Annotated in this window: 110 protein-coding genes (2 of these 110 running past the window's edge); 77 read left to right on the top strand and 33 right to left on the bottom strand. The window is 66.5% G+C overall.

Annotated features, from left to right (window positions below):
• From ftsY to K6L26_RS20645, 6 genes are all read left to right on the top strand, one after another.
• Nucleotides 1–936, top strand: partial view of a signal recognition particle-docking protein FtsY gene (gene ftsY / locus K6L26_RS20670; protein ID WP_019347335.1) — the 3' portion only. Its footprint begins 450 nt before the window's first position; only the last 936 of its 1386 coding nucleotides appear in the window; its start codon lies beyond the left edge, outside the window; the stop codon is at nt 934–936.
• 234 nt (nt 937–1170) lie between these two features.
• Nucleotides 1171–2475: an ammonium transporter gene (locus tag K6L26_RS20665; RefSeq protein ID WP_064897611.1), complete on the top strand. Its 1305-nt coding sequence runs from the start codon at nt 1171–1173 to the stop codon at nt 2473–2475.
• 6 nt (nt 2476–2481) lie between these two features.
• Nucleotides 2482–2820: a P-II family nitrogen regulator gene (locus K6L26_RS20660; RefSeq protein WP_003881099.1), complete on the top strand. Its 339-nt coding sequence runs from the start codon at nt 2482–2484 to the stop codon at nt 2818–2820.
• A gap of 81 nt (nt 2821–2901) precedes the next feature.
• Nucleotides 2902–5367, top strand: coding sequence for a [protein-PII] uridylyltransferase (locus tag K6L26_RS20655; protein WP_221851410.1), 2466 nt, complete (start codon nt 2902–2904; stop codon nt 5365–5367).
• A 65-nt stretch (nt 5368–5432) separates the two neighbouring features.
• Entirely contained in the window at nt 5433–6998 is a 1566-nt protein-coding gene (gene ffh, locus K6L26_RS20650) for a signal recognition particle protein (RefSeq protein WP_036388234.1), read from the top strand.
• Between the two features lie 4 nt (nt 6999–7002).
• Nucleotides 7003–8082 (top strand): amidohydrolase family protein, encoded by a 1080-nt coding sequence (locus K6L26_RS20645; protein ID WP_064897598.1) that lies wholly within the window; start codon nt 7003–7005, stop codon nt 8080–8082.
• Here the strand turns inward: K6L26_RS20645 and K6L26_RS20640 are convergent.
• The 3 genes from K6L26_RS20640 to K6L26_RS20630 all read right to left on the bottom strand — a co-directional run bounded on the left by K6L26_RS20640 (nt 8079) and on the right by K6L26_RS20630 (nt 11498).
• A complete protein-coding gene (locus K6L26_RS20640) occupies nt 8079–9635 on the bottom strand; it encodes a diflavin oxidoreductase (protein WP_221851408.1) in 1557 nt (518 codons plus the stop codon). The two genes, K6L26_RS20645 and K6L26_RS20640, sit on opposite strands and share 4 nt — an antisense overlap.
• A gap of 84 nt (nt 9636–9719) precedes the next feature.
• Complete coding sequence (locus K6L26_RS20635) at nt 9720–10547, bottom strand: D-alanyl-D-alanine carboxypeptidase (RefSeq protein WP_221851406.1); 828 nt, start codon at nt 10545–10547, stop codon at nt 9720–9722.
• 78 nt (nt 10548–10625) lie between these two features.
• Nucleotides 10626–11498 carry a D-alanyl-D-alanine carboxypeptidase family protein gene (locus K6L26_RS20630; protein WP_221851405.1) on the bottom strand — a complete coding sequence of 291 codons (873 nt, stop codon included), beginning with the start codon at nt 11496–11498 and terminating at the stop codon, nt 10626–10628.
• Between the two features lie 59 nt (nt 11499–11557).
• Between K6L26_RS20630 and K6L26_RS20625 the strand changes: the two genes are divergently transcribed.
• The 5 genes from K6L26_RS20625 (at nt 11558) to trmD (ending at nt 14179) form a co-directional block, all read left to right on the top strand.
• The gene (locus K6L26_RS20625) at nt 11558–11977 is read left to right on the top strand and encodes a nuclear transport factor 2 family protein (RefSeq protein ID WP_019347343.1); all 420 of its coding nucleotides are present in this window, start codon (nt 11558–11560) and stop codon (nt 11975–11977) included.
• Between the two features lie 244 nt (nt 11978–12221).
• The gene (rpsP, locus tag K6L26_RS20620; RefSeq protein WP_019347344.1) at nt 12222–12695 is read left to right on the top strand and encodes a 30S ribosomal protein S16; all 474 of its coding nucleotides are present in this window, start codon (nt 12222–12224) and stop codon (nt 12693–12695) included.
• An 8-nt stretch (nt 12696–12703) separates the two neighbouring features.
• A complete protein-coding gene (locus K6L26_RS20615) occupies nt 12704–12946 on the top strand; it encodes an RNA-binding protein (protein WP_003881089.1) in 243 nt (80 codons plus the stop codon).
• 10 nt (nt 12947–12956) lie between these two features.
• Nucleotides 12957–13484: a ribosome maturation factor RimM gene (rimM, locus tag K6L26_RS20610; RefSeq protein WP_221851403.1), complete on the top strand. Its 528-nt coding sequence runs from the start codon at nt 12957–12959 to the stop codon at nt 13482–13484.
• A gap of 11 nt (nt 13485–13495) precedes the next feature.
• Nucleotides 13496–14179 (top strand): tRNA (guanosine(37)-N1)-methyltransferase TrmD, encoded by a 684-nt coding sequence (gene trmD / locus K6L26_RS20605; protein WP_221851401.1) that lies wholly within the window; start codon nt 13496–13498, stop codon nt 14177–14179.
• Here trmD and K6L26_RS20600 read toward each other — a convergent pair.
• On the bottom strand, nt 14176–15132 hold the full coding sequence (locus K6L26_RS20600; RefSeq protein ID WP_221851399.1) for a serine hydrolase: 957 nt from the start codon (nt 15130–15132) through the stop codon (nt 14176–14178). The genes trmD and K6L26_RS20600 overlap by 4 nt on opposite strands.
• A 325-nt stretch (nt 15133–15457) precedes the next feature.
• On the opposite strand from K6L26_RS20600, the gene rplS reads away from it, so the two are divergent.
• Genes rplS through K6L26_RS20575 form a run of 5 tightly spaced genes read left to right on the top strand, consistent with a single transcriptional unit; the run spans nt 15458 to nt 19164 of the window.
• The gene (gene rplS / locus K6L26_RS20595) at nt 15458–15799 is read left to right on the top strand and encodes a 50S ribosomal protein L19 (protein WP_019347348.1); all 342 of its coding nucleotides are present in this window, start codon (nt 15458–15460) and stop codon (nt 15797–15799) included.
• Nucleotides 15765–16724 carry a signal peptidase I gene (gene lepB / locus K6L26_RS20590; RefSeq protein ID WP_435405344.1) on the top strand — a complete coding sequence of 320 codons (960 nt, stop codon included), beginning with the start codon at nt 15765–15767 and terminating at the stop codon, nt 16722–16724. Before rplS ends, lepB begins: the two co-directional genes overlap by 35 nt.
• Before the next feature lie 22 nt (nt 16725–16746).
• Entirely contained in the window at nt 16747–17586 is an 840-nt protein-coding gene (locus K6L26_RS20585; RefSeq protein ID WP_245008768.1) for a ribonuclease HII, read from the top strand.
• A complete protein-coding gene (locus tag K6L26_RS20580; RefSeq protein WP_019346355.1) occupies nt 17583–17888 on the top strand; it encodes a DUF2469 domain-containing protein in 306 nt (101 codons plus the stop codon). The genes K6L26_RS20585 and K6L26_RS20580 overlap by 4 nt, the downstream gene beginning before the upstream one ends.
• A gap of 22 nt (nt 17889–17910) precedes the next feature.
• Complete coding sequence (locus K6L26_RS20575) at nt 17911–19164, top strand: amidohydrolase (protein ID WP_245008625.1); 1254 nt, start codon at nt 17911–17913, stop codon at nt 19162–19164.
• Here K6L26_RS20575 and K6L26_RS20570 read toward each other — a convergent pair.
• From K6L26_RS20570 to K6L26_RS20555, 4 genes are read right to left on the bottom strand one after another with little or no spacing between them, the layout of a single operon-like run.
• Nucleotides 19151–19855 (bottom strand): dienelactone hydrolase family protein, encoded by a 705-nt coding sequence (locus K6L26_RS20570; RefSeq protein ID WP_019346353.1) that lies wholly within the window; start codon nt 19853–19855, stop codon nt 19151–19153. The two genes, K6L26_RS20575 and K6L26_RS20570, sit on opposite strands and share 14 nt — an antisense overlap.
• A gap of 24 nt (nt 19856–19879) precedes the next feature.
• Nucleotides 19880–21334, bottom strand: a complete 1455-nt coding sequence (locus K6L26_RS20565; RefSeq protein ID WP_221851396.1) for a protein adenylyltransferase SelO — start codon at nt 21332–21334, stop codon at nt 19880–19882.
• Nucleotides 21335–21353: 19 nt separating this feature from the next.
• The gene (locus K6L26_RS20560) at nt 21354–21740 is read right to left on the bottom strand and encodes a DUF2237 family protein (protein ID WP_019346351.1); all 387 of its coding nucleotides are present in this window, start codon (nt 21738–21740) and stop codon (nt 21354–21356) included.
• A gap of 27 nt (nt 21741–21767) precedes the next feature.
• Nucleotides 21768–23372, bottom strand: a complete 1605-nt coding sequence (locus tag K6L26_RS20555) for a PucR family transcriptional regulator (RefSeq protein WP_019346350.1) — start codon at nt 23370–23372, stop codon at nt 21768–21770.
• Nucleotides 23373–23484: 112 nt separating this feature from the next.
• Here K6L26_RS20555 and K6L26_RS20550 point away from each other — a divergent pair, with 112 nt between their 5' ends.
• From K6L26_RS20550 to K6L26_RS20525, 6 genes are all read left to right on the top strand, one after another.
• Nucleotides 23485–24978 carry a CoA-acylating methylmalonate-semialdehyde dehydrogenase gene (locus tag K6L26_RS20550; protein WP_221851394.1) on the top strand — a complete coding sequence of 498 codons (1494 nt, stop codon included), beginning with the start codon at nt 23485–23487 and terminating at the stop codon, nt 24976–24978.
• Nucleotides 24979–24991: 13 nt separating this feature from the next.
• On the top strand, nt 24992–26377 hold the full coding sequence (locus K6L26_RS20545) for an aspartate aminotransferase family protein (RefSeq protein ID WP_221851392.1): 1386 nt from the start codon (nt 24992–24994) through the stop codon (nt 26375–26377).
• Between the two features lie 132 nt (nt 26378–26509).
• Nucleotides 26510–27283, top strand: a complete 774-nt coding sequence (locus tag K6L26_RS20540; RefSeq protein WP_221851391.1) for an HAD-IIA family hydrolase — start codon at nt 26510–26512, stop codon at nt 27281–27283.
• A 1-nt stretch (nt 27284) separates the two neighbouring features.
• Nucleotides 27285–29429: a thiamine pyrophosphate-dependent enzyme gene (locus tag K6L26_RS20535; protein WP_221851389.1), complete on the top strand. Its 2145-nt coding sequence runs from the start codon at nt 27285–27287 to the stop codon at nt 29427–29429.
• 10 nt (nt 29430–29439) lie between these two features.
• Nucleotides 29440–30669 (top strand): CoA transferase, encoded by a 1230-nt coding sequence (locus K6L26_RS20530; protein ID WP_221851387.1) that lies wholly within the window; start codon nt 29440–29442, stop codon nt 30667–30669.
• Nucleotides 30666–31472 (top strand): acyl-CoA thioesterase, encoded by an 807-nt coding sequence (locus K6L26_RS20525; RefSeq protein ID WP_221851385.1) that lies wholly within the window; start codon nt 30666–30668, stop codon nt 31470–31472. The genes K6L26_RS20530 and K6L26_RS20525 overlap by 4 nt, the downstream gene beginning before the upstream one ends.
• A gap of 5 nt (nt 31473–31477) precedes the next feature.
• Here the strand turns inward: K6L26_RS20525 and K6L26_RS20520 are convergent, their stop codons facing one another.
• Nucleotides 31478–32344 (bottom strand): hypothetical protein, encoded by an 867-nt coding sequence (locus K6L26_RS20520; protein WP_221851383.1) that lies wholly within the window; start codon nt 32342–32344, stop codon nt 31478–31480.
• Nucleotides 32341–33330, bottom strand: a complete 990-nt coding sequence (locus K6L26_RS20515) for a hypothetical protein (RefSeq protein WP_221851381.1) — start codon at nt 33328–33330, stop codon at nt 32341–32343. The genes K6L26_RS20520 and K6L26_RS20515 overlap by 4 nt, the downstream gene beginning before the upstream one ends.
• Before the next feature lie 220 nt (nt 33331–33550).
• On the opposite strand from K6L26_RS20515, the gene K6L26_RS20510 reads away from it, so the two are divergent.
• The 10 genes from K6L26_RS20510 to K6L26_RS20465 all read left to right on the top strand — a co-directional run bounded on the left by K6L26_RS20510 (nt 33551) and on the right by K6L26_RS20465 (nt 46266).
• Nucleotides 33551–34327 (top strand): FadR/GntR family transcriptional regulator, encoded by a 777-nt coding sequence (locus K6L26_RS20510; protein WP_221851379.1) that lies wholly within the window; start codon nt 33551–33553, stop codon nt 34325–34327.
• An 87-nt stretch (nt 34328–34414) separates the two neighbouring features.
• Nucleotides 34415–35578 (top strand): ABC transporter substrate-binding protein, encoded by a 1164-nt coding sequence (locus K6L26_RS20505; RefSeq protein WP_245008624.1) that lies wholly within the window; start codon nt 34415–34417, stop codon nt 35576–35578.
• 600 nt (nt 35579–36178) lie between these two features.
• Nucleotides 36179–37300, top strand: coding sequence for an MCE family protein (locus K6L26_RS20500; RefSeq protein WP_245008766.1), 1122 nt, complete (start codon nt 36179–36181; stop codon nt 37298–37300).
• Nucleotides 37297–38325, top strand: coding sequence for an MCE family protein (locus tag K6L26_RS20495; protein ID WP_221851377.1), 1029 nt, complete (start codon nt 37297–37299; stop codon nt 38323–38325). Before K6L26_RS20500 ends, K6L26_RS20495 begins: the two co-directional genes overlap by 4 nt.
• Nucleotides 38325–39422 carry an MCE family protein gene (locus K6L26_RS20490; RefSeq protein WP_221851375.1) on the top strand — a complete coding sequence of 366 codons (1098 nt, stop codon included), beginning with the start codon at nt 38325–38327 and terminating at the stop codon, nt 39420–39422. Before K6L26_RS20495 ends, K6L26_RS20490 begins: the two co-directional genes overlap by 1 nt.
• Nucleotides 39419–40873 carry an MCE family protein gene (locus K6L26_RS20485; protein WP_221851373.1) on the top strand — a complete coding sequence of 485 codons (1455 nt, stop codon included), beginning with the start codon at nt 39419–39421 and terminating at the stop codon, nt 40871–40873. The genes K6L26_RS20490 and K6L26_RS20485 overlap by 4 nt, the downstream gene beginning before the upstream one ends.
• A complete protein-coding gene (locus K6L26_RS20480) occupies nt 40870–42195 on the top strand; it encodes an MCE family protein (RefSeq protein WP_221851371.1) in 1326 nt (441 codons plus the stop codon). The genes K6L26_RS20485 and K6L26_RS20480 overlap by 4 nt, the downstream gene beginning before the upstream one ends.
• Complete coding sequence (locus tag K6L26_RS20475; protein ID WP_221851369.1) at nt 42196–43794, top strand: MCE family protein; 1599 nt, start codon at nt 42196–42198, stop codon at nt 43792–43794.
• 326 nt (nt 43795–44120) lie between these two features.
• Nucleotides 44121–44339, top strand: a complete 219-nt coding sequence (locus tag K6L26_RS31715; protein WP_245008623.1) for a hypothetical protein — start codon at nt 44121–44123, stop codon at nt 44337–44339.
• Nucleotides 44340–44619: 280 nt separating this feature from the next.
• Nucleotides 44620–46266, top strand: a complete 1647-nt coding sequence (locus K6L26_RS20465) for a GMC family oxidoreductase (protein ID WP_221851366.1) — start codon at nt 44620–44622, stop codon at nt 46264–46266.
• A 3-nt stretch (nt 46267–46269) separates the two neighbouring features.
• On the opposite strand, the gene K6L26_RS20460 is transcribed toward K6L26_RS20465, so the two are convergent.
• Genes K6L26_RS20460 through K6L26_RS20450 form a run of 3 tightly spaced genes read right to left on the bottom strand, consistent with a single transcriptional unit; the run spans nt 46270 to nt 49842 of the window.
• A complete protein-coding gene (locus tag K6L26_RS20460; RefSeq protein WP_245008622.1) occupies nt 46270–47100 on the bottom strand; it encodes a CbbQ/NirQ/NorQ/GpvN family protein in 831 nt (276 codons plus the stop codon).
• Between the two features lie 22 nt (nt 47101–47122).
• A complete protein-coding gene (locus K6L26_RS20455) occupies nt 47123–48787 on the bottom strand; it encodes a nitric oxide reductase activation protein NorD (RefSeq protein ID WP_221851364.1) in 1665 nt (554 codons plus the stop codon).
• A 5-nt stretch (nt 48788–48792) separates the two neighbouring features.
• A complete protein-coding gene (locus K6L26_RS20450; RefSeq protein WP_221851363.1) occupies nt 48793–49842 on the bottom strand; it encodes a spirocyclase AveC family protein in 1050 nt (349 codons plus the stop codon).
• A gap of 221 nt (nt 49843–50063) precedes the next feature.
• Here K6L26_RS20450 and K6L26_RS20445 point away from each other — a divergent pair, with 221 nt between their 5' ends.
• Complete coding sequence (locus K6L26_RS20445; RefSeq protein ID WP_221851361.1) at nt 50064–50549, top strand: MarR family winged helix-turn-helix transcriptional regulator; 486 nt, start codon at nt 50064–50066, stop codon at nt 50547–50549.
• Here the strand turns inward: K6L26_RS20445 and K6L26_RS20440 are convergent.
• The 5 genes from K6L26_RS20440 to K6L26_RS20420 form a co-directional block, all read right to left on the bottom strand.
• Entirely contained in the window at nt 50488–53058 is a 2571-nt protein-coding gene (locus tag K6L26_RS20440; protein ID WP_221851360.1) for an AMP-binding protein, read from the bottom strand. The two genes, K6L26_RS20445 and K6L26_RS20440, sit on opposite strands and share 62 nt — an antisense overlap.
• The gene (locus K6L26_RS20435) at nt 53055–54113 is read right to left on the bottom strand and encodes an ABC transporter ATP-binding protein (RefSeq protein WP_221851358.1); all 1059 of its coding nucleotides are present in this window, start codon (nt 54111–54113) and stop codon (nt 53055–53057) included. The genes K6L26_RS20440 and K6L26_RS20435 overlap by 4 nt, the downstream gene beginning before the upstream one ends.
• A complete protein-coding gene (locus tag K6L26_RS20430; protein WP_221851356.1) occupies nt 54110–55684 on the bottom strand; it encodes an ABC transporter permease in 1575 nt (524 codons plus the stop codon). The genes K6L26_RS20435 and K6L26_RS20430 overlap by 4 nt, the downstream gene beginning before the upstream one ends.
• Nucleotides 55685–56701 (bottom strand): iron ABC transporter substrate-binding protein, encoded by a 1017-nt coding sequence (locus tag K6L26_RS20425; protein WP_221851354.1) that lies wholly within the window; start codon nt 56699–56701, stop codon nt 55685–55687.
• A 104-nt stretch (nt 56702–56805) separates the two neighbouring features.
• A complete protein-coding gene (locus K6L26_RS20420) occupies nt 56806–57408 on the bottom strand; it encodes a TetR/AcrR family transcriptional regulator (protein ID WP_077738914.1) in 603 nt (200 codons plus the stop codon).
• 89 nt (nt 57409–57497) lie between these two features.
• Here K6L26_RS20420 and K6L26_RS20415 point away from each other — a divergent pair, with 89 nt between their 5' ends.
• The 14 genes from K6L26_RS20415 to K6L26_RS20350 all read left to right on the top strand — a co-directional run bounded on the left by K6L26_RS20415 (nt 57498) and on the right by K6L26_RS20350 (nt 71953).
• Nucleotides 57498–58985: a carboxylesterase/lipase family protein gene (locus K6L26_RS20415; RefSeq protein ID WP_221851352.1), complete on the top strand. Its 1488-nt coding sequence runs from the start codon at nt 57498–57500 to the stop codon at nt 58983–58985.
• Nucleotides 58986–59053: 68 nt separating this feature from the next.
• On the top strand, nt 59054–59422 hold the full coding sequence (locus K6L26_RS20410) for a YraN family protein (RefSeq protein ID WP_221851351.1): 369 nt from the start codon (nt 59054–59056) through the stop codon (nt 59420–59422).
• Nucleotide 59423: 1 nt separating this feature from the next.
• Nucleotides 59424–60935, top strand: coding sequence for a YifB family Mg chelatase-like AAA ATPase (locus K6L26_RS20405; RefSeq protein WP_221851349.1), 1512 nt, complete (start codon nt 59424–59426; stop codon nt 60933–60935).
• Nucleotides 60932–62071: a DNA-processing protein DprA gene (gene dprA / locus K6L26_RS20400; protein ID WP_221851347.1), complete on the top strand. Its 1140-nt coding sequence runs from the start codon at nt 60932–60934 to the stop codon at nt 62069–62071. The genes K6L26_RS20405 and dprA overlap by 4 nt, the downstream gene beginning before the upstream one ends.
• Before the next feature lie 138 nt (nt 62072–62209).
• Nucleotides 62210–63049: an SH3-like domain-containing protein gene (locus K6L26_RS20395; protein WP_077738918.1), complete on the top strand. Its 840-nt coding sequence runs from the start codon at nt 62210–62212 to the stop codon at nt 63047–63049.
• Nucleotides 63050–63088: 39 nt separating this feature from the next.
• A complete protein-coding gene (gene scnC, locus K6L26_RS20390) occupies nt 63089–63799 on the top strand; it encodes a thiocyanate hydrolase subunit gamma (RefSeq protein ID WP_221851345.1) in 711 nt (236 codons plus the stop codon).
• Nucleotides 63800–63899: 100 nt separating this feature from the next.
• Complete coding sequence (locus K6L26_RS20385) at nt 63900–64181, top strand: thiocyanate hydrolase (RefSeq protein WP_234815671.1); 282 nt, start codon at nt 63900–63902, stop codon at nt 64179–64181.
• 87 nt (nt 64182–64268) lie between these two features.
• The gene (locus K6L26_RS20380) at nt 64269–65135 is read left to right on the top strand and encodes a siderophore-interacting protein (RefSeq protein WP_221851341.1); all 867 of its coding nucleotides are present in this window, start codon (nt 64269–64271) and stop codon (nt 65133–65135) included.
• Nucleotides 65136–65182: 47 nt separating this feature from the next.
• Entirely contained in the window at nt 65183–66343 is a 1161-nt protein-coding gene (locus K6L26_RS20375; protein WP_221851339.1) for an alpha-hydroxy-acid oxidizing protein, read from the top strand.
• 120 nt (nt 66344–66463) lie between these two features.
• Complete coding sequence (locus K6L26_RS20370) at nt 66464–67087, top strand: TetR/AcrR family transcriptional regulator (protein ID WP_221851337.1); 624 nt, start codon at nt 66464–66466, stop codon at nt 67085–67087.
• A 22-nt stretch (nt 67088–67109) separates the two neighbouring features.
• A complete protein-coding gene (locus K6L26_RS20365) occupies nt 67110–68156 on the top strand; it encodes an oxygenase MpaB family protein (RefSeq protein ID WP_077738923.1) in 1047 nt (348 codons plus the stop codon).
• Nucleotides 68153–70075: an acyl-CoA dehydrogenase family protein gene (locus K6L26_RS20360; protein ID WP_221851335.1), complete on the top strand. Its 1923-nt coding sequence runs from the start codon at nt 68153–68155 to the stop codon at nt 70073–70075. Before K6L26_RS20365 ends, K6L26_RS20360 begins: the two co-directional genes overlap by 4 nt.
• 68 nt (nt 70076–70143) lie before the next feature.
• Nucleotides 70144–71040, top strand: coding sequence for a tyrosine recombinase XerC (locus tag K6L26_RS20355; RefSeq protein ID WP_077738925.1), 897 nt, complete (start codon nt 70144–70146; stop codon nt 71038–71040).
• Between the two features lie 85 nt (nt 71041–71125).
• Nucleotides 71126–71953 (top strand): alpha/beta fold hydrolase, encoded by an 828-nt coding sequence (locus tag K6L26_RS20350; RefSeq protein WP_245008621.1) that lies wholly within the window; start codon nt 71126–71128, stop codon nt 71951–71953.
• Here K6L26_RS20350 and K6L26_RS20345 read toward each other — a convergent pair.
• Together K6L26_RS20345 and K6L26_RS20340 are read right to left on the bottom strand one after the other, a co-directional pair.
• A complete protein-coding gene (locus tag K6L26_RS20345; RefSeq protein ID WP_221851333.1) occupies nt 71937–72902 on the bottom strand; it encodes an LLM class F420-dependent oxidoreductase in 966 nt (321 codons plus the stop codon). The genes K6L26_RS20350 and K6L26_RS20345 overlap by 17 nt on opposite strands.
• Nucleotides 72903–73005: 103 nt before the next feature.
• Nucleotides 73006–73503: a M23 family metallopeptidase gene (locus K6L26_RS20340; protein WP_221853439.1), complete on the bottom strand. Its 498-nt coding sequence runs from the start codon at nt 73501–73503 to the stop codon at nt 73006–73008.
• A 301-nt stretch (nt 73504–73804) separates the two neighbouring features.
• Between K6L26_RS20340 and rpsB the strand changes: the two genes are divergently transcribed.
• From rpsB to K6L26_RS20280, 12 genes are all read left to right on the top strand, one after another.
• The gene (gene rpsB / locus K6L26_RS20335; protein WP_036388198.1) at nt 73805–74635 is read left to right on the top strand and encodes a 30S ribosomal protein S2; all 831 of its coding nucleotides are present in this window, start codon (nt 73805–73807) and stop codon (nt 74633–74635) included.
• A gap of 28 nt (nt 74636–74663) precedes the next feature.
• Nucleotides 74664–75491, top strand: a complete 828-nt coding sequence (gene tsf / locus K6L26_RS20330) for a translation elongation factor Ts (RefSeq protein ID WP_064898748.1) — start codon at nt 74664–74666, stop codon at nt 75489–75491.
• 209 nt (nt 75492–75700) lie between these two features.
• Nucleotides 75701–76555 (top strand): LLM class F420-dependent oxidoreductase, encoded by an 855-nt coding sequence (locus tag K6L26_RS20325; protein WP_064898750.1) that lies wholly within the window; start codon nt 75701–75703, stop codon nt 76553–76555.
• A gap of 20 nt (nt 76556–76575) precedes the next feature.
• Nucleotides 76576–78057: an amidase gene (locus K6L26_RS20320; protein WP_221851332.1), complete on the top strand. Its 1482-nt coding sequence runs from the start codon at nt 76576–76578 to the stop codon at nt 78055–78057.
• A gap of 162 nt (nt 78058–78219) precedes the next feature.
• On the top strand, nt 78220–79395 hold the full coding sequence (locus tag K6L26_RS20315; RefSeq protein WP_435405372.1) for an ABC transporter permease: 1176 nt from the start codon (nt 78220–78222) through the stop codon (nt 79393–79395).
• Nucleotides 79392–79958: an FtsX-like permease family protein gene (locus K6L26_RS20310; protein WP_019347098.1), complete on the top strand. Its 567-nt coding sequence runs from the start codon at nt 79392–79394 to the stop codon at nt 79956–79958. The genes K6L26_RS20315 and K6L26_RS20310 overlap by 4 nt, the downstream gene beginning before the upstream one ends.
• A gap of 7 nt (nt 79959–79965) precedes the next feature.
• Nucleotides 79966–80688, top strand: coding sequence for an ABC transporter ATP-binding protein (locus K6L26_RS20305; protein ID WP_221851328.1), 723 nt, complete (start codon nt 79966–79968; stop codon nt 80686–80688).
• A 25-nt stretch (nt 80689–80713) separates the two neighbouring features.
• The gene (locus tag K6L26_RS20300) at nt 80714–82264 is read left to right on the top strand and encodes an APC family permease (protein WP_435405343.1); all 1551 of its coding nucleotides are present in this window, start codon (nt 80714–80716) and stop codon (nt 82262–82264) included.
• A 4-nt stretch (nt 82265–82268) separates the two neighbouring features.
• A complete protein-coding gene (locus K6L26_RS20295; protein WP_064898756.1) occupies nt 82269–84245 on the top strand; it encodes a primary-amine oxidase in 1977 nt (658 codons plus the stop codon).
• A 155-nt stretch (nt 84246–84400) separates the two neighbouring features.
• Entirely contained in the window at nt 84401–84955 is a 555-nt protein-coding gene (locus K6L26_RS20290) for a hypothetical protein (RefSeq protein WP_051752206.1), read from the top strand.
• Nucleotides 84956–86119, top strand: coding sequence for a glutathionylspermidine synthase family protein (locus K6L26_RS20285; RefSeq protein WP_036388184.1), 1164 nt, complete (start codon nt 84956–84958; stop codon nt 86117–86119).
• Between the two features lie 17 nt (nt 86120–86136).
• On the top strand, nt 86137–86592 hold the full coding sequence (locus K6L26_RS20280; RefSeq protein WP_019347092.1) for a DUF350 domain-containing protein: 456 nt from the start codon (nt 86137–86139) through the stop codon (nt 86590–86592).
• Between the two features lie 6 nt (nt 86593–86598).
• Here the strand turns inward: K6L26_RS20280 and K6L26_RS20275 are convergent, their stop codons facing one another.
• Together K6L26_RS20275 and K6L26_RS20270 are read right to left on the bottom strand one after the other, a co-directional pair.
• Entirely contained in the window at nt 86599–87720 is a 1122-nt protein-coding gene (locus tag K6L26_RS20275; RefSeq protein ID WP_221851327.1) for a glycerate kinase, read from the bottom strand.
• Nucleotides 87721–87782: 62 nt separating this feature from the next.
• Nucleotides 87783–88214 carry a MarR family winged helix-turn-helix transcriptional regulator gene (locus K6L26_RS20270; RefSeq protein WP_245008620.1) on the bottom strand — a complete coding sequence of 144 codons (432 nt, stop codon included), beginning with the start codon at nt 88212–88214 and terminating at the stop codon, nt 87783–87785.
• A 45-nt stretch (nt 88215–88259) separates the two neighbouring features.
• Here K6L26_RS20270 and K6L26_RS20265 point away from each other — a divergent pair, with 45 nt between their 5' ends.
• From K6L26_RS20265 to K6L26_RS20250, 4 genes are all read left to right on the top strand, one after another.
• A complete protein-coding gene (locus K6L26_RS20265; protein WP_036388180.1) occupies nt 88260–88952 on the top strand; it encodes a class I SAM-dependent methyltransferase in 693 nt (230 codons plus the stop codon).
• A gap of 146 nt (nt 88953–89098) precedes the next feature.
• Nucleotides 89099–89848 carry a UMP kinase gene (gene pyrH / locus K6L26_RS20260; protein WP_019347088.1) on the top strand — a complete coding sequence of 250 codons (750 nt, stop codon included), beginning with the start codon at nt 89099–89101 and terminating at the stop codon, nt 89846–89848.
• Nucleotides 89849–89863: 15 nt separating this feature from the next.
• Nucleotides 89864–90421, top strand: a complete 558-nt coding sequence (gene frr / locus K6L26_RS20255; RefSeq protein WP_019347087.1) for a ribosome recycling factor — start codon at nt 89864–89866, stop codon at nt 90419–90421.
• Between the two features lie 14 nt (nt 90422–90435).
• Nucleotides 90436–91299: a phosphatidate cytidylyltransferase gene (locus K6L26_RS20250; protein ID WP_036389910.1), complete on the top strand. Its 864-nt coding sequence runs from the start codon at nt 90436–90438 to the stop codon at nt 91297–91299.
• Here K6L26_RS20250 and K6L26_RS20245 read toward each other — a convergent pair.
• Nucleotides 91210–92160 carry a DMT family transporter gene (locus K6L26_RS20245; RefSeq protein WP_076213563.1) on the bottom strand — a complete coding sequence of 317 codons (951 nt, stop codon included), beginning with the start codon at nt 92158–92160 and terminating at the stop codon, nt 91210–91212. The genes K6L26_RS20250 and K6L26_RS20245 overlap by 90 nt on opposite strands.
• A gap of 170 nt (nt 92161–92330) precedes the next feature.
• Here K6L26_RS20245 and K6L26_RS20240 point away from each other — a divergent pair, with 170 nt between their 5' ends.
• Entirely contained in the window at nt 92331–93182 is an 852-nt protein-coding gene (locus K6L26_RS20240; RefSeq protein ID WP_036388177.1) for a LysR family transcriptional regulator, read from the top strand.
• Nucleotides 93183–93195: 13 nt separating this feature from the next.
• A complete protein-coding gene (rlmN, locus tag K6L26_RS20235) occupies nt 93196–94287 on the top strand; it encodes a dual-specificity RNA methyltransferase RlmN (RefSeq protein ID WP_019345022.1) in 1092 nt (363 codons plus the stop codon).
• A gap of 82 nt (nt 94288–94369) precedes the next feature.
• On the opposite strand, the gene K6L26_RS20230 is transcribed toward rlmN, so the two are convergent.
• The 4 genes from K6L26_RS20230 to K6L26_RS20215 form a co-directional block, all read right to left on the bottom strand.
• Nucleotides 94370–94783, bottom strand: coding sequence for a nuclear transport factor 2 family protein (locus K6L26_RS20230; protein WP_043368312.1), 414 nt, complete (start codon nt 94781–94783; stop codon nt 94370–94372).
• 19 nt (nt 94784–94802) lie between these two features.
• Nucleotides 94803–96290 (bottom strand): aldehyde dehydrogenase family protein, encoded by a 1488-nt coding sequence (locus K6L26_RS20225; protein WP_019345020.1) that lies wholly within the window; start codon nt 96288–96290, stop codon nt 94803–94805.
• A 178-nt stretch (nt 96291–96468) separates the two neighbouring features.
• Nucleotides 96469–97026, bottom strand: a complete 558-nt coding sequence (locus tag K6L26_RS20220; RefSeq protein ID WP_019345019.1) for a TetR/AcrR family transcriptional regulator — start codon at nt 97024–97026, stop codon at nt 96469–96471.
• Nucleotides 97027–97069: 43 nt separating this feature from the next.
• On the bottom strand, nt 97070–98209 hold the full coding sequence (locus tag K6L26_RS20215; protein ID WP_019345018.1) for a phosphotransferase: 1140 nt from the start codon (nt 98207–98209) through the stop codon (nt 97070–97072).
• 56 nt (nt 98210–98265) lie between these two features.
• Between K6L26_RS20215 and K6L26_RS20210 the strand changes: the two genes are divergently transcribed.
• Complete coding sequence (locus K6L26_RS20210) at nt 98266–99447, top strand: CaiB/BaiF CoA transferase family protein (protein ID WP_221851323.1); 1182 nt, start codon at nt 98266–98268, stop codon at nt 99445–99447.
• Here the strand turns inward: K6L26_RS20210 and K6L26_RS20205 are convergent.
• Nucleotides 99435–101648 carry a glycoside hydrolase family 3 C-terminal domain-containing protein gene (locus K6L26_RS20205; RefSeq protein ID WP_245008619.1) on the bottom strand — a complete coding sequence of 738 codons (2214 nt, stop codon included), beginning with the start codon at nt 101646–101648 and terminating at the stop codon, nt 99435–99437. The genes K6L26_RS20210 and K6L26_RS20205 overlap by 13 nt on opposite strands.
• 36 nt (nt 101649–101684) lie before the next feature.
• The gene (locus K6L26_RS20200; protein WP_047039231.1) at nt 101685–102218 is read right to left on the bottom strand and encodes a TetR/AcrR family transcriptional regulator; all 534 of its coding nucleotides are present in this window, start codon (nt 102216–102218) and stop codon (nt 101685–101687) included.
• Nucleotides 102219–102306: 88 nt separating this feature from the next.
• On the opposite strand from K6L26_RS20200, the gene K6L26_RS20195 reads away from it, so the two are divergent.
• The gene (locus K6L26_RS20195) at nt 102307–103563 is read left to right on the top strand and encodes a cytochrome P450 (protein ID WP_076213479.1); all 1257 of its coding nucleotides are present in this window, start codon (nt 102307–102309) and stop codon (nt 103561–103563) included.
• A 9-nt stretch (nt 103564–103572) separates the two neighbouring features.
• On the top strand, nt 103573–103764 hold the full coding sequence (locus K6L26_RS20190; RefSeq protein WP_036388166.1) for a ferredoxin: 192 nt from the start codon (nt 103573–103575) through the stop codon (nt 103762–103764).
• 18 nt (nt 103765–103782) lie between these two features.
• Here K6L26_RS20190 and K6L26_RS20185 read toward each other — a convergent pair whose 3' ends face one another.
• Together K6L26_RS20185 and K6L26_RS20180 are read right to left on the bottom strand one after the other, a co-directional pair.
• Complete coding sequence (locus K6L26_RS20185; protein WP_221851321.1) at nt 103783–104604, bottom strand: thioesterase family protein; 822 nt, start codon at nt 104602–104604, stop codon at nt 103783–103785.
• Between the two features lie 9 nt (nt 104605–104613).
• A complete protein-coding gene (locus K6L26_RS20180) occupies nt 104614–105474 on the bottom strand; it encodes an SMP-30/gluconolactonase/LRE family protein (protein ID WP_221851319.1) in 861 nt (286 codons plus the stop codon).
• A gap of 75 nt (nt 105475–105549) precedes the next feature.
• On the opposite strand from K6L26_RS20180, the gene K6L26_RS20175 reads away from it, so the two are divergent.
• The 8 genes from K6L26_RS20175 (at nt 105550) to K6L26_RS20140 (ending at nt 113860) form a co-directional block, all read left to right on the top strand.
• Nucleotides 105550–106254, top strand: coding sequence for an NIPSNAP family protein (locus K6L26_RS20175; RefSeq protein ID WP_221851318.1), 705 nt, complete (start codon nt 105550–105552; stop codon nt 106252–106254).
• Between the two features lie 7 nt (nt 106255–106261).
• Entirely contained in the window at nt 106262–107491 is a 1230-nt protein-coding gene (locus tag K6L26_RS20170) for a cytochrome P450 (RefSeq protein ID WP_221851316.1), read from the top strand.
• 1 nt (nt 107492) lies between these two features.
• Nucleotides 107493–108461 (top strand): zinc-binding dehydrogenase, encoded by a 969-nt coding sequence (locus K6L26_RS20165; RefSeq protein WP_221851314.1) that lies wholly within the window; start codon nt 107493–107495, stop codon nt 108459–108461.
• Nucleotides 108458–109240, top strand: a complete 783-nt coding sequence (locus K6L26_RS20160; protein WP_221851312.1) for an HpcH/HpaI aldolase family protein — start codon at nt 108458–108460, stop codon at nt 109238–109240. Before K6L26_RS20165 ends, K6L26_RS20160 begins: the two co-directional genes overlap by 4 nt.
• Nucleotides 109241–109278: 38 nt before the next feature.
• On the top strand, nt 109279–109983 hold the full coding sequence (locus tag K6L26_RS20155) for an SDR family NAD(P)-dependent oxidoreductase (protein ID WP_245008618.1): 705 nt from the start codon (nt 109279–109281) through the stop codon (nt 109981–109983).
• 5 nt (nt 109984–109988) lie between these two features.
• A complete protein-coding gene (locus K6L26_RS20150) occupies nt 109989–111497 on the top strand; it encodes a flavin-containing monooxygenase (protein WP_221851310.1) in 1509 nt (502 codons plus the stop codon).
• Nucleotides 111498–111500: 3 nt separating this feature from the next.
• Nucleotides 111501–112424, top strand: coding sequence for an alpha/beta hydrolase (locus K6L26_RS20145; RefSeq protein ID WP_064898789.1), 924 nt, complete (start codon nt 111501–111503; stop codon nt 112422–112424).
• Nucleotides 112425–112618: 194 nt separating this feature from the next.
• Entirely contained in the window at nt 112619–113860 is a 1242-nt protein-coding gene (locus K6L26_RS20140) for a MinD/ParA family ATP-binding protein (protein WP_076213504.1), read from the top strand.
• Here the strand turns inward: K6L26_RS20140 and K6L26_RS20135 are convergent.
• Complete coding sequence (locus K6L26_RS20135; RefSeq protein ID WP_019343091.1) at nt 113852–114337, bottom strand: hypothetical protein; 486 nt, start codon at nt 114335–114337, stop codon at nt 113852–113854. The two genes, K6L26_RS20140 and K6L26_RS20135, sit on opposite strands and share 9 nt — an antisense overlap.
• Before the next feature lie 28 nt (nt 114338–114365).
• Nucleotides 114366–115073: a DUF427 domain-containing protein gene (locus tag K6L26_RS20130; RefSeq protein ID WP_221851309.1), complete on the bottom strand. Its 708-nt coding sequence runs from the start codon at nt 115071–115073 to the stop codon at nt 114366–114368.
• Between the two features lie 206 nt (nt 115074–115279).
• Between K6L26_RS20130 and K6L26_RS20125 the strand changes: the two genes are divergently transcribed.
• Nucleotides 115280–115343, top strand: partial view of a hypothetical protein gene (locus K6L26_RS20125; RefSeq protein WP_221851307.1) — the 5' portion only. It continues 527 nt past the right edge of the window; only the first 64 of its 591 coding nucleotides appear in the window; its start codon is at nt 115280–115282; the stop codon falls past the right edge of the window.

Here is a 115343-nt window from a genome sequence, read left to right as displayed (position 1 = left end):
GCAGTGCAGGACATCGCCCCGACCGAGGGCCGAATGGACCGGTTGCGGGGCCGGCTGGCCAAGTCGCAGAACGCGTTGGGCCGCAGCATGCTCGGGTTGCTGGGCGGCGGTGATCTCGACGAGGACTCATGGGAGGCCGTCGAGGACACCTTGCTGATCGCCGACCTCGGCCCGGTGGTCACCGAATCCGTCGTCGGGGCCCTGCGCGAAAAGATGGCCAGCAGGAACGTGCGCACCGAAGCTGACGCCCGGGCGGTGCTGCGTGAGGTGCTGATGTCGGAGCTGCGCCCAGACCTGGATCGCTCGATCAAGGCGCTGCCGCATGCGGACAAGCCGTCCGTGTTGTTGGTGGTCGGGGTGAACGGCACCGGCAAGACCACCACAGTGGGCAAACTGGCACGCGTGCTGGTTGCCGATGGCCGCCGTGTGGTGCTCGGTGCCGCCGACACCTTCCGGGCCGCGGCTGCCGACCAGTTGCAGACCTGGGGCTCGCGGGTGGGCGCTGACGTGGTGCGCGGGCCGGAGGGGGCCGACCCGGCCTCGGTGGCCTTCGATGCCGTCGACGACGGGATCAAGACGGGCGCCGATGTCGTCGTGATCGACACTGCCGGTCGCCTGCACACCAAGACCGGCCTGATGGACGAGCTCGGCAAGGTCAAGCGGGTGGTGGAGAAGCGTGCCGCCGTCGACGAGGTGCTCTTGGTGCTCGATGCCACCATCGGCCAGAACAGCCTGCCGCAGGCCAAGGTGTTCGCCGAGGTCGTCGACATCACCGGCGTGGTGCTGACCAAGCTCGACGGCACCGCCAAGGGCGGGATCGTGTTCCGGGTCCAGCAGGAACTGGGCGTGCCCGTCAAACTCGTCGGGCTCGGAGAGGGGCCCGACGACCTCGCGCCGTTCGAGCCGGCGGCCTTCGTCGACGCGCTGTTGGGCTGAAAAACCGGCCGAAAAACCCAGGGAAACGCACGGTGTAACACCGGCGAAACGCAGCCCGGCTATCCGTTCACACGAGCGAAACGCAACGGCGCCGTGGCCGAAACATCCACTCAGCATTGTTCTGGACCAGGTCAATGGTCGTAAATCCTTGCGGCCGTGGCGTGGTGAAGGAGGAAACTGCGAGTGGAGCAATTCCCGATACTGGGTGCGCCGGACACCGGTGACACGGCATGGATGCTGGCCAGTGCCGCACTTGTGCTGTTGATGACGCCGGGTCTGGCCTTCTTCTACGGCGGCATGGTGCGCGCCAAGGGCGTGCTCAACATGATCATGATGAGCATCAGCGCGATGGGCGTCGTGACGGTGTTGTGGGCGCTGTACGGCTATTCGGTCGCGTTCGGTGACAACACCGCCGGCGTGATCGGCAACCCGGCACAGTTCTTCGGACTCAAAGGCCTCATCGGGGGGAACGGATCCGCCGATGCACCCATCGCACTGGCCGGGACGATCCCGGCCACCGTGTTCGTCGGCTTCCAGTTGATGTTCGCGATCATCACCGTCGCGCTGATCTCCGGCGCCGTCGCCGACCGCATCAAGTTCGGCGGCTGGCTGTTGTTCGTGGCGCTGTGGGCGACGTTCGTCTACTTTCCCGTCGCACACTGGGTCTTCGATTTCGACGTCCTGGGCTCCGACGGCGAGACGGTGATCCACCACGGGGGATGGATTGCCAACCAGCTCAAGGCAATCGACTTCGCCGGTGGAACTGCGGTGCACATCAACGCCGGTATCGCGGGCTTGGTCCTGGCGATCATCCTCGGCAAGCGGCTCGGCTGGCCCGGTACGCCCATGCGTCCGCACAATCTGCCGTTCGTGATGCTCGGTGCCGGCCTGCTGTGGTTCGGCTGGTACGGCTTCAACGCCGGTTCCGCGGTGTCGGCGAACGGAATTGCCGGGACCACCTTTGTCACCACCACGGTGGCGACCGCGACGGCCATGCTCGCCTGGCTGCTCACCGAGCGTATCCGTGACGGCCATGCCACCTCGCTGGGTGCCGCATCAGGCATCGTCGCGGGCCTGGTGGCCATCACGCCGTCCTGCTCTTCGGTGAACGTGCTGGGTGCGCTGGTGATCGGGGCGTGCGCCGGCGTGTTGTGCGCGTTGGCAGTCGGCCTCAAGTTCAAGTTCGGCTTCGACGATTCGCTCGACGTCGTGGGCGTGCACCTGGTCGGCGGCCTGGTCGGCACGTTGCTGGTCGGCCTGGTGGCGACCGAGGAAGCCCCGGCCGGTGTCGCGGGTCTGTTCTACGGCGGCGGGTTCGATCAGCTGTGGCGACAGGCCGTCGGGGCGGGTGCGGTTCTGCTCTATTCGGCGGTGGGTACCGCTATCTTGGCGTTGATTGTCAAATACACCGTGGGCCTGCGCCTGGACAAAGAAGAGGAAGCATCCGGTATCGACGAGTCCGAGCACGCCGAGAGCGCTTACGACTTCGTCGCTGTCGGAACCGGTTCTGTTCTTGGTCGTCACGGCGGGGAGGAATAAGGGAATATGAAGCTGATCACTGCGATCGTCAAGCCGTTCACGCTGGAAGACGTCAAGACAGGTCTGGAGCAAACCGGCATTCTCGGGATGACGGTCAGCGAGGTCCAGGGGTACGGCCGGCAAAAGGGACACACCGAGGTCTACCGCGGTGCTGAGTATTCGGTCGATTTCGTGCCGAAGGTTCGCGTGGAGGTCGTGGTCGACGATTCCGCGGTCGACAAGGTGGTCGATGTCATCGTGCAGGCCGCACGCACCGGCAAGATCGGCGACGGGAAAGTATGGGTCAGCCCGGTCGACACCGTGGTTCGGGTGCGTACCGGTGAGCGGGGAGCTGACGCGCTGTAAGCGGAGCGTCGATCGAGACGTCTTCTCCCCGGCCAGCTATCGCGTGAGCAATACCCGGTAATCGGCCGGGGAGGAGTCGAGATGACAGAGAACAGCCCAGACGCAGCGCCATCACGGCCGGCCAGCGACCTGGCCGCGGCCACCCAGCAGTTACTCTCCGGCGGCTCGCGGCAGCTGGATGCCGCTGCCCTGCGGGACGCCTTGCTCGATTTGCACGAATTCTGGCTCGCCACAAAGGCTGCCGAAATCGGGATCAGCGCTACCAGCGGATTCTCGATCGTGGCCACCGGCGGGCTCGGGCGCGGCGAGATGTTGCCGTATTCGGACCTCGATCTGACGTTGTTGCATGACAACATGCCGGTAGAACTCGTCTCCGAGGTTGCCGAGAAGCTTTGGTATCCGTTGTGGGACGCCAATATTCGACTCGACCACAGCGTGCGCACGGTACCCGAGGCGCTCAACGTGGCAGGTGAGGACATCGCGGTCGGCCTGGCGATGCTCGACGCCCGCCATATCGCCGGTGATGCCGATCTGTCGGCGCTGCTGGTCGGCGGGGCACGCCGACAGTGGCGGATCGGAATCGCCTCGCGATTCGACGAACTCGTCGCGCACGCGCAGTCGCGGTGGGAGCGCAGCGGCCAGATCGCGCACCGCGCCGAGCCGGACTTGAAGTCGGGGCGGGGCGGTCTGCGCGACGTCCAACTGCTCAACGCGCTCGCCATCGCCCAACTGGCCGATGTCTACCCGAGTCGGGCACTGGCCTCTCCGACCGGAACGCTGGGCGATGCCCATCTGGCGCTGCTCAACGTGCGTACCGAGCTGCACCGCGCCTCCGGGCGGGGGCGGGAGTTGTTGCTCGCCCAGCATGCCGACGAGATCGGTGCCGCATTGCGGATCGGAGACCGATTCGATCTCGCCCGCACCCTCTCGGATGCGGCCCGCACCGTCAGCTACTACGTCGATTCCGGGATCCGCACCGCCGCCAACGCCCTGCCGAAACGCGGGTTCGCCGCGTTACGCCGGCCGGTGCGCCGTCCACTCGACGAAGGGGTGATCGAGTATGCGGGCGAGGTGATCCTCGCCCGCGACGCCCGTCCGGAACGCGACCCGGGCCTGATCCTGCGGGTCGCGGCCGCGTCGGCGAGCACCGGGCTGCCGATGGCTGTGTCCACGTTGAGCAGGCTGGCCGAAACAGCGCCGGAACTGCGCACGCCGTGGCCGCGCCAGGCCCTCAAGGACCTACTGGTCCTGCTCGCTTCCGGGCCCGCCGCGGTGGCCACCATCGAGGCTCTGGACCGCACCGGGCTGTGGGGCCGACTGTTCCCGGAGTGGGGCGCGGTCCGGGACCTGCCGCCGCGGGATGTGGTGCACACCTGGACAGTCGACCGCCACCTGGTTGAAACCGTGTCGCGGGCAAGCGCTTTCACCACCCGGGTGTCACGTCCGGATCTGCTGCTGTTGGGTGCGCTGTGCCACGACATCGGCAAGGGTCGCGGCGGGGACCACAGCGTGATCGGTGCGGAGCTGGCTACGCAGATCGGCACTCGGCTGGGGCTGTGGCCTTCCGACATCGAGGTGTTGTCGAAGATCGTCCGGTACCACCTGCTGCTGCCGGACACCGCGACGCGCCGAGATCTGCAGGATCCCAAGACCATCGATGCGGTCGCCACCGCGCTCGGTGGGGACACGGTGCTGCTGGAACTGCTCCACGTCCTGGCCGAGGCCGATTCGCTGGCCACCGGTCCGGGGGTATGGGGTGATTGGAAGGCATCGCTGATCGGTGACCTGGTTAGACGGTGTCGGCTCGTGATGGCGGGTGAACCGTTGCCGCAGCCCGATCCCATCGAGCCGCGGTTCATGGCGCTGGCCGCCGACGCGGGGGTCCATGTCGAGCTCGCCCCCGGAGACGGCCCGCACATCTACAACGTGACGATGATCGCCGCGGACCGGCGGGGCCTGCTGTCCAAAGCGGCGGGTGTGCTGGCCCTGAATTCCCTGCGGGTCCACTCGGCGTCGGTCAACAGTCACGAGGGTTCGGCGATCAACACCTTCGCGGTCTCGCCGCATTTCGGTGCTCCGCCCGCGGCCGAGCTGCTGCGTCAGCAGTTCATCCTGGCGCTGGAGGGCGAACTGGACGTGATCGGTGCGCTGCAACGGCGCGACCAGGAGGCGGCCCAGCATCCGACGACCCGCGCCGGTGAGATCCTCGCGTCGGTCCCGGCCAACCATGTACCGGCCCCACCGCGCATCCTGTGGTCGCCGGGGACCACGCCGTCCGACCTGATCGTCCAAATCCGCACCATCGATCGGGCCGGCCTGTTGGCCAGGCTCACCGCCGTCTTCGAACGGGACGGCGTGGATGTCGCCTGGGCCAAGGTGACCACTCTGGGCGCTTCGGTGGTCGACGTGTTCTGCATTACCGCCCCGGCACTGGGTGCCGACGAGGCCGGCCGGGCGGCGTTCCGCGAGGAGCTGGAGCGGGACATGCTCGCGATCCTGCCCGCGCCGCCGCCGAAACCGGCCAAAGCGATGGAGCAGGCGGGCTGACCCGTCCGCGTGGGCCGGCTGGTGGGCTCACCACCCCGCCCCGGCCCGGCCGCTAGGCTTACCACGTGTTTGAGAGCCTGTCTGACCGGTTGACCGGAGCCCTGCAGGGCCTACGCGGCAAGGGGCGGTTGACCGACGCCGATATCGACGCGACGTCGCGCGAGATCCGGTTGGCCCTGTTGGAGGCCGACGTCTCGCTGCCGGTGGTGCGTGCGTTCGTCGCGCGAATCAAGGATCGCGCCAAGGGCGCCGAGGTCTCGGCCGCGCTGAACCCCGCCCAGCAGGTGGTCAAGATCGTCAACGAGGAGCTGATCGGCATCCTCGGTGGCGAGACCCGCCAGCTGGCGTTCGCCAAGAACCCGCCGACGGTGATCATGCTCGCCGGCCTGCAGGGCGCCGGTAAGACCACGCTGGCCGGCAAGCTCGCGAAATGGCTCAAGGGGCTGGGGCACACCCCGCTGCTCGTCGCGTGCGACCTGCAGCGCCCCGGTGCGGTCAACCAGCTGCAGATCGTCGCCGAACGCGCCGGTGTGGCTTCCTTCGCCCCGCATCCGGGCACCTCGCCCGACGGTCTGGAGATCGGCGGCCACGGCGATCCGGTTGCGGTCGCGTCGGCTGGTCTGGCCGAGGCCCGGGCCAAGCACTTCGACGTGGTCATCGTCGACACCGCGGGCCGGCTGGGCATCGACGAGGAGTTGATGGGTCAGGCCGCGGCCATCCGCGACGCCGTGAAGCCCGATGAGACCCTGTTCGTGCTCGACGCGATGATCGGTCAGGACGCCGTGGCCACCGCCGAGGCGTTCCGCGAGGGTGTCGGCTTCACCGGTGTCGTGCTGACCAAGCTCGACGGCGATGCGCGCGGTGGTGCCGCGCTGTCGGTCCGCGAGATCACCGGCGTGCCGATCCTGTTCGCCTCCGCGGGGGAGAAGCTCGAGGACTTCGACGTCTTCCACCCCGACCGGATGGCCAGCCGCATCCTGGGCATGGGTGACGTGCTCACCCTGATCGAGCAGGCCGAGCAGGTCTTCGACCAGCAGAAGGCCGAGGAGGCCGCCGCCAAGATCGGTTCCGGAGAGCTGACGCTGGAGGACTTCCTCGAGCAGATGCTGGCGATCCGCAAGATGGGTCCGATCGGCAACCTGCTCGGTATGTTGCCCGGCGCCGGTCAGATGAAGGACGCGTTGGCCGCCGTCGACGACAAGCAACTGGACCGCGTGCAGGCCATCATCCGCGGCATGACCCCGGCCGAACGTGCCGACCCGAAGATCATCAACGCCTCCCGGCGGCTGCGTATCGCCAACGGCTCCGGTGTCACGGTGTCCGAGGTCAATCAGCTCGTGGACCGGTTCTTCGACGCCCGCAAGATGATGTCGTCGATGGCCGGCCAGATGGGCATGCCGTTCGGCAGAAAGAACTCGCCGCGCAAGGCGGCCAAGGGCAAGAACAAGCAGGCCGGCAAGAAGAAGGGCCGTCAGTCGGGCAAAGGCCCGACCCCGCCGCGCAACCCATTGGGTGCCGGGATGCCGGCCGGCTTCCCCGATCTGTCGAACATGCCCAAGGGCCTGGACGAATTACCGCCCGGTCTGGCCGATTTCGACCTGTCCAAGCTGAAGTTCCCCGGCCAGAAGTAGAGGTATGAGCGCACTGCACGTCCGAGGTCGCGGACTTCCCGGCGGCGAAGAAGTGCAGTGGTGGATCGACCGGGGAGTGTTGTCGGCGGAGCCGATCGCCAACGCCGACACCGTCTTTGACGGCGGCTGGATCATCCCCGGTCTGGTCGATGCGCATTGCCACGTCGGTCTGGGGCCGGGCGGTGCGGTCGATATCGACGAGGCGGTCAGCCAGGCCGAGATCGAGCGCGACGCCGGTGCGCTGCTGCTGCGCGACGCCGGATCGCCCGTGGACACCCGCGGTTTCGACGATCGCGAGGATTTGCCGCGCATCATCCGGGCCGGTCGGCACCTGGCCCGCCCCAAGCGCTACTCGCCAGGGCTGCCGATCGACATCGAGGACGAGTCGCAACTGCCCGCCGCCGTCGCCGAACAGGCGCGGTGGGGCGACGGTTGGGTGAAGTTGGTCGGCGACTGGATCGACCGCGGCATCGGCGACCTGGCGCCGCTGTGGTCTGACGAGATCCTCACGGCCGCGATCGACGCCGCCCACGCCGAGGGGGCGCGGGTCACCGCGCACGTGTTCGGCGAGGAAGCCTTGCCGGGCCTCATCAATGCCGGCATCGACTGCATCGAGCACGGTACCGGGATCACCGACTCCACCATCGAATTGATGCTCGAACACGGCACGGCGCTGGTGCCGACCCTGATCAACATCGACAACTTTCCCGGCATTGCCGATGCGGCAGGCAAGTACCCGACGTACGCCAGGCACATGCGGGACCTGTACGCCTCGTGCCGCAGCCGGGTTGGGGCGGCCTACGAGGCGGGCGTGCCGATCTTCGCGGGCACCGATGCCGGCGGGATGATCGCCCACGGTCGCATCGCCGACGAGATCGAGGCTCTCAAGGGCATCGGGATGAGCCCCACCGCGGCCCTGGGCGCGGCCAGTTGGGATGCCCGGGCGTGGCTGGGCCGGCCCGCGTTGGAGCACGGGGCATCAGCGGATCTGGTGTGCTACACCGAAGATCCGCGCCGCGGCGGTGTCAGTCACCCGGATCTGGTGATCTTGCGCGGCAGAGCGTGGGGCGGGGCCAACGGCTAGTACACGTCCCGCAGGTACCGGTGGGTCTTGATCAGGTCGTTGACGTAGGCGTGCGCCGCGTCCGCGTCCATACCGCCGGCGTCGGCGACGATCTCGTGCAGCGCGGCGTCGACATCCTTGGCCATCCGCTCGGCGTCCCCGCACACGTAGAGGTACGCACCATCCTGTAACCAGCTGAACAGCTCTGCCGAGTTCTCCCGCATACGGTGCTGCACATACACTTTCGTGTCCTGATCGCGAGAGAACGCCACATCGAGCCGGGTCAGGGTGCCGGACTCGGCGAACGCGGTCAGTTCCTCCCCGTAGAGGTAGTCGGTCATCCGGCGGCGGTCCCCGAAAAACAGCCACGAGCGACCCGACGCACCGGCCGCTTGCCGTTCCTGCAGGAAGGCGCGGAACGGCGCGATGCCGGTCCCCGGCCCGATCATGATGATGGGCACGTCACCGGCCGGCAGCCGGAAATGGTGGTTGGGGCGCAGGTGAATCCGAACCGCTCGGCTGCGCTCGGCCAGATAGGTGGAGGCCACACCGCCGTATCTGCGGCCGGTGCCGGCATAGCGCACGGTGGCCACGGTCAGGTGCACGCTGTCGGGGTGCACCAGCGGGCTTGAGGCGATCGAGTAATCACGAAACTGCAACGGCCGCAACGTATCGACGACGTCTTCGACGGTGAGTTCGGCGCGCCTGATCAGATCGAGGACGTCCTCGCCGTAGGCCGCCGGTCCCGCCAGATCCTGCAGTGCGCGTGAGGGGGTGCGGATCTCGAAATGCTCGGCGAGCAGTACCCCCAAGGCCTCATCCGGCTCGGCGACGCGGTGTTGGGCGCTGACCTTGAGCTCGGTCAGGATCGCTGTCACGAGCTCTGGATCGTTGACGGCATGGACGGCAAGTGAATCGCCGGCCTGGTAGGCGATTCCGGACCCGGTGAGGTCGAGCTCGTAGTGGCGGACCTCCTTGTCGGATTTCGTGGAGGTGAGCAGCCGGTTGACCATCAAGGTGGCGGTGACGGGTTGATTGCGCTCTGGGCCGCGGAGCGGGGGATCGGCCGTCGGTGGCGTTTCGACGACGGTGCCGGGCCCAGGCTGGGTGGCGGTGAGCTGTTTGACCAGATCGGTGGTCCAAGCGGCGGCGGGCTCTTCGTAGCGCCCGTCGACGTCGACCCGGTCGGTCAGCCGGGTGGCGCCGAGTTCTTCGAGCCGCGCATCGAGGAGTTTGCCCGCGTTGCAGAACAATTCATAGGAGGTGTCGCCGAGGGCGAGCACAGCGAAACTCATGTGCTCCAACCGCGGGGTCGAGGTGCTGATGGCTTCCCAGAACAACGTCGCGGTGTCAGGGAATTCGCCGTCACCGAACGTGGACGTCACCACGATGAAATGTGTTGTGGTACTGAGCTGGTCGAGTTCCACCTGATTGAGCTCGACGGCCTCGGCGGGGATTCCGGCGGCGGTGGCGGCTTCGGCGAACGACATCGCCGCATCTTCGGCGTTGCCCATATCGGTGCCGTAGGCGACCACCAGCGAGAACTCACGGTCGGACACATCGGCTCCCTTCATCGCGCGTTCCACGCTGAATTTAGGGTTACCTTAGTTTGGGATGAGACTCGGTGGGGCCCTACCTTTTACCGCCCCTGCCGGTGGTCAGTGGGAGAAGCCGTAGTCGAACAAGTCGATCGCCTGCCCGTAGAGATCGCCCGTACCGTACATCTGGACCACGATCAGGCGCCGGTTACCGCGTTGGGCCGCACCGACATACGTCTTGCGGGCCAGGTCGGTATATCCGGTCTTGCCGGCGATGTCGCCGGGGTAGCGCGTGAGCAGCTCGTTCTGGTTGGTCAGCGTCTTACCCGGGAATTGCGCCGTGGGCTGCCGCATGATCTGCGCGATCAGCGGGTATCTCAGCGCCGCACGCAGGATCACTGCGAGGTCGTGCGGGGTGGTGACGGTTTCCCAGCCGGGTCCGTCGAGTCCCGACGGCGACGACGCCCGGGTGTTGCGGGCGCCGACGGCGGCCGCCTTGCGCGTCATCGCCGCCACCGTGGCAGCTTGCCCGCCGAGCATGTCGGCGAGCATGTTCGCCGCGTCGTTGCCCGACACCATGAGCAGTGCTTCGAGCAGTTGTCGGGTGGTGTAGGGCTGACCCGGCTTGAGGCCCACACAGGAGCATTCGACCTTGGTGTGCGACTGGTTGGCCCGGGCGAAATTGTCCGGCCGGAGGTGATCGAGCACGACCATCGCCAACAACGGTTTGATGGTGCTGGCCGGGGCGTACGTACCGTTGGGGTCTTTGGCGGCCAGCACCTGGCCGGTGTCCATGTCGGCGACGAGCCAGGCCTTGGCCGGCCCGTCGGGAAGCTGGGCGCCTGCCGGCGCAACGCGCGGCTGCGCGGAGACCGCCGGCGCGCCGAGGGTGGCGGCCGGCATCGTCGTACCGAGGGTGAGCGCGAGCGCCACGAACAGTCTTCGCACGAGCGCCGAGGCTACGGAGCGTTGGACTCTTTCAGCGCGCGGTCAGGTTTCCGTCAGATATCGACTGAAACGCACCACTCACAGGGATCCGATGCTGGCCGAACGATCCTGGGCGAAACCCCAGTCCAGCAATGTCGCGGCCTGGTCCCAATAGGTCGGACCGCCTTCCTTGACCAGTCCGTACATCATCGAGACCACCAATCTGCGGCCGTCACGCTGGGCTGCGCCGACGAACGTCTTGCGGGCGATGTCGGTGAAACCCGTCTTGCCGCCGATGGCCCCGGGATAGCGATGCAGCAGCTCGTCCTGGTTGACCAGCACCCGATCACCGGTCTTGCTCGGGAAGGTGGTCGACGGCATGGCGGTGATCTGGGCGAAAACGGGGTTGGCCATCGCCGCGCGGAAGATCGTCGCCAGGTCGTGCGGGGTGGACCAGAACGGCATGCCGGGCCCGTCCAAACCGGACGGGCTGGCCACATTGGTGTTGTGCGCCCCGAGCGCTGCCGCCTTGGCATTCATCTTGGACACGGCTGCCTCGGGACCGCCGAGCATGCGGGCCAGGGTGTTGGCGGCGTCGTTGCCGGAGGCCAGCAGTGCCGCCTCCAGCAGTTGGCGTGCGGTGTAGGTCTGGCCCGGAGCGACGCCGGCGCAGTTGCACTCGACCTTGGTGTCGGCTTCGCCGGCCACGATCGTGGAGTCCAGCGGCACTTCGTCGAGCACCACCTGCGCCAGCAGGGTCTTGATCGTGCTCGCCGGCGCGTAGCGGGTGTTCTCGTTGCGGGCGGCCAGTACCTGGCCGGTGTCCAGGTCGGCGATGACCCAGCCCTGCGCGGGACCGTCGGGAATGGGCGCGGAGCCGACCTGCTGGATCTCGATGTCGGCTCTGGCCGCGGGCACGGTGGCGGGCACCGATGAGAGCGGGATCAACGCGACGGCGGCCGCGGCCCCCATGACAGACAACCTGACGAACCTCCCCATGGCGGGCCAGCCTAATCGTGTTGAATCGAGACATGTTGAGCCTGGCCGAGATTTCGGATCGCCTGGAGATCCAGCAGTTGTTGATCGACTACTCCACGGCGATCGACCGTCGACTGTTCGATGACCTGGATGCGGTGTTCACCCCCGACGCCTACATCGACTACCGGGCGATGGGCGGTATCGACGGTAACTACCCGGAGGTCAAGGCCTGGCTGGCCGAGGTGCTGCCGAACTTTCCGGCTTACGCCCACATGCTCGGTAACTTCGATGTCCGGATCGAGGGAGACAAAGCATCCTCCCGCACGATCTGCTTCAACCCGATGGTGCTGCCGGGGCTGGAGCAACAGGTGTTGTTCTGCGGGCTGTGGTACGAGGACGAGTTCGTCCGGACCGCCGAGGGGTGGCGGATGAGCCGCCGGGTGGAGACCAAGTGTTTCGACAAGGTGGTGTGACGCTGCGGGTCGACGCGCTGAGCGGCCAAGTTGTGACACGCAACGGGCGGGAAGTTGTGCGATAACTGGCCGTTGGGACCGGATTTGGGCTGGTCGGCATCGTTCTGGCACAATTGTCGGCTGTCTGCCGTGCGACTCGTTCAATGCGCTGCGCGGCGGTCACACACGTAAGGCAAAACCGGATCGGGCAATTCCGCCCGCATCGCCGAATTGCAGCGTGACACTCAAGGAGAAGTGCTTAACCATGGCTGTCAAGATCAAGCTCACCCGGCTTGGCAAGATCCGCAACCCCCAGTACCGCATCGCTGTCGCCGACGCGCGCACTCGCCGCGAAGGCCGCGCCATCGAGGTCATCGGCCGTTACCACCCCAAAGAAGAGCCGAGCCTGATCGAGATCGATTCGGAGCGCGCGCAGTACTGGCTGGGTGTCGGCGCCCAGCCCACCGAGCCGGTGCTGGCCCTGCTGAAGATCACCGGTGACTGGCAGAAGTTCAAGGGCCTGCCGGGTGCCGAGGGCACGCTGAAGGTCAAGGAGCCCAAGCCGTCCAAGCTGGAGCTGTTCAACGCCGCGCTGGCAGAGGCCGAGAGCGGCACCGGTGCCGCGGCTGTGACGCCCAAGAAGAAGAAGGCTCCGAAGAAGGACGAAGCTGCCGCCGAGACCGCTGAGGCCGAGGCCCCGGCTGCTGAGGCCGCCGACGAAGCCGCAAGCGAGAGCTGAGCATCGCAGTGAGTTCTGTCGTGGTCGACGCCGTCGAGCACCTGGTCCGCGGCATCGTGGACAATCCCGACGACGTACGCGTCGACATGGTCACCAGCCGCCGTGGCCGGACCGTCGAGGTGCATGTGCACCCCGATGACCTGGGCAAGGTCATCGGCCGCGGCGGCCGCACCGCCACTGCGCTGCGCACCCTGGTCGCAGGCATCGGTGGACGCGGAATCCGCGTCGACGTGGTGGACACCGACCAGTAGCGTCGGATCCATGGACCTGGTTGTCGGGCGGGTTGTCAAAGCTCACGGCATTACCGGTGAGGTCGTCGTCGAGGTTCGTACCGACGACCCCGACGCCCGGTTCGCCCCTGGTGTGGCCCTGCGGGGCCGCGCCAAGGGGGGTGCCGAGCGAGAATTCTCGGTCGAGTCCGTACGCGATCATGCCGGTCGGCTGCTGATCCGGTTGGCCGGTGTCGGCGACCGCAATGCGGCCGACGAGTTGCGTGGCACGGTGTTCGTCGTCGACACCGCCGACCTGCCCACCATCGATGATCCCGACGAGTTCTACGACCACGAACTCGAAGGCCTGCGGATGGTCACGGTCGACGGCACCGCGGTGGGCGTGGTTCGCGAGGTGCTGCACACCGCGGCCGGCGAGTTGCTGTCGGTAACCGCCGATCTGGATGGCCGCGAAGTGCTCGTGCCGTTCGTCAGCGCCATCGTCACCTCGGTGTCTCGGGACACCGGCACCGTCGTCATCGATCCTCCAGACGGTCTGCTGAACCTGGACCAGATCTGACGGGCCGCGCAGTGCGAATTGACGTCGTCACGATCTTCCCGGCCTACCTTGACCCGATCCGCCAGTCGTTGCCGGGCAAGGCGATCGATGCCGGAATCCTCTCCGTTGCGGTGCACGACCTGAGGAACTGGACCCGTGATGTGCACCGGTCGGTGGACGACTCGCCGTACGGCGGCGGGCCGGGGATGGTCATGAAAGCTCCGGTGTGGGGCGCGGCGCTCGACGAAATCTGTTCTGACGAAACGCTTCTGGTGGTGCCGACGCCGGCGGGGCGCCTCTTCACGCAGGCCGTCGCCGAGCGGTGGAGCACCGAGTCGCACCTGGTGTTCGCCTGCGGGCGGTACGAAGGCATCGACCAGCGGGTGGCCGACGATGCCGCTCGCCGGATGCGGGTCGAAGAGGTCTCGATCGGTGACTACGTGCTCAACGGCGGCGAATCCGCCGCGTTGGTGATGATCGAGGCGGTGGTCCGGTTGATGCCCGATGTGCTGGGCAACCCCGCTTCCCACCAACAAGATTCGCATTCCGACGGCCTTCTCGAGGGGCCCAGCTACACCCGTCCGCAGAGCTGGCGGGGGTTGGATGTGCCCGAGGTGCTGTTGTCGGGCGATCACGCCAAGGTGGCCGCGTGGCGGCACGAGCAGGCGTTGCAGCGCACCCGCGAGCGCAGGCCCGATCTGCTCGACGAGTCCTAGATCCGGCCGCCGGGGAACATGGTCTTGACGGCGTCGGTGATGGTGTCGCGGGCGGTGGCCGAGTTCGTGGGCTGCAACGAGCCGATCACCATGATGAACCGACGGTCAGGACCGACCACCCCGGTCGACAGGTGCATCCAATCCGAACCGATGCAGCACATCCAACCCTGTTTGACCGCAACGGGTTCGGCGTAGAGCCCCTCGGGAATGCCGAATCGCTGGGGGTAGATGCCGCCCGGCTGGGTGCCGTCGATGGCGTTCGGAGTGGACTGGGCCAGGTTGGACAGGATGACGTTGGCCTGCTCGGCCGGAAGCCCGCCGCTGCCGTTCATCAACATGTCGTAGTAGCGCACCAGATCGGCTGCGGTACTGATGGTGTTCCACCATCGCCCGTCGTTGGGCCGCCGGGTCGAGCTCAGACCGTAGCGGGCGGCCACCCGGTCCACGATGGCGCTACCGCCGCTGCGGTTCCAGAACACTTCGGCGGCGCTGTCGTCAGACGATCTGAGCATCACGTCGAGGTTCTGGCGATCCTCAGGACTGAGAACGGTCTGCCGCTTCGCCTCCTGCAGAAGCAGATCGTCGGCGATGAACAGCTTGACCACCGACGCGATGGCGATCGTGGTGTCGTTCCCGTTGGAAACCAGCTGACCGGTGTTGCGGTCGAGCACCAGCACGGTGATGTCGGCGCCGGCGTCGGCGGCGTCCTCGGTGGCCTGTTGGGCGCGGTCTTCGAGTCCGGTGAAGCTGGCGGCGGGCTCGCCGGGCGATGCCTCGGGCAGCGGGGCCATGCTGCCCTGGGGCGCGACGACGGTCAGCTGTGGCGCGCCGAGCGGGGCCGGGGGAGTGCCGTAGACCCGGGCTTCGCAGCCGACGGTCACGACGGCCATCGTGACCAACGCTGTCATGCTGACGGCCTTGCCGATCATCAGCTTCGACGGCCGCCGTCGCATGGTCCTCCCTTGAACCGGCAATGAATCCGATGCGTTCCACACGACCGGCACATCGGTGGATGAAGCCTAACTGTTCGCCGCGTGGCGCGCGTCGTTAGTCGGGCTCGAAGTATGCTGACCGAGTCGATGCGGATGGGTGCTCCCACTCTCCGGATTTCACGGTATGGGGACCCATCTGGCACAATTGAGCAGTTGTCTGCGCACGGCTGGGCCCGGCTGGCCCGCGTTCCGCTGCGAGATACACCCCGATACACCCGAAAATAGCTTCGGCTGCGCGACATGTTCGCGCCCGTCCGGAGCCGCGAACAACAAGGAAGTGTCACCGATGAACACGCTGGACTTCGTCGATCAGGCGTCGCTGCGCGACGACATCCCGACCTTCAGCCCCGGCGACACCGTCAACGTGCACGTGAAGGTGATCGAGGGCTCGAAGGAGCGCATCCAGGTCTTCAAGGGTGTCGTCATCCGTCGTTCCGGCGGCGGTATCCGCGAGACCTTCACCGTGCGGAAGGAGAGCTACGGCGTCGGCGTCGAGCGGACCTTCCCGGTGCATTCGCCCAACATCGATCACATCGATGTCGTGACCCGCGGTGACGTGCGTCGCGCCAAGCTCTACTACCTGCGCGAACTGCGTGGCAAGAAGGCGAAGATCAAGGAAAAGCGCTGAGCGCGCTGCTCCGCCTGACGAAGCTCTCGTCGCGGGACCGGTCACGACGCTCGCTACTGTGGTGCCTGTGACCGGACCCACCGACTCTGCTGACGCGCGCTCGGAGGGCGACCTCGACGCCGACTCGGCCACAGATTCCGCTTCAGCCCCGCCGGAGTCCGGCGGCGGAACGCCGGACGAGTCGCCGAAGCGCAAGCATTCCACGGCGCGTGAGATCGCGATTCTGGCCAGCATCGCGCTGGTGTTGTACTACGTGACGCTGACGTTCATCGCCCGGCCGTATCTGATCCCGTCGGAGTCCATGGAGCCCACGCTGCACGGCTGCGCCGGCTGTGTGGGTGACCGCATCATGGTCGACAAGGTGACCTACCGGTTCTCGAAGCCCGAACCCGGTGATGTGGTGGTCTTCAAAGGCCCGCCGTCGTGGAACATCGGTTACAAGTCCATCCGGTCGGACAACACCGCCATCCGTTGGGTACAGAACGCCCTCTCGTTTGTGGGTTTTGTGCCGCCGGATGAGAACGACCTGGTCAAGCGGGTGATTGCGACCGGCGGCCAGACCGTGCAGTGCCGTGCCGACACCGGTCTGACGGTCGACGGCAAACGGCTGAACGAGCCATATCTGGATCCGGCCACCATGATGGCCGACCCGAATGTCTATCCGTGTCTTGGCAATGAGTTCGGTCCGGTCACGGTCCCGCCCGATCGCCTGTGGGTGATGGGCGACAACCGGACCCACTCGGCCGACTCGCGGGTGCACTGCAGCAATCTCCCCGCCGACGCCCGCGAAGGTTTGTTGTGTACCGGTGATCCGATGGCCGGCACCGTTCCGGTGGAGAATGTAATCGGAAAGGCACGGTTCATCGCTTGGCCGCCGTCGCGCTGGGGCGGTATCGCTGGCGGGAACCCGCAGACCGACTCCTAGGAGCTGCCCGGTGCCTCCGGTGGTGAAGACGTCGTGGCCGCCTCGGACCGTGATCCGGCGGTCGTCCGGCCTGCGCACGCTGGAATCCGCGTTGTACCGCAACGGCTTGGGCCCCGTCGCCGGGGTGGACGAGGTAGGGCGCGGGGCCTGCGCGGGGCCGCTGGTGGTGGCCGCCTGTGTGCTCGGCCCCAATCGGATGGACAGCCTGGCCTCCCTCGACGATTCGAAGAAGCTGGGCGAGCGGGAACGGGAGCGGTTGTTTCCGCTGATCCGCCGGTACGCGCTGGCGTACCACGTGGTGTTCATTCCCTCCGACGAGGTGGACCGGCTCGGGGTCCATGTGGCCAATATCGAGGGCATGCGGCGGGCGGTGGCGGGCTTGTCGCTGCGGCCCGGTTACGTGCTGTCCGACGGCTTCCGGGTTCCGGGCCTGGCGGTGCCGTCGCTGCCGGTGATCGGGGGAGACGCCGCGGCTGCGTGTATCGCCGCGGCCAGCGTGCTGGCCAAGGTGAGCCGCGATCGGTTGATGGTCGAGATGGAGCAGCACCATCCCGGCTACGGTTTCGCCGAGCACAAGGGATACAGCACCCCCGCACACTCCGCGGCCCTGGCGGAGTTGGGGCCGTGTGTGCAGCACCGCCACTCGTATGTGAACGTGCGGCGGGCCGCAGAGATTGCCGGCGTGCGGCGGGCCGCAGAGATTGCCGGCGTGCGGCGGGCCGCAGAGATTACCGGCGTGCGGCGGGCCGCAGAGATGACAGACGTACGACGCGAGGCGGCACCAATGGGGCATGCTGAAGTGACGTACGCAAAGATGGTCGACAGGGCATCAGCACAACGAGAAGGACAGCACACCAGATGAGCGCCGAGGATCTCGAGAAGTACGAAACCGAGATGGAGCTCTCGCTGTACCGCGAATACAAGGACATCGTCGGTCAGTTCAGCTACGTCGTCGAGACCGAGCGCCGGTTCTACCTGGCCAACAGCGTTGAGTTGATTCCGCGAAACTCCGACGGTGAGGTCTACTTCGAGTTGAGGCTTGCCGACGCCTGGGTGTGGGACATGTATCGGCCGGCGCGGTTCGTCAAACAGGTGCGGGTCATCACGTTCAAGGACGTGAACATCGAAGAGGTCGAGAAGCCCGAGTTGCGGCTACCGGAGTAGCCGCGAACAGGAGGACGACACGGTGGCGACGGTCAGTACGGGTTCCGACGATATTCGCCGCCGCGCCGATGAAGTCCTGGCCCGCCTGCCCGAGGTCCGGTCGTGGCAGGAGCCGCTGTACCGGGATCTGCACCAGCATCCGGAACTCTCGCATCAGGAACGGCGTACGGCCGGCGTGGTCGCCGCGCGTCTGCGGGAGTCCGGGCTGACCGTTCACGAAGGTGTCGGCGGGACGGGCGTGATCGGAGTGCTGCGCAACGGCGAGGGGCCCGCGGTGCTGTTACGGGCGGACATGGACGCCTTACCGGTGAGCGAGGCAACCGGTCTGCCGTACGCCAGCTCTCAGGAGCGTGTCATGCACGCGTGTGGCCATGACGTGCACGTGACGTGCCTGTTGGGTGCGGCCGATTTGTTCGCTCAGGCCACAGATCACTGGCGGGGCACCGTGATTGCCCTTTTCCAGCCGGCCGAGGAGGTCGGTGACGGCGCCAAGGCGATGGTCGACGACGGTCTGGCCGACCTGATCGGCCCGGTCGATGTGGCGCTGGCTCAACACGTGGGGCCCGCGCCCGCCGGATATGTCGCGATCTGCACCGGTCCGGCGCTGGCAGCCGCGGACAGCATGCGCATCACCGTCTACGGACGGGGCGGGCACGGTTCGATGCCACAGGCGACGGTGGATCCGGTGGTGCTGGCGGCGATGATCGTGATCCGGCTCCAGATGATCGTGTCCCGTGAGGTGGCCGCGACCGAGACGGTGGTGCTGACCGTCGGCAGTATCCACAGCGGTGGGAAGAGCAACGTCATCGGCGATCACGCTGTGCTGCAACTCAATCTGCGGACGTATGACGCGACGGTGCGGACGTCGGTGCTCGATGCGATCAGGCGGGTCGTGGTGGCCGAATGCCAGGCATCCGGTTCCCCGCGCGAACCCGAGTTCGAGTTGTACGACAGTTTTCCGCCGACGGTCAACGACGAGGCGGTGACCGAACGGGTGCGTTCAGGGTTCAGCGAGTTCTTCGGGTCCCGGGCCGCCACCATGGGGCCGCAGGCTGCCAGTGAGGATTTCAGCGACATCCCCAACGCGCTCGGCGTGCCCTATACCTACTGGGGCTTCGGCGGTATCGACGAAAAGGTGTACCGGACCGCCGTCGATGCGGGTCGGGTCGGCGCCGACATCCCGGTCAACCATTCGCCGAGTTTCGCCCCGGCGATCCAGCCGACCTTGGACACCGGCACCCAGGCACTCGTGGTGGCCGGGCTCAGTTGGCTTTAGCGGCCAGGTGCTCGTCGAAGAACGCGAACACCCGCGACCAGGCGTCGGCAGTGGCGGCCTCGTTGTAGCCGAATCCGGCGATCCGCAGAAATGCCTGCCCGGGCAGCTGGTTGGCGAAGCTGTGCCCGGCATCGGGGTAGACCTTGATGTCGGCCGGGATGTTCTTGTCGTCGACGATGCGCTGGAGGCGAGCGGGCGCGCCGATGCCTATCGGGTCGCGCCGGCCGAAGCTGGCCACCACAGGACACGACGCGTCCAGAGTCTGGGCGAGATGCCGCGGCAGCGGAGTGCCGTAGAACGGTGCGGAGGCGCCAAAACCCTTGGGGCCCAGCACGAGCGCGAACTGTCCTCCCATGCAGAAGCCCGCGATGCCGACCGCTCCGGTGCATTTTGCGTGTGAACGCAGGTGATCGCGCGCGGCCAGAATGTCGTCGAGCGCCCGGCCGCGTTGGGTCATCAGTTCCCGCATCACCCGGGTGATACAGCGGGCTCGACCACCGCGCGAATAGAGATTCGGCGTGAGCGCGAGATAGCCCGCGGCAGCGACGCGTTCGGAGATGGCCTCGTTGTCGGGCCCGTATCCGATCGCATCGTGGATGATCACCACCCCGGGCCACGGCCCGTCGCCACCGGGACTGTTGAGCAGAGCGTCGATAGGACCGGCCGGGGTGTCCATCGTGATCGTCGTCACCGGACCTACGGTAGCGGCTGATCGTCAGGTTCCGCAGAACGTGCGGTAGGCGCCGAAGTCGGCGGGTGCGGGTGCGGCAAAACGCTCCAGCCCGGGACGCTCGTCGTAGGGCGCCGCGAGGGCACCCATGAGGTGCCGCAGCGGTTGCAGGTCACCGGCGGTCGCCGCTGCCAATGCTTCCTCGACCAGGTGATTGCGGGGTATGTAGACGGGGTTGACCCGATCCATCGCGGCGGTGTCGGGGTGCAGGTCCTGCCACCGTGCCGACCACTGGTCGAACTCGCCGGGGATCGCGGCTTCTCCGCGTGCTGCCCGACCGAGGTCGCGAAAGAACGATGTGTAATCAGTTCGGTTCTGCTGCAACAGCGCGAGCATGTCGTCGATCAGTGTGCGAGCCGCATGGTCGTCGACATCGGCGGACAAGCCGAGCTTGGCGCGCATGCCCGTCGACCACGCCGCCTCGAACTGGGGCCCGAATTTCTGCAGCGCGCCGGTGGCCAGCTCGACGGCCTGATCGCCCTCGTCGGCGAGCAGGGGAAGCAGAGTCTCGGCGAAGCGGGCCAGGTTCCATGCCGCCACGGTCGGCTGGTTGCCGTAGGCGTAGCGGCCGCCGTGGTCGATCGAGCTGAATACCGTTGCGGGATCAAAACTCTCCATGAATGCGCACGGCCCGTAGTCGATGGTCTCACCGGAGATGGTCATGTTGTCGGTGTTCATCACGCCGTGCACGAATCCGACCAGCATCCACCGGGCCAGCAGCGAGGCCTGTGCCGAGACGACAGCCTCGTACAGCGCCAGATAGGGGTTGTCGGCATCCGCCGCGTGCGGGTGGTGCCGCTCGATCGCGTGGTCGGCCAGCCGGCGCAGCAGGCCGAGGTCACCGGCAGCCTGGGCATATGCGGAGGCGTACTGGAAGCTTCCGACCCGCAGATGACTGTCGGCGATCCTGGCCAGGACGGCGCCCGGCAGCAAGGTGTCGCGCTGGACGTCCCGTCCGGTGGCCACTACGGCCAGGGCACGCGTGGTGGGAATGCCCATCGCGTGCATTGCTTCGCTGACGATGTACTCACGCAGCATGGGCCCGACGACGGCCAGGCCGTCGCCGCCTCGGGCGAACGGGGTTCGTCCCGAACCTTTCAGATGCAGGTCGCGGGGTCGGCCGTGGGAGTCGACGAGTTCCCCGAGCAGCAGGGCGCGGCCATCGCCCAGGCGCGGGACGTATCCGCCGAACTGGTGCCCGGCATAGGCCTGGGCGACGGGGGTGGCGCCATCGGGCACGACGGTGCCCGTCAGCAGGCCGAGCCCGCCGGGTGTGTGCAACCAGGCCGTGTCGAGGCCGAGTTCGGCTGCCAGCTTCTCGTTCAGTGCGAGCAACCGCGGTGCCGGAGTTTCCTCGGCCCGCCACGCGACGGCCATTTCGGGCAGTGCGCGGGCGAAGCGGTTGTCGAGCACGACGGTCGGTTCGGATGCGACGCTCACCTCTCGAGCCTACGGAGCCTCAGAGGCTGCCCAGGTCGTCCGGCACGTCGACGGCGTATTGCGCAAGGATGTCGAGCGGCACCAGCTCGAGCGTGCGTTCATGGGTGGCAGCCAGCACCACCGGGGCCGCCTTGCCGTCATTGTGGGCGCGCAGCCAGTTGACCGCGGTGACACACCAGCGGTCTCCTGGCGTCAGGCCGGGAAATCGGTACTGCGGTGCCGGCGTCGACAGGTCGTTGCCGATGGACCGCTGGTGTTCGAGGAACTCGGCCGTCACCACGGCGCAGATGGTGTGCCGGCCCGCGTCGGCGTCGCCGGTGGAGCAGCACCCGTCGCGGTAGAAGCCGGTGAGCGGGTCGGTGCCGCATTCCTGCAGCGGGCCGCCCAGCACGTTGCGATCAGCCATGGCATCAGTATGGGTGCCGCTGCCGGTTCAGCGCGCCGGTGGCGATGCCGAACTGCGTTGCGCGTCGAGGACCAGCAGCGCCACGTGCAGTGACGTCATCGATTCACCGTCGTCGAGGTTGACGCCCAGTCGGCGTTCGATGGAGGCCAACCGGCTGTAGAGGGCCGGGCGGCTCATGTGGAGACGTTTGGCCAACGCGGACTTGTTGCCTGCGAGTTCCAGGTAGCCGCGCAGCACTTCGACGTCGTCACTGCCTTGGGCGGCATCGTGGATCAGCAGGGTCTTGAGCTCGGTTTCGGCGAACATCTGCACCCGCGGATCGTCGAGCAGCAGCGTGATCAGCCCGCGCAGCCGCACATCGGAGGCACGCACGAAGCGGCGTGTCAGATCCGGCATCGACGCCGCGACCTCGGCGACGTGGGCGGCCTCGCGCAAACCGTGCACCGCATCGGCGAATGCTGCGGTGTCACCGCCGATCGCGATGACCACCTTGTCGGTGTCGCCGCCGCGGGCGATGGCCTCTCGCCAGCCTTCGGCCAGACGGCCGAGCGCGGTATCGGTACTCAACCCGCGTCGTGGGTTCAGCGCCAGTACCAAGCCGATCTCGCCGTCTCGCCGGATCGAGCAGATCGCGCTGTGCCCTTGGGCTTTCACGCCGTGGGTGACCGCGTCGAGGATGCGGATGTTGCGGCGTTGGGTGGCGACCGGGTCAAGCCGGTCCGGCGGCGCACCGACACGGATCGTGGCGGGCACGTAGGGTCCGCCGGCCCGCAGGCCGAGCGCCAGTGCTCGGGCGTCGGCCTCGCGGTCGTCATCGATCCGCCCGCCCAGCACGTCGTCGATCAACCCGCTCTGGGCCTGATGCTCGAGGCCGGACCGGCCACGTTCGGCCATGCGGTGCAGGGCCAGCGCCTGGGCGGCGCGTTCCAGAACCATGGTGGTCTTGGCTGGCGCGGACGGGGCGTGCGGCACGATCAGCCGGCCCCACTCCTCGGTGCGAGGGCCGACGGCGGTGGTGGCCCACGGTTCGGTCATGGCCCGGGATCGCCGCTGCCAATCGGAGAGCACCGCGGTGGCCGGCTCGTTGCGAGGGAAGATGGCCAGCACCTGGTGCGAGAGGTCCTCGAGGACCACCGATTCGTCGGTCATCTCTGCTGCTGCACGCACGATGTCCGCCATCGTCGGGCGCTTCATGCTCAACTCGGTGAAGGTCTTGTGAGTGCGATGGGCGAACTCGAGTTCCTCGTACTGGTCGGCCACGATCAGCCGGTGCACCGCTTCGGTGACTTCGACGAACTTGGTCTCGCGATGCAGCACGACGAGTGCCAGACCGAGGGTTTGGGCCATATCCCCGACGTTGCGGGGTAGCGAGTCGATGCGGGTGCCCAGCTCGACCACCACGCCGACGACGCCGGCGCGCTGCATCCGGCGGAGGTAGTCGCGGGGTGCGTCGCGCAGGGCGGCGCCCGTGGTGAGCACGAGTTCGCCGCCTTGCAGTAGGCCGGCGAGGTCGGGCATGTCGCTGACGTGTACCCAGCGCACCGGCCGATCGAGTTGTTGCGCGCTGAGCACCTCGGGCTCCCCGGCTTGCACCACCGGCAGCGCGATGATGTCGCGCACGGTCGGGATCATTTACAAAGTGTAATGAACGCGCAAATCGGCCTTACAGGTTGATAGCTTCTGCGGTGCCGACAGTGGCTCAGAGTAGTAGCCGTACCCCAAAGCCACAGGAAGGTTCGATTCCATGAGCAATGTCATCCAGCACTGGCGCGACGGCAAGGTCTTCGCCGGCACGTCGACAGCTACGGCCCCGGTGACCAACCCGGCGACGGGCGCGGTCACCGGCGAGGTTGCCCTGGCCAGTGTGGATGACGCGCGTGCCGTGATCGACGCCGCCGTGGCGGCGTTCCCGGGCTGGCGTGACACGTCGCTGGCCAAGCGCACCTCGGTGCTGTTCGCATTCCGAGAATTGCTCAATGCCCGCAAGGACGAGCTGGCCGCGCTGATCACCGCCGAGCACGGCAAGGTGCTCTCCGATGCCCTCGGTGAGGTGAGCCGTGGCCTCGAGGTCGTCGAATTCGCTTGCGGCATCCCGAGTCTGCTCAAGGGCGGGTTCACCGAGAACGCCTCGACCAACGTGGACGTGCACTCGGTGCTGCAGCCGCTGGGGCCGGTCGGCATCATCTCGCCGTTCAACTTCCCGGCCATGGTGCCGATGTGGTTCTTCCCGATCGCCATCGCCGCGGGCAACACCGTGGTGCTCAAGCCCTCTGAGAAGGACCCGTCGTCATCGCTGTGGATGGCCCGGCTGTGGGCCGAGGCCGGCCTGCCCGAGGGCGTGTTCAACGTGCTGCAGGGCGACAAGACCGCGGTCGACGAGTTGCTGACCAACCCCAAGATCAAGGCGATCTCGTTCGTCGGGTCCACCCCGATCGCGCAGTACGTCTATGCCACGGCCACTGCGGCCGGCAAGCGGGTGCAGGCCCTCGGTGGCGCCAAGAACCACGCGGTGATCCTGCCCGACGCCGATCTGGACCTGGCTGCCGATGCGATGGTCAACGCCGGTTTCGGTTCGGCCGGGGAGCGCTGCATGGCGATTTCGGCCGCCGTGGCGGTCGGCCCGATCGCCGACGATCTGGTGGCCAAGATCGCCGAGCGGGCCGCGACCATCAAGACCGGCGACGGCACCAAGCACTCGGACATGGGCCCGCTGGTCACCAAGGTCCATCGCGACAAGGTGGCGTCCTACATCGATGCGGGAGAGGCTGCCGGCGCCAAGGTCGTGCTCGACGGCCGTACCGTCATCGCCAACGGTGGAGCCGACGGCTTCTGGCTGGGCCCGACCCTGCTGGACAACGTCACCCCCGAGATGAGCGTCTACACCGACGAGATCTTCGGCCCGGTGCTGTCGGTGCTGCGGGTCGAGTCCTACGACGAAGCGCTTGAGTTGATCAACAACAACCCCTACGGCAACGGCACCGCGATCTTCACCAACGACGGCGGCGCGGCGCGGCGCTTCCAGAACGAAGTCGAGGTCGGGATGGTCGGTATCAACGTGCCGATCCCGGTTCCCATGGCCTACTTCAGTTTCGGCGGTTGGAAGGCGTCACTGTTCGGTGACAGCCATGCCCACGGCACCGAGGGCGTGCACTTCTTCACCCGCACCAAGGCCATCACCACCCGCTGGCTGGACCCCAGCCACGGCGGCATCAACCTCGGCTTCCCCGAGAACAAGTGAGAGAATTTCAGCCATGACTGTGACTCAAGAGCCTGCCGTGCTGCCCAACGGGCTGACTGTCGAGGCGGCCAAGGCCGAGGCCGCGCGGGCCTATGAACTCGACCGCGCGCACGTGTTCCACTCCTGGTCGGCCCAGGAGGAGATCTCGCCGATGACCATCACCGCCGCACAGGGCTCGTACGTGTGGGACGGCGACGGTAACCGCCTGCTGGACTTCTCGTGTCAGCTGGTCAACACCAACATCGGTCATCAGCATCCGAAAGTCGTTGCCGCCATTGCCGAACAGGCGGCCAAGCTGTGCACCATCGCTCCGCAGTACGCCAACGCGGCGCGCTCGGAGGCGGCGCGGCTGATCGCCGAGCGCACCCCCGGTGAGCTGAACAAGGTGTTCTTCACCAACGGTGGCGCCGACGCCGTCGAGCATGCGGTCCGGATGGCCCGCCTGCACACCGGCCGCTACAAGGTGCTGTCGCGGTACCGCGCCTACCACGGCGGCACCGATACCGCGATCAACCTCACCGGTGATCCGCGGCGCTGGCCCAATGACCGGGGCAACGCCGGCATCGTGCACTTCAACGGGCCGTTCCTGTACCGCTCGTCGTTCTACGCCGAGACCGAGGAACAGGAATCCCAGCGCGCGCTGGAATACCTCGAGAAGCTGATCCAGATGGAGGGCCCGTCCACCATCGCCGCGATCATCCTGGAGTCGATCCCCGGCACCGCCGGAATCATGGTGCCGCCGCCCGGGTACATGGCCGGGGTGCGGGACATCTGCGACCGCTACGGCATCGTGTTCATCGCCGACGAGGTGATGGCCGGGTTCGGCCGTAGCGGAAAGTGGTTCTCCATCAACCACTTCGATGTCGTTCCCGACCTGATGACATTCGCCAAGGGAGTCAACTCCGGGTACGTGCCGCTGGGCGGCGTCGCGATCAGCCCCGAGATCTATGAGACCTTCGCGCACCGCGCCTACCCCGGTGGGCTGACCTACTCGGGTCATCCGCTGGCGTGTGCCGCGGCCGTCGCGACCATCAATGCGATGGCCGAGGAGCGCATGGTCGAGAACGCCGCCGAGATCGGCACCGAGGTGCTGGCGCCGGGTCTGGCCGAGTTGGCCGCCAAGCACCGCAGCGTCGGCGAAGTGCGCGGTGCCGGTGTGTTCTGGGCCGTCGAACTGGTCGCCGACCAGCAGACCCGAGAGCCGCTGGCGCCCTACGGTGGTTCCAGCCCGGCGATGAACGCCGTGGTCGGCGCGTGCAAGGCGGGTGGCTTGCTGCCGTTCGCCAACTACAACCGCATTCACGTCGTGCCGCCGTGCAACGTGACCGCGGAAGAAGCGCGTGAGGGTCTGGCGATCCTGGACTCGGCACTCGACGTGGCCGATCAGCACACCAACTGATCTCCGTTTCCGATGCCCGGCTACGCGACCAGCGTGGCCGGGCATCGGCGTTCAGCGGCCGTAGCGTCGCCATACCCGGTGGAATAACTCCGTTGCCGCTTGATCCGCACGGCGAGTTGAGACACTGGACCGGTGCGTTCACCTGCCCAGTGCTGGCTAACCGACATGGACGGCGTCCTGGTCCGCGAGGAGCACGCGCTCCCGGGCGCGGCCGAATTCCTTCAGGCCCTGGCCGACAAGCAACGGCCGTTCCTGGTGCTGACCAACAACTCGATCTTCACCCCGCGCGACCTGGCCGCCCGGCTGGCGCGCTCAGGGCTGATCGTGCCGGAGGCGTCGATCTGGACGTCAGCCCTGGCGACGGCGGCGTTCCTGGCCGACCAGCAGCCGGGCGGCTCGGCCTATGTGATCGGCGAGGCCGGCCTGACCACCGCATTACACGAGGTCGGTTACACGCTGACCGACATCGATCCCGACTACGTCGTGTTGGGGGAGACCCGCACGTACTCGTTCGAGGCGATCACCAAGGCTGTTCGGCTGATCCTCGGTGGGGCTCGGTTCATCGCCACCAATCCCGACGTTTCGGGCCCGTCGGCCGAGGGCCCGCTGCCGGCGACCGGCTCGGTGGCGGCCATGATCACCAAGGCCACCGGCCGCGACCCCTACTTCGTGGGCAAGCCCAACCCGATGATGTTCCGCAGTGCGCTCAACCGGATCGAGGCGCACTCGGAGAACACAGTGATGGTCGGCGACCGGATGGACACCGACGTGGTGGCCGGGATCGAGGCCGGGCTGGAGACCATCCTGGTGCTCACCGGTTCGACGTCGGTCTCCGACATCGAGCGCTTTCCGTTCCGGCCCAGCCGGGTGCTGCCGTCGATCGCCGAGGCGATCGAGCTGATCTGAGATGACCAGCGAGCCCATCGACGCCTACTACACCGCGACGGTAGCGTCCCTCGTCGCGCCGGGCTCAGGGGACGCCCCTGCACTGGATGTGCCGAATCCCTTGGCGCTCTTCGACGCTCAGCTGGGCAGCAGGCATCTGGACCTTGCCGCCCGGTGGCTGCGTTCGCAGGGGCAGGGCTTCTACACCATCGGATCGTCCGGCCACGAGGGCAATGCCGCCGTCGCCGCCGCCCTGCGACCGACCGATCCGGCGCTGTTGCACTACCGGTCAGGCGGCTTCTACCTGGTTCGCGCCGCGCAGGTCGACGGCTCCGATCCGCTGCGTGACGTGTTGCTGGGGTTGGTGGCGGCCACCGCTGAGCCGATCTCCGGTGGGCGGCACAAGGTCTTCGGCCGCCACGACCTGAACATCATTCCGCAGACCTCTACCATCGCCTCGCACCTGCCACGTGCGGTCGGGGTGGCCTTCTCGATCGCGCGCACTCGCAAGCTCGGTGTGGATTGCCCATGGCCAGACGATGCGGTGACGGTCTGCAGTTTCGGTGATGCCTCGGTCAATCACTCGACAACGGTGGGCGCCATCAATGCCGCTTTGCATGCCGCCTATCAGGGGCTGCCGATGCCGCTGCTGTTCGTCTGCGAGGACAACGGCATCGGGATCAGTACGCCGACACCGCGGGGCTGGATCGCCCGCGCCTATGGGGACCGTGCGGGGTTGAGGTACTTCGCCGCCGACGGCTGCGATCTCGTCGACGCGGTCCAAAAGGCGCGTGCCGCAGCGGATTGGGTTCGTCGTGAGCGCAAACCCGCGTTCCTGCACCTGCGCACGGTGCGGTTGATGGGGCACGCCGGCACCGACTACGAGCAGGCCTACCGGCCTGGAGCCGACATCGTCGCGGACTACGAGCGTGACCCGGTGCTCAACACCGCGAGAACACTAGTGGCCCACGGTGTTCTGACCGCCGAGCAGGCTCTGCAACGCTACGAGGACAAACGGGCCGAGGTGATGGAGCTGGCTCGTGAGGTCAGTGCCTGCCTGCAGTTGGACAGCGCACCCGCGGTGATGCGCCCTCTGCGCGAAACACTCGACGATGCCCGGGCGGTGTCGGCCGTGGCGTCGGGTGAGCCCGGTGGCCCGCCCCTGACCCTGGCCCTGGCCATCAACCGGGCGCTGAAGGATGCGCTGAACGTGCACCCGGAGACGATCGTGTTCGGCGAGGACATCGCCCGCAAGGGCGGGGTCTACGGCGTGACCCGTGGCCTGCAGTCCGCCGCGGGGCCCGCGCGGGTATTCGACACCTTGCTGGACGAACAGACCATCTTGGGACTGGCTCTCGGAGCGGGCCTCTCAGGACTGGTGCCGATCCCGGAGATCCAGTACCTGGCCTATGTCCACAATGCCGCCGATCAGATTCGCGGTGAGGGGGCCACGCTGCAGTTCTTCTCAAGTCGTCAGTACCGGAACCCGATGGTGGTGCGGATCGCGGGCTACGGCTACCAGAAGGGGTTCGGCGGCCACTTCCACAACGACAACTCGATCGCTGCGATCCGCGACATCCCCGGGGTGGTGATCGCCTCGCCGGCCCGGCCCGACGACGCTGCCGCGATGCTGCACACCTGCGTTTCCGCCGCGAAAAACGCCGGCGCCGTGTGCATCTACCTCGAACCCATCGCGCTTTATCACACCAAGGACCTGTACGCCGACGGCGATCAGGAGTGGTTGGCGCACTATCCCACCGAGCCGGTGCGCATCGGTTCTGCCCGCACCTACGGTGAGGGCACCGACCTGACCATCCTGACGTTCGGCAACGGATTGTGGATGAGCCTGCGGGTGGCCCGCCGTCTGCAGCAGGCCGGGATCGGCACACGGGTGGTCGACCTGCGGTGGCTGTCGCCGCTGCCGGTCGAGGACCTGCTGCGGGAGGCGGAAGCGACCGGCCGGGTGCTCATCGTCGACGAGACCCGCCGCACCGGGGGCGTGGGGGAAGGCGTGCTCGCCGAACTGGTCGACCACGGCTTCACCGGCAGCCTGCAGCGGGTGGCCAGTGCCGACAGCTTCATCCCGCTGGGCGATGCCGCGCTGCAGGTGCTGCTGTCCGAGGACACCATCGAGGCCGCCGCAGTGAAACTGGTGGGCGCACGATAGCTTGACTGCCATGGCCGAATCTGTAACGCCGGACCCGACCCGCCCGCTCGCTGGGGTGCGGATCGTCGAGATCTCCAGTTTCGTCGCGGTACCGCTGGCCGGTATGACCCTGGCCCAGTTGGGTGCCGAGGTGGTGCGGGTCGACCCCATCGGCGGCGCTGCCGACTATCACCGTTGGCCGCTCACCGATGGCGGCGACAGCATCTACTGGGCCGGGCTGAACAAGGGCAAGCGGTCGCTGGCCGCGGACATGCGCTCGCCGGAAGGCCAGCAGTTGGTGCAGCGGCTGATTGTCGAAGCCGGAGTTCTCATCACGAATGTCGCAGGGCGGCAGTGGCATTCGTACGAAGTTCTGTCTGCCCTTCGACCGGACCTGATCCACGTCGAGGTATCGGGACGCGCGGACGGCGGAACCGGGGTCGACTACACGGTCAACGCGGGGCTGGGTTTCCCTATGGTCACCGGGCCGTCGCAACTGTCCAGCCCGGTCAACCATGTGCTGCCGGCCTGGGATGTCAGCTGCGGGTTGTACGTGGCGCTGGCCGTCAGCGCCGCGCTGCGTCAGCGCGACTCCACCGGTGAGGGCGCCAGGATCAGCATCCCGCTGGAGAACGTCGCGCTGGCCACCGCAGGCAACCTCGGGTTCCTGACCGAGGTGATGATCAACGGCACCGGCCGCGAACGTCTCGGCAACACCCTCTACGGCACCTACGGCCAGAACTTCACCAGCAGCGACGGCGTCGGGTTCATGCTGGTGGCGCTGACCGGCAGGCATTTCCGGGATCTGACCGAAGTCACCGGGACCACCAAAGCCGTTGCCGCCCTTGCCGAGGCGTTCGGTGCAGACTTCACCGACGAAGGGCAGCGCTACACCCACCGGGACGCCCTCACCGGATTGTTCACCCTGTGGTTCAGCGAGCACACCGCCGAGGAGATCAGTGCGGCACTGTCGGGTACCTCGGTGCTGTGGGAACGGTACCGCAGCTTCGCCGAGGTCGCGGTCAACGAGCGGGTGGTCGCCAATCCGCTGTTCACGCCGCTGGAACAGCCCCGCATCGGCACCTACCTGGCGCCCGGCCTTCCGGTGTCGATCGGCGGGGTGTACCCGCCTGCGGTCCCCGCGCCGGCACTCGGCGATGACACCAGGTCCGTGCTCACCGAGCACCTCGGGCTCGGTGCCGACGAGATCGCGGCGCTGACCGAATCCGGCACCGTCGCAACGGGTACCGACGCGCGGTGAGCACCCTGCTGAGGCTGCTGGACGTCAGCGAAGACGCGGCCGGTGAGGTGTTCACCGGGAATGCCAGCGGGCCGGAGGGCAAACGGGCCTACGGTGGCCTGCTGGCCGCCCAGAGCCTGGCGGCGGCCTGCCGAACCGTCGGCGACGATCGGGCGCCGACCAACATGCACCTGCAATTCCTGCGCGGTGGAAATGCCGGGGAGACCGCCGAGTACCGCGTGGAGCGCGTGTACGACGGGCGCACGGCCTCGGCCCGACGGGTCGAATCGTATGAGCAGGGCCGCATGTTGACCACCGCGACGGTGTCGTTCGCGACGGCTCTCGCCGGGCCCGAACACGGGTGGGGCGCGATGCCGCACGATCCTCAGGTCCTCCCGTGTACCGGGCCTCCCGGTCCCGCGCCATCCCTGCCGCTCGACGAGTTCGACATCCGCATCGCCGACGAGGGCGAGGGCGAGGAGTTCGTCCGCCGGATGTGGTGGCGGGTCACCACTGAACTGCCCGACGACCCGGTGGTGCACACGCTGATCGCGGTGTACATCACCGACTTGTACGGGATCGATCCGGCGTTGGCGGTGCACGGTCACAGTATGCGGTCGCGCAGCCACCGCAGTGGCACCACTGATTCGTCGATCTGGTTTCACCGCCCGGTGCGGGCCGGGGAGTGGAATCTGTTGGAGTCGCGGTCGCCGGCGACCGCGCGGGGTCGCGGGCTGATCACGTCAAGCCTGCTGCGCGCCGACGGCGCGGTGGCCGCCACCCTGGTGCAGGAGGGGTTGGTGGCCGATCGCTTGGCGGACTGAGCTTTCTATGGCTTCGGTCCCAAACAGTTCTCCGGACTCCAATCGTTGAGGTGGCGTACGCCGTGGAGAACTTCGACGTAGTGCGGTGCGATGAAGGTCTTCGTGATCGCCATCAGCACCATCAGCATGCCTATGGTGGCGAACCCGGATACGACGGTGGTGCTCAGCGCGGTGCGCTCATCTGGTTGGCGATCCCAACGGGTGTAGAACAGCAGTGCGGCGAAATGCCATGAACCGTAGATCAATACGTTCAGGCCCCACATGCCGACACCGTTGTCGAAGCAGTAGTTGGAGCCCGAGTAGGCAAAGGTCTCGCCGAGAGGCATGATGCCGGCCAGAAGCAGGCACAGGACCGCATGGCGAGTCATCGAGTCGCGAGCGAGGACACCGCCGGTACGATCGAGCAGCTGACTGGTCACCCGGTAGAGCGTTCCCAAGATGACCGTGTAGAAGCTGAACACGCTGATGGTCATGGGCAACATGAACAACGGCACGCCATTGGGATTCCAGGCGGTGTTGAAGGCGAAGTGGCCGTGGAGGACCTCGTACCAGGGATCGGTGCCGACGAACCCGCCCAGCACGGCCCAGATCATGAGGAAGACGCCCATCCGGAAGCCGTACAGCTCGGTGAGCGGACGTCCGTGGTCTTCGCGCGTCCGGAACACCAACGGCCAGACGAGGGTGCCGAGGGCCATCACGATCGCCTGACCGACCAATGCGGGGTCATTGGGACGGTCGTAGCTGAGACTCATCACGACCAGCCCTTGCAGCGGAACCGTGAGGAGAAACCACACAAGGTAGATGATCTCGGTGCGTCGCTTGCCTGGATTCGCCGCCAGGAGATGGAACCTCGGCGGGTCGGCCTGGGTCACCGCCCGCGCGCGAGGTCGAAGGGTGTCATCACCATGTCGAGCAGTTCGGGGGTCAGCAGCGCACCGGCGTATTCGACCCAGCACCAGCTGCGTGCCGGAACCTTGCCCGGCGAACTGGCGGTGAGACGGCCGAAGTAGTGGATGTAACTGCCGCACGTGTCGAACGTGAATGTGTATGTTTCCGAACCGATATTGGCGTTCAGCCTGGTCAGCTTGCCGGCGTCGTTGAACGTCGGCGTCGCGGTGATGTCGTCGTATGCGGTGGTCACCCCGTCGATCACCTGATAGCCGGGACCGAAGGCGACGCGGTCGCGTCCCTGCCAGAAGCAGCCGCCACCCCACTGTCCGTCGGGGTACTCGTGCATCCACGACACCCACATCCCCTGCAGGAGTCGGGCGATGGGGAGCTCCGGATACACGCGTCCCAGCGGGCCGTAGGCATAGTCCTGATGTAGGTAGCCCGAGACGGGTACGCCCTCGATGGTCCCGGTGGCAGCCATCAGTTCATGCCGGTAATGCACCTGCTCCACGACGCCGTCCTGCGCCGGAACGTGGACGGTGAACACGTCGGTGACGTTGGTACCGTGCATTTCCCAGCGACCGCTCGCGTCGTGCCAGTGGAACCCCCCGTCGTCGCGTTCGATGCGTCCGCTGGGATAATTCAGCGTGACGGAGGCGCCGGTGTCGGCATAGGTCATCGGCTCGAACCAGTCGATGGTCGAGTACTCCGCGAACAGGTGTGGCGGGTCGGGATCGAATGATGCCGGGAGCTTCTTGAAGCCGGTTATCGGCGACACCACATGTGTCATTCCGGTGATGAAGTCATCAGCCCCGCGCAGTCCCCAATAGGTCTGTCCTGCAGCATCATTGACGACCGCACCGATCCACATCCCGGCGAGTCCTACATCCGGCGCCGGAGCCCAGTCCCGACGATAGTGGTCAAGGGTGGGTGGATGCGTTGCGACCGTGAACTCGAAATTGCTCACTGCCCAGCCCCCAAACTGAGTCGATCACACTGCGGATCTCGCCTGGCCGACGGTTCCGAGCCGACACGGCCGCTTCCGGGACCCTATTTAAATATCTAGATATATTCTTGTAAAGGGCGCGGAGGAGCAAAGGGCTGACGGCTGCTGCCTGGTTGGGTCGTCGGATAGCTTGGTCGTTGTTCGAGGTGTTGTTCCGAATGATCGGACGGTAGGGAGACGAGTGGCCAAGCCGACTGCGGCGAAGGGTGGAACTTCCGGCGGCTCAGCGTCGGGAAAGCCCAAGCAGATAGCCGACGAACTGCGCGACCTCATCATCGCCGGAAGGCTCGATGAGGGAGACCTCCTGGGCACCGAAGCCGAGTTGTTGGAACGCTTCCAGGTGTCGCGTCCGTCATTGCGCGAATCGCTGCGCATCCTGGAGGCCGAAGGTCTGATCTCGGTGCTGCGGGGTGCATTGGGCGGTGTGGTTGTACACCGGCCCGATCAGCGTATGACGGCGCGAGCGGCTGCCCTCGTGATGCAGTCTCGCAGCATCTCGCTGGCCGATGTATTCGAAGCCAGTGCCGTTATCGAACCCGCCTTGGCACGTATGGTCGCGTTGTCCCGCGGACGTGAACGTGCCGCTCTGCGCCTACGTGAGTTCGTGGTCGAGATGAAGCGCACCGTTCAGGATCCGACAGCCTGCACCACGGCGATGGTTGGTTTTCACAGCGAGATGGTGCAGTTGGCCGGCAACCAGACCCTGATCATCATCTGCGAAATGATCAATGAGGTCATTACCCGTGCGGCAGTGGCTGATGTCCTGACGCGAAGCCAAGGGGAGCCGGTTACGTCGCGGCGTCGCACGATCCGTGAGTTCGAGCAGCTCGTCGATTTGATCGCTGCCGGGGACGGCGACGGAGCGCAATCCCACTGTGCCGCGCACATGGCCCGGGTGCGGCGGGCTCTGCTCGGCGAGCGTGGCAGTTCGACGATCGAGGTAAACCGGCATCGGTGACGCAGGTGACTGCGCCCCAAACCTCTACAGGCTTCTCTGGACGCCGGCCGTGATGATGCGTTAGCTTGGGTTGGTTTAGATTCTCAGATGCATCGCCGGGTCTGCCTGGCACTCGACATGCGGGAGGCACCCGTGGCCGACGTGACCCCGGCACGCATCGGGTTGCTCATCGATTACCTGGACGAGAACGATAACTACGACGAGAACGTCCTTCTAGCACTGCAACTCGTCGCTGACGAGTATCTGGAGCGTGGAATCCTCGAACGTCCGGTTGAATTCGTCATCCGTGCCGTCCAGGGCCTGCCGAGGGGGTCGTTTCGGGCGGTGCGCGACGCCTTCTTTGAGTTGGTCGAGCAGGACACGTTGGTGATTTTCGGCCCCTGGGTCTCCGAGAACGGGGTCGCATTGCGCCCGTACGTCGAGGGCCTGGCCCAGGTGCCGATCATCACCATGGCGGCTTCTGAAAGCATGCTTGGCGATTGGGTTTTCGGGCTTCCGGCTGGTTCCATGGAGGAAGAACCGATCATCATGGCCACCGTCGCCTCGCTCGATGGATGCCGCACTGTGGGTCTGGCGTTCGAGGACAGCCTCATTGGCCGCGAGTATCTGCGAACGGCGCGGGAAGCCTGCCGGGATGCAGGACTGACGATCACCGCAGAGGTGGCGATTCCCCAAGTTGAAAGCGACAAGCATGCCACCATGACCACCTTGGCGCAAGGCGAGCCCGACGCGGTCATGCACGTCGGCTTCGGGCTGGGAATCATCGGCATGAATGCTGCACTTCACCACATCGGATGGATGCCGCCGCGCTACACGACGACCGCATTCGAATTCGCCGCGACCAGTCCGTGGTGGCGCAAGCAACTCGCCGGCTGGATCGGACTTGACCAGTACGACGAGCGGAATCGGACAGCACAAGCCTTTCTTGATCGATTCGAGCGCGCCTACGGGCGGCGCCCCGAGTACTTCTTCCCCTTGTACTGCTACGACGTTGGCAGGCTCATGATGACCGCGCTCGCCGGCGCCCGGCCCTTGACCGGTCCGGCTGTCAAAGAGGCGTTGGAGCGCATCAAGATGCTGCCCGCGGCGACCGGTGCCCCCGGGACCCGGTTGAGGTTCGGGAAGTTCATCCGGCACGGCTGGGTCGGTAGTGAGTTCCTGGTCGCGAGGCGAGTGCTTCCTGACGGCAGCGCGTCAGTACTGCACGCCACCATCGAAGGCCACGTGAGTGACTCTCCGGTGCTCCGCTAGTCGCCTTTACATCTATATGTATCTTGCGCATATTCACGCATGGCGCGGGGAGTTTGTCCGGTAAACAGCCGTGAGCCGTGAGCTGTCGCGACTGGTACCGCAGCGATGAGTTGTCGCCTTATTCCCTCTGAACTGCTTGTTAGTGATATCTCCTGTGGATGCGATGCCGTCGGGTCGCGATCGAGGGGTGCTCGCAAAGGGGTAGACAACGCGTCGCGCGCTGCGTTATACCTTTAGAGGTATGCGGCGATCGATATCCGGATCACCGCACGCGGGGTAGATGCGAATCGGCTGGCGGTGATCAGGGATCGGGGGACTCTGGAGCGCCGTAACCCCTGCGGCACCGCGAAAGCATTGCCGCCGAGGTGATCTGCTCGGCCGCCGCCACAAGGTGTGGCGGCCGGCCCTCGCAGCAGGCGTGATAGCGGACTTTGGAGGGGTGAATCGCCGGTGAGCCGACACGGGGATCGATCCGACGTGGCGGGAACGCGCCGACGCGCCTCGGTAGCAGCGGTGAAGCTGAACCCCAGCGTCGAGCGTGTCTGGCCGCGCCCGGTGGCCGGATTGGTGACGGTGGTGATCATCGGACTGGCGATCGTCATGGTGGCAGTGCTGTTTCGCGGTGATCTGAACTCAGCGGTCCCGGTCACGGTGATGTCACCTCGTGCGGGGCTGGTGATGAACCCCGACGCCAAGGTGAAACTGCGGGGCGTTCAAGTCGGAGCCGTCAAGTCGTTGGAGACCTTGCCCGACGGGCGCGCGGTATTGCACCTGGCGATGGATCCAGCACAGCTGCAGCAGATTCCGGCCAACGTTGGGGTTGATATCGCGTCGACCACGGTGTTCGGCGCGAAGTACGTTCAGCTCATTGATCCAGAGGATCCATCGCCGCAGGCGATGGTTCCCGGTCAAGTACTCGACGCCTCGCGGGTCACGGTCGAAGTGAACACCGTTTTCGAGCAGCTCACCGCGGTGCTCGCGACAATCGACCCGGCCAAACTCAACCAGACGTTGGGCGCGATCGCCTCGGCCGTCAACGGCCGCGGGCATTCGATCGGTCAGATGCTGGTCGACCTGGACACCTACCTCGCCACCATCGAGCCTGGATTGCCGGCGTTGAGTCACGACTTGGCCACTGCACCAACCGTGCTCAACACGTATGCCGATGCAGCACCCGATCTGCTGACTGCTGCCGGCAACGCAAGCCGGATCAGCCAGAGCATCGTCGACGAGCAGCACAACCTCGATGCGTTTCTGGTCAGCATGATCGGGCTCGCCGATGTCGGCAACGACGTCCTGGCGACCAACCGCGCCGCACTGACCGATGCCGTGCATCTGCTGGCGCCGACCACCGATTTGACCAGCCAGTACAACCAGGCCTTGTATTGCATGATGGGCGGTTTGATCCAAGCCGCCTACATCAAGCAACCGCAGGTGCCCGGCGCCATGGTCAACGCGGGGTTCGTCCTGGGCAAGGAGCGCTACCGGTACCCGACAGATCTGCCCAAGGTCGCGGCCACCGGTGGCCCACAATGCGTCTCGGGGCTACCCAACGTGCGGTATCTTTCGCGGCCGCCGTTCATCGTCGCAGACGTCGGTACCAACCCGGCGCGATACGGCAACGAAGGCGTTCTGCTGAACACCGATGGCCTCAAGCAAACGCTGTTCGGACCGCTCGCCGGGCCGCCGAGAAACTCCGCGCAAATCGGTCAACCCGGATGAGGCACGCGACGACGGTGACGGCAGTCAAGTTCGGGGTGTTCGGTGTCGTGATGGCGATACTGACCGCCTGCTTGTTCACTGTTTTCGGCCAGTACCGGACCGGATCCTCGCAGGACTACTCAGCAGTGTTTGCCGACGCGTCCAGCCTGAAAGTGGGGGACTCGGTGCGGGTGGCGGGCATCCGAGTGGGCACGGTTACCAGTGTCAAACTGCGGTCGGACACCACCGTGCTGGTCCGCTTTGATGCAGATCGCAAGGCGGTACTCACGACCGGAACCAGGGCGATCGTGCGCTACCTCAATCTGACCGGGGACCGCTACCTCGACCTTGCCGCGGCACCAGGGCCCACCACCATCCTGCCCGCCAATGCCCAGATTCCCATCGAACGCACCGCACCGGCCCTCGACCTCGACCTGCTGCTGGGTGGGCTGCGGCCGGTAACCCAGGGATTGAACCCCGACGACGTCAACGCGCTGACCCAATCGTTGGTGCAGGTCCTGCAAGGGCAGGGCGGTGCCCTGCAATCGCTGCTGTCGGAAACCTCTTCGTTTACCACCGACCTCGCCAACAACGATCAACTGGTTCAGCAACTCATCGACAACCTCAACACGGCAGTGGGCACGCTGGCCAAAGACGGTGAGAAGTTCTCCGGCACGATTGACCGCCTGCAACAGTTCACCAGCCAACTCGCCGCCGATCGCGATCCCATCGGCAACGCGATCACCGCCTTGGACAACGGAACCGCGTCACTGGCCGACCTGCTCACCCGGGCACGCCCACCGTTGGCCGGAACCGTCGACGAACTCAACCGCCTGGCACCCAACCTGGACATGCAAAAAGACCACCTCGACGCCGGCCTGCAGCGGATGCCGCACAACTACCGCAAGCTCGCGCGCCTGGGCGCCTACGGCAGCTTCTTCAACTACTACCTGTGCGGCGTGGCAGTGCGAGTCACCGATCTTCAAGGACGCACAGCGGTCTTTCCCTGGATGAAGCAAGAAACGGGAAGGTGCTCAGACAACTGATGCTGAAATACCGTGGACCCCAGCTGATCCGACGCGGCTTCATCGGCGTCGTCGTCATCGTTCTGGTCATCGCCGTCGGAATGCGGAGCCAACAGTTGGTGTCCTGGGCCACCGAGATCCGATACCAGGCCTTGTTCGATCAGGCCGGCGGGTTGACTGTAGGCAATAACGTCACCATGTCGGGAACGAAGGTCGGCACCGTTTCGGGTGTGGAGCTTCACGATGGGCAGGCCCTGGTGACCTTCTCACTCAGCAGTGACATTTCGCTGGGTACCCAATCCACCGCCCATATCCGCACCGGTTCGTTGTTGGGACAGCGAGTGCTGACGGTGAACACCGCCGGGCCCGGCCGGATGCTGGCTCTCGACGTCATACCGTCGACCCGCACCTCCTCGCCGTACTCGCTCACCGAAGCCGTGGGCGACCTCACCACCGACATCGCCGGCACCGACACCGATACCCTCAACCAGTCCCTCGACGCGCTCTCGGCCACCATCGAGGCGATCTCTCCGGATCTGGGATCGACGTTCGACGGCCTCACCCGACTGTCGCGGGCGCTCAATGCTCGCAACCAAACCTTGGGTGAGTTGTTTCAACACGTCAGCGAGGTCAGCGCGGTCCTGTCCGAGCGCAGCCAACAGGTCAACACCCTCATCCTCGACGGCAACGCATTGCTCGACGTTCTCGTGCAAGTGCGTCAGGGCATTGTTGAACTGCTCGCCAACACCTCGGCAGTGGCCAACCAGCTCACCGGGATGGTGCACGACAACGAGGCCGAACTGGCGCCCACGCTCGACAAACTCAACGCCGTCACCGCGGTGCTGGAGAAGAACCGCGACAACATTGCCAAGGCACTGCCCGGCTTGGCGAAGTACGAGCTGAGCACCGGTGAACTGGTCTCCAGCGGCCCGTACTACCAAGCCCAGATCGCCAACTTGAGCATGCCGCAGCTGCTGCAGCCCTTCTTGGACTACGCCTTCGGATTCCGTAGAGGAGCCAACGCTGGGCAGCCACCTGACAACGCGGGCCCACGCGCGGAATTCCCGTTCCCGCGCAACGGTATCCCGCAACCACAAGAACGATGGGGTCCGCCATGATCGCTCGCCGACGCACCGCGCCGGCAGGTGTACTCATCGCGTTGATCCTCGCGGCCAGTGCGGTGCTGCTGCATGCCTCGTTTTTCGGCGTGAAAACGGTGACTGCCTACTTCAGCTCTGCCACAGCCATCTATCCGGGCGATGACGTCCGGGTCGCGGGCATCAAAGTCGGGACCATTACCGCCATCGCACCCGAAGGCAGCCAGGTGAGAATGTCGCTGGACATCGACCGTGGCGTGCCCATCCCCGCAGATGCCAAAGCCGTCATCGTCGCCGCCAACTTGCTCGCTGCCCGCTATGTGGAACTCACCCCGGCGTACCGGTCCAGCGGCCCCCACGCCAACGGCCCTATCATGGCCGACCGCGCAGTCATCCCGATCGATCGCACCGCCGTTCCGGTCGAGTGGGACGAAGTCAAGTCTCAACTGATGCGCCTGGCAACAGAATTGGGGCCATCCAGTCAGGTATCGACTCCGGCAATCGCGCGATTCATCGACACCACCGCCAACGCACTCGACGGCAACGGCGACAAACTCCGCGAAACGCTGAACCAGCTGGCCGGCGTCGGGCGCATCCTGGCCGACGGCAGCGGCAATATCGCAGACACCGTCAAAAACCTGCAGATATTGGTTTCCGCGCTGCGCGACACCAACCCCCAAATCGTGGAATTTCAGGGCAGGTTCGCCACGTTGACCAGCATCCTCGATGACAACCGCACCGATCTCGATGCCGCGCTGAACAATCTGTCCTCAGCACTCGGTGAAGTCCAACGCTTCATCGCCGGCACGCGTGATAAAACCAGCGAACAAGTCCAACGGCTGACCAATGTCACCTCCAACCTCGTTGAGCACCGCAAGGACCTCGAACAACTTCTGCATGTGACACCGACCGCGCTCGCCAACGGCTACGCCGACTACAACCCGGACACCGGCACCATTCTCGGCTCGATCTCGTTTACGAACTTCTCCAATCCGGTGCAGTTCGTCTGTGCCGCAATCGGCGCCGTCAAGAACACCACTGCAGCCGAAACCGCGAAACTGTGTGCGCAATACCTCGGTCCTGGCCTGGACCAGCTCAACTTCAACAACTTGCCGTTTCCGATCAACCCGGCGTTGGCTCCCTCGCCGCGCAATGTCATCTATTCCGATCCTGCCCTGGCACCCGGCGGGACCGGAGGCGTTCCTGTGCCCGCCGAAGTGCCTCCGTCGGTTTCGGCCTTCACCGGGGCGGGCGATGTGCCTCCGCCTCCGGGTTGGAACCAACCGCCCGCGCCGCCGGGCCGGAATGCACCGCTGCCCGCAGCGCCATCGCCGGCGCTCTATCCCGGCGCGCCGCCGCCCACCGCGCCCAGCGTCGAGAACCTGCTACTACCTTCTCCCGCGCTGCAACCGGCACCTTTGCCCGAGCAACCTGGGCCCGTGCCACCCACCGAAGGGACGCCCCCATCATGACCGTTCGGCATTCAGCGGGAGTGGGCGCGGCGTTGAGCGCCGCTACGGTGCTCACGTTGTCGGGTTGTGCATTCAACGGAGTGAACTCCCTGCCGCTGCCCGGCACCGTCGGACATGGACCCGGGGCCATGGTCTACCACGTGGAGATCGCCAATGTGGGCATGCTGGAGTCGAATTCGCCGGTCATGATGAACGACGTCGTCGTCGGAAGTGTCGGCGCGATGACGCTGCGCGACCAGCACGCCGACGTCGAAGTCCGGCTGCAAAGCGGAGCCAACGTCCCAGCCAACGTGGTCGCCACCGTCGGGCAGACCAGCTTGCTGGGATCACAGCACCTGGCGCTGGACCCGCCTCCTGGGCAGCCACCGGTGGGACACATCGCGCCCGGGTCCACCATTGCGCTGAACCAATCGTCGACCTACCCCTCGACCGAGCAGACGTTGTCCTCACTGTCTGCGGTGGTCAACGGCGGAGGCCTGGGCCAAGTCGGCGACATTGTGCACAACTTCAACGCGGCACTATCGGGACGTCAGGATGCCATCCGCGATCTGATCACCAGACTCGACAAGTTCGTCGGCGTGCTGGACCGCCAACGCGGCGATCTGATCGCCTCCATCGACGCCCTCAACCGGCTGGCCGGCACATTCTCCGGACAGCACGAGGTGATCACCGAGACCCTGCGCACGCTTCCCTCCGCACTCGATGTGCTCCTGGCTGAAAAGCCGCGCATCATCACCGCCCTCGACAAGTTGCGGGCCTTCAGCAGCACCGCTACCACGCTGATCAACGACACCCAGGCCGACCTGGTGAAGAACCTTCAGAACCTCCAGCCCACCGTGCGTGCACTGGCGGATGCCGGCCCGGGCATCATCGACGGCCTGATGTACGCCACGGTCTTTCCCTACGGCCAGAACGTGATTGACCGCGGCCTCAAAGGTGACTACATGAACCTGTTCGCCGTGGCTGACCTGACCGTTCCGCGCCTCAAACGTGGCCTGTTCCTGGGAACCCGCTGGGGTGTGGATGGAGCAGTGCTGGCGCCGGCCCCCGGAGACCCCGGCTATGACTGGTACTACACCAACAATCCGCTCGGCGCGCCATTGGCGGTGCCGCCGGAAGGCACCGAGTTAGCCCCGCCGCCACCGGCCGGGCCGCCGGTGATCCTGCCCGGAGGACCCGTCCCACCCGCTGCCGCACCGCCATCGACGACGCCACTGGGCGCGCCGCCGCCCAACGGTATGCCGGCACAATCTGCGTCCGTACCCACCGAACCGCCAAACGAGGGTCCGCCGCTGCCTTCAGCCAATGACGGGGGCCGCTGAATGCTCACTCGGTTGGTCCGGATCCAGTTGGTGCTCTTCACCATCGGCTCCATCGTGGGCCTTGTCACCATGGTGGTGGTCTACATGCAGGCGCCGACTCTGCTGGGCGTGGGACGTATCACCGTGACGGCGGAACTGCCGGGAACCGGTGGTCTGTACCGCTTTTCCAACGTGACCTACCGCGGGGTGCAGATCGGCAAGGTCACGGCGATCTCACTCATACCGCGCGGGGCCAAAGCAACTTTATCACTGGACGCCTCACCAAAAATCCCCGCAAACCTGAAGGCTGAGGTGCGCAGCGTTTCGGCAATCGGCGAACAATACCTCGATCTGAAACCCATCTCCGACACACCCCCGTACCTGCACGACGGTTCGACGATCGCCAAGGCGGACACCACTGTTCCGCAACAAGTCGGGCCACTGCTGGACCAAACCAGCGCGCTGATCAAGAGCATCCCCAAAGACAAACTCGGACTGCTGCTCGACGAGAGCTTCAAGGCGTTCAACGGTGCAGGTTACGACCTGGGATCCCTCATGGACTCATCGGCCAAAGTCTCGGCCGGTCTGAACGATGTGCGCGACCCCACCAAAGCCCTCGTCGAGGACTCTGGGCCGCTACTCGATGCGCAGGCCGCCGCCACCAATGATTTGCGGACCTGGGTACGCAGCCTGGCCAACATCACCACCACGCTCGTCGACGATGATCAACAGATCCGGAAGGTACTCAGCGACGGCCCCGCATCGATCAACGAGGCATCCCGGCTCTTCGAACAGGTCAAGCCGACACTGCCGGTGCTGCTGGCCAACCTGACCTCGATCGGACAGATCCTGGTCACCTACCGACCCGGCCTCGAACAAATCCTGGTGTTACTGCCACCCTTCGTCGCCAACATCATCTCGGCAGCACCCGATCACAATCCGACCGGGCTGGGACAAGGCGACTTCACCATGTCTTTCGGGGACCCACCGTCATGCACCGTTGGATTTCTCCCGCCCAGCCAATGGCGGTCTCCGGAAGATACCTCCGAAGTCGACACCCCTGATGGCCTCTACTGCAAACTGCCCCAAGACTCACCGTTGGCGGTACGCGGGGCCCGGAACTACCCCTGCATGAACAAGCCAGGGAAGCGGGCCCCGACGGCCGAGATCTGCAACAGTGACAAACCCTATGTACCGCTGGCAATGCGCCAACACCTCACAGGTCCTTACCCGCTGGACCCCAACCTGATCGCCCAAGGTGTGCCGCCCGACGCCAGGGTCGCCAACGACGACCACATTTTCGGTCCGACCAACGGAACGCCCATGCCGCCGCCGGCCGCGCCGGACCCTGCCCGCGGCGGGCCCATCCAAATCCCGCCACCTACAGCACCGCCCAACCCCGCGCCGCCACCACCCGAAACTGACGCCGCGGTACCGGCAGCACCAAGCGCATTCGGCGGCAACAACACTCACTCAGAGCCTGCGGTCGTCTTCGCGCACTACGATCCCAATTCCGGACGCTACGTCACACCTGACGGCCAGACCTATCAGCAGGCCAACCTCGTTGCCTCACGGCGGGCAGCGAACTGGAAAGACCTCGTGATGGAGGATCATCCATGACATCGACGCGAACCGTAAGACGGCAACCGGCGGCCACCGCACTGCCAATGCTTGTTCTGATCGCTGCGGCGACTGTGGCGGCATTGACCAGCACTCCGAGCGCGGCCGCTGCATTCTGCGACCCCACACTCAACGGCGCCTATCGTGCAGTGTCCGACGGGACATGGGCGAAAACCAACGAGATCTTTCACGACGAAGCCACCGTGACCAGCACCTGGACAGTCAGGACCACGTGCAGCTCCGAAACATACGACTGTGCAGGCGAAGTGACCAGCAGCCAAGGGTGGAACGCCCCCATTCGATGCGACTCAGCTGGGCTGTGGTCGGTGCGAAGACACCTTGACCAGTGGGAGCCATGCCACGACGGCACCGCTGCACCGGCTGATCAGCTGCTGTACTTTTCGCCCGACCTGTCGGGATCGCCGAGCTTCGACGACGTGAGTTCGTTCTCCGGTTGGGACCGCACCGTAGGCACCAGCGGTGGCTGCGGAATCAACCGACCACTGGTCATCGAGATGCCATTCCAGCTCATCCGAATTCAATGACGCGTGAGGACTTTCGTTACACGACCGACAATCGCACGGCGTCACGAACAAGCGTTCTCCTACGCACGACCAGAAGCTTGTGAGACCAGCGAACCTCCGAGAACTGTTGCAGTCCAGGCAAACACTCAATGCCCGCCTGATCTGCAGGTCCGGCGCTGCGAACGGGGCCCTGTGCCGGAAAGCATCTGGCCTGTCCGGCCGGAGGGTAGCGCCGGATGAGCTACTGTCAGTACATACTTCATAAAATGAAATAACACTGGGCCAGTGAAAGGTCTTGAGGATGAAGCGAGTACGGGTGACCAAGGATTCGGCAGAGTTGAAGTCAGCGGACTACGTCGTCGTGGGATCAGGTAGTGCAGGTGCGATCGTGGCGCGACGTCTGGCCGACACCGGCGCGACCGTCATACTGATCGAGTCGGGCCGTCAGCGGCGTGGCCCGCTGGTCACCGTTCCCGGCATGTGTGGAGCCATCCACGCGGTCACCGCCCTTCAACGGCTGGTCACCTGGCCTGCGTACAGCGTTCCGCAACGACATATGAAGGGCCGCACCCTTCCCCAGTCGCATGGCCGGATCCTCGGCGGCGGCAGCGCGATCAACGGGATGGCCTTTGTGCGGGGAAACCGGCAGAACTACGACGAGTGGGCCGCTGGTGGCGCGAAAGGGTGGGCGTTCTCTGAGGTTTTGCCGTCGTTCCGGCGGCTGGAGTGTTTCGAGGACGGTCCGAGCGAGCTGCGCGGCGGACATGGCCCCATCGCTGTCGAACGCGCCACGGGGTTGGCGAGTATTACCGAACGCTACATGATCGCACTTGCGGAAACCTCCGGAGTCGGCATGAACGATGACTACAACGGCCTGCAGCAGACCGGGGTAGCGCCGCTACAGCAGACCGCCGGTGCGGGCAGAAGAGTGGGTACCGATCGCGGGTATCTATCGGACGCGCCCCGGAATCTGCATGTACTCACCGGTGTCACCGCGACCCGGGTGATCACGGAAGCGGGGCGCGCAATGGGTGTGGAATTGGTCGCGGGTCGCAACCGGAGACCGATCGGACCGGTACACGCGAGCTGCGAGGTGATCGTCAGCGCAGGTTCCCTGGGTTCACCGCGGCTTCTGATGCTCTCGGGCATCGGCCATGCGGCGCACTTGCGTGACCATGGGATCAAGGTGATCGCCGACCTGCCCGTCGGTGACAATCTGCACGATCACTTGTTCGTGCCGATGTCCTATCAGGCTCGCGGCGGGCGCAGCGCGTCACCGCTGAGTTTCGCCGGCGCGGCGGTTCGTGAATGTGTGCGCCCGCGGTCGACGTACCTGGCGCACACCCTGTTTGAAGCGGTGGCGTTCCTCGACAGCGGCGTAGGAACGGGCACTGACGTTCCGGACCTGCAAATGTTCATTCTTCCGATGAGCTATCCGGCAAATCAGGACAGTCCCGGTCTGCACTTGGCCGCCGAGTCCTCGTCTTCGTTGACGCTCATGCCGACGATGATTTATCCCGAGAGCCGGGGAAGTGTGCGCTTGGCGTCGACTGATCCGTTCACTGCCCCGCTGATCGATCCCAACTACCTGGCTGAGCCCCGGGACGTAGCGACACTGGTCGCTGGCATGGAGCTGGTCCGAGAAACGTTGACTCACCAGGAGATTGCACGGGAGATCGGCGACGAAGTGCTACCCGGTTCGGATCACACCGGCGCTGACTTGGCCGACTTTGTGCGCCGGAACGCCTCGGGGGTGTATCACCCGGTCGGCACCTGCCGGATGGGAACCGACGAGCGCGCCGTCGTCGATCCCGAGCTACGGGTCCGGGGAGTGGAAGGGTTACGAGTTGTCGATGCGTCGATCATGCCGAGCATCGTCGGCGGCAACACCAATGCCGCGGCGATGATGATCGGAGAGCGGGCCGCTGAACTGATCGTCGGCGACTGACGTTCAGTTGCTCGGTTGGCCTGCTAGATAGACCTCGAGTAGCTTCCGAAGGCTTGCGCCCACAGCGTGGTCGTCGGTGAGTGGCGCGACGATGGCAGCCTCGGCAGCCTCACGCACCGAAAGGCCGGCCTGGGCAAGGCGGGCTGCGGCGATCAGTACGCGGGTTGAGGCAACCTCCCTTAGCCCGGCACCGTCGAGGCGGCGGATTGCTTGGGCGAGGCGGACTAGATCTTCTGCGGTGTTGGCACCGATTCCGCTTTCACGCTGCACGATGATGCGCTCGATATCTGGGGCTGGATAGTCGAATTCGATGGCGACCATGCGCTGGCGGGTGGAATCTTTGAGATCTTTGAGAACGCTCTGGTAGCCCGGATTGTAGGAGACGACCAGGCAGAATTCTGCTGTAGCGGTGAGTGTTTCACCAAGTCGTTCGATCGGCAGTGTGCGGCGGTGATCGGCGAGGGGATGAAGCACCACGGTGGTGTCCTGTCGGGCCTCGACCACCTCATCGAGATAACAGATCGCACCTTCGCGAACCGCGCGCGTCAGCGGGCCGTCGACCCATTCGGTTTCCCCGCCACACAACAAGAACCGCCCGACGAGGTCGGCGGTGGTGAGGTCGTCGTGACAGGCCACGGTGATCAGCGGGCGTCCCATCTCATGAGCCATCGCCTCGACGAAGCGTGTCTTGCCGCACCCGGTCGGCCCCTTGAGCAAAACGGGGAGTTTTTGTCGGAAGGCGGCCGCGAACACTCGTTCTTCATTGCCGACCGCGTGGTAGAACGGACGCTCGACGGTGCGGGATGTGTCCATAGCCACGTTGGGTGTTGGCATCGGATCTATGGTCCCTTCGTGTTCACTGGTGTCGGCGGACTTCGGCGGTGCGCAATGCCGCTCGACAGAGGCTGGCGATGACTGGCGCGAGTTGATCGGGCCGGGCGACTGCTGCGTGGGCCGCGGTGCCGAAGACCAGCGGCAGTTCCTCTGACGGAGCCGAGGCGCCCACCGTCAGGCACAGACACCCGGTACCGCGGCTGCGTACTTCGGCGAGCGCCTTTCGAACGTCTCGCGCGCCGTGATCCAGGTCGTAGCCGTGATCGAACGCCAGGCCGTCGGAGACCACGATCAGCAGGCGCCGGGTGGTGCCCCCACCTTGGTCGATGATGCTGGCGCCGTGCCGGATCGCGGCACCCAATCGTGAGTACCCACAAGGTTCTAGTTGGTGCAGGCGGGCGAGCATAGAACGTTCGTTGTACTCGGCAAACGTCTTCAACGTAGTCAGCCGGACGTTATGCCGGCCGTGTGAGGAAAAGCCGTACACGGCAACGCGATCACCGAGCCGCTGCATGGTCGTGGCCAGTGCGGCAACCGCGATCCGTTGATGGTCGTGGATCCGAACTCGCCCGACGCCGGGCTCGGCAGTTGACCCCGAGATATCGAGGAGGATCAGCGCCGACAGATCACGACGATCGCGGCCCGTCGCGAGATAGAACGCTCCGTCAGATTCCTGTGTAGTGAGTGCGCAGATCCGGCCCTCGACTGCGGCGTCGATGTCGATGTCGTCTCCGTAGGGCTGTCGGCGGCGTATCCCGAAACCGGTTCCCAGCCGAGACAGTGGTCTTCGCATACCTAGATCAGCGTTCGCCATCGAACCTTGCGGGCGGTCATCGGGTTCGACGACGCGCACGGTGCACCACTCGGGCCAGTAGCGTCCGCTCCTTGAATCCCACTCCGGGTACCGAAACCCTCTGCCAGATGGCGATGTAGCTTGATCGTCCGCGACCTTGGTCCCGATCACCGCGGTGGAGCGCGCACGCCCCGCTGTACCCAGCGGCGACATCGAACGTCCCCCGACCGGCCCGTCCGTGCCGGCCAGGCCCGCCCCCCGCAACAATGCGCGCAAGAGACGCCCCATCAGTAGCGAGCCGTTTCCGGCGGAGAAGAAGAAACTGTCGTCGGGCATCGGAGTTGGCGGCACTGGCTGCGTGGCCCCTTCGGCGACGCCGCTGCGCTCGCCTGTGACTTTGTCTTCGGGAGTTGCCGTACCAGTGGGCCGCACCGCCAGTACCTGGCGTGGCCGAAGTACTCCCAGATACAGACCGGACTCCGGGATGGCCGAACGGGTCCGCGCCAGGGCCAGCGAGGCTGCCGCCGAGTCACTGAGCCGCGCGATATCGTCGCAAATCATGTAGTTGAGCGACCGCGGCAGAAGGTCTCCCAGTTCGGCGACAGCGCGCGGCCCCTCGATTCTCAGAAATCGGCGACGTAATCGACTGTGCCACAGTAGGGGTCGCATCAGCTCGGAAGAAAGACTACCCGCACCGATCAGTGCGGCGTGGACGACCACCGCCTCGATGGCTTTTCGCGAATCCTCGCTGGGGTCGAGCGTGATCGTGTGGCCGTCGGACCACGCCTGCTCGCCCGGCCCGCCGGCGACGACCTCGACCGGCCGGCCGGCGACGGCCGATGCCAGCATGTTGTGCACGTGCGGCGCGCCGCTATGTCCTGGCTCCGCCGCCACGGTAGTCACTGGGGATTGCAGCGGTTGGACTCCACGGTGATATCGGTAGGCCGGCCGTCCGGTTGTCCGATCTGCCACGTGCTGGCTTTACCGGCGGTGAATGGCCCTGGGGCGCCCTGGGATTGGTAGTAACCGCGTGGATCCCAGGTCTTGGCCTCCGGGTAGGGCCACGGGCAGGCGACGGTGGAGGCCGCTCCCGTCGTACGTGCCAGCCAGAACGCCGAGCTGAAACTCATCATCGCGACATTCAGGATGATCGCCATCACCAGAAACGTCGCCAGCTTGGGTCGACGATTGTGCAAGCGCAGACGTTGGGCGAGCTTGTCTGCCTGCGATTTTCCCGTGTCGTCCCGATACAACAGAATCGACGCCGGGATCATGATGATCGTGATGAGCACACTGGCCATCAACAACGGAAACTGACTGTTCTTGCCGACATCGATGGAGCCGAATTCGACCACGTGGCTATAGGTGAGGAACTGGGTGCGAGTGAGCAGGACCTCCTGGGCGGCATCCCAAACCACGCCGATGACGAATGTCAGCACAGCCATCGAGATCAGTGGATGGCGCCAAACGAATGTGTCCGGGGCGCGGCGTCGCTGAATTGCCCGCAGGATCGGCATAGCCAGGAAGTAGGGGAGCAGGACGTACGGTGCGTAGATGACCGAGGTCAACGGTTCGATAACCGGAGAGATGTTGAGCCACGGCCAATCTCGGGGAAAGTGCCACAGGTCCGGGTTGTAGACCAGTCCGATCGCCCAGTTGTTGATCGGATCCCACCAGAAAAGCGTGCTGGACGCGAGGATCATGAGGATGACCGGATGACCGGGATGCCGCCTCCAGACCGCTACCGAGGCAACGATCGTGACGGCGAGGAGCAGAGCGCCCAATATCTGCCCCCACAGGACGAAATCGATGTTGGGCCACAGTGGCTGCACCGGGGCCGACTTGCCCACGCCCGCTGGATTCGCATTCTCAGGCGAGGCCGGTCCGTGCTTCTCCGCGGTCACCAGGATGAAGACCGCCACCGCGGCGATGACCGCCCAGCACGCCAAGGCCTTCCAGGGGGCGGACGCACGTACCCGTCCGCCATCGTCGGCAATCGAAGGTTGGCAAACACGAGTTGATGGCTTCATAGCACTCCGCACTGTTTCCCGCGACAGGTGACGCGCGAGGTGAACCTCGCCCGAGTGCGACAGTAGCGCACATATTTCAGATAATGAACTACTTGGTGGATATCGGCCCTGGAATGCGAGGTCAGGTAGGGTGTGGCGTCGTGGCTGACACCATCGGAGCTGCCGACGACAGCGACATCGTGGACTTCCTAGGCGCCGCGACAGACATCCGGCGCATGATTTCAACCCTCACCACGCCTGTGGCTCGTGAGTATGGAATCTCGGAGCGTGCACTGGGCATCATCTTTCTCGTCCATGCCGGGCTCGACCGGCCGGGCATGCTGATCGACTATCTCAACGTCCTGCCGAGCACGATCACCTCAGACATCGACAAACTCGTCGCCGCAGGTCTGTTGCTGCGAACGCCATCGAACGACGACCGGCGGGGGGTTCGCATCGAGGTGACCCGTCGAGGCGCCGGAGCGCAAAAGAAGTCGCTGGGCCAGTTGCACGAATTCTTCCGTGCCAAGGCGGCCGGCGTCGCCCTCGATGAACTTCATGCCTGCATCGCCACTCTCAGGAAGCTCAGCGGCGTTCCGCGGTCCTCAGTTCCCAATCCGCATCGTAAGGCTGACGACGCTCTCTGATCGAGGATCGTCGGTTCACGAATCCACGCCACGATCGAGCACCACGTCCATGCCCCGTCTCAGCGACGACAGAGGCTACATATCGGTGCGTTACGTTGACCACATAGGTAAGTCCGAGGCCCACGACGAGTGCGGCCAGCACGCCGAGCACCCGGTGGTCACCGAACAACGGATAGACCTGGTAGTGGGTCAGGTAGGTGTACAGCGATGCCTCGGCGAGCAGGCCGCACCCGATCGCCACCGGAGCGGGACAGCGCAGCGCGGGCAACCAGATCAGCAGCGCGAACCCGGCCAGCACCAGGGTTTCCCTACCGGTGTTGCCGAAGTAGCCGTGTAGTCCGATCGCCAGTACGCCGGTGACGATCATGCGCTGCCAGGTGGCCGTGGCCTTGGCCGCTGTCCATCCGGCTGCGAAGAACCAGAACGCCAGGATCGTGAACCAGGCTTCGCGGCCCAAGCCGAAACCGGGTAGGTCGTAACGCAACACCAGCCCCAGCGCCAGGAACGCCGCGGCGAAGGCGAAGGGACGGCGTCGCTCCAACCGGTCGGCGCCGGGCAGCGCACACACGGCGGTCAGCGCCACCAGGATCCAGACCAGCACCTCGACGAACCACAACCGCCCGGCGGTCATGCTGTCCGGCGGCCCCAGGAACTTGTTGGCCAGCAACAGGTTCGACGCGTAGTAGTCGTCGGTGAGCACGAGTGCGACCGCGACCCAGACGATCGAGGGCACCGCAATCCAGGCGATCGTGTTGCGCAGGTGACGCAACCGGGTCGACCGGGGGACCGGGGTGAGACAGAACCGGCCGAAGTTGTAGCCGGCCACCCCGAGCAGGATGTGTGCACCGCCCCACAGCGCGAACAACTCGGCATGCGAGCCGACGATGAGGACGATGGCCGCAGCACGCAGGGCCACGCTGGTTTCCACGGTGGCCCACCGGCGCCGGCGGGCCATGTAGTTGCGCTCCAGGTCTCGCAGCGTCATCCGGTGCCAGTCCTTCGGCAGCCGCCCGAGGGCCCGTTCCAACCGGACCGACATGGCCACATAGGACAACGAGTTGCCGCCGAGGTCGACGAAGCTGGCGTCGCGGTCGACGGACTCGGCGGGGACGTGCAGTACGTCGGCGAACAGACCCCTCAGATCCTCGACGTCGGTCACGCGCGGTTCGGCGACCGCCGCGCGCACCGCGGCGTAGTCCGGCTTGCCGGAAATCAACCGGGGTAGTTCGGGGACGAGCACGGCGCGCACCGCGCCGGCCGGCACACCCGCGAGGGTGGCGGTCAACTGTTGCACGTCGTCGGCGGTGGCTTCGCCTGTGCCCGCGGCTGCCACGGCGAGCGTCTCACCGTCGTCGGTGCACAGTGCCGCCACGCCGCGGTCGGCGAGGGTGGTCTGCAGCCGGTCCAGGTCGATGCGCAGCCCGAACAGTTTCACGAATCGCGCACTGCGGCCGACAATCTCGTACAGGCCGTCGGAGGTGCGCCGTGCGATGTCGCCCGTGCGCAGTTCTTCGACGGTGGCGCCGAGGGCCAGGTCCTCGGGGCGGTCGGCGTATCCGAGCATCACGTTGGCTCCGCGGTAGACCAGCTCACCCGTGCCGTCGGGCCAGCCGTCACCGGAGCGGATGGACAGGCTGCCGCCGGGGATCGGACGCCCGATGGCCTCGGGGTGTGACAGAGCCAATTCCGGTGGCAGATAAGCCATCCGGGCGGTGGCCTCGGTCGCCCCGTACATCACGAACAACTGCCAGCCGCGGCGTTGTCCCAGAGCCGCGAAACGGCGCACCCGGTCAGGTGCCATCCGTCCGCCCGCCTGGGTGAGGTACCGCAGATGGGACAGGTCCATGGTGTCGAAACCGATGCGGTCGAGCAGATCGAAGGTATGGGGTACCCCGGCGAAGGTGGTGGCCCGGTGCCGGGTGAACAGGTCCCAGAACTTGTCGTCGACCACCGAGCGATCGGTGAGGATCAGGCAGGCCCCACGCAGCAGGTGGCTATTGACCACCGAGAGCCCGTAGCAGTAGGAGATCGGCAACGTGGTTGCCGCCCGGTCGGTTTCACTGATTGCGAGGTACTCGGCGATGGCGGCGGCATTGCTGGCCAGGTTGGTGTGGGACAACCGGACCAGCTTCGGTGATCCGGTGCTGCCCGATGTCGACATCAGCAGGGCCAGGTCGTCGTGCATCCGGTGTGTGCTGCGGGCGCGCACGTGGTGGATGCCCGCGGCATCGACCACCGTGTCGGGGGAGTAGGTCTGCCGGATCGTCCGGTGATCACCACCCGCGGGCACCGGCAACGACACATGGCCGGCTGCGAGTGCGCCGAGATAGTGCACCAGAGTCGGCAGATCATTACGTGCTTCGAGGAGTACCAGGCGGCGTTCGGGGCCCAGTGCTGCCGCGGCCTCGGACACGAGATCGGCGAGGGCGGCGTAGCTGACCTGTCGGGTCTCGGTCACCACCGCGATCCGGTCACCATGGGCCCGCAGCGCCTCGGCGAGGTGGCTCAAGGCAACGCCGTCCCGGCGCCCCGCACATCGATCCGGACCTTGGTGTCGCGGGCCGGCGGGTTCAGGCTGTGCTGGCGCACGACGATGGGCTCACCGGCTGCGGCCGGCTCGATGGTGAGCAGTACGTCGTGGCCGAGGAATTCGGTGGCGATCACGGTTCCCACGCTGGCTGCTGCCTCGGCAGCACCCTCGCTGTCCGAGATCGCCGTGGCGACAAGCTGTTCGGGTCGCAGCACCACCGTGCACGGACCGTCGGCCGCGCCGGCCTGGACCGGTACGCGGCCCAGAGCGCTGTCGGCCCAGCCTGAGGTGACGGTGCCCGCCACCGTGATGCAGTCCCCGAGGAACTCGGCGGTGAATCGGTCGGCAGGTTGGCGGTACACGTGCTCGGGCGTTCCGACCTGGGTGAACCTGCCCTCACGCATCACCGCGATCTGATCGGAGATCGACAGTGCCTCCTCCTGGTCGTGCGTCACGATCAGGGTGGTCACCCCGGTCTCTGACAGCACCCGGGCCACGGACTTGCGGGTGGCGGCGCGCAGCCCGGTGTCCAGCGCGCTGAACGGCTCGTCGAGTAGCATCACCACCGGGCGGCGGGCCAGGGCCCGGGCCAGTGCGACGCGCTGCTGCTGGCCGCCGGACAGTTGGTGCGGCCTGCGCTGCGCGAACGAGGAATCCAGCGACACGGTGTCCAGGAGTTCGCTGACCCTGGCCCGGGCTGCGGCCCCGCGCTCGCGTAGACCGTAGGCGACATTCTGGGCCACCGTCAGGTGCGGGAACAGCGCGCCGTCCTGTGCCACGTAGCCGACGTCGCGGCGATGGGGTGCGACAGTGTTTGTCGGACCGGCCATTTGGCGTCCCTCGATGGTCACGGTGCCGGCGTCGGGGGATTCAAAACCGGCGATCACCCGCAGCAGCGTGGTCTTGCCGCATCCAGACGATCCGACCACCGCGGTGATGGAGCCCGGCGTCAGGGTCAGGTCGATGCCGTCGAGCACCGCGGTGCCGTTGAAGGACTTGCGGAGTCCACGTACTTGCAGGACGTCGTCGGTCACAGGGCGGCCACCTTTGTCGACTGGCGCAACAACATCAGGGTCACGGGTATGGACAAGGCAATCAGCATCAGCGCGTAGGGCGCCGCGGCGGCGTAGTCCAATTCGCTGCTCAGTGACCAGAACCGCATCGCCAGCGTGCGGGTACCGGTCGGTGCCAGCAGCAGCGTAGCGGTCAATTCCGTTGCGACGGCCACGAATACCAGCGAGGCGCCGGCGGCGGCCGCGGGCGCGGTCAGTCGCAGGGTGACGCGGACGAACGTCCGAGCCGGTGAGGCTCCCAACGAGCGTGAGGCCTCCTCCACCGACGGCGGCACCTGGGCCAGGCCCGAGCGCAGGCTGACCAGGGCACGGGGCAGGAACAGCAGCACATAGGCGCAGATCACCAGGGCCGCAGTCTGATAGAGCGGGGGAGCGTAGCGGATCGCCACCGTCACCAGGGCCAGTGCGGTGACGATCCCGGGCATGGAGCTGGTGATGAAGTTGGCGCCCTCGATCGAGCGGGCCAGCAGTCCGCTGTAGCGGACCGCGACCCAGGCGAACGGGAAGGCCAGGACCGTGGTCAGAGCCGCGGCGGCAGCGGCCAGCGTCGCGGTCTGGGCCAGCGCGGTACCGATCTCCGTGGCGTCCCACACCTGCGCGCCGCCGATCCACATCCACCGCGTCAGCGTCCACAGCGGCACTCCCAACGCCAGGGCGGCCAGCGTCAGCAATCCGACGATGGCCGGCAACGTGGTGCGGCCCAGGCGCATCGGCGCACTGGCGCGTTGCGCTCCGGAACCGATCCGCGCGAAGCGGGCGTTGCCCCGGGCCGCGGCCTCGGTGACCAACAGCAACAGGCACAGGAGGACGAGGACGGCGGCCAGCGTGGCGCCGGCGGCGCCGTCGAAGGTGGCCTGGAACTGTTCGAAGATCGCGGTGGTGAAGGTCGAGAAGCGGATCATCGCGAACGCGCCGTACTCGGCCAGCAGGTGCACACCGATCAGCAGGGCGCCGCCCAGGATCGCCAGGCGCAGCTGCGGCAGCACCACCCGGAAGAACACCCCGGACGATCCGGATCCGAGCGCCCGGGCCGATTCCTCCAGCGCCGGATCGATGCGGCGCAGGGTGGCCGCGGCGGGCACGTAGACGAAGGGGAAGTACGACAGCGTCGCGATCAGCACGCCCGCCGGCATCCCGTGCAGCGTGGGCAGCACGCTGACCCAGGCATAGCTGTTCACGAACGCGGGCACCGCCAGGGGCGCGACGAACACCGGCCGCCACCACGTCCGTCCCGGCAGATCCGTGCGTTCAACCAGCCAGGCCGCGCCGACCCCGAGCACCACACAGACCGGCACGGTGATGAGGACCAGGCCGACCGTGTTGAGCAGGAGCTCCCCGACCCGGGGCCGCAGCACGAGCTCGATCACCCGGCTCGGACCCGTGGTGATCACCGACCAGGCCACGTAACCCAGCGGGATGAAGGTGGCAGCCAGCAACAGCACCACGGCGGTGCTCAGCGCCGCCCCCGGCCGGGCACGGACGGAACGCTGCTGCGGTGCGGGTTGAGCCGACGGCGCTTCTGTGGCGACCAATTACAGCAAGCCAGCCTTCGTCATCAGGTCGGTGACCTTGGCGGCATCGAGATTGGACGGGTTGACCGCGGGCGCCTGCAGCGTGTCCAGCGGCGGCAGGGCCGGGTTGGCGGCGACGCCACTGGCGACCGGGTATTCGAAGGACGTGCCTTTCTGCAGCACCTCCTGACCGGCCTTGCCGGTGATGAACCGGAGGAACTGCTGGGCCTGATCCTGCTTCTTGCTGGATTTCAGCACGCCGCCGCCGGACAGGCTGACGAACGCGCCGGGATCGGAGTTCTTGAAGTAGTGCAGCGCGGTGTTGCCGCTGATCTCCTTGGTCTTGGCCTGATCGCGGAACCAGTAGTAGTGGTAGATGATCCCACCGTCCACCTGACCGTCGTTCACCGCCCGCAGTGTGGCGATATTGTCTTGGAGCACAACGGCATTGGTCTTCAGTCCGGCCAACCACTGTGCGGTGGCCGGTTCGCCCTTCAACTCGAGGATGGCAGCCACGATCGCCTGAAAGTCGGCCTTGGCCGGAGGTGCGCCCCAACGGCCCTTCCACTGGGGCTGCTGCAGATCCATGATCGAGTGGGGCAGCTGGTCGGCCGGCAGCTTGGCCTTGTTGTAGACGAACACCGTCGAGCGTGCCGCCACACCGGTCCATTTGCCCGACGACGGCCGGAACTGGGCCGGGACCTGATCGAGGGTCTGCTGCTCGACGTCGGCGAACAGCCCGGCGCGTTCGACGGCTGCCATCGCGGGGGAGTTCTCGGTGAGGAACACGTCGGCCGGGGAGGCGTTGCCCTCGGCCACCAGCTGGTTGCCCAGCTCGGTGTCACCGCCCTGCCGGTAGGTGACCTTGATCCCGGTCTCCTTGGTGAACGCGTCGATCCACTCCTTGGTGAGCGACTCGTGCTGAGCGTTGTAGATGAGCAGCTCGTCAGACCCTGAACTGGAGCACCCGACCATGCCGGCGGCGACCGCGACGGCGGACAGGACAACGGCAATCCGGCGACTCCAACGTGTGCGCATCGAGTGATCCCTTTCGGCGTTAGCTGAGCATCACCTAAGGACACTACCGGGGTGGGTCGGGGTATCGGGACTGCCTTGGGAGCGCTTCTGGCCGCCGGCGGCTCCTAATTCCCAACGAGGAACAGTTCGTCGAGATGCTGATCGATTGCGGCGAGGGCCGCCCCGGGTGTGATGACCTCCAGGTCGAGAAGCGGTGTCAGGCCGGTCAACGCCAGGATGCGGTCGGTCTCGGTGTTCGCGTCGCGATCGCGATCGATCTTTCCATCAGTGATCGCCTGCGCGATGAGTGCTTTGACTTGGTCCCGTCCCTGACGTAGGCCCTCGCGCGTACGGTCGCGAATCGTGTTGTCGTGCAGTGCTTCCAGAACGTACGCGGCATTCATCCGGCTCGTCGCGCGCGCATCGTCGTGCAGCGGCAGCATCTCGATGAGCGTCAACCGCAGGACGTCCCGAGGGTGCGGCGCAGCGCCGAGCTCCTGCAGACCGCGTGCCACCCGCGCAGCAGTCTGTTCGGCAGCGAAGTCCATCGCGAACGTAAGCAACTCCTGACGGCTCGCGAAGTAGTGCTGGAGTTGCCCGTGCGACATCCCGGCCTCCGTCGCCACCTCACGCAGGCTCAGACGCAGAACCCCGCGTTGATCCACCACACGCCACAGAGCGCGAGCGATCTCTTCGCGACGCTCGCGGTGATCGACCTGTTTCGGCACTGCTACCCTCCCGCTGTTCCAATACAGTTGTAATAATACAGGTGGCTGGTTATCGTCGAGGCGCGGCGCATCGAACGAATGGAGCAAGCATGCACGGACATCCGCAAGTCCGAACAGCGCAGGGGATCATCGAGGGGCGCCTGCGGCGGGGCACCGCCGTCTTCCGCGGCATCTCGTACGCGCAGCCCCCGGTCGGGGCGCTGCGTTTCGCCGCTCCCGTGCCTGTTGCCTCGTGGGACGGCGTTCGGCACGCGGTCGAATTCGGGCCACCCCCACCGCAGTCGGGCCCGGGCCCCAAGGCGGACCCGTCTCCAGAAACGGACTGGCTGACCGTCAACGTCTGCACGCCGGACCCCGGCACCACCGGGTTGCCGGTGCTGGTGTGGCTGTGCTGCGGCGGCTACATGGCCGGCACGGCGGCCGACCCGATGACCGATCCCACCGCCCTGGCCGGTGCCGGCATCGTCGTGGTCAGCGTCCAATGCCGGATGGGCGCGGAAGGATTCGCCCTGATCGACGGTGCTCCGCCGAACCGCGGCCTGCTCGACCAAATCGCGGCGCTGGAATGGGTTCAGCACAACATCGCCAACTTCGGCGGAGACCCGACCCGCGTCACCGTCGCCGGGACGTCCGGCGGAGCCGGGTCGGTCGCCGCCCTTCTCGCCATCCCCCGCGCCCGCCCGCTGTTTCACCGGGCCATCACCCACTCGGTTCCCGGATTGCACTGCACGCCGGCGCTGGCCGAAGAAGTGACCGCTACGCTCGCGGACCGCCTGGGTGTCCCACCCACCGCGCACGGACTCGCCACCGTCGCTCCGCAGCGGCTGGCTGACGAGGTCACCGCGCTGTGCCTCGACATGCCCTCCTATCGCCAACGCTGGGGCCGCCTGGCTCACCTGGGCATCGCCGTCTGCCCGGTGATCGACGGAGAACTCCTCGACGACACCCCTTGGGCCGCCCTGGCTGAAGGTCGCGCCACCGGGATCGATCTGCTCGTCGGCCATACTCGCGACGAATTCCGGCTTTTCAGCATCACGATGGGCGTTCGGGGCACCTTCACCGACGACGACGCGCGCACGGCGATGGACGTCTTCGCGCCGCGCCCGGACGGCCCGGACGCGTACCGCCGCGCCTTTCCCGACGCCGATCCGGAGGAACTCGTGGAGGTGGTGTACTCGGATGCCACCTTCCGCATGCCGTCGCTGCTGCTGGCAGAAGCAAACGCCGAAGCCGGAGGCAACAGCTATCTCTTCGAACTCGCCTATGCCGCAGGGGAGTTCGGAGCATGCCACAGCACCGACGTGCCTCTGGTCTTCGCCACCCTCGACAGTCCGACCGGCAGATACTTCTTCGGCGACCACCCGACGTCCGATGCCCGTACGGTGTCGGACGAACTCCAGCAGGCCTGGGTCCGCTTCATCACCGCAGGCCAACCCGGATGGACCCGCTACGACACAGACCAGCGAACGACCCGAATCCTCGCGGCACCGTCCTCGACCACGGTCTATCCCGAGGAAAAGTCGCGGCGGATCTGGCTCGGACATCCGCCGGCCCCGTTCACAGTGGTCTGTGGATGAACTCCACGCTGGGGATAACTCGGCCTGACTGAGCCGAAGCTGTCGGACCGGGCCCGCACGGTATGGGCATGAAGTCTCTGACACGGGCCGAGATCGGCGCACTGGGTGAACAGCTGGCCGTCGAGCACCTGACCACACAGGGCTTGCGCACGGTGACGCGCAACTGGCGATGCCGCTACGGCGAGCTCGACGTGATCGCCGTCGACATCGCCACGAACACGGTGGTTTTCGTCGAGGTGAAGACCCGCACCGGCGACGGCTTCGGCGGGCTGGCCGAGGCGGTCACGCCACAGAAGGTGCGCCGGATCCGGCGGTTGGCGGCGCTGTGGCTGTCCGAACAGGAGTCACGGTACGCCGCACTGCGCATCGACGTGATCGGGGTCCGCGTCGGCCGCCGCCGAGAACCCGAGCTCACACATCTCAAGGGGGTGGGCTGAAATGGGTTTGGGCAGAGCATATTCGGTGGCCATGCGCGGCGTGGACGGCGTCATCGTGGAGATCGAGGCGGACATCACCTCGGGGCTGCCGAGTGTGAACCTGGTGGGGCTGCCCGACACCGCGCTGCAGGAGTCGCGGGATCGGGTGCGGGCGGCCATCACGAACTGCGGCAACGAGTGGCCGATGTCGCGCCTGACGCTGGCGTTGTCGCCGGCCACGTTGCGCAAGGTCGGTTCGGTGTATGACCTGGCGCTGGCGGCGGCAGTGCTCTCGGCGCACACCAAGACGGCGTGGGCGCGGCTGGAAAAGTCGGTCCTGCTGGGCGAACTCGCGCTCGATGGCAGGGTCCGGCCGGTCCACGGCGTGCTGCCTGCCGTGCTGGCCGCCAAGCAGGAGGGCTGGACCGTAGCGGTGGTGCCGGCCGACAACCTGGCCGAGGCCAGCCTCGTCGACGGTATCGAGGTGTGGGGTGTCCGCACCCTGCGGCACCTGCAAGCCTGGCTGGACGGGAAAGGAGATCTGGAGGCGCGCGTGGTGGCGCCGGGCTGCGCTGCCGAGGCGACGGCGGATCTCGCCGATGTCGTCGGGCAGGGCCAGGCCCGCTACGCCGTCGAGGTCGCGGCCGCGGGTGCGCATCACCTGATGCTGACCGGCCCGCCCGGGATCGGGAAAACGATGTTGGCGCAGCGCCTTCCGGGGCTACTGCCGCCCTTGTCGTCGGCCGAATCGCTTGAGGTGACGGCCATCCACTCGATGGCGGGACTACTTGCGGGGGACACACCGCTGATCACGCGTCCACCGTTCGTGGCGCCACACCACACCTCGAGCGTGGCGGCGCTGGTCGGAGGCGGAAGCGGGTTCGCGCGTCCCGGAGCCGTCAGTCGGGCGCATCGGGGAGTGCTGTTTCTCGACGAGTTCGCCGAGATGGGATCGAGTGCCCTGGAAGCGTTGCGAACTCCGTTGGAAGACGGCCAGATCCGGTTGGCCCGCCGCGACGGGGTGGCATGCTATCCGGCGCGGTTCCAACTCGTGCTGGCGGCGAACCTGTGCCCGTGCGCTCCGCCCAATTCGGCCGACTGCGTGTGTTCGGCCCAAGCCAAGCTCCGGTACCGGGGCAAGTTGTCGGGGCCACTGGTGGATCGTGTCGACTTGCAGGTGGAGTTGTACCCGGTGAGCGCGGGGGCCTTCATGCCACAGTCGGGAGAATCCAGTGCCGTGGTTCGCGAGCGCGTCGCCGCGGCGCGCCTCGCGGCCCAGGAACGCTGGAAACCGTACGGGATCGGCACCAATGCGGAGGTCGGCGGACCCCTGCTGCGTCGCGAATTCCGATTGCCCAGGGCCGCGATGGAACCGTTGCGGTCGGTTCTCGACCGCGGAGTGATCAGCATGCGCGGGGCTGACAGATGTTTGAGGGTGGCCTGGACATTGGCGGACCTGGCCGGGCGGACCATGCCCGCTCACGAGGACGTCACTGCCGCATTGAGCTTCCGCCAGGTCGGCGGCGTGTCATGACCGACGAGGTGCGCCGCGCCTGGGCCTATCTGTCGCGGGTGGCGGAGCCGCCGTGCCTGGAATTGACGGCGCTGGTCGCGCGAGAAGGCCCGGTCCGGGCCGCCGGCCAGGTCAAGGCCGGTCGGGTGGATTCCGAGCTGTTGAGCCGGGTCGAGGCGCGGCGGGGATTCGATTGTGCGGCAGACGACCTCGATGTTCTCGACCGGATGGGTGGGCGGCTGATCACACCCGATGACGAGGAGTGGCCGCTGCTGCGATTCCGGGCCCTTCGCGGTAAGGAACTGAAGCGCCCGCACGCGCATCCGCCGCTGGTGTTGTGGGCGGTCGGCCCGGTGTGCCTCGACGCGGCGACCGAGCGTGCCGCGGCGATCGTCGGTACCCGGGCGGCCACCGCCTACGGGGAGCACATGGCTGCCGAGTTGGCCGCCGGACTGGTCGAACGCGATGTCACGGTGGTGTCCGGCGGGGCCTACGGCATCGACGGAGCGGCCCACCGTGCAGCGCTCGGGTGCGAGGGCGTGACCATCGCGATCGTGGCCGGGGGCATCGACAACCCGTACCCGGCCGGGCACAGCGCGCTGTTCCACCGGATCCGGCAGGAGGGCCTGTTGATCAGTGAGTACCCGCCGGGGACGGCACCGGGCCGGCTGCGGTTCCTCACCCGCAACCGGCTGGTGGCCGCCCTCTCTGGGGCGACCGTGGTGGTGGAGGCAGGGTTGCGCAGCGGTGCGGCCAACACCGCGGGATGGGCCAAGGCGCAGGGGCGTTCGGTATGCGCGGTGCCGGGCCCGGTCACGTCGGCGTCATCGGCGGGCTGCCATGCACTGCTGCGGGACGGAGCTCACCTGATCGCCCGGGCCGAGGAGGTAGTCGAACTCGTCGGTCACATAGGCGAACTCGCACCGCAGGAGACACACCCGACCGGACCGTTGGATCAGCTCGCACCGACGGAGAAACAGGTCTATGACGCGCTGCCGGCCCGTGGCACGCTCACGGTGGACGAGATCGCGATGCTCGCCGCGCTGGCCCCGCACCAGGTGCTCGGACCGTTGACGATGCTGGAGTTCGCCGGGTTGGTCGAGAGTGTCGACGGCTGCTGGCGGATCGCGCGCCGGCGCCGGGCCCGGTCCGAGTAAATGACGCCTGCGTAGACCTCGGTGTATTGGCGCCGATTCCCTGCAGGACCAGCTGACCCGGTGTTAATTTGCACCCATCGAGTGAGCTCACAACCCGGGCGTACGCCGCGTCGCGCGTCGGGATGGGGAGGGTTCGACATGAGCACAGCCGCTGACCGCGCCGCCCAACTGGCATTGGTTGCTCGACTGAAGTCGGCATACCCAGAACTGCCCGACGCCCCGACACCGGACCTGCTCGACCATGACCGCTTCACCGCATACATGAAACCCGTGCACGATGTCGGCGGCGAGCCGGACGCGCCGATGAAATACGAGAACAAGGACTACGAGTACTGGGAGCACATGACCTACGTCATCTGCGAAGTCCTTGCCTGGCGCGGCATTTGGTTGTCCGAGGAACGGCGACGGATGGGCAACGTCGACGTCGGGCGCGCGGTGTACCTGGGTTTCCCGTACTACGGCCGCTGGCTCCTGTCGGTCGCGCGCGTCCTCATCGAGAAACACCACATCGGCTTGACCGAACTGTCCGAGCGGATGGCCGAAGTCCAGGACCGCTATGCCGGTGGGATGGCCGGTAAGCGGCTCGAGGCCCGACCGAAGTTCGAGGGCGACGGGGCGAACGTCAAGCGCAACAGCCACATCGTGCATGCCCAGGGCAAAGGCGATCCGCAGGTGTATGCGGGCCGGGCCGGGACGCCGAAGTTCAAGGTGGGTGACGCGGTGGTGGTGCGCGAGCTGCCGGTGTTGTTCTACACCCGCACCCCCGAGTACGTCCGTGGCGCGCGCGGTGAGATCGCCGCCGTCGCATACGAAAGTCCCGCGGCCGAGGACGAAACCTGGGACCGGACCGACGCCATACCGGAATGGTTCTACGTCGTCAGCTTCACCATGGCCGATCTGTGGGACGGCTATACGGGAACGGCCACCGACACGTTGAGAACCGAGATCCCCGAGCACTGGCTGCTGGCAGCCGGCTGACTTCCACGCACCGATCGGCATCCTCACGAAGGGCGCACCATGGCAGAGCACGATCACGACCACGATCACGAGCGCACCGTCAAACCGATGGTCGACGAGGTCACCGACTTCGAGGTACTCGAGATCGCATTGCGCGAATTATGCATCGAGAAGGGGATATTCACCGCTGAGGAACATCGGCTGTTCACCGAGTTCGCCGAACAGATCGGACCGATCCCGGCCGCACGTCTGGTCGCCCGGGCGTGGCTCGACCCCGACTTCAAGCGGCTGGCCGTCGCCGAACCGATGACGGCCAGCAAGGAGGTAGGCGTCGACTGGCTGGAGCCCACGGGATTCGGCACACCCAGCGACTTCACCGCATTTCAGATCCTGGAAGACACGCCGACCGTGCACCACGTGATCGTCTGTGCGCTGTGCTCGTGCTACCCGCGCCCGATTCTCGGCAACTCACCCGAGTGGTACCGGACGCCCAACTACCGTCGCCGCCTGGTGCGTTGGCCCCGGCAGGTCTTGTCCGAGTTCGGGTTGTGCCTGCCGGACACCGTCGAAGTGCGGGTGCAGGATTCCAATCAGAAGCATCGGTTCATGGTCATGCCGATGCGCCCCGAGGGCACCGACGGCTGGACCGAGGATCAGCTCACCGAGATCATCACCCGTGACTGCTTCATCGGTGTGGCTCTGCCGAAAGCGGGGGTGACCACCAATGTCATCACCGACACCCGCCCCGCGGTCCATCCCACCGGTGAATGAGGAGGGCCCAGTGGGCGCACCCGACGACCCGGCATCACTTGCGGAAGCCCGGATTCCGACCCTGGCGCGCATCGTGGAACGCAATCAGGTCTGGCCGCTGATGGCCGCCAAGTACGGCGTCGAAAACCTGGTCCCGCCGTGGAAGAGCAGCCTTGACGGCTTCTGTGACGCCCTCGACCAGGCCGCCTGCGACGCAGGCGTGCCCGATTTCAAACAGCGACGCGACGAGGAAGACCTGTTGTCGGCAACCGTCTATGCCGACCTGCCGTACCCCGAGAACCAGCTCGTCGCCCTCGCGCATTCGCTTCTGGCCCGTGGCGTGATCACCGAAAGCGAGCTGCAAGAACGGCTCGCCGTGGTCCGGAGGAGACTCGAGGCCTGAAACACGTAGCACCCAGGCCGGCCGGTGGCCTCCGTATAGTCGATGAGGTCGGCTAACAAACGAGCGGCAGATGATCTTGGAGGCACCATGGCAGGACGACCCGTGCACACCTTTCAGGTGGTGCATCGCGAACAGCTGACCGACCACATCGTCCGCCTGGTACTGGGGGGATCGGGCGAGGGTACGGGCTTCGACACGTTCTCGCCCAACGACTTCAGCGACGCCTACGCCAAACTGGTCATCGTTCCGGCGAACGTGGATGTGTCGGTGCTCCCGAAACCCTTGACGCTGGACAGCTTTCAGGAGTTGCCCGCCGAACAGCGACCGACTGTGCGTACCTACACGGTGCGAAAGGTCGACAGGGAGCGAGGCGAGATCACCATCGACTTCGTCGTGCACGGTGAGCAAGGGGTGGCCGCCCCCTGGGCCGCGGCGGCGGTACCGGGCCAGCCCGCCTACCTGATGGGGCCCAGTGGCGCCTACACCCCCGACCCCGCCGCCGACTGGCACCTGCTCGCCGGCGACGAATCGGCGCTACCGGCCATCGGTGCCGCCCTTGAGGCGTTGCCGCCCGACGCGATCGGCAAAGTCTTCATCGAGGTGGCCGGCCCGCACGACGAGGTCGCCCTCAGCGCCCCCGCCGGTGTCGAGGTCAACTGGATCCACCGCGGTGGCCGCGCTGACCTGGTAGGCGACGATCACTCCGGAGACAACGCACCGCTGATCGCCGCCGTGAAGGAGGCCGACTGGCTGCCGGGTCAGGTGCAGGTGTTCATCCACGGTGAGGCACAGGTTGTCATGCACAACCTGCGTCCCTACATCCGCAAGGAACGCGGCGTCCCCGCCAAGTGGGCGGCCTCGATCTCGGGATACTGGCGCCGCGGGCGCACCGAGGAGACTTTCCGGCAGTGGAAGGCCGAGCTGGCCAAAGCCGAGGCCGACACCGCCAACTGAACCTGGGTGCGGGTACCGGCCGGCCCCGGGATGGCAAGGTAGCCGTCATGGCATACGGCGATTACCAACTCGAGATCTACCTGCAGGGGCTGTCCGGCGTGCTGCCGACCATGCCGATGGACTACGCGGGGCTGGAGGCCAAAGCTCAAGCCGCGATGCCTGCCTCGATCTGGTCCTATGTGGCCGGGGGAGCGGGCGACGAACGTACCCAGCAGGTGAACCGCACCGCGTTCGACCGGTGGGGTCTGATGCCGCGCATGTTCAACGCCCACCGGGAACGGGACCTGTCCGTCGACCTGTTCGGGCTCAAGCTGGCCTCGCCGTTGTTCATGGCGCCGATCGGGGTGCTGGGCATCTGCGGGCAGGACGGTCACGGCGATCTGGCCGGTGCCCGTGCTGCCGCGCGCACCGGGGTGCCGATGGTGTTGTCCACCCTGACCGAGGATCCGCTCGAGGACGTCGCCGCCGAATTCGGTGACACCCCAGGCTTTTTCCAGCTGTACACACCGACCGACAAGGACCTTGCCGCCAGTCTGGTCCAGCGCGCAGAGAAAGCCGGGTTCAAGGGCATCGTCGTCACGCTCGACACCTGGGTACCGGGTTGGCGGCCGCGGGATCTGGCCACCTCCAACTTCCCGCAGCTGCGGGGCAAATGCCTGGCCAACTACACCAGTGACCCGGTGTTCCGGGCCGGGCTGCCGCAGCCGCCCGAAGAGAACCCGCAGGCCACCGTGCTGCGCTGGGTCAGCCTGTTCGGCAATCCGCTCACCTGGGACGACCTGCCCTGGCTGCGGTCGCTGACGAAACTGCCGCTGATCCTCAAGGGCATCTGTCATCCCGACGACGTGCGGCGGGCCAAGGACGGCGGCGTCGACGGGATCTACTGCTCCAATCACGGTGGGCGCCAAGCCAACGGCGGCCTGCCCGCGATCGACTGCCTGCCCGGAGTGGTCGAGGCCGCCGACGGACTGCCGGTGTTGTTCGACTCGGGGATCCGCAACGGCGCCGACATCGTCAAGGCGCTCGCCCTGGGGGCCACTGCCGTCGGTGTGGGCCGCCCGTACGCGTACGGGCTGGCGCTGGGAGGGCCCGACGGCATCGTGCACGTGCTGCGTTCGCTGCTCGCCGAGGCCGATCTGATCATGGGCGTCGACGGGTACCCGACGCTGGCCGATCTCACGCCCGAGGCGCTGCGCCGGGTCGACTGACCTTTGTCACGCTGGAGTGGCGCTGGGGGCTGACAGCCACTCCAGCGTGACAAGAGACCACAAATTCCCAGGTGGGCGGCTCTGGCGCTGAGAATATTCATCGGTGTAGCATTTTCCTTCATGAGTGTAGAAACCGTTCGCGAGCGGGCCGCGCACCTGGGCCCCGAGCGACGGCGCCCGCAGGTACTCGATGCGGCCCTGGCGATCGCGGTGTCCGAGGGGGTCGCGGCCGTCACGATCGGCGCGGTGTCGCAGCGGCTCAAGGTCACCCGCCCGGTGGTGTACTCGTGTTTTGCCGACCGGGTCGAACTGCTGCGGGCACTGCTCGAGCGGGAGCTGGGACTGCTGATCCAAGGGGCGATCGACGCACTGCCCTACGGTCGCGCGAATGCCGACGAGACCGTGTTCGTGGAGGGCTTCCAGGCGTTGCTCGAGACGGTCGCAGGCAGGCCCGATTCCTGGCGGCTCGTCATGAGTGCCGATCCGGACCCGGCCGTGGCCAAACACTTCCGCAACGGCCGTGCCGTGATGATCGGCAAGGTTTCCAAGCGGCTGGCGCCCACGCTGCAACGCTGGGGCACCGTCGACGCCGACAAGAAGCTGCCGGTGCTGGTCGAGCAGTTCGTGTCCGCCTGTGAGGGCGCGGTGCGGACCTTACTGCACGACGACGGAAAAGACTGGACCCCAACCACATTGGGTGAGTTCATCGGATCGGCCACCTATCGGGCGTTTCGTACCGCCTGACCCAGTACAGAGGAGTTGTCCCATGTCTGATCTCCAGCCGATGGCTGATTACGGGTTCTTCGGGCCGGATTCGGTGACGTGGAAGGTCTGGGGCCACGCCACCACACCGATCATCGGGCTGCAACGCGCCGTCGTGGTCGAGGAACTCGACCCTGCCCTAATCGCCGCGGTCGACACCACCGGCGCCAACTACGACCGGCCGCGCACCCGTTACGACCGGACCGTCCGCTACTTCGCCATGGTCGCCTTCGCCGACACCGAATCGGTGCTCAAGGCCGCCGACGTCCTGGTCAAAGTGCACTCGAAAGCCATCGGTACCGAGCCGCTGAGCGGCAACAAGTACGACGCCAACGATCCTCACTCGCAGCTGTGGATCCTGCTCACCGGCTGGCACTCCGTGCTCAAGGCGTATGAACTCTACGGCGGCGGCAAGCTGACGGCAGAGGAAGAGGCCCGCTACTGGCAGGACTGTGCACGAGCCGCCGAGTTCCAGACCTGCGATCCGGCCGACGTACCGCGGACCCGCGAAGGCATCAACGCCTACTTCGAGCAGATGCGGCCGCACCTCGCGGTCAGCGAAGCCGCCCGCGCCATGATGGACCATCTGCTCAACGCCAAGGTGGTGCTGCCGCCCGCGCCGCGCCTCGCAAGGCCGGCCGTCGAGATCCTCAACTGGTTCCTGCGGGCCGGAACCATCGCCACCATGCCCCGGTGGATGCGCCGGCTCAGCGGATTCGACCAGCCACGCCTGGTGGATTGGGCGGTGCGGCCCGTACTGAAGCTGGGCTTCGGGGTGGTCAACCGCGTGCCACGGCTGAAGCTGTTGGTGGCCAAGATCATTGCGCCGTCCGTGGTGCCGATCGCCGGCCCCTACATCATGGGCATCCCGCCGCGGTCCAACGAAGTGCTCAGCCCCGAGGAGGGGCGCAGGCGCTACGGCTATCCCAAACCCGCCGACGCGCACCAGGAGCTGCGGGCCCGCCAGCATGAGCGGGTGTTCGGCCAGGGCCAACTGCCCAGTGACGAAGGACTCATCGAATCTCAGACTTACCTAGGGAGTTTGGCGTGACCACACGATCCGATGTCCTGTTCGACCCGAATCGGACCGAATTCGATCAGTTCGACGCCCGAACGCGGGAGATCTTCCGGGCCACCATCGACTTCTTCGAGTCTCACGGCAAGCGGTGGCTCAAGCAGCAGGACCGGGATCGGGTCTGGTACAGCGATTTTCTCGACCTGGTCAAGCGGGAGGCCATCTTCGCGACATTCCTGACGCCCGCGTCGGAGGCTGACGGCGATCCCCACAAGCGCTGGGACACCGCACGCAATGCCATGTACAGCCAGATCCTCGGCTTCTACGGCATGCAGTACTGGTATGTCTGGCAGGTCACCATCCTCGGACTCGGACCGATCTGGCAATCGGAGAACGAGGTCGCACGCAAAAAGGCTGCCGCCCTGCTTGATTCGGGGGAGATCTTCGCGTTCGGACTCTCCGAGCAGTCCCACGGCGCCGACGTCTATTCGACCGACATGGTGCTGGAGCCCGGCCCCGATGGTTCATACACCGCGACCGGTGGCAAGTACTACATCGGCAACGGGAACCTCGCCGGCATGGTCTCGGTATTCGGCCGTCGCTCCGACAAACCGATCATCGACAGTTCTGATCTCGATCGGCGCCGCCCGCCGGAGGACTTCGAGGGCTACCTGTTCTTCGCCGCTGACAGCCAACATCCGAGCTACCACCTGCGCAAGAACGTGGTCGACGGCCAGATGTACGTCGCGGCGTTCGATCTGGAGGACTATCCGGTCACCGCCGAAGACATCCTGCACCAGGGCAAGGCCGCGTTCAACGCCGCGATCAACACCGTGAACATCGGCAAGTTCAACTTGGGATTCGGCGCCATCGGAGCCTGTGAGCATGCCATGTACGAGGCCGTCACCCATGCCGAGAACCGGGTGCTGTTCGGCCAGCGGGTCACCGAATTCCCTCAGATCCGCCGGATGCTCGCCGACGGCTATGCGCGGCTGGTCGGGATGAAGCTGTACAGCGAGCGGGCCATCGACTACATGCGCAGCGCGAGCCCGGACGATCGTCGCTACCTGTTGTTCAATGCGATCGAGAAGATGAACGTCACCCGCGAGGGCGAGAAGATCGTCACCCTGCTCGCCGACACGATCGCCGCGCGCGCCTTCGAGTCCGACATGTACTTCACCATGGCGCTGCTGGGACTCACCGGCCTGCCGCGGCTGGAAGGCACGGTGCACGTCAACATGGCGCTGTCGCTGAAGTTCATGCAGAACTACATGTTCGGCGCGTCGAGCATCGGACTTGCGGCGCTGTCCGCATTGCCCGTCGGTAAGGCGCCGGGCCCGGTGCTGGGCGCACTCGCCGGCGGCCTGCGGGCCGCGGGTGGCGCCATGGCGGGATCTCCACTAGCACAGCGTATTCCGCAACTCAAGCCGCTGTTGGCCCGCGTGCCGGAGATCCCCACCCGCCGGGACGCCGCCAACGACGACTTCCTGTTCCGTCAGGGGCCGAGCAGTGGGCTGGCGAAAATTCGGTTCGGGGACTGGCAGTCGGTGCTGAGTGGATACTCGTCGGCGCCGAACGTCGCGGTGTTCCTCGACCAGGCCCTGGCCTTGCAGACGCTGCTCGCGGTGGCGACACCGAACGCCGAGCAGCAACGCAACGTGGACTTCCTGTTCGCGATCGGTGAGATGTTCACCCTGATCCCGTACGCCCAGCTGATCCTGGAGCAGGCCGAGATCGAGGGTGCGGACGCCGATCTGATCGACCAGCTGTTCGAGGTGCTCGTCACCGACATGTCCACGCACGCGACCAAGCTGCACTGCCATCCGGATGCCACCGCCGTGCAGCAACAGCGCGCCCTCGACATTGTCAGGCAGCCCGTGGCCGACGCCGCGCGCCGCGATCGTGTGGTGACCGCCGTGCGTGGACTGGCCGGCCGCTACGAGATGAACCCGTGATGGTCACGCGCGGGTAGCGGTCCGGCGCGTCGGGTGCAGGCCGGCCGGACTTCTGCCACCGTGGCAGGGTGCCCGCAGTCCCGGAAGTACTCGCCGAGTTCGACGAATACCTGGCGCTGCAACGCGGCCGGTCCGAACACACGCGGCGGGCGTACCGGGGTGACCTGTCGGCATTCTTCGACTTCACCGGTGGTGGCATGGAGACGGTGACCCTGCCGAGGCTGCGGTCGTGGCTGGCCGGTCAGGCCGCGGCCGGAGCGGCGCGGACCACGTTGGCGCGGCGCACCTCGACGGTGAAGACCTTCTGCACCTGGGCGGCCCGCCGGGGACTGCTACCAGAGGACGCTGCCGCTCGGCTCCAGGTCCCCAAGGCACACCGCACGTTGCCTGCGGTGCTCCGTCGCGATCAGGCGATCGACGCCATGGAGGCGATGAATTCTGCTGCCCGCGAGGGTGATCCGCTGGCGTTGCGGGACCGGCTGATCGTGGAGATGCTGTACGCCACGGGTATTCGCGTCAGCGAATTGTGTGGGTTGGACATCGACGACATCGACACCTCACGCCGGGTGCTTCAGGTGCTGGGCAAGGGAAACAAGCAGCGTACGGTCCCATTCGGCGAACCGGCCCATGTCGCGTTGACGGCCTGGCTCACTGAAGGGCGTCCCGCGCTCGCCTCTGCCGACTCCGGTCCGGCGCTGCTGCTCGGTGCCCGGGGTAAACGGCTCGACCCGCGCCAGGCCCGCACAGTGGTACATCAGACCGTCTCCGCCGTCGACGGTGCCCCCGACATCGGACCCCACGGGCTGCGCCACAGCGCGGCCACCCACCTGCTCGAAGGCGGTGCCGACCTGCGCATCGTGCAGGAACTGCTGGGTCACACCTCGCTGGCCACCACACAGCTCTACACCCACGTCACCGTCGAACGGCTGCGTGCGGTGCACGACCAAGCGCACCCGCGCGCCTGACACCGCGAAACCAACGAAGACAGGAGAACTCGCGATCCGAACCACTGTGGACCTGCCCTCCGGACCCGTCTCGTATCTCAGTTGGGTGCCCCGGCAACCCGTTTCAACTGTGGTGTTGCTGCACGGCGGCGGCGTGGACAACGCCTCGTTGTCCTGGGGCGGCATCGGTCCCCGTTTGGCCGAAGCGGGTTATCGCGTCCTCGCCCCGGACCACCCGGGCTACGGCCGGAGCCCGCAGGCGCGACAACCGGTCACGCAGGACCGGTTGGTCGCCTACGTGGGGGAGTTCGTCGGTGCGATGCAGTTGGACCGCTACGTGATCGGCGGATTGTCGCTCGGCGGCGGTATGACGATCGGCCATGTTCTGGGCCGGCCCGAAGGGGTGACCGGCGCGATGCTGCTGGGCAGCTACGGCATCATGCCCCGGTTGTCGGACGGACGTCTGTCGGGATTCCGCCAGCTGGCCACCTGGGGGATGCTGCGGACCGGCCTGCTCGGTGCGGTGACCCGTTGGGCAGGCGGCAACCGTGCCGCGATGACCCGCAGCATGCGCGCGCTGATCAGGGATCCGCGACAGCTGACCGACGCGTTGATGGACGAGATCATGACCGCGGCGGCACAACCCGGTGGATTCGACGCGTTCGAACAATGGCAGCGCGACCAGGTGCGGTGGGACCTGCTGCGTACCGACTACACGTCCCGACTCGACGAGCTGAGCTGCCCCACCCTCGTCATCCACGGCGACCGCGACCCCGGCGTTCCCGTCGCGCGGGCCCGCGCCGCTGCCGAGCTGATCCCGGACGGCCACCTCAAAGTTGTTGCAGGTGCCGGACATTGGGTTCAGCGCGACCAGCCGGATGTCGTGCTGGACGCGATGACCACTTTTCTGCAGGACATCAACGCAACAGCTTGAGCACCTCGGTCAGGTGCGGCAACGCTGATTCACGGCCCGGCCATGCGTCGAACACAGTCCAATAGCTGACGCCGAATCGGCGCTGACGGTCGATCAATGCCTCCGCCATTTGCTCGTAGGTGCCCAGCAGAACGAACGGGGATTCCAGCAGCAGTTCTGGATCGGCCTTCAGCGGGCCTGCCAGTTCCGCGGCGGCCTCCGCCGGATTCCCGGTGTGCACCACGAACTGGATGAGGGCGTTCAGTTCGATGTCCTCGAAGCGGTCACCGGCTGCCTCGCGCACCACGGCGATCCGGTCCAGCAGTCCGGCGGCATCGAAATGGGTCAGCCGCACCTCGGTGGCGTCGTGGTTGTGGCTGAACCCGGCCAGCCCGGCGATATCGGCGACCCTGCCGGCCAGCTGCAGGACCCGGGTGCCGTTGCCGCCGATGAGCAGCGGCACGTCGACCCCGGGAGCGGCGACCAGCTCGCCCGCGGCGGCCCGCACACAGTAGTGGGCGCCGTCGACGTCGACCGGCTCGCCGGCCAGCAGTGGGCGGATCACCTGGACGGACTCGATCAGACGGTCCACCCGCGTGGCACCGGGATCGAATTTCAGCCCGGCGGCGTCGTACTCGGATTTCATGTGACCCGCACCGAGCCCCAGCTCAAACCTGCCACCGGACAGTGCTGCCACGCTCACGGTTTCCCTGGCCGTGTCGACCGGATGGCGCAGATCGTTGTTGAGCACCAGCGTGCCGGTGCGCAGAGTCGAGGTGACCGCGCAGGCAGTGGCGGCGCCGCTGAACGGAGCCAGTGTCGGCGCCAGATGATCGGGAATGGTCAGCACATCGAACCCGGATTGTTCGACAGAGATCGCGAACTCGGCGAAGTCGGCGCCCCGGGGCAGCGCGGTGTGCAGCCCGAAGCGCAAAGGACGGTTGCGGTGGGATTGCGACGCGATGCTCATACATTCCGACATTAGGCCGCACTGACTGCCGCGCGAGCGTGCGCAAACCGCTGCTGTTCGGCGGCGCGGCGGGCGGCAGACACGCACGCTCGCGGTGCAGGGGTCACCCACCCAGCGGCTTGAGCCGGAGCGGGGTTTCGGCGAGCAACCCCAACGGGTTGACGTAGTCGGCGTGGGCAGCGGCACCCCACATCGCACCCCAGTGCAGGCACGCCGGCGCCGGACACCCGGGATGGCCGGCAAGCAGCGTGCCCAGCAGCTGGCCGGTGGTGACGGTCTGCCCGGGCCGCACCGCCGCCTGCACCGGCTCATAGCTGGTGCGTAACCCGCCGGGATGGGCCACGGAGATGACCGGCCGTCCGGCCAGTACTCCGGCGAACACCACGGTGCCGCCGCCCGCGGCGTAGACCGGCTGCTCGGGCATGCCCGCCAGGTCGACACCTCGGTGGCCGCGGTTCCAATTAGGGGAGGGCGCGTCGAAACCCCTGGTCACCGCTGGTCGCGGGGACACCGGCCAATGCAGCCGAGAGCCCTCGGCGTGTGCGGCGGCCGGCCACAACCACGTCACGGTCAACAGCAGGGCCACGGCGGCAAACCTCACCACCCCAGTTCACCGCCGACACGAGGTCCTCCGGAAGCCCCGAAACCCGGGTCTGTGGATGGACGGCCGCGCGTTTGCCGCGTGGTAAAAGCACGCCTGCGCAGCGTGTAAACTTCTAGCCGCAGCTCGCTTGCGGGCTGACTTCGCGTGTCTGCGCATATCGATCGCCTCAACGGGGTCGTTCACGGATGCCGTCGGTCCTGACCTGGGATTTCCCGGAGCGGGTTCGGCAGCCGGCAGGCACCAGGGCCTGGCATCACCCGACGCCGGGCGACAACCGACAACATAAAGGAATGAGCTCATGGCTGTTGTGACCATGAAGCAGCTGCTGGACAGCGGCGCTCACTTCGGGCATCAGACCCGACGCTGGAACCCCAAGATGAAGCGGTTCATCTTCACCGACCGCAATGGCATCTACATCATCGATCTGCAGCAGACGCTGACCTACATCGACAAGGCCTACGAGTTCGTCAAGGAGACGGTTGCCCACGGCGGCACCATCCTGTTCGTCGGCACCAAGAAGCAGGCGCAGGAGTCCATCGCCGAAGAGGCCACCCGCGTCGGCATGCCCTACGTGAACCAGCGCTGGCTGGGCGGCATGCTCACCAACTTCTCCACCGTGCACAAGCGCCTGCAGCGCCTCAAGGAGCTCGAGGCCATGGAGCAGACCGGTGGCTTCGAGGGTCGCACCAAGAAGGAAATCCTCATGCTCACGCGTGAGAAGAACAAGCTGGAGCGCAGCCTCGGCGGTATCCGCGACATGCAGAAGGTGCCTTCGGCCATCTGGGTCGTCGACACCAACAAGGAGCACCTGGCGGTCAACGAGGCCATCAAGCTGGGTATCCCGGTCATCGCGATCCTGGACACCAACTGCGATCCGGATCAGGTCAACTACCCGATCCCGGGCAACGACGACGCGATCCGTTCGGCCGCTCTGCTGACCAAGGTCGTCGCCTCCGCGGTGGCCGAGGGCCTGCAGGCCCGCGCCGGCCAGGGTGCCGGCGAGAAGCAGGACGCCGAAGGTGCCGAGCCGCTGGCCGAGTGGGAGCAGGAACTGCTGGCCGGAGCCACCGCAGGCACCGCCGAGGGTGACGCCGCCGCTGCGCCCGAAACATCCACTGACGCTTCCTGATTTCTTCAGTTCAAGGAGAGTTTCTTACATGGCTAATTACACCGCTGCCGACGTCAAGCGCCTTCGGGAGCTGACCGGCTCCGGCATGATGGACTGCAAGAACGCGTTGGCCGAATCGGACGGCGATTTCGACAAGGCCGTCGAGTTGCTCCGTATCAAGGGCGCCAAGGATGTCGGCAAGCGCGCTGAGCGCGCCACCGCCGAGGGCCTGGTCGCGGCCAAGGACGGGGCTCTCATCGAGCTGAACTCCGAGACCGACTTCGTCGCCAAGAACGCCGAATTCCAGGAGCTCGCCAACCAGGTCGTGGCGGCTGCCGCTGCCGCCAAGGTCAGCGATGCCGACGCCCTCAAGGCCGCCAAGGTCGGAGACACCACGGTCGAGCAGGCCATCGCCGATCTGTCCGCCAAGATCGGCGAGAAGCTGGAACTGCGTCGTGCCGCCTACTTCGACGGCACGGTGGAGACCTACCTGCACAAGCGTGCCGCGGACCTGCCGCCGGCCGTGGGTGTGCTGGTCGAGTACACCGCCGGCGACGCGGACAAGGGCAAGGAGGCCGCCCACGCGGTCGCCCTGCAGATCGCCGCGCTCAAGGCCAAGTACCTCACCCGTGAGGACGTCCCGGCCGACATCGTCGCCAACGAGCGACGCATCGCCGAGGAGACCGCGAAGGAGGAGGGCAAGCCCGAGCAGGCGCTGCCCAAGATCATCGAAGGTCGCGTCACGGGCTTCTACAAGGACGTCGTGCTGCTGGACCAGCCGTCGGTGTCTGACAACAAGAAGACCGTCAAGGCACTGCTGGACGAGGCCGGCGTCACCGTGACCCGCTTCGTGCGGTTCGAGGTCGGCCAGGCCTGACCCAGCAGAAGCTCGGGCGGCACATCACACCCGATTGACGGCTCGGCCGTCGCCGCCCGCCGCAAAACCCCGCGCTCATTCCGGCGATCCCGGAAAGCGCGGGGTTTTGTTCATTCGTGACCCGGTCGGTGCCGGGTAGTTGCGCACGCCGGGGCGATCGGCTTTGCCGATGTGGGAGTGTGGCAGGTACGAATGGTGTTGGAGGTGAGATGCGCATAGGGGTGGTGTTTCCGCAGACGGAACTCGGCGGAGATCCGGGAGCCGTGCGCGCTTACGGCCAGCGTGTCGAGGAGCTGGGCTTCACCCACATCCTGGCCTACGACCACGTCGTCGGTGCTGATCCGGCTGTCCACCGGGACTGGTCGGGGCCCTATGACCTGTACACCACATTCCATGAGCCCATGGTGATGTTCGGTTACCTGGCCGCCGTCACCTCGCTGGAGTTGGTGACGGGGGTGATCATCCTGCCGCAGCGCCAAGCCGTACTGGTGGCCAAGCAGGCGGCCGAGGTCGACCTGCTCACCGGTGGGCGGCTGCGCCTGGGCGTCGGCCTGGGCTGGAATGCGGTCGAGTACGAGGCGCTCGGCGAGGACTTCGGAAACCGTGGCAAGCGGTCCGAGGAGCAGGTCGAGCTGATGCGTCGGCTGTGGACCGAATCGTCGGTCACGTTCGAGGGGCGTTACCACCGGGTGACCGGGGCCGGCCTGGCGCCGTTGCCCGTGCAGCGGCCCATCCCGGTGTGGTTCGGAGGGGCGTCTGCCCGGGCGCTGGAGCGGGCCGGGCGGCTGGGCGACGGTTGGTTCCCCATGGTCGGCCCCGGCGCCGAGCTCGAGGACGCCCGGGCCCGGGTCGAGCGGGCCGCGGTCTCCGCCGATCGCGATCCGGCGTCCATCGGCATGGAAGGGCGCGTGCACTGGACCGGTGATCCGGACCAGGCCGCCACAGATATCGCGGCATGGGCCAAGGCCGGAGCCACCCATGTCACGGTGAACACCATGGGCGCAGGCCTTCGGACAGTGGACGAGCATCTGGCCGCGCTGCAGAGCGTGGCTCGCACGCAGTGACGGACTGCTAGCGTCGCAGCGTGACTAGCGGTCCGCGCCCCACGCGAAAAGCCTCCACCCGGTGCAGCGCCTTCGGAGACGATGCCCTCGGTGAGCACGATGCCGTCGGCCTGGTCGAGGAGCTGCGGGCCGGCCGGGTATCGGCCGCCGACCTGATCGAGGCCGCCATCGCGCGGGTCGAGGCGGTCAACCCCACCCTCAACGGCCTGGCTTTCGAAGCCTTCGACCGGGCTCACGCCCGGGGCGCCGCACCCAGCAGCTACGGCGGGTTTTTCGACGGCATCCCAACGTTCGTCAAGGACAACGCGGCGGTCGAGGGTATGCCGACCATGCGCGGCACCGACGCCTGGGAACCACGAGCCGAACCGGCCAACGGCGACTTCGCGCGGGCCTACCTGGCCACGGGGCTGGTACCGCTGGGCAAGACCCGGCTCTCGGAGTTCGGCTTCAGCGCGTCGTGCGAGCATCCGCGCTTAGGCCCGGTGCGCAACCCGTGGAACCCGCTGTACACCGCGGGGGCCTCCTCGTCAGGCTCCGGGGCGTTCGTCGCAGCGGGGGCGGTTCCCATCGCCCATGCCAACGACGGGGGCGGCTCGATCCGGATCCCCGCCGCGTGCAACGGGCTGGTCGGGCTCAAGCCGACTCGGGGCCGGCTGCCGCAGGACAAGGACTTGCGGACGATGCCGTTGCGGATCGTGTCCGACGGCGTTCTGACCCGATCGGTGCGTGACACCGCCGCGCTGCTGCGCGAGATGGAGCGGGTCTACCGGAATCCCAAGTTGCCGCCGATCGGTGACATCAGCCGCCCGGGCAAGCAGCGCCTGCGCATCGCGGTGTGCACGCAGTCCGTCGTGCACGACGCCGGGGTCGAAATGACCGAGCTGACCCACAAGACAGCCGCGCTGCTCGAAGAACTCGGGCACCGGATCACCGTCATCGGTAATCCGGTCCAGGCCCGGTTCAAGGACGATTTCCTGCTGTACTGGGCGTTTTTGGCGTACGCGCTGGTGCGCGGCGGCAAGCGGTCCTTCGGCCCGAGTTTCGACTGCGACAAGCTCGACAACCTCACGCTCGGGTTGGACCGGTTCGCCTCGCACAACCTGTATCGCGTCCCGGCGGCGATCGCCCGGCTGGCCCGGTCGCGGCGGATCACCGAGCACCTGTCCAACAGCTATGACGCGGTGCTCATGCCCACGCTGGCCGAGCCCACCCTGGAGATCGGGCAGCTCGACCCGACGGCGGATTACGACCAGATCATCGACCGGCTGCTGGGATGGGTGGCCTTCACCCCGTTGCAGAACGCCACCGGAGACCCGGCGATCTCGCTGCCGCTAGCTCAGACGGCGAACGGTCTGCCGGCGGGGATGATGCTGTCGACGACCCGCGGTCGGGAGGCCCTGCTGCTGGAGCTGGCCTACGAGCTCGAGGAGGCCAGGCCGTGGCCACGCATCCAGGATCCGGCACCAGTGCCACGCAAACGCGCGCGAAAGAGCGTGAAATAGCCTGATTTTGAACTCGTCGGCAGGAGCGACGACGAAATCCGTTGTGCCGGCGACATCGTGACGTAACACCAATCGGAGGGTGTTAACTCGCGTGACACCGAGATCTGCTCGCGGTGAAACACGCGGCTCGCAGCATTCCTCACTGTGGACACCGTAGCTTCGATACCGTCGTCTCAAGCCTCCACAGCCCGCCGATCGCCTCAGATCGCGACTACCGCGGCGCGGACCGGAGGCACCTTCGGGTGCTTGATTCGATTCGCACTGGCCAACATTCGTCGCCGGCCCGAACGGTTCGTGTTGTCGGTGCTCGGGATCGCGTTGGCCATCGCCTGCGTCACCGTGGTGCGCACCATCTCGGCGAGTTTTGCGATCACCGGCGCTGACTCGGTCGTCGATGTGCTGGGCGGTGCCCAGTTGTGGGTGGTGCCGGCCGCCGGTGTGCACTACGACGACGAGGCCCAGGCGCTGGTTGCCGACGGGCCACCGCCGGTGCTCGACATCCCCGCGGGCTGGCAGGGCCGGATGACGATCTCCGGTGTGACGGTGATCGACGGTACCGCGGTATCGCTACGCGGCAGTGACGAAGTGCCTTCTGGCCAGGCGGTTTTGGGCTCCGGCCTGGCCGGCCGGTTGGACGTCGGGTCCGGTGAGGTGATCGACGTGGGGGCTCTGCCGCTCACGGCGAGGATTTCGGGGACGGGGGAGTCGCTGACTGTGGCGCCCGCGTTGGCACGGCTCCTCGTCGGCGACAACGGCTGGTGGACGGTCACGGCGCCACCGGGCGACGAACATCGCCGCGACCTGGCCCAGACCTTCGGTGCCACAGTCGAGTTGCCGTTCACTGCGGATCCGTCGGTGCAGCCCGAGCCCGGCGGTCAGGGCCTGATCTACGACACGGTCGGTGGATCGGGTCCGCTGAGCTTCGAGCAGAAGTTCTCGGCGCTGTTCTCGGGGCAGGTCACCGGCTCGACCCTGGGCCTGATCTCCACCATCGGGCTGGCTCTGGGATTCGTCATCGCCATCTCGTCCTTTCTGGCCGCAGTCGCCGAACGCAAACGCGAATTCGGCATCATGAGCAGCATCGGACTGGCCGACGAGGTGCTGTACTTCTTCCTGGTCGAATCGGCGATCGTTTTTGTGGCGGCCTACGCGGTCGGCGTAACCGGCGCGGGTATCGCTGTGGCACTGGTGGTTCCGGAGATCGCGACACTGACCTCGTGGGCCCAGGCGGCCGGAATGGTGGCAGCCTTCCTGCCGGCGATGGCCATCGTCGGCGCCCTGGTGCCTGTGCACCGGCTCCTGCAGCAACGTCCGGTCGACCTCCTGGGGGCAAGATGAACAGCAAGGGCCTGGCCTACGGTTGGCTGTCCGCCCGGCGGCGGATCCGCGAGATGGTACTGCCCGTGGTGACCACGGCCACCGGGGCCTTCCTGGTGGTGCTGGTGTTCGGCATGTCGTCGGGGATCCGCGCGCAGTCAGCGGCATTGGGGCACGCCGAGGAGATCAACCGGGCGGTGATCCTCATCGCGGTCACCGTGCTGCTCGTCGGGGTGGTCGAGGTCGCGGTGGCCACCACCCGAACCGTGGCGCACCGTACCCGGGAACTCGGGGTGCTCGGAGCCAACGGGGTTCCCCGCGCCCCCGTGATCGCCGCGCTCCTCGTCGAACCGGTGGTGGCTGCGGTCCTGGGCTCGCTGCTCGGTGCGGTCTGCGCAGGTATCACCGGCAGCGCGGTCGCACTGGCGGGCCTGGCACCCACCGGTGTGTCCTACTCCGGGTTGGCGATAGGCGCGGCAATCGCGGTCGGGGTCAGCGTCGCTGCCGCAGTCGCAACGAGTTTCGTGCCCACCTTCAACGCCGCCTCACGTCCGCCCATCCGATCCCTGACCACGGGAGGTTAACCCGATCATGACCGCACTCGACGACGCCGTACCCGTCGATGACGCCCAGCCGCTCAGCAAGCCCGTCATCGAGGTCAGCAACGTGTGGAAACTGCACAAGCTCGGCGACGAGGTGGTCAAGGCCCTCGTCGCCGCTGAACTCCAGGTGATGCCGGGGGAGTTCGTCTGCCTGATGGGACCGAGCGGCAGCGGAAAGTCGACGCTGCTCAACATCATCGGCGGGCTCGACCGCCCGACGAAAGGCTCGGTCACGCTGAACGGGCAGGATACCGGGCAGCTGACCGAAAGCCAGTTCGCCGCGCTGCGCCACGACACCATCGGCTTCATATTCCAGAGTTACAACTTGATCCCGTTCCTGTCCGCGGTCGAGAACGTCGAACTGCCTTTGATGTTCGAACCTTACGACCGGAAGTCGTTGCGCAAGCGCGCAACCGAACTGTTGGAGCTGGTGGGCCTGGGGCATCGGGTCCATCACCAGCCCACCAAGATGTCGGGCGGCGAACAACAGCGCACCGCTATCGCGCGGTCGCTGATCAGCAGCCCGACCCTGGTACTGGCCGACGAGCCGACGGCCAACCTCGACCACCGCACGGGGGAGACGGTGGTGCGCATGCTGCGCGACCTGTGCTCGACATTGGGCGTCACGGTCGTCGCAAGCACCCACGATCCCACGGTTGCCGACGAAGCGAGCCGTGTCGTCCGGATGCGAGACGGACAAATCGTCAACTGACTCAACCGTATTGGGAGAGGAATCAATGACTCAAGAATTGGCCGCGGACGCGAGGAGCAATCCGACCGATGTCGCGGCGCCGTCACAGCGTGACAAGCTGATGACGACCGAACTGGTCCCCGAACAGATCCTGCCCAAGGTGATGAGCACCTTCGGCCTGACTGCCGCCTATGTCTTCATCATCTGCTGGATCACCGGTTCCTCGGTGATGGCGACAGGTGGATGGACCGCGATCCCCATGTGGGTACTGGGCATCCTGACTTTTCTGGTCCCTGCCGGCATGGCCGTGGTGGAACTCGGCAATTTGTGGCCCGGGCAGGGCGGTGTCTACATCTGGGCCACCCGCACGATGGGCGAGACCTGGGGCTTCATCGGCGGTTACCTGTCGTGGGTGCCGGTGATCCTCAACGCCGCGTCGTCGCCCGCAGTGGTCCTCTCATTCCTGTTGTTGGCCTTCCACTCACAGCTCGGCGTGATGACGAGCGTGATCCTGCAATTGGTGATCTTGTGGACGGTGGTCGGCTTGGCACTGGCCAAGCTCGCCGCCAATCAGCGGATAATGAACGTCGTCTTCGTCGTGTTCGGCATGCTCGCGCTGACGATCTTCATCTCGGGTGTGCTCTTCGCGGTGAAGAACGGTTCGGCGACGCCGTTCAGTTGGTCCGAGGCGACGATTCCCAACTTCGCCGTATCGGGTTTCCTGTACGGCACGGTGCTGCTCTATCTGCTCGGTGTGGAGACGCCGTACAACATGGGCGCTGAGTTCCTGTCGGTCCGCAAGAGTGGCCCGCGCATGATCCTCTGGGGTTCGACGGCACTGGTCGCCATCTACCTGATGACGACACTGGGCACGATGATGGCGTTGCCCACTGCGGAGATCGACGCGGTGACGGGTGTCATCGGGATGCTGGACGTCGCCGGATTCCCCGGGTTGATGGAGATCTGCGCAGTCGTGCTCGCCGTGATCATCGTCGTCGCGTTGATGACGTATCAGGTGGCCTACTCACGATTGATCTTCGTCTCCGGCCTGGAGCGGCACCTGCCGCGAATTTTCACCCATCTCAGCCCCCGCACTCGTAATCCGGTGTCCGCCATCCTGATCCAGGGGGTCATCTCGTCGCTGCTCATCGTCGGTCTGTACTCGCAGAGCAGCCTGGTCAACACGACGATCTTCCTCCAGGGTGGCCTGTCGACCGTGTGGCTGCTTTCGGGCTTCTTCTTCCTCATTCCGGTTGTCATCGCCCGTAAGAAGTACGCCGATCGCTATGAGAACGAAACGTTCTGGCGGATCCCGGGGGGCATGGTCGGCGTCTGGATCACCGTCATCGTCGGAACCCTCGGCACCATCGGGGGCGTCTACTACTCGTTCGCGAAATCTTGGCTCGCCAGCGCCGGGGTCGGGGACGCCGAGTGGATGAAGTGGGTCGGCAGCATCAGCGTCGGCATGTTCGCCCTCGGCCTGGTGGTCTACATCTTCGGCCGCCGCTCGGCGCACAAGGTCTCGCAGGAGGACGCCCTGGCCCATCTCGCCGTGTTCGACCTGACCGACGGCTCGACTGCAACGAAGGAGGTTTAGCTCGATGACCATGGACAGCACCCTGGTGCCGGCCGAATCAGCAGAAGGCGCGACCCGCTATCCGCTCGATCCGCTGACCGGCGCCGAGATCGAAGCGGCGGCAGCCGTCATCACCGGATCGGACTACGCCACAGCGACATTGAAGTTCGTGATGATCCAGCTGGCTGAACCCGCCAAGACTGCTGCGCTGTCGTTCGCAGGGGAGGCCGAGGTACCGCGCCGGGCGTTCGCGACGATGTACGACGGCGCCGCCAAGATGATCTATGAAGCCGTCGTCGATCTCGACGCGAGAATCATAGATTCGTGGACCCCGATTCCCGGTCGCTTCCCCTCCTACCTGGTCGAGCACATGACGGGGGTGGAGGAGAAGGTGCGGGACGACCCGCGATGGCAGGAAGCCATGCGCAGACGGGGCGTCACGGACTTCAGCCTGGCCATGATCGACCCGTGGCCGGCCGGCTACTACGGAGCGCAGGACCACTACGAGAACTCGCCGCTGATCTGCCGGCCGCTGACCTTCATGCGCGCGGCGCCGTCGGAGAACGGCTACGCGCGGCCCGTCGAAGGCCTGATCGTGACGTTCGACCTGGACAACATGGAGGTCATCGACATCGAGGACCACGGCGCGGTCCCGTTACCGTCCAAGGGCGGCAACTACTCCGCGCAGTTCATGTTCACGCCCGACAACCGGCCCGCGTTCACGCAGTTTCGTGACGATGTCAAGACGATCGACATCACCCAGCCGCACGGGCCCAGCTTCACCGTCGACGGATGGAATGTCACCTGGCAGAAATGGTCGTTGCGGGTGGGGTTCAACCCCCGCGAGGGCCTGGTGCTGCATGAGGTTACCTACACCGACCGTGGCGAGGTCCGGCCCATCATGTACCGCGCCGCCTTGTCGGAAATGGTGGTGCCATACGGTGATTCGTCCCCAACCCACTGGAACAAGAACGTCTTCGACATGGGTGAGGTGGGGATGGGCTTCTCGGCCAATCCGTTGACCCTTGGCTGTGACTGTCTCGGTGAGATCTTCTACTTCGACGGAACGGTCAACGACTCCAGCGGTAACGCCGTCACCATCCCCAACGCCATCTGCATGCACGAGGAGGACTACGGGATCTCCTGGAAGCACACCGATTTCCGCACCGGAGAGGTGGAGGTCAGGCGGTCCCGGCGGTTGGTGATCTCGATGATCTGTACCGTCGGCAATTACGAGTACGGCTTCTTCTGGTACTTCTACAACGATGCCTCCATCGAGATGGAGGTCAAACTCACCGGGGTACTGACCACCGGTGCGGTTCCCGACGGCGAGACCCCGCGCTGGGGCAAGATGGTGGCGCCGGGAATGTACGGCCCCAACCATCAGCACTTCTTCAACTTCCGGATGGACATGAGCGTCGACGGGCCGGGCAACAGTGTGTACGAGGTGGATTCGATCCCTGAGCCGGACCCGGAACTGAATCCGCACCACAATGCCTGGATAACCCGGGACACGCTGGTGGCCTCGGAGTCCGAGGGAGCCCGGGACTGGGAGTACTCGACGGGCCGGTACTGGAAGGTGGTCAACCCGTCCAAGCTCAACGAGTTCGGCGCACCGGTGGGCTACAAGCTGATGCCTAAGGACATCGTGCCGGTGATGGTGCAGCCAGGGTCGGTGATCTATGACCGGGCCCGGTTCGTCCAGCACAACCTGTGGGTCACCCGTTATGACCCCAGGGAGCTGTTCGCCGCGGGGGACTACATGTATCAGTGCGCCGAGGCCCAGGGGCTGCCGCAGTATGTCGCCGATGACGCGCCGCTGACGGATACCGACGTGGTGCTCTGGTACACCGTGGGTGCCCACCATGTGGTCTGCCCGGAGGACTGGCCGGTGATGCCGTGCCACTACACCGGCTTCAAACTCAAGCCGGTGGGTTTCTTCGACGGCAACCCGGCGCTCGACGTTCCACCGTCGCCGCCGGCGGCGTGCCACCACCACTGAGTCGCGAACCCCTGACTGGCGCGGACGCCCCCCGCAGACCGATGAACCGGGGGCGTCCGCGTCTGCTCGTGCGAACATTTCGGCAACTGCCGGGGCAGCAGGTGGCTGCTTGCTCTTATGATGACCGGCAGGTGTCAGAGTATGCGGGGGTGTGAATGACGTCTGGGCCGGACGAGCAGTGGAAGCAGGACAGTCAGGGAACGATTCGCTGGCAGGATCCGGCTACCGCCACACCGCGGCCGCCGACCGTGGCCGAGGCGCGCCTGCGCGACAAGATGCAGAAGGAGCGCGAGGCTGCCGAGGAGTGGGCCAGGCAGCAGGAGGAGACGCGCGAGCGGCGAGCCGCCACCAACAAGAAGATCTTGATGGGCTCGGTGGCCGTGGTCGGTGTGGTCGGAGTCATCGCGCTGGGTTACCACCTGCTGCACAAAGAGGAGATCGCGGCGTCGTGCGTCAAGGACGGCACCAACGAGGTGGTGCCCGACTCGTACTGTTCCAGCGGCCACAGCAGCTCGGGCGGCACTTTCATCTACCTCGGCTCGCCATACCGGTACTACTACGGCGGTAACAACGGCGGGGTTGGCACCATCGCCCGTGGCGGGACCCTCGAACAGCCCAAGGGCACCACCGCCAAGACCAAGTCGGGGACGTCGATCTCGCGGGGCGGTTTCGGCTCGTCGTCGAGCTACGGCAAAAGTTCGGGTAGCTGAATGCGCCGCCAACGCAGTTCCCCGCGACCGGGCTGGGAACAGATCGTCGCCGACCAGGGGATGTGTTACGGGACACCGGCGCGTGACGCGACCGGAGCCGACCGCCCGTACTGGGACGAATCGGTGCACTACGTGTTCGACATGGACGAAGTGCTGTCGATCGAGGCCTCTGTGGAGGTGCTCCACTCCATGTGCCTCGAGGCTGTCGAGCATGTCGTGCTGACCGGCCGGTACCGCGATTTCGGGCTTCCGGAGTGGAGCTGGGAGCACATCGAGAAGTCTTGGCGGCGCAGCGATCCGCACCTCTACGGCAGATTCGACTTACGTTACGACGGTCGTCGCCCGCCGGTGCTGCTGGAATACAACGCCGACACCCCCACCACCCTGCTGGAGGCGGCGATCCTGCAGTGGCACTGGAAGACCGACGTGTACCCGGCCGACGATCAATGGAACTCGTTGCACGAGAAGCTGGTTGCCCGCTGGACGGAGATCCGCGACCGCCTGCCGGGCGCCGAGACCTACTTCACCTGGTCAGGTGCCGAGCACACCGGTGAGGACCACGTGACCGTGGCCTACCTGCAGGAGTGCGCGGCGGAGGCCGGTCTGCACACCGTGGGCCTGGCCATCGAGGACATCGGGTTCGACCGCGACCTCGACCGGTTCGTCGACCTGGAGGAAGCTCCGATGTCGTCGATCTTCAAGCTCTACCCGTGGGAGTGGATGCTCGACGACGATTTCGGTCGCCGGGCCGTCGAGCAGCTGCCCGGCACCATGTGGGTGGAGCCGCTGTGGAAGACGTTGTTGAGCAACAAGGCGATCCTGGCTGTGCTGTGGGAGATGTATCCCGGGCATCCGAACCTCTTGCCCGCCTACGTCGATGACCCGCACGAGCTGACCGACTACGTGCGCAAACCGAAATTGGGCCGCGAGGGTGCCAACATCACCATCGTCGGCGCCGGGTTCGAGACCGAGACCGGCGGTGTGTACGGCGAAGAGGGCTACGTGTACCAGTTGCTGGACCCGCTACCGCAGTTCGACGACATGCGCCCGGCGTTGGGGGCGTGGATCGTCGGCGACGAATCCGCCGGACTCGGCATCCGCGAGACCTCCGGTCTCGTCACCGACAACGGTGCTGCCTTTGTGCCACACCGCATCCCGCAGTGACCCGGAAGGAATAACCTATGACAACCACGCTGGTTGCGCTCGACTCCGATTACTGGTCGGTTCTCGGCCACGGCGTCTCGGCGATCGTGTTGTACACGATCGTCGGTGTGGCACTGATGGTCCTGGGTTTCTACGTGATCGACTGGACCACACCCGGGCCATTGCGGACCCTGGTGCGGGCCGGCCGGCCCAACGCTGCCGCGGTGGCGGCCTCCGGCGTGGTGTCGATGGCTTTCATCATTGTTCTCGCCATCTACTCATCGTCGGGCGACCTCATCCAGGGTCTCGTCATGACGCTGGTGTTCGGGCTCTTGGGCATTGCGGCCCAGGCGTTTTCCGTCCGGCTCATCGGTGCGATCAAGGGCATCGACATCGGCATGGTGCTGGCCTCCGAGCGGTTCACGCCCCAGGTCCTGGTCGTGACGGCGTCCTACCTGGCGTTCGGGCTGATCGTCGCGGCGGCGATCCTGTAGCCGGCGCTACAGGGACCGGCACACTGCGGCGGCCGCGCGGGTCAGCGCGGCGGGGCCGTCGCGCAGGGCCTGATCCAGCGGGGTGCCCGGCTCGGTGATGGCGACCAGCTTCGCCACTCCGTTGGCCAGCAGCACGTCGGCGTCGGCCGCCACCCGGCCGGCGAAAATCGCCACCCGGGAACCGGTGCGCGCGGCTGCCTGGGCGACACCGAACGGGGTCTTGCCCAACAGAGTCTGGGCATCGACGCTGCCCTCGCCGGTGAACACCCAGTCCGCGCCGGTGAGCGCCTGCTCCAGTCCGACGGTCTGCGCGATCACCTCGACACCGGGATCGCAGTCGGCGGCCAGGAATTCCATCAGGCCGAAGCCCAGGCCGCCGGCGGCGCCTGCCCCCGGTCGGTCGGGCCGCGCGTGGCCGAGCGCAGTGGCGGTCACCTCCACCAACCGGGTCAGCGCGGCTTCGAGCATCTCGACATGGTCGGCAGTGGCCCCCTTCTGAGGGCCGAAAACCGCGCTGGCGCCGCCGGTTCCGAGCAGTGGTGCGGTGACGTCGGAGGCGATCTGGACGTGCATGCCGGCCAATCGGCGGTCCAGGCCCGAGGTGTCGATGCGGTGCAACCGGGCGAGCGCGGCCCCACCGGGTGGCAGGGGAGCGCCGTCGGCGTCGCTGAAGGCCACCCCGAGGGCGGTGAGCATGCCGGCCCCGCCGTCATTGGTCGCCGATCCGCCGATACCGATCAGCAGTTCGGTCGCGCCGCGATCCAGTGCCGAGACGATGAGCTGTCCGACCCCGAATGTGCTGGCCCGCAGGATATCCCGGTCGGATGGAGCCACCAGCTCCAGGCCCGACGCGCTGGCCATCTCGATCACGGCCAGACTGCGCGCGGCGACGTAGCCGTAGGTGGCACGGGCAGGCCGCCCCAGTGGATCGCTGACCTCAACGGTGATGCGCTCGCCGCCGAGCGCGTCGACGACGGCGTCCACCGTGCCTTCGCCGCCGTCGGCCATCGGTACGCCGACGCACTCGGCGTCGGGTAGTACCGACCGGACGCCCTCGCGCATCGCCGCCACCGCCTGCGATGCGGTCATCGACTCCTTGAACGAATCCGGGGCCAGAACGATCTTCATCCGTCTGGAACTTACCGACTCTGCGGCCGCTCGGCGCGGCGTGTGCGGCGGGCGAATACCGCTCAGATCACCGCGTGGGCCAGGAGTCGCTTGAGTTCGCGTCGCTGCTCGGTGTCGAGGCGGTCGAGTACCTCGTCTTCGGCGGCGAGTACGGCGGCTTCGGCGCGTTTGAGCAGTCCGGCTCCCTCTGCGGTCAGCTCGGCCGGCAGTGCCCGGCCCGAATTCACGGTGGCGGGCCTGCGCACCGCGCCGCGGTCTTGTAGGCCGCGCAGCACGTTGTTCATCGCCTGCGGTGAGACGTTCGTGTGCCGGGCGAGCTCCGCATTGGACTGGCCGGGGGCCATGGACAGCACTCGCAGGCAGACGAATTCCGGCAGCGTGAGTCCGAGTGGCTGCAACCGCGCGGCGACCTTGGGCTGCAGCACCGCGACCACGCGATACATGAGGTATCCGAGAGGCTGGTCTTCCAGGACGCCCCGCATGTCGGAGTTCATATCAAGCATATTGACACATATCAACCAGGTTGATATACCGGACGCATGACCACACCAAGCGAGATGTCAGACGCAATGTTCGAATCGGCCTACCGCGGCGAGGCTCCCGATTTTGCGGGCGTCCGCCCGCCGTGGAGCATCGGCGAACCGCAGCCCGAGATCGCGGCGCTGATCGCCGAAGGCAAGGTCCACGGCGAGGTGCTCGACGCCGGCTGTGGCGAGGCGGCAACCGCGCTGGACCTGGCGGCACGGGGATTCACCACCGTCGGGCTGGACCAGTCGGCCACCGCCATCGACATGGCCCGAGCCGAGGCTGCCAAACGGGGCCTGACCAACGCCACGTTCGAAGTTGCCGACATCAGCGCGTTCACCGGCTACGACGGCCGCTTCGGGACGATCATCGATTCGACGCTGTTTCACTCGATGCCCGTCGAACTGCGGGAGGGTTACCAGCAATCGATCGTGCGTGCCGCCGCGCCCGGTGCCTCCTACTTCGTGCTGGTGTTCGACAAGAACACGATGGGCGACACCGGACCCGCCAACCCCGTCAGTGAGGACGAATTGCGTGAGGTCGTCGGCAAGTACTGGGTGATCGACGACGTCCGCCCGGCCCGGATCCACGCCCAGGTGCCGCCCGAGTTCGCCAACTTCGCCGATTTCGCCGGGACTGACATCCGGGACGAGGGCAACGGCCGCAAATCGGTCGCGGCCTGGCTGCTTCAGGCGCACCTGGGGTAGTAGCCGGGTAGCTGCGCCCGCCGGCGACACTAGGTCTGCGAAGGCTCCCCCCACTAGGTGTGCTGCCCGCCATAGGGCAGGATGGAGAAGGCCGTCCAGGGGTAACCCGGGTGGCTCTCTACATGCGAGGAGTGCCGAGGAGACCCATGGCGGATCCGAATACCACCGGCGAGGGCGCAGCACCCATCCGTCCCTTCTACAAGAGGGTTCTGCTGAAGCTTGGCGGAGAGATGTTCGGTGGTGGTGAGGTCGGCCTCGACCCCGACGTCGTTCATCAGGTAGCCCGTCAGATCGCCGCAGTGGTGCGTAGCGGCGTACAGGTCGCGGTCGTGATCGGCGGCGGCAACTTCTTCCGCGGCGCACAACTGCAGCAGCGCGGCATGGAACGCACGCGCAGCGACTACATGGGCATGCTCGGCACCGTGATGAACAGCCTTGCGCTGCAGGACTTCCTGCAGAAAGAGGGCATCGACACTCGCGTGCAGACCGCCATCACCATGGGCCAGGTCGCCGAGCCTTACATCCCGTTGCGGGCCGTGCGGCACCTCGAGAAGGGGCGCGTCGTCATCTTCGGTGCCGGCATGGGCCTTCCGTACTTCTCCACCGACACCACCGCCGCGCAGCGCGCCCTCGAAATCGGGGCCGACGTGGTGCTGATGGCCAAAGCGGTCGACGGGGTCTACACCGCCGACCCGCGCGAGGTTCCCGACGCCGAGTTGCTCACCGAGGTCAGCCATCGCGAGGTCATCGATCGCGGCCTGCGGGTCGCCGATGCCACCGCCTTCAGTTTGTGCATGGACAACCGGATGCCGATGCTGGTCTTCAACCTGCTCACCGAAGGCAATATCGCCCGCGCGGTGGCGGGTGAGAAGATCGGAACACTGGTCACCACCTGAACTGGAGAAGCCGACGTGATCGACGAAACTCTCTTCGACGCCGAAGAGAAGATGGAAAAAGCCGTAAGTGTGGCGCGTGACGATCTGGCCACCATCCGCACCGGACGGGCCAACCCGGGCATGTTCTCCCGTATCAACATCGACTATTACGGGGCGATGACGCCGATCACGCAGATGGCGAGCATCAATGTTCCGGAGGCGCGCCTCGTCGTCATCAAGCCGTACGAGGCCGCACAGCTCAAGCCGATCGAGGATGCGATCCGCAACTCCGACCTCGGGGTCAATCCGACCAACGACGGCAGCATCATCCGGATCTCCATTCCGCAGCTGACCGAGGAACGTCGCCGCGATCTGGTCAAGCAGGCCAAATCCAAGGGCGAGGACGCCAAGGTTTCGGTGCGCAACATTCGCCGCAAGGCGATGGAAGAGCTCAGCCGGATCAAGAAGGACGGCGAAGCCGGCGAGGACGAGGTCGGGCGCGCCGAGAAGGACCTCGACAAGTCCACCCACACTTACACCAGCCAGATCGATGAGCTGGTCAAGCACAAGGAAGGCGAACTGCTGGAGGTCTAGTGGCCGATCAGCAAATACCTTCCGTGACAGACACACCGGTTCCAGAACCGCACAAGAAGCAGTCCCGGGCCGGCCGTAATCTTCCGGCCGCGATCGCTGTCGGCGTCGTCCTCGGCGCCATGGCGATCGGAACCCTCCTGTTCGCGCCGCTGTGGTGGCTGCCGTTGCTCGCGGTCGCCATCGCCATCGCCACCCATGAGGTGATCCGGCGGCTGCGCGAACACGGATATGAGTTGCCGACCGTCCCACTGCTGGTCGGCGGTCAGGCGATGATCTGGCTGACCTGGCCGTACGGAGCCGTCGGTCTCTTGGGTGCCTACGGCGGGACGATCGTCGTGTGCATGGTGTGGCGTCTGGTCGGCCAAGGACTGGACCGCCAGCCCGTCAACTATCTGCGTGACATCGCCGCCACGGTCCTGCTCGCGACGTGGGTACCGCTGTTCGCGGCCTTCACCGCGCTGCTGATCTTCGCCGACCACGGCGGCGCCCGGGTCTTCACCATCATCGTGACCGTCGTCTTCGCCGACATCGGTGGTTACGTCGCCGGCGTCCTGTTCGGCAAGCACCTGCTGGCACCGGCGATCAGCCCCAAGAAATCGTGGGAGGGGCTCGGCGGCTCGCTGGTGTTCGGTATCGCCGCCGCCGTCGTGTCGGTGGCATTCCTGCTGGACAAGCCGGCCTGGGTGGGCGTCCCGCTGGGTTTGCTGCTGGTCATCACCGGCGTCCTCGGCGACCTGGTCGAGTCGCAGATCAAACGCGATCTCGGGATCAAGGACATGGGCACGTTGCTACCCGGCCACGGCGGGATCATGGACCGCATCGACGCGATGCTGCCGTCGGCCGTCGTCGGCTGGATCGTGCTGACGCTGCTGGCGTAAGCCACGGCTGCTGCGCGTGCCCGACGCGTTCAGCCAGCACGCCACTGCGCCGAGCACCAGTCCGGCGGCGATGCCGACGTTCATCCGCTCGCCGAGCATGAACCAGGACAGCACTCCGGCGACCGCCGGAATCACACAGAACAGCATCGCCACCGACGAGGCGCCGTGCAGATTGATGGCCCGCACGTACAGCGACACCCCGAGGATGGCGTTGAGCAGCACCACACCCGCCACGGCCAGCGCCGCTTTGGTCGCGTCATGCACCTCGACCGGTGTGGTGAGGGTAAGCGCCAAGGCGGGCACGAACGCGACGGCGTTCTGGACGGACGTCGAGGCGCGGAAGTCGACATCGGAGCAGAACCGCTGCTGGTAGACCCCTCCGGCGGCCAGGCCGAGCAGCGCCACCAGCAGCAGCCCGACCGCGGGGTCGACCCCACCGGAGGCGACCAGTCGCGTCGCGCACGCGGCCAGCACGGCGGCGACCCCGAGCAGCAGTGCGATCACCCGGCGCGGCGTCAACCGGTCCCGCAGGAAGGTCGCCGCCAGCAGTGCGGTGGCAACCGGGTTCATCGCAATCACCACCGCGCACAGCACGGCCGGGGCGCCGCGTTGAATCGCCAGATAGAGCGCACAGAACTGCACGGCCTGCATCAGCAGGCCCGCGACGGCGACGTGGAACAGCCTGCGGCCGGTGGGAAAACCGACTCGCGCCAACCCGGCCCAGGTACCCAGAGCCAGGCCGGCCAGCCCGAAGCGCACGGCCAACACCGCCATCGGGGACAGGGCGTGCACCGCCAGGTTCCCGATCGGATAACCAAGGGCGTAGAAGAACGTCACGGTCGCCGCCGTGCGCGCCGGCATCGCAGTGGTCGCCATGGCCCCATCGTGGGCGAGGGCCGCGTGCGCGGTCCAACGAATATCGGCAATCACAACCGATCGTTGGTGCTAATCAATTGAGTGGAGTAACCCCGGAAACCAACGGATTACGGCAGAGTTTTGATCGTATGTGCTGATCGGAGTACGTTGGCCGCATGGGTCAGGTGCTCGATATCGCGCCGCTGCGCAGCCTGGTTGCGGTGGCGGACTGTGGCGGGTTTCACCGCGCCGCCGCGGTGTTGCACATGACTCAGTCCGCCGTCAGCCAGCACGTGCGGCGCATCGAGGCAGTGGTCGGCGGTCCCGTCGTCGAACGGTCCGGCCGCGGTGTCGCCTTCACCGAGCTGGGGCATCGCGTGCTCGGCCACGCCCGGGGCATCCTCGCCGCACACGACGCGGCCCTGACCGACCTCGGTGCGGCCGAGGAGCGGGTCCTGCTGATCGGTGCCACCGAGCACGGCGCCGACGTGATGTTGCCCGCGCTCACCGCTGCGCTGGGCGAGCGGTTGCCCAACTGGCGGCTGCGCTTTCGTCTCGACCGCAACGTCACGCTCGCCGACGCCCTCGAGCACGGCCTGGTCGATCTCGCCGTGATGCTCGACGGTTCGGGAATGGATCCCGCCCATGCCTCCGGAACCCTTGCGCTGAAATGGGTTTCGGGCCGCGGCTTCGCTGCGCAGCCGAACCAGCCGTTACCGGTGGTGATGTTCTCCGAACCGTGCACACTGCGCGAACCCACGTTCGCCGCACTCGACCGGCGCGGGACCGCGTATCGCATCGCCGCCGAATCCGCGGACCTGTCCGGCCTGTTCGCGGCGGTGCGATCCGGCCTGGGTGTGGCGCTGCTGCCGATGATCGGTCGTTTGCCCGACGGGCTGTGTCTGGCCGAGGGGCTGCCTCCGGCCACCCGCGCGTCGGTGTTCGTCCGTGGCCGCGCCGGGGTCGATACCGATGTCCTCGACACCGTCGAGCGCACTGTGCACGATGTTCTCGCCGGACAAGCCTGATACTGGACATGACATGAAGCAGGAATTGGTTTTCGAAGCACCGCGGCGCGGGATGCCGCCGCGTCACCTTGCCGACCTCGATGAGGACGGCCGTGCCGCGGCCGTCACCGAGCTGGGGTTGCCGAAGTTCCGGGCCAAGCAGCTGGCCAACCAGTACTACGGTCGGCTGATCGCCGACCCGAAACAGATGACTGATCTGCCGGCCGCCGTACGTGACCAGGTGGCCGAGGCGCTGTTCCCGACGCTGATCGACCCGGTCAAGCAGATCCAGTGCGACGCGGGGGAGACCCGCAAGACGCTGTGGCGCGCGGGCGACGGCACGACCTTCGAGTCGGTGCTGATGCGGTACCCGCAGCGCAACACCGTCTGTATCTCCTCGCAGGCCGGCTGCGGCATGGCCTGCCCGTTCTGTGCGACGGGTCAGGGCGGCCTCAAGCGCAACCTGTCTACCGCCGAGATTCTCGAGCAGGTGCGGGCGGCCTCGTCGGCCATGCGCTTGGAGCACGATGGCCGGCTGTCGAACATCGTCTTCATGGGCATGGGCGAGCCGCTGGCCAACTACAACCGGGTCCTCGCCGCCGTCAAGCGGATCATCGCCCCGCCGCCGAACGGTTTCGGCATCAGCGCTCGTTCGGTCACGGTGTCGACCGTGGGGCTGGCCCCGGCCATCCGCAAACTCGCCGACGAGAAACTGGGTGTGACGCTGGCGTTGTCATTGCACACCCCCGACGACGAACTCCGCGACACCCTGGTGCCGGTGAACAACCGGTGGAAGGTCGACGAGGTGCTCGACGCCGCGAGGTATTACGCCGACGTCACCGGCCGGCGAGTGTCCGTGGAGTACGCGCTGATCCGCGATGTCAATGACCAGCCTTGGCGCGCAGACCTTTTGGGCAAGAAGCTGCATGCCAAGCTGGGTCAGCTGGTGCACGTCAACCTCATTCCGCTCAACCCCACTCCGGGCAGCAAGTGGGACGCCAGCCCCAAGCCCGTCGAGCGGGAGTTCGTCAAGCGGGTTCAGGCCAAGGGAGTTTCGTGCACCGTGCGTGATACTCGGGGACGTGAGATCGCCGCGGCCTGCGGGCAGTTGGCTGCCGAGGGCTGAGTCTCCCCATTGACTTTGAACTGAGGCTGCAAAAGCTCGAGTGCGCGTCTGCCTGGATTCAAAGTCAATGTGGTCGTCGGGTTCACCCGGGTGGATTGCTGAACCAGACGTTCTCCTCACGCAGGCTCCGGCTGCGCCAGCCGTCGGCCGTGCGTACCAGTTCGTGGTGGTAATAGCCGCCGCATGCACTCATCTCCGGCATACCGGGCAATTGCATCGGGTTGTAGAACATCGCCCGCACGGTTGCGGTTTCGGCGTCGCTTTCCAGGATCTCGATGTTGGTGATGTAGTGCATGCTCCACGGGATCACCCCGAAGTTGGCGGCGAACCACTCGACGACGTCATCGCGCGTGCCCACCACGGCGCCCGCCGACGAGTAGTCGATACGGGCGTCTTCGGTGAACACCGACCGGTACAGCTCCCAGTCCTTGGAGTCGACGGCTCGGGCGTACCGGTACAGCAGGGCCGATATTGCGGAATGCGCACTCAGGTCCATGGTTGCTCGCAAGCTTCGCTCACTGTTCGGGCATGCCAATGGTCTTGGGCTCGAAGTACTCCTTGAAGCCCTCCTCGCCGTTGCGGCGGCCCAGGCCGCTCTGCTTCGAGCCGCCGAACGGGCTGTTGATGCCGAAGTGGCTGCGGCTGTTGATGGTGACGTTGCCGGTCCGGATGCGCCGGGCGATGGCGAACGCCCGGTCCACGTCTGAAGACGAGACCTCGCCGGACAGGCCGTAAATGGAGTTGTTGGCGATGGCGACCGCTTCGTCATCGGAGTCATACGGGGTGACGGTCAGCACCGGCCCGAAGATCTCTTCCTGGGCCACCTGGGAATTCGGGTCGACGTCGGCGAGCAGGGTGGGTTGGGTGTAGTAGCCCGTCGGAAGGTTCTCCGGCACACCACCGCCGGTGACCAGCCGGGCGCCGGAATCGAGACCGGATCGGATGAGCCCGAGCACCTTCTCGCGCTGGGTCGAGCTGATCTGCGGGCCCTGCATGATGCCCGGGGTCCACGGGTCGCCGACCGGGAAGTTCTCCATCGCGCCTTTGAGCAGTTCGATGCCTTCGTCGTAGCGGCTGCGGGGCAGCAGGATGCGGCTGGGCAGGATGCAGGACTGCCCGCTCATGACGCAGGCCATCATCGCCGCGATGGGCAGGGCGGAGTTGAAGTCGGCGTCGTCGAGCACGATGTGGGCCGACTTGCCGCCCAGCTCCAGCAAGGTCTTCTTGACCGTCGCCGCGCCGGCGGCCAGGATCGCGCGCCCCGTGGCGGTGGACCCGGTGAAGGTGATCATGTCGACCCGCGGATCGGCCGACAGCGCGGCACCGACCTCGTTGGCGCCTCCGACCACGACGTTGAACACGCCGGCCGGGATGTCGGTGTGCTCGGCCACGATACGGCCCAGCTCGGTGCCCGACCATGGCGTGAGCTGCGCGGGTTTGAGCACCACGGTGTTGCCGGCCATCAGGGCCGGCACGGTCTCGGCGATGTTGAGGTAGAACGGCACGTTCCACGGAGTGATGGCACCGACCACTCCGATGGGCTCGTAGGCGATCTTGCGGTGTGCCGGCCCCAGCTGGGTTTGGTGTACGCCGTTGTCCACGACGTAGTCGAAGTCGCGTCCGTGCTCGGCCCAGTGCTTGACCTCGCCGATCGGGTCCTCGATCTGCGAGCCCGTGACCGTGACCGGGCAGCCGACCTCGGTGACCAGCACCCGGCGCAGCCGCTCCTTCTCGGCCTCCAGGGCGTCGTGCAGCTGCATCAGGCAGTGGTAGCGGAAGTCGACGTCGCGGCTCCAGTCGGTCTCGTCGAACGCGCGCCGCGCCGCACCGACCGCACGTTCCATGTCAGCGACCGTGCCGTCGGTCGCCTGGCCGGCCACCTGTTCGCTGGCGGGGTGGATGACGTCGAATTTTGCGCCGCTGCCGGTGTATTGGAGTTCACCGTCGATGAGCATCCGCTCGTCACCGGCGAGCACGCCGGTGTCGCTCTGCACCTGAGTCATAGCAGACAGCTTTACAAAAATTGCGTGTCGTGTCACCCCTTTGGGGAAAGGATTGACCGCGCGACAAGTCTCTGCGATCGTAGAGTACCGATTGTCACGCCAGCGTGGCGGTCGGCACCGAGCGTCACCCCAGCGTGACGGAAGGAGGCGTGCCGAGAAGCTTCGTGCTCGAAAGCGATCAGTTCGCGTCGGGCTGTTTGATGCCGACGGCGTGGCGCAGCTGGGCCAGGAACTGATCGCCGTCATCGCTGCGCACGATGTAGTGCGAGACCGCGACCCGGATCGCGGTGGCGGCCTTGACCGGGGCGTTGGCGCCCGACAGGAGTTTGAGCAGCCGTGCCCGCATCAGCGGTATGACATTGGCCAGCTGGGCGATCACGACCTCGGGCTCGATGTCGACCAGCCGGACCCCCGAATAGGACTGCTGATACTGCACGATGAAACGCAGTGCCGCGTCCAGCTTCTCGGTGCCGCGAAGGCCGACCGTCGCGCGACTGATGCCGTGGTCGAACATCTCGCGTTCGTAGGTGCCGAACGCGTCGAGGAGTTCCTGTTTGTCGGCGAACCAGCGGTACAGCGTGGGCCGGGAGACCCCGGCCTGCAGCGCCACCTCGGACAGGCTGAGCTTGGTCTGACCGCTTCGGGCCAGTACCTCGGCGGTCGCGACCAGGATCCGATGGCGCGTCGAGGTGTCTTCGACTGATGCGTCCCGCTGCGCGGGTACAGGTTCATTCACGTCCAGGCCTTGGTTGATCGTGGTTCACCAAATGGTAGGACCATCACAGCAACTTCTTGAGTATTGCCACAGTCTCCAGGTCGGCCAAAGCTGCCACACCGCGTCGCGCGCCTTCCATCGCGATGCCTTCGTCCTGCATGCCACCCAGCCCGGCGGTGATGACGGGTGCGGCATACGCATACACCGCGCCGAGACGGTAGCGCTCCCACAACTCGTCATGATCAAGTCGCGGACCGCCGGCCGCGGCCAGCGCGCGACGGTACTCGTCGAGCAGCTCTCGCTCGGCGGCCTGGCGGTCGGTGGTAGTCATGCAGGTGACCAGGGTATACGCCAGTTCACGGCCCGGATGCCCGCGGCGCACGGCCTGCCAGTCGAGCAGGCCCGCCTCGCCGTTGCGGAAGAACAGGTTGCCCGGATGTGCATCACCGTGCATCACGGTGTGCGGCGGGCGGTCCAGTAGCTGCGCGGCCGCCCGGTAATTCTCGTCGATGAACCGCCCCTCCGCGACAGGAATGTCGGTGCTCTCGGCGAGTCGCTTGGTGGACAATTTGAGCAGCGAGCCGGTCATCAACGACGTGTGGTCGCCCGATGCCGAGTACAGCCAGCCCAGCGGTCCGTCGCCGCTGTTGGACGGCAGCTTGCCCCAGAACGCCGCATGCACTCGGGCCAGCAGCTCGACCGTCAACGCGGCGCGGTCCTTGTCCAGCGGGTGCAGGGTGTCGGTGAACTCGCACGGGCTCAGGGTGAGATCCTCCAGCACCAGCACGTACCGTCCGGTGAGGGCGTCGAACGCCGCGCCGTAGGCATGGGGGACGCCGGGCAGGCCGGCGGCCAGCTGTTGGTAGAAGCGAACCTCGGTGTGTCCCAGCCGGCCCAATTCGCCCATCATGCGGGTGGCCGCCGTTTCGGCAGGCATCTTGACGAAGACCGATTCCGGCACCTCGGCGCCGGACAGTGCCAGCCGTGCGCGCGAGGACGTGCCTGCATCGCCGCCCACGACCGACACCGACTCGACCTCGCGTCCGGTCAGGCCGGACAGGTACGCCGCGTCGAGGTCGGCCACCCGGCGGGGCAGTGAGCGCATGCGGCCGATGACCGCGTCGGTTGCGATACGTTGCACGCCATGCCCGATGTGCGCCGCCAGGCCGGCGGCAGGGATGAGGCGGCGGGCCGGTGTGAGCATTGGCCAAGTTTACAAATTTGTGCTTGGTTGTAAAGCGGTTTCGGGAAGGGAGCGACATGGCGGGTCCGCTGGAGGGTTTTCGGGTCGTCGAGTTGGGTGTGTGGGTCGCCGCACCGGCGGCCGGTGCACTCCTGGCCGACTGGGGAGCCGACGTGATCAAGATCGAACCGCCCTCGGGCGATCCGGCGAGAACCTTCGGCCGGATGCTCGGGTTGGAGCCCGACCTCGGGGTGGCGGCCAACCCGCCCTTCGAGATGGACAATCGCTCCAAGCGCAGTATCGTGCTGGACCTCGGTACCACCGACGGGCGCCATACCGCGAGCGAATTACTTTCCACCGCAGATGTTTTCCTCACCAACGTGCGGCCCGCGGCGCTGCGGCGGCTGGAACTGGACTTCGAGACCGTCGCCGCCCGCAATCCGCGCCTGGTGTACGGCCTGATCACCGGTTACGGGCTGAGGGGGCCGGAGGCAGACCGCGCGGCATACGACGTCGCCGCGTTCTGGGCCCGCGCCGGGGTGGCAGATCTGCTCACCCGCCCGGGAGACACCCCGCCGTTTCAGCGCGGCGGGATGGGGGACCACTCCGCCGGGATGACACTGGCCGCCGCTGTGTGCGCCGCTCTGCTGGCCAGGAATCGCACCGGGACAGGTCAATTGGTGAGCACCTCCCTCTACCGCCAGGGTGCATACACCGTCAGTTTCGACCTCAACACCGTGCTGATGAGCGGGCAGCACGTCGCGATCGGTCAGCGGGAGACGATGGCCAACCCGTGTATGAACAACTACATGACAGGCGACGGGAAACGCTTCTGGATCGTCGGGCTGCAAGGCGACCGGCACTGGCCCGCGCTGTGCCGGGTCGTGGGCCGCGAAGGCTGGATGACCGATCCGTGCTACGCCACAGCGCGGGATCGATATGTCAACGCCCGCAAGCTGATCGCTGAGCTGGACGACATTTTCGCCGGCCATCCGATGGAGCACTGGGCTCAATTGTTCGACGCAGAACCCGATTTCTTCTGGTCGCCGATCAACGGTCTCGACGACGTGATCGCCGATGAGCAGTTCCACGCCGCGGGTGGCATCGTCGAAGTGCCCGACGGGATTTCGACAGTGCCGATGGTGGCCAGCCCGGCCGATTTCTCGGCCACCCCGTGGCAGCCGCGGACGGTCGCGCCGGCGCTCGGGGCGCACACCGACGAAATCCTGGCTGAGCTGCGCCGCGGTCAGCAGCGCTGAGCGTTGATGCGCGCGAGCAGCTCGTCGAGCTGCTCGCCGGTGACCCGGCCCGCCGAGAACGCCACCATCCGCCCGATCGGCACCGAGCCCAGCATTCGCAGCAGATCGGTGCCGAGTGCGGAATCGCCTGTCTCGAAAGGCGACGCGCTGCTCAGCACCGCCGCGATCGTCTGTGCCGCTACCGGATCGGCAAGAAGCTCGCCCAGGGTGGAATCGCGGGTGAACGGTTGCATCGGCTCGTCGCCGGGCACCGACACGGTCGCGCTCAACCGCAGGTCCCGGCTCGACGCACCGACCCACACCACGTAGTCGCCCGTCTCAACAACCCAACGCCCGGCGTCAGTGCTCCAATATGCGAGATCGTCTCGGCTGACGGGGATCTCGACCGTCCCGCGCTCCGCCGGCTCCAGTGTGACCGCGGCGAATCCGGCCAGCCACCGGACGGGTCGCCCGACGGAAGACGCGGGTAGCCCCACGTAAATCTGCACCACCTCGCGGCCCGGCCGGCTACCGGTGTTGGCGACCGTCAGCGTCACCGCCAGTCCCTCGTCGGTGATGTTGACATCGAGGTCGGAGTAATCGAATCGGGTGTAGGACAGGCCATGGCCGAACGGGAACGCCACCGGTATGTCCCGGGCGTCGTACCAACGGTAGCCGACGAACATCCGCTCGCCGTAGACGGTATGGCCCGACTCGGACGGAAAGTTGAGGTACGCCGGAGAGTCCTGCAGCCGCAGCGGCACCGTCTCGGCCAGCCGGCCCGACGGGCTGACGACACCGAACAGCACGTCGGCCAGGGCCCCACCCCCGGCCTGCCCCAGCAGTGCCCCATCCAGGACGGCGGGGGCAAGGCCGGCGACCGCATCGAGGCGCACCACGCCGCCGTGGGACAGCACGGCGACAGTGCGGGGCTGTGCCTCGACCACGGCGCGCAGCAGGTCGAGTTGTGCGGCCGGCAGGTCGATGTGCTCGCGGTCATAGCCCTCGGATTCATCTTCGTCGGTGAGGCCGAGGAACACGATTGCGGCTTCGGCAGATTCGGCGGCAGCCACCGCAGCGGCGACATCGGTTCCGGAAGAGTAGGTGACCGGGTGATCGCCGGACAGCCTGCGGATCTCGTCGAGTGGCACGTCGAGGTGGGTCGGATTCACGTGAGAGCTGCCGCCACCTTGGTATCTGGGTTCCACGGCGAAGCTGCCGATGACTGCCAGTGCCGACGGCGTCAGCGGCAGCAGATCTCCGTCGTTCTTCAACAGCACGATGGCCCGCCGCGCCGCCTCGCGCGCCAGCTCGTGATGGGCTGCGATATCGAATGACGAAGTGGCGGATGCAGATTGGGTGACCCGGCGGGTCAGCTCTGCGACCCGGCCCGCGGCGCGCGCCACCACCCCGGGGGCCAACCTCCCGGCCTCGACCGCGTACACCAGCTCGGCGTCGGAGAGCCCTCCCGTCGTCGGCATCTGAAGATCCAGGCCCGCGGCCACCGCGGCTACCCGGTCTGCCACCGCACCCCAGTCGCTGACCACGACGCCGTCGAAACCCCATTCGTCGCGCAGGACCGTCGTCAGCAACCAGGGATTCTCGGAGGCGTACACCCCGTTGATCCGGTTGTAGGAACACATCACCGTCCAGGGCCGGGCTTGGCGCACCACGATCTCGAACGTTCGCAGATAGATCTCACGCAACGTGCGGGGGTCGACGTCGGAACTGGCCCGCATCCGATCGTGCTCGGCGTTGTTCACCGCGAAATGCTTGAGCGATGCGCCGACACCGCGGCTCTGCACTCCGCGCACCCATGCCGCACCCAGTTTTCCCGAGAGCAACGGATCCTCCGAGTAGTACTCGAAGTTTCGCCCGCACCGCGGGTCACGCTTGATGTTGACGCCCGGGCCGAGCAGCACATGGACGCCGAGGGCACGGCTTTCCCGGCCCAGCGCCTGGCCGACGCGCTCGACCAACTCGGGATCCCACGTCTGGCTGAGGCCCACCGCGGGCGGAAAGCACGTAGCCGGTTCACTGCCGGACAGGCCCAGATGGTCTGCGGCACTGCCGGTTTGCCTGCGCACCCCGTGCGGTCCGTCGGTCAGCACGATCGCGGGCACAGGACCGACCGCCTTGGTGGCCCAGAAACTGGCGCCGCTGCCCAGCGCGGCCTGTTCGGTCAGGTCGAGCCCGGCGATGGGATCAGCTGAGTCGGTCACCGAGCCCAGGGTAGCGTCGGATGCGCCAGGTGCAGGTCAACGCGGTTTCACCCGGGCGGCATGGCGTAGCTGCGCGAGGAAATCGTCGGCGTCGTCGCCGCGCACCAAGTAGTGGCAGACCGCCACTCGCACGGCGGTCGCCGCGGCGATGTCGGCGTCGGGCCCGGATGTCAGTCGTTGCAGGCGTTCTCGCATCAACGGAATCACCTGAGTGAGGCGCTTGATGACATGTTCGGGTTCGATGTCGACCATGCGCAGTCCGGGGTAGGACTGCTGGTACTGGACGACGGTACGCAGCGCGGCATCGAGGTGTTCGTCCTCCGGGAGATCGGCCGCGGCTTGGGCGACGGCGCGTTCGTAATACTTGCGCTCCCACACCACGAATGCGTCGAGAAGCTCTTGTTTGGAGGCGAACCAGCGGTAGAGCGTGGGCCGGGACACCCCGGCCTGCAGGGCGACCTGGGACAGGCTGAGCTTGGTCATCCCGTTGGCCCCGAGTACTTCGGCGGTGGCGGCCAGGATCCGTCCGCGGGTGGTGCTGTCGTCATCGATGGACGATATTTCCGCCATGCCCACAGCTTTACAAACTATCGCCGAACTGTCACGCTAATTCGTGGCGCGACATCGTTGTCGGACGCCCGCGCAGGGAGGGAACACCGTGACAGTTGCCAGCTCACCGCAGGCACGCGAATACAGCCCGTTCGACATCACGTCGCACGATTTCTGGAGCCGGCCCTTCGCCGAGCGTGACGAGACCTTCGCGCGGTTGCGGGCCGGTGACGGCCTGAGCTGGCATCAACCGCTGTCGACACTGTTCGACGTGGAAGAGCCCGGCTTCTGGGCGATTACCCGCCGCGCCGACATCCAGTTCGTCAGTCAGCATCCCGAGCTGTTCACCTCGACACAGGGGGTGGCGCTTGATCCGATGCCGGCCGACGTGCAGAAGTTCGCCACTTTCTTCCTCATGATGGATCCGCCCCAGCACACCACGTACCGGCGCCTGATCAGCTCGGCGTTCACCCCGCGCAATGTGCGCAAGATCGAAGAGCAGATTCACCGCAACGCCGTCGCCATCGTGGACGACCTGATCGGCGTCGGAGACGTCGACTTCGTCGAGGCCTGTTCGGCGCAGCTGCCGATGCGCACCATCTCCGACATGCTCGGTGTGCCGGCCGCCGATCAGCCGGCGCTGGCCAAGGCCGCCGAGAAGTTGTTCAGCATGAGTGATGACGAGTACTCGTCGCTCGAAGAACGGGCCATGGCCACGATCAACGAGATCATGTTGATCTCGAACACCGGGGTGGAGCTGGCCAAGTTCCGGCGGGCCAATCCTGGTGACGACCTGATGACCAGCATCGTCAACGCGGAGGTGGACGGGCACCGGCTCACCGACGAGGAGATCGGGGCATTCCTGATCCTGCTGGCGTCGGCGGGCAATGACACCACCAAGCAGACCACCACCCACGCGATGATGGCCCTGGCGGCCAATCCGGATCAAAAAGATTGGCTGCTGGAGGATTTCGACAACCGGATCGGCCTGGCCACCGAAGAGTTCGTGCGGTGGGCCACTCCGGTGATCCAGTTCGCGCGGCACGCCACCGAGGACGTCGAGCTGGCCGGCCAGCAGATCAGTGCGGGCGACAAGGTCGGGCTGTTCTACTGTTCGGCCAACCGCGACGAGTCGGTGTTCACCGATCCCCAGCGTTTCGACCTGAGCCGCTCGCCGAACCCGCAGATCGGGTTCGGCGGCGGCGGTCCGCACTTCTGTCTGGGCAACCAGCTGGCCAAAACCGAACTGCGACACCTGTTCCGGGAGTTGCTGACGCGGCTGAAGACCGTGGAATTCGGTGAGCCCGAACTGCTGTACAGCAGCTTCGTGCACGGCATCAAGCGCGTGCCCGCACACCTCGCGTAGGTCGCGGCCATGCGCGTCGAAGTCGATCTGGGCAAGTGCACCGGGCACGGCATCTGCGAGTCGATCGCCGAGGACGTGTTCGAGGTTTTCAACGAGGGCTGGGTGCACATCCACGGTGAGGATCATCCGGAGAGTGACCGGGAACGGTTGCAGCAGGCCGTGACTCAATGCCCGGCTTCCGCCTTGCGGATGCGGGGCTGAAGGTACAACCGCTTCGCGCTAGGAACGCTTGGGCGGGCGCGGTCGCACCAGCACCGACTGCTGGATCGCGCCGACCGCGCCGTTCTGATCGAACAGCGTGCCTACCGTCGCGCCGATACCGTCGGGGCCGTAGTTCGTGTCGGCGCGGATACCGATCCATTCCCCGTCGGGCACCCGGTGGATGTGCACCACCAGATCGGTGTTGAGGAACGTCCACTTGCGGATGTCGATTTTGGAGCCGATGCCGTTGGCGTCGTCGGCGACCGCGAACAACCGCTGCAACGGTGTCATCGCCTCGCCCTTGACCAGGTCGACTGTCGGCTTGAGCCAGGACTCGCCGGGGCCCGGCGCCTGCGGCACGGTCAGCCAGCGCCAGTCCACGCTGTGCACGTAGTTGGGTTCCCAGTTCTTGGCCATGTCGCGGCTACGGGCCTGCTCCAGTGGTGGTAACGGCTCGACGCCGGTATGTGCCACCGCGGTGGTGTCCAGTCGTAGCATCCGCCAACCGCTGGCCCGCGCCACGACCCGGGGCGCACCATCGGGTCCGGGCGCCAGCATCTCGGCGCCGACCAACTCGATCTGCTTGCCCGGCCGTTCCAATTGCGCATGTACCCACAGATCACCTTCGGAGGGCACCCCGCCCATCAGATCGATGGCCACCCGGCTCAACCGAGTGTCGGCACGGTGCTCGCACCGTTCCAATGCCCGCACCAGCAACGCGGATACCGGGGCGCCGTGCTGGATGGACGCCGACCAGGTCCCGCGGGCCATATCGGTGGCGCGAAACTTCGCACCGATCGGGTCGTTCTCGTCGATCAGCTCGTAGTAAGAGTCAGACATATCTACCGTTCAGTGGTGATGATGGGTGTCGTGGTCGCCAGGCGCCGGCGTTTCGACCATCAACGCGTCGACCCGCGACAGTTTGGTGCCGACGAGCCGTTCTGGATAGGCGTCGGTGGTGGTGACCATGAACAGGGTGCGCCCCTCGACACCGCCCAGGGCGCACGCGATCGCGGTGCGGCCGTCGGTATCGACGCGGTGGGTGACCGACGAGCCGTCGGGACCGAACCGCTGGAACTCCTGAGCCAGGGTCAGGGCCGCCCACACCCCGCCCTCGGCGTCGATCGCGAGGCCGTCCGGCGGGCCGTCGAGCCCCTCGGCGAACAGCCGCCGGTCGGTGAGGCCGCCGTCGTCATCGATGGTGAACGCACTCAGCCTTCTGGCGGTGGACTCCGCGACGATCAGGGTGGTGCCGTCCGGGGTGATCACCATGCCGTTGGGGAAGTCCAGATGTTCGGCGACGAGAGTGACCTGGTCATCGGGGTCGATGCGCACGATCACGCCGTCGGTACGGGCCTGGGAGCCGACGTATGCCCTGCCGTGCTCGTCGACCACCAGGTCGCCGAGGGGTGCGGGCGCCAGGTCGCTCAGATCGGCCAGCAGTTCGACGCTGTCGCCGTCGTAGCGCAGCACCTGCCGGCACTGGGTGGAGACGATCAGCAGGGTGCCGTCGGGCCGAAAACCCAATCCGGACGGCGAGTGACCGGGCAGCGGCAGTGTCGTCATGGCACCTGACAAGGTGACCGTGTGGACGGCTTCACCCAGCATGTCGGAAAACCACAGCAGGCCTTCGAACCACCGGGGCCCCTCGCCGAAACAGAAACCATGTGCCAGTTCGGTTGTCCCGGTCTGGTCGGTTCCTGTCGTCATCTCCACGCACCTTTACAAAACACGTCCTAAGTGTCACGCTCCCATGGTGCCACTGTCAACTACGGAGCGCCCTAGATGAAGAAGTTCTACGGCCACACGCTGCTGTATTTGCACGAGACCATCGACCTTGGGTCGGGCCGGACCGACCAATTCACCGGCCCCTTCGGGGAGATCTACCGGCCGATGATGGAGGATCTGGGCGCCCGGCTGTTCGCCATCTGGGAAACCACGCCTTACAACGGGCACTGGCCGCAGGTGACGATCATCTGGGAGATCGACGCGTTCGCCGACTACGCCCGAATCGGCAAGGCGCAGGCGGCCGGCGGCAGCCACGAGAAGCCCGCACTGCAGTGGGCGGCATATCTGTCCGAGCTCGGGGCCAGCGGCGAGGGCCGAATCATGTACGCCGGCAAGTACAACCGCACACTCGCGCAGCTTCAGGAGGCGAACTTCGGTGCGGGCCTGGTGATTCAGGAGATCATGCAGACCAAGCCCGGGCGCCAGGACGACTACATCCGGGAACTTGAGCGGCTGTACGTGCCGTGGTCGGAAAGCACGGGCAAGCGATGGTTGGGCTCATTCATCACCACCTTCCGGTTCAACGAGGTGATCCATTACTGGGCGCTCGACGACGACTGGGACTGTTTCGAGAACCACTACCCGTCGTGGAAGGGCAACCCGCCCGCCGAGATCGTCACCTGGATGAGCGTGGCCCCCGCGCTGCGCGACGGCTGGGAGGATTCGATCCTTGCGGCCCTGCCGCCCTCGCCGCTGAAGTAGGCCTGCCATGAATCGACCTGTACTGCAGGACTTCATCTACGACCCGTTCGATCCGGACGTGATGGCCGACCCGTTGCCGTACTACCGGATCTTGCGCGACGAGTACCCGGTGTACTACATCGACAAGTGGGACACCTACGCGTTGTCCCGCTTCGACGACATCTGGGACATGCTCGGAGTCAACGACGGCACCTTCGTGGCCTCCGAGGGGACGCTGCCCGCCGCGAACGTGCTGGCGCACCGCAACGACGGCCCGGTGCCGGATCCGCCGCTGCATCCCATGCCCTTTCACGCCAACTTCGACTCGCCGATCTACGAGGACGTCAGGCGGTGCACGTCGGCGCAGTTCCGACCGCGATCGGCGGCCAAATTGGCCGAGCGGATCAGGGCGCTGGCCAACGAGCGTCTCGATGAGTTGCTGCCGCGCGGCGCGTTCGACCTGACCCAGGACTACGGCGGCATCGTCGCCGCCGCCATGGTCTGTGAGTTCGTCGGATTACCAGTGGATCTCGCGCCAGAGGTGCTGGCCACCGTCAACGCGGGCAGCCTCGCCCAACCGGGCGAAGGGGTCGAGGTCGGCAATGCGCGTCCCGGCTACCTGTCCTACCTCACCCCCATCATCGAGCGGCGACGCGCGGAAGGCCCCGACGGCAGCGTGCCGATCGCCGACGCCCTGATCGAGCACCGGCTGCCCGACGGGTCGGCCCTGGGGGATGTGGAAGCCGCCGTGCAGATGCTCGGGGTGTTCATCGGCGGAACCGAAACGGTCCCGAAGATCACCGCAACCGGGCTGTGGCAGTTGCTCCGGCATCCGGACCAATTGGCCGCCGTCCGTGCCGATCTCGACGGCAACGTGCCGATCGCGCGGGAAGAGATCATCCGTCACAGTGCCCCCGCGCAGTGGTTCGCCCGAACTGTCCGGCGGCCCTACACCGTTCACGGCACCACCATCAACCCCGGCCAGCGCGTCATCACCCTGCTGGCCTCGGCGGCACGGGACGAACGCGAGTACGAGAACCCGGACGACTTCGTGTGGAACCGGCGCATCGAGCGGCTGTTGTCGTTCGGTCACGGCCAGCATTTCTGCCTCGGTGTTCACGTGGCCCGACTGGAGATCACGATCATGATCCAGGAGTTCCTCAAACGCGTGCCCGATTACCGCATCGACGAGGCCGCGGCGTCTCGGCCGCCATCGAGCTTCCAGTGGGGTTGGAACAATATCCCCGTGGAGGTGTGACGTGTGGTCATATCGGCTCGTCGCTCCGTACACATTTGAGCGGCAAGAGGTTTCAGAGCCGTCGCCGGAATCGCTGACCGAGGGGCAGGTGCTGCTGGACTTCCTGGCGGCCGGGATCTGCGGCAGTGACCTGCCCGGCTTCCGCGGTACCCAGGGAAAACTGCCCGCAGATACCGGATGCTGCGCCGCGGAGATGGACGGCTTCCCGATCCACGAGATCGTCGGCGAGGTACTGGCGAGCCGCCATCCAGACCACCGGCCGGGGGAGCGCGTGGTCGGCTGGGCCTCGGGTTTCGACGGGCTCATGGGCCGCGTGATCGCCGACGGAGCCGGTCTGGTGGCCTACGACCCGGCGCTGTCCCCGGAGTTGGCAGTCGGTCTGCAACCGCTGGCATGTGTCCTGTACGCCGTCGAGCAACTGCCGGATCTGAGAGGCCGTCACGTCGCGGTCATCGGGCAGGGCTCAATCGGGTTGTTGTTCTCCTATGTGGCAAAGGCTTTCGGCGCTGCACGGGTTACCGGTGTGGACCCGGTGGATCGGTCTTCGGTGAGCACCCGCTTCGGGGTCGACGACGCCATCCGGGCCACCAGCGACCGCTGGATCAGACACCTGGGGCCCGACGGCAAACCTGATGTCGTCATCGAGGCCGTCGGGCATCAGGTCGCCACGCTCAACCATGCCTTGGAAGCCGCCGCCTTCGGTGGCACGGTGTTCTACTTCGGCGTACCCGACGACGACAGCTATCCGATCAGCATGCGCACCATGCTGCGCAACAACCTCACCCTGAAATCCGGTGTCACACTGGATCGTCAGCGAGTGCTGCGCCGGGCTGACGAGTTCGTCCGGCAGCGTCCCGACCTGCTGGCCACATATGTGACCCACACTTTCGGATCCGACGACGTGCAGGCGGCTTTCGAGCTGGCTTGCCGTCCGGTGCCCGAGCGCGTCAAGATCGCGATCACCCGATGAAACCGAGCAGACTGCAGGAGGCGGTGGCCGCCAACGCCCAGATCTGGGGCGGCTGGGTGGTGGGCCCGACGATCCTGGGCCCGGAGGAGTTCGCGGCGGCCGGATACCACTACGTCGGATTCGACGTCCAGCACGGCTATCTCGACGATGCCGACGTAGCCCTGCTGTTACGCCGGCTCGAGCATGTGCCGATCGCCACCGCGGTGCGGCTGCCCTCGACCGACCCGGCGCCGATCGGCCGGGTACTCGATGCGGGTGCCGACGCGGTGATCATCGCCATGGTGGAATCCGCTGAGCAGGCCGCCGCTGCGGTCGCGGCCACCCGATACGCCCCCGCCGGTGTGCGCAGCTTCGGACCGCTACGGGCGAGTCTCGGGCACGACACCGCCGAGTTGGAGGCCCGGGTGAGCGTGTTCGCGATGATCGAGACGGCACAGGGCCTGGCCGCCGCCGACGAGATCTGTGCGGTGCCCGGGCTGACCGGCATCTACGTCGGCCCGGCAGACTTGGCCATTTCGATGGGATACCAACTGTCCGACGCCTGGACCCACCCCGAGGTGCGAGCGGCGATGGGCAAGATCCAGGCCGCCGCCCGTGCGGCCGGGCTGGTCGCCGGAATCCACGCCGGCGCGGGCAAGCTCGGAAAGGCCGTGGCCGAACTGGGTTTTCAGATGATCACCCTGGCCTCGGAATCGCAGGCGCTGCGCCGCGGTGCCACCGAGCACCTCAACGAAGCAACAGGAAACGCCATCGGCACCGAACGAGGAGGCTACAACTGAACGCAGCAGCAGCGCCGAGCGGCGACCGGGTCGCGTTGGTGACGGGGGCCGCCCGCGGACAGGGTGCGGCAATCGTGCGCCGGCTGGTGGCCGACGGTTATCGGGTTACCGCCGGGGATCGCCTGATCGACGAACTCACCCCCACGACAACCGAATACGGTGAGCGGGTGTTGGCGGTGGAACTGGACGTGACATCGTCAGAGCACTGGCAGGCCGCAGTCGCGGCCACCGTCACCCGATTCGGCGGGCTCAACGCTCTGGTGAACAACGCCGGTGTGTTGCACAGTGCCTCGATCGCTGAGGAAACCCCGAACGGCTTCGAGGACTTGTGGCGGGTGAACTGCCTGGGTCCATTCCTGGGACTTCAGGCAGCGCTCGGACCTCTGCGGCGAGCGGACAACGCCGCGGTGGTGAACACCTGCAGCACCGGCGCGATCCGTCCGTTTCCGCATCACGCCGCCTACGGTTCGTCGAAGTGGGCACTGCGCGGGCTCACCCAGGTGGCCGCCGCTGAACTCGGCCGGGACGGGATCCGGGTCAACGCGATCTTCCCCGGGCCTGTCGAGACGCCGATGCTGGACCAGTCCACCCAGGCCCGGCTCGCGGAGCGGGCGACGTTGGGGCGGCTGGGTAAGCCGAGTGAGATGGCCGATGCGGTTGCCTTCTTGTTGTCGGAGCAGGCGGCGTTCATCACCGGCTCGGAGCTCGTGATCGACGGCGGCCAATCTCTGAAGATCGGATAGCGCCGATGTCCAGCTCGCCCACCGTGGGGATCATCGGAGCCGGGCCCGGCGGCCTGGCGCTCGGAATCTTCCTGAAAAAAGCCGGCTTTCATGATTTCACCATCTTCGACCGCGAGGACGGGGTCGGTGGAACCTGGCGGATCAACACCTATCCGGGACTGGCGTGCGACGTGAAGTCGCATCTGTACTCGTACTCGTTCGATCTCAACGCCGACTGGAGCCGGCTGTGGGCCGGACAACCGGAGATCCTGGCGTACTTCGAGCGGTGCGCGCAGCGCTACCGGCTGGGCCCGCACCTACAGTTGAACACCGAGATCATCGCCGCACGATGGGATGCCGAGGCCACCAACTGGGTGCTGACCACCGCGACGGGAACACAACACCGCTTCGACTTCGTGGTCTCGGCCATCGGACTGTTCACCCAGCCGCTGCAACCGGATCTGGTGGCTGAGGAACCGTTCGCCGGCACCGTCATGCACACTGCCGAATGGGATCACAAAGTGCAGCTCGAAGGGGCGCGTGTGGCGGTGCTCGGTACCGGATCCACTGCCTCCCAAGTGGTTCCGGAAATAGCCAAGGTTGCCCAGAAGGTGTACTCGGTGCAGCGTTCGGCGACGTGGATATTGCCCAAACCCGACCGGCCCTACACCGAGCGGGAACGCTGGTTGTTCGCCCATGTGCCGTTGGCGAAGAAGATCTACCGCACCCGGCTGTGGTTACGCAGCGAGTCCAACATCGCCGTGATCGAGAACGGCAGTGACAAGACCCAGCAGTTCAAGGCGTTGGCGCTGGACCTCCTCGAATCCACCGTGGCCGACGAGGAACTGCGGGCCCGGCTCACCCCGGACCATCCGCTGGGTTGCAAGCGTCTGGTGTTCTCCCCGGATTTCATCGCGACCCTCACCAAGCCCAACGTCGAGGTGGTGTCCAGCCCGGCGCGTGCGCTGCGAGCCCGCTCGTTGGTCACCGAGGACGGCCGGGAGCTCGACGTCGACGTGGTGGTGTGCGCGACGGGCTATGCCGCCGCCGATTACCTGGGACAGATCGAGGTGACCGGCGAGAACGGGGCGTTACTGCACGACACCTGGAGTGACGGGGCATTCGCGTACCTCGGGATGGCGGTGCCCGGGTTCCCCAACTTCTTCATGCTCTACGGGCCCAACACCAACGTCGGCTCCAACAGCGTGATCTTCATCCTGGAGGCGCAGGCCCGCTACGTGGTGCGGGCGCTGAAACACCTTCGCCGCAAACGCAAGTCATATGTGGCGGTGCGCCCGAGTGCCATGGCCGCGTTCCTGGCCGACATCGACCGGTGGATGCAGGGCACGGTATGGCTGACCCGGTGCAGCAGTTACTTCCGGGCTCCCAGCGGCCGGGTGGTCACCCAGTGGCCCCGCAGCGCGCGCGCATTCTGGTCGATGACCCGCCGGTTTCGCCCGGCCGACTACACTTTCCAACCGCCCACCAACTCTCCGGCCGAGGTCACCGCGGCCGCCGATCGGACGGACGGCTGAGCCATGGCCTGGCTGGAGCGCCTCGACCCCGCATTACAGGGGTTCGCCGAGGCCCGAACCGACTTGAGCACCGAGCAGCTGGGCGTGGTGCGCACGTCGCTGGATCAGCGCCGTCGCGACGCTGCGCAGGCCCTGGACACCCCCGGTGTGGAGATTGTCGGGGCCCGCGTGGCGCTCGGACGGCGCACCATCGCCGTGCGGATCTACCGCGGTGGACCGTCGCCGTCGCCCGCGGTGGTCTACTGCCATTCGGGCGCCTTCGTCCTCGGCAACCTCGATACCGACCAGCTTCAATGTGTGGAGCTGGCGCGGCGCGCCCGGTGCACGGTGATCTCGATGGATTACCGATTGGCACCCGAATACCCCTATCCGGCCGCCTTCGACGACGCGATGGTGGTGCTCAACTGGGCGGCCACGCTGGCCGACGAACTCGACATCGACGCGGGACGGATCGCGGTCGCCGGCAGCAGCGCCGGTGGTGCTCTGGCAGCGCTGCTGGCACAGCACTCAGCAGCCGGCTCGGCGCCGCCTGTGGTGTTCCAGGCACTGCACCAGCCGGTGCTCGACGATCGCCCCACCTCCTCGAAGGAGGAGTTCACCGATACCCCCGGCTTCGACGGCCCGGCGACCGGCGCGATGTGGCGGCACTATGCGGGCGCCCGGGAGGTACCGGAGACGGCGGTGCCCGCCCGGTCAGCCACGCTGGCTGGGGTGGCGCCGGCGCTGATCACCTGTTCGGAACTCGATCCACTGCGTGACGAGGCGCTCGACTATGCGCGCCGGCTGCTGGTCGAGGACGTTGCCACAGAACTCCATCTGTTCCCGGGGACCTGCCACGGCTTCGATTCGCTGCTTCCGGACTGGGAGGTCAGCCAACAACTTTTCGCGCTGCAGGGCGCGGCGTTGCGCCGTGCGCTGCACGGTTGAGCTGGTAGCTGCGCCGCCCAGGGGCGCGCAGGGCGGTGGTTGTCATCGACGTTGTGGGCAATAATGCAGGTCTGTTTGCAAGTGAAACTCGCGCGGACAGTCGCCGCGGCCGGTGCGACGATGGCCTCGGCGGTCCGGCACATCCGAAGATCGCCGAGATGCGCCGGGTGCGAGTGAGCGATTGAGAGGTAAATATGTCGGCCGATGACGACCGGCTTATGTACTCCGGAGATGCCAAACACGCCAGGGAGCCGCTGGCCTACGGCGGGCTGGACGCGCTGCTGGGCGGCCCGGTCGCGGCCCTTCCGAACGGGCGGTCCCGGCACGGCGATGCCAGGGTATCGACGCCACCGGTCGTGCTGACCTCGAATTTCGCCGCACCCCGTGAATCGGAGATCACCACCAAGCTTCCTCCGGTTGTTTCCGGCCGCCCGATCAGTGGATCGTCCTCGGCGGGCAGCTGGATCCTGGAACAGCCGATCCCGGCGGCTGCGCCGGGCGAGCCACGCGCCATCGACAATCTGTCCCGCGTCGGCGTTCGTTCCTCGGTCAAGATGCAGCCACGCCGCGGTTGGCGGCGTGCGGTCTATGTCACCACCCGCCTCAACCTCGGGCTCTCGCGCGATGAGCTCTACGAACTGGACCTGTACGCCAGGGTCCGCCGAACGGCCCGCGAATCCCATCAGATCGGCGTCTTCGGATTGAAGGGCGGTGTGGGCAAGACGGTCGTCACCGTCGCACTCGGTTCGGTACTGGCCGCGGTCCGCGGCGACCGGATCCTGGCCGTGGACGCCGACCCGGCCGGCGGCAACCTCGCCGACCGGGTGGGACGGCAGTCGGCGGCGACGGTAGGTGACCTGCTGGCCGCCAAGGACCTGTCGCGTTACAACGATGTCCGCGCTTTCACCAGCATGAACGAGTCGAAGCTGGAGGTGCTCTCCAGCGACGAGTACAGCGGTGCCAGCCGGGCCTTCAACGACGCCGACTGGAACGCCGCGACCTCGGCGGTCTCCAAGCACTACAACCTGGTCCTGGCCGACTGCGCCGCGGACATGTTCGCCCCGGCGGGCCGGGGAGTCCTGGCGACGGTCTCGGGTGCGGTCATCGTGGCCAGTGCCTCGATCGACGGCGCCCGGCAGGCCGCGGTCACCATGGACTGGCTGCGCCATAACGGCTACCAGGATCTGCTGAACCGCTCCTGCGTCGTGGTCAACCACGTGGGGCCGGGTAAGCCCAACGTCAACACCGGCGACCTGGTGCACCAGTTCCAGAAACACGTGGCACCGGGCCGGGTGTTCGTGTTGCCGTGGGACAAGCACATCGCCGCCGGCACCGAGATCCATTTCGACCTGCTGCGGCCACGATTCCGGCGCCGCACCCTGGAACTGGCGGCGGCGCTGTCGGACGATTTCGAAGGCGGCGCCGCCCTAGCGTGATGGGCCGGCCAGGGCCAACTCCCGGGCCACCGCGGCGTGATACGCATCGATGTTGGCCGGATTGACCACCCGGAACAGTGCATCGGGCAGCGGGGCGTCCTTGTAAGCCTCGATGGTCATCGTGCGGCTGAACAGCGTGATGTCGTTGCCCGGACGAGTGAACTGGTACTGCACGGTGATGCGGCCTTCGTGGCCACCGTTTCCCTCGCGGTCGTGGCCGAGCCGACCCACCGAGTTGAACACCCACATGCGGGGTCGCATGGCGATCGCCAGGTGCCAGGTATAGATCCGTGCGCCGTCGGGACCGGCCTCGGTCCAGGTGTCACCGACCTGTAGCGGCAACCGCTCCGGCAGGCCGCCGATGTGCGCGCTGCCCGGATAGGTCTTGACCCAGTTGGCCGGGTTGGTGACGAAGTCGTAGACCTCCTCGGCGGATTGGGTGAATGCCGTTTCGGAGCTGGTGGTCACGATGCCCAATGGTGTTCGCTTTCCTCGGTTTTATGGGTCAGGTGGCACACCCGCACGTGGCCGACGTCCCGGATGAGGGGATTTCGGCGAGCACGTCCAGGCGCGTCGTGTCGAAGCTGAGGAAGCCCTGGATCGGCAGGGACTCCGGTGGGGTGTCCGGGTAGCTCCACGCCACGTCAGCGATGACGGTGTCGCCGATGACCGCCGACCAGTAGGTCGCTGTGCCTTTGTAGTTGCAGTACGACGTCGTCTGGCTGGGTTGCAGGAGCTCGGTGCGGACGTGTGCGGGATCGACGTAGAGCCGTGGCTCCAGGGCCGTCTCGAAGACGATCACGGTCTCGTCGGTGTCGACCAGGACGGCGTTGCCGGCGCTCACCCGCAGGCCGCGGCGAGTGGGGCGGCAGTCGATCCGGTGGTAGGGGTTCGGCGGGTAGTGGACCAGCTTGCGGCCCTCTTCGAACCAGGCGTCGACGGCATCCCAGGGCACGGCGACGTATCCGGGTGCCTCGACTACCGCCTCATGCGGAAGGTCGTGGACCTCGTCGCGGGGAAAGGCGTAGCTGAGGGGATGGCCGGCTCGGTGCACCATCAGGGCGTGCTCGGTGTCGAGCAGGGCGGCAGCGCCGCGGAAGGCCTGGATGCGGCGAGGGTGTGGCTCGATGTAGACGGTTCCGGCAGCCAGTGGGGGAGTGAACCAACCGGCCGGTTGTGTACTCAATGGGCCGCGCCCTGCGACGAGACTCATTGCCGCACCTCCAATTTGGCTGGACTGCCGAAGCCGGACACATCTGTGGAACGCATCGGCGGCCGTCCTGCGGTCGATTTTTGCGTCTGGATAGAAGCTTTACAGATTCTCTTGAGAATGTCACGCTGTTGGGTGAGGTTGCCCACACCGCAACACCCTGTCGAAAGCGCCGGCCGATGAGGCCTTGGACCCGGATTGGATGCCTTATGTCCCCACAGTCAGGAATGTCCGCGCAGTTGTCCGAGGTGCGCGGCGGTAGCCCGGTCGCAG

The sequence above is a fragment of the Mycobacterium farcinogenes genome (assembly GCF_019739075.1).
Taxonomy (GTDB): domain Bacteria; phylum Actinomycetota; class Actinomycetes; order Mycobacteriales; family Mycobacteriaceae; genus Mycobacterium; species Mycobacterium senegalense.
The sequence above is the reverse complement of the archived record's forward strand: the minus strand, read 5'-3'. Positions and strand labels throughout refer to the sequence as shown.

Coding starts and splice junctions, on each gene's coding strand:
- K6L26_RS20160 (WP_221851312.1), top strand. CDS start 108,458: ATGAAACCGAGCAGACTGCAGGAGGCGGTGGCCGCCAACGCCCAGATC.
- K6L26_RS20405 (WP_221851349.1), top strand. CDS start 59,424: ATGGGTTTGGGCAGAGCATATTCGGTGGCCATGCGCGGCGTGGACGGC.
- K6L26_RS20660 (WP_003881099.1), top strand. CDS start 2,482: ATGAAGCTGATCACTGCGATCGTCAAGCCGTTCACGCTGGAAGACGTC.
- K6L26_RS20170 (WP_221851316.1), top strand. CDS start 106,262: ATGAATCGACCTGTACTGCAGGACTTCATCTACGACCCGTTCGATCCG.
- rpsB (WP_036388198.1), top strand. CDS start 73,805: ATGGCTGTTGTGACCATGAAGCAGCTGCTGGACAGCGGCGCTCACTTC.
- K6L26_RS20505 (WP_245008624.1), top strand. CDS start 34,415: ATGCATCGCCGGGTCTGCCTGGCACTCGACATGCGGGAGGCACCCGTG.
- K6L26_RS20655 (WP_221851410.1), top strand. CDS start 2,902: ATGACAGAGAACAGCCCAGACGCAGCGCCATCACGGCCGGCCAGCGAC.
- K6L26_RS20230 (WP_043368312.1), bottom strand. CDS start 94,783: ATGGACCTGAGTGCGCATTCCGCAATATCGGCCCTGCTGTACCGGTAC.
- K6L26_RS20530 (WP_221851387.1), top strand. CDS start 29,440: ATGGCCGAATCTGTAACGCCGGACCCGACCCGCCCGCTCGCTGGGGTG.
- K6L26_RS20245 (WP_076213563.1), bottom strand. CDS start 92,160: ATGCCGGCGCGCACGGCGGCGACCGTGACGTTCTTCTACGCCCTTGGT.
- K6L26_RS20200 (WP_047039231.1), bottom strand. CDS start 102,218: ATGGCGGAAATATCGTCCATCGATGACGACAGCACCACCCGCGGACGG.
- K6L26_RS20475 (WP_221851369.1), top strand. CDS start 42,196: ATGCTCACTCGGTTGGTCCGGATCCAGTTGGTGCTCTTCACCATCGGC.
- K6L26_RS20140 (WP_076213504.1), top strand. CDS start 112,619: ATGTCGGCCGATGACGACCGGCTTATGTACTCCGGAGATGCCAAACAC.
- K6L26_RS20425 (WP_221851354.1), bottom strand. CDS start 56,701: ATGCGCACACGTTGGAGTCGCCGGATTGCCGTTGTCCTGTCCGCCGTC.
- K6L26_RS20370 (WP_221851337.1), top strand. CDS start 66,464: ATGAGTGTAGAAACCGTTCGCGAGCGGGCCGCGCACCTGGGCCCCGAG.
- K6L26_RS20640 (WP_221851408.1), bottom strand. CDS start 9,635: ATGAAGGGAGCCGATGTGTCCGACCGTGAGTTCTCGCTGGTGGTCGCC.
- K6L26_RS20460 (WP_245008622.1), bottom strand. CDS start 47,100: ATGCCAACACCCAACGTGGCTATGGACACATCCCGCACCGTCGAGCGT.
- K6L26_RS20550 (WP_221851394.1), top strand. CDS start 23,485: ATGAGCAATGTCATCCAGCACTGGCGCGACGGCAAGGTCTTCGCCGGC.
- K6L26_RS20305 (WP_221851328.1), top strand. CDS start 79,966: ATGACCGCACTCGACGACGCCGTACCCGTCGATGACGCCCAGCCGCTC.
- K6L26_RS20180 (WP_221851319.1), bottom strand. CDS start 105,474: ATGACGACAGGAACCGACCAGACCGGGACAACCGAACTGGCACATGGT.
- rpsP (WP_019347344.1), top strand. CDS start 12,222: ATGGCTGTCAAGATCAAGCTCACCCGGCTTGGCAAGATCCGCAACCCC.
- K6L26_RS20310 (WP_019347098.1), top strand. CDS start 79,392: ATGAACAGCAAGGGCCTGGCCTACGGTTGGCTGTCCGCCCGGCGGCGG.
- K6L26_RS20480 (WP_221851371.1), top strand. CDS start 40,870: ATGACCGTTCGGCATTCAGCGGGAGTGGGCGCGGCGTTGAGCGCCGCT.
- K6L26_RS20555 (WP_019346350.1), bottom strand. CDS start 23,372: ATGATCCCGACCGTGCGCGACATCATCGCGCTGCCGGTGGTGCAAGCC.
- K6L26_RS20410 (WP_221851351.1), top strand. CDS start 59,054: ATGAAGTCTCTGACACGGGCCGAGATCGGCGCACTGGGTGAACAGCTG.
- K6L26_RS20385 (WP_234815671.1), top strand. CDS start 63,900: ATGGCCGCCAAGTACGGCGTCGAAAACCTGGTCCCGCCGTGGAAGAGC.
- K6L26_RS20265 (WP_036388180.1), top strand. CDS start 88,260: ATGACCACACCAAGCGAGATGTCAGACGCAATGTTCGAATCGGCCTAC.
- K6L26_RS20175 (WP_221851318.1), top strand. CDS start 105,550: ATGAAGAAGTTCTACGGCCACACGCTGCTGTATTTGCACGAGACCATC.
- K6L26_RS20190 (WP_036388166.1), top strand. CDS start 103,573: ATGCGCGTCGAAGTCGATCTGGGCAAGTGCACCGGGCACGGCATCTGC.
- tsf (WP_064898748.1), top strand. CDS start 74,664: ATGGCTAATTACACCGCTGCCGACGTCAAGCGCCTTCGGGAGCTGACC.
- K6L26_RS20600 (WP_221851399.1), bottom strand. CDS start 15,132: ATGCGACGGCGGCCGTCGAAGCTGATGATCGGCAAGGCCGTCAGCATG.
- scnC (WP_221851345.1), top strand. CDS start 63,089: ATGGCAGAGCACGATCACGACCACGATCACGAGCGCACCGTCAAACCG.
- K6L26_RS20275 (WP_221851327.1), bottom strand. CDS start 87,720: ATGAAGATCGTTCTGGCCCCGGATTCGTTCAAGGAGTCGATGACCGCA.
- K6L26_RS20130 (WP_221851309.1), bottom strand. CDS start 115,073: ATGAGTCTCGTCGCAGGGCGCGGCCCATTGAGTACACAACCGGCCGGT.
- K6L26_RS20185 (WP_221851321.1), bottom strand. CDS start 104,604: ATGTCTGACTCTTACTACGAGCTGATCGACGAGAACGACCCGATCGGT.
- rlmN (WP_019345022.1), top strand. CDS start 93,196: ATGAAGCAGGAATTGGTTTTCGAAGCACCGCGGCGCGGGATGCCGCCG.
- K6L26_RS20300 (WP_435405343.1), top strand. CDS start 80,714: ATGACTCAAGAATTGGCCGCGGACGCGAGGAGCAATCCGACCGATGTC.
- K6L26_RS20345 (WP_221851333.1), bottom strand. CDS start 72,902: ATGAGCATCGCGTCGCAATCCCACCGCAACCGTCCTTTGCGCTTCGGG.
- K6L26_RS20150 (WP_221851310.1), top strand. CDS start 109,989: ATGTCCAGCTCGCCCACCGTGGGGATCATCGGAGCCGGGCCCGGCGGC.
- K6L26_RS20395 (WP_077738918.1), top strand. CDS start 62,210: ATGAGCACAGCCGCTGACCGCGCCGCCCAACTGGCATTGGTTGCTCGA.
- K6L26_RS20500 (WP_245008766.1), top strand. CDS start 36,179: ATGGTGGCAGTGCTGTTTCGCGGTGATCTGAACTCAGCGGTCCCGGTC.
- K6L26_RS20295 (WP_064898756.1), top strand. CDS start 82,269: ATGACCATGGACAGCACCCTGGTGCCGGCCGAATCAGCAGAAGGCGCG.
- K6L26_RS20210 (WP_221851323.1), top strand. CDS start 98,266: ATGGCGGGTCCGCTGGAGGGTTTTCGGGTCGTCGAGTTGGGTGTGTGG.
- dprA (WP_221851347.1), top strand. CDS start 60,932: ATGACCGACGAGGTGCGCCGCGCCTGGGCCTATCTGTCGCGGGTGGCG.
- K6L26_RS20485 (WP_221851373.1), top strand. CDS start 39,419: ATGATCGCTCGCCGACGCACCGCGCCGGCAGGTGTACTCATCGCGTTG.
- K6L26_RS20665 (WP_064897611.1), top strand. CDS start 1,171: ATGCTGGCCAGTGCCGCACTTGTGCTGTTGATGACGCCGGGTCTGGCC.
- K6L26_RS20145 (WP_064898789.1), top strand. CDS start 111,501: ATGGCCTGGCTGGAGCGCCTCGACCCCGCATTACAGGGGTTCGCCGAG.
- K6L26_RS20580 (WP_019346355.1), top strand. CDS start 17,583: ATGAGCGCCGAGGATCTCGAGAAGTACGAAACCGAGATGGAGCTCTCG.
- K6L26_RS20495 (WP_221851377.1), top strand. CDS start 37,297: ATGAGGCACGCGACGACGGTGACGGCAGTCAAGTTCGGGGTGTTCGGT.
- K6L26_RS20560 (WP_019346351.1), bottom strand. CDS start 21,740: ATGGCTGATCGCAACGTGCTGGGCGGCCCGCTGCAGGAATGCGGCACC.
- K6L26_RS20415 (WP_221851352.1), top strand. CDS start 57,498: ATGCACGGACATCCGCAAGTCCGAACAGCGCAGGGGATCATCGAGGGG.
- K6L26_RS20645 (WP_064897598.1), top strand. CDS start 7,003: ATGAGCGCACTGCACGTCCGAGGTCGCGGACTTCCCGGCGGCGAAGAA.
- pyrH (WP_019347088.1), top strand. CDS start 89,099: ATGGCGGATCCGAATACCACCGGCGAGGGCGCAGCACCCATCCGTCCC.
- K6L26_RS20225 (WP_019345020.1), bottom strand. CDS start 96,290: ATGACTCAGGTGCAGAGCGACACCGGCGTGCTCGCCGGTGACGAGCGG.
- K6L26_RS20270 (WP_245008620.1), bottom strand. CDS start 88,214: ATGAACTCCGACATGCGGGGCGTCCTGGAAGACCAGCCTCTCGGATAC.
- K6L26_RS20625 (WP_019347343.1), top strand. CDS start 11,558: ATGTTGAGCCTGGCCGAGATTTCGGATCGCCTGGAGATCCAGCAGTTG.
- K6L26_RS20215 (WP_019345018.1), bottom strand. CDS start 98,209: ATGCTCACACCGGCCCGCCGCCTCATCCCTGCCGCCGGCCTGGCGGCG.
- K6L26_RS20280 (WP_019347092.1), top strand. CDS start 86,137: ATGACAACCACGCTGGTTGCGCTCGACTCCGATTACTGGTCGGTTCTC.
- K6L26_RS20375 (WP_221851339.1), top strand. CDS start 65,183: ATGGCATACGGCGATTACCAACTCGAGATCTACCTGCAGGGGCTGTCC.
- K6L26_RS20365 (WP_077738923.1), top strand. CDS start 67,110: ATGTCTGATCTCCAGCCGATGGCTGATTACGGGTTCTTCGGGCCGGAT.
- K6L26_RS20290 (WP_051752206.1), top strand. CDS start 84,401: ATGACGTCTGGGCCGGACGAGCAGTGGAAGCAGGACAGTCAGGGAACG.
- K6L26_RS20285 (WP_036388184.1), top strand. CDS start 84,956: ATGCGCCGCCAACGCAGTTCCCCGCGACCGGGCTGGGAACAGATCGTC.
- K6L26_RS20545 (WP_221851392.1), top strand. CDS start 24,992: ATGACTGTGACTCAAGAGCCTGCCGTGCTGCCCAACGGGCTGACTGTC.
- K6L26_RS20380 (WP_221851341.1), top strand. CDS start 64,269: ATGGCAGGACGACCCGTGCACACCTTTCAGGTGGTGCATCGCGAACAG.
- K6L26_RS20630 (WP_221851405.1), bottom strand. CDS start 11,498: ATGGGGGCCGCGGCCGCCGTCGCGTTGATCCCGCTCTCATCGGTGCCC.
- rimM (WP_221851403.1), top strand. CDS start 12,957: ATGGACCTGGTTGTCGGGCGGGTTGTCAAAGCTCACGGCATTACCGGT.
- K6L26_RS20465 (WP_221851366.1), top strand. CDS start 44,620: ATGAAGCGAGTACGGGTGACCAAGGATTCGGCAGAGTTGAAGTCAGCG.
- K6L26_RS20535 (WP_221851389.1), top strand. CDS start 27,285: ATGACCAGCGAGCCCATCGACGCCTACTACACCGCGACGGTAGCGTCC.
- rplS (WP_019347348.1), top strand. CDS start 15,458: ATGAACACGCTGGACTTCGTCGATCAGGCGTCGCTGCGCGACGACATC.
- K6L26_RS20490 (WP_221851375.1), top strand. CDS start 38,325: ATGCTGAAATACCGTGGACCCCAGCTGATCCGACGCGGCTTCATCGGC.
- K6L26_RS20325 (WP_064898750.1), top strand. CDS start 75,701: ATGCGCATAGGGGTGGTGTTTCCGCAGACGGAACTCGGCGGAGATCCG.
- K6L26_RS20240 (WP_036388177.1), top strand. CDS start 92,331: ATGGGTCAGGTGCTCGATATCGCGCCGCTGCGCAGCCTGGTTGCGGTG.